The sequence below is a fragment of the Micromonospora sp. SCSIO 07396 genome (assembly GCF_053667945.1).
In genome coordinates this window covers 3,688,995-3,804,337 of record NZ_CM132210.1, presented here as the reverse complement: position 1 = coordinate 3,804,337, position 115,343 = coordinate 3,688,995, and the positions used below count along the sequence as shown (strand labels likewise).

Here is a 115,343-nt window from a genome sequence, read left to right as displayed (position 1 = left end):
CCATCACCACCGGCTGGCTGGTGGTGCCGCTGGTCGCGCTGCCGCTCGCCGCGCTGCTGCCGCGCGCCGACCGGGTGCTCGCCGTAACCCTCGCCAACTCCGTCGGCATGCTGCTGCTCGGGGCGCTGCTGGTCGTCGCCGTACGCCGCAGCGCCGGGCCGGCGGCGCTGGCCGGGGCCGGCCGGGCCGCCACCGCCGGCCTGTTGGCGGCGCTGGTCGCCGCCCCGGCCGGAGGGATCACCGCCCGGCTGGCCGCCGGCGGCGGCACCCCGACGACAGCCGGGGCACTCGTGCAGGGCATGCTGTCCGGGGCCGTGGTCGGCGCGCTGTTCCTCGCCGTCGCCTGGCTGGTGGACCGGCGGGACGTCGGGCCGCTGCTCACCGGCGTACGGCGTCGGCTGGGCGGCCGGCGACCGGCGGGTGACCCGCAGGACGGCGTTGCGCGCGACGCCGGTGACGGGAAGGAGACCCTCTCCCCATGACCGACGCGACGTCCGCCCCTGACACCCGGGGCACGGTGGTGCTGCTGCTCGCCTCCAGCACCGGCGGGGTGGGCCAGCACGTCCGGTCGGTGGCGCGCGGGCTAGTCGAGGCCGGCCAGCCGGTGCTGGTCTGCGGCCCGGCCGCCACCGCCGAACAGTTCGACTTCACCGCCACCGGGGCCCGGTTCACCCCGGTGGAGATCTCGGCCAACCCGACACCCGCCGACGCGCGGGCGGTCACCGCGCTGCGCCGGGCGCTGGCCGGTGAGCCCGTGCGGGTGGTGCACGCCCACGGGCTGCGCGCCGGGCTGGTCGCCGCGCTCGCCCGGCCCGCAGCGCCGCTCGTGGTCACCTGGCACAACGCGGTGCTCGCCGGCGGGCTGCGCGGGCGGCTGTCCCGGCTCGCCGAACGGCTCGTCGCCCGCTCCGCCCGGGTGGCCCTGGGTGCCTCCACCGACCTGGTGCAGCGGGCCGCCGCGCTGGGCGCCACCGACGCCCGGCTCGCCCCGGTCGCCGCCCCGGCCCTGCCCGCCCCGCGTCGGCGTCGCGCCGCCGTACGCGCCGAGTTCGGTGTCGCCGCCGGGCAGCCGCTGGTGCTCTCCGTCGGCCGGCTGCACCCGCAGAAACGCTACGACGTGCTCGTCGACGCCGCCGCCCGGTGGCGTACCCGCACCCCGCCGCCGGTGGTGGTGATCGCCGGCAGTGGCCCCGCCTACCTGCCGTTGGCCGCCCGGATCTCCGCCGAGCGTGCCCCGGTGACGCTGCTCGGGCACCGTACCGACGTGGCGGACCTGCTCGCCGGGGCCGACCTGGCGGTGGTGACCAGCGACTGGGAGGCCCGGCAACTGTTCGCCCAGGAGGCGCTGCGGGCCGGCGTACCGCTGGTGGCGACCGCCGTCGGCGGGCTGCCCGAACTGGTCGGCGACGGCGCGTCGCTGGTCCCGCCCGGCGACGTCGACGCGGTCGACGCGGCCGTCCGGTCGCTGCTGGACGACCCGAGCCTGCGCGCCGACCTGGCGAAGCGGGGTGCCACCCGGGCGGCAAGCTGGCCCACCGAGGCCGACACGGTCGCCGCGCTGCGGGCCCTCTACACCGAGCTGGACGCCGACCCGGCCGGCCGCGCCGGGGCGTCCGCCCCCGGCACCGACACCCCCTCGACGGGACGCGCCTGATGCTGCGCCGATTCACCCCGGTCCTGCTCACCCTGGTCGTGGTGGCGCTCGGGGTCACCGCCCTGGCCGCCCGCCCCGACAGCAGCCCACCCCGGCGCACCGCCGACTACGTGGTGCTGGCCGGGGTGGCGGGGCTGCGCTGGTCCGACGTCGACCCGCAGAGCACCCCGACGCTGTGGCGGATGGCGCAGCAGGGTTCCATCGGGTCGCTGTCGACCCGCTCCGCGCACCGCCCGACCTGCCCGGTGGACGGCTGGCTCACCCTCGGCGCGGGCAGCTACGCCGGCTGGAACGGCAGCCGTCAGCCGGGCGGGTGCCCGCCGGCGGCGGTGACGGTGGAGCAACCCGACGGGATCGGCGCCAACCTGCCCGACCAGGAACGGGTGGTCGCCTACAACGCCGACCGGCAGCCCTGGGGCACGGTGCCCGGTTCGTTGTCGGAGTCGGTGCGCTGCTCGGTGGCGGTCGGCCCCGGTGCCGCCGTGGCCGCCGCCCGCCCCTTCGGCCGGGTCGACAGGTACGCCCCGGCGTTGCCTGCCGACCCGTCCGGGCTGCTCGGCTCGTGCGTGCTGAGCATCGTCGACCTGGGCACGGTCAGCGGCACCGACCCGGCCGACCGACGGGCCGACGCCCGACGGGCCGACGAGGCGTTGGCGAAGGTGCTGGCGGCCCGGCCGCAGCGGTCCCTGGTGCTGGTCGCCGGGGTGTCCGACACGGAGGCGCCGGCCCGGCTGCACGTGGTCGTCGCCGACGGTCCGGGCTGGGAGAACGGCTGGCTCACCTCCGCCAGCACCGGACGGGAGGGCTACCTGCAACTGGTCGACCTCGCGCCCACGGCGTTGACGGCGCTGGGCCGGCCGATGCCCGAACGGCTCTTCCTGGGCCGGCCGGCGGTGAAGGTCGACGGTCGCCCGGACGACCTGGCCGGTGCCATCGCCGCGCCGGCCGACGCCGACCGGGAGGCCGCCGCCCAGCGGGCCGTGGCCGGCTGGTTCTTCGGGCTGCTCGCCGCCGCCCAGATCGTTCTCGCCGTCGCGGTGCTGCCGCTGCTGCGCCGGGCCCGGCGGCTGGCCGGCCCGCACAGTCCGCCGCCGGTGTCGCCGCGGATCGTGGCGACCGTGGAGCTGCTGCTGATCGCCGTCGCGCTGGCGGTGCCCGCGGCCCTGCTCGCCGATGCGGTGCCGTGGTGGCGGGGTGGGCACGCCGGCGTCTACTTCGCCGTGGTGACCGTCGCGTTGATCGTCGGTGCGACGGCCCTGGTCCGGTTCACCCCCGGCCACGACCGCACCCTCGGCCCGCTCGGCGCGGTCGCCGGCCTGGCCACCCTGGTGGTCGGCGCGGACGTGCTCAGCGGTGCCCGGTTGCAGCTCAACGGGGTGGTCGGTTACTCGGCTCTGGAGGGGGGCCGGTTCTCCGGCCTCGGCACGGTGGGCCTGGGGGTGTTCCTCGCCGGTTCGCTGCTCAGCGCCGGGTGGCTGGCGCAGCGGGTCCGCCGGCAGTGGCGGCCGATGGTGGTGGTGGCGGTGGGTGGGCTGGCCGTGGTGGTGGTCGGCAGCCCCTATCTGGGGGCCGACTCGATCGGTGCGATCGCGTTGACCGCCGGGGTGGCGGTGGCCGCCGCGATCAGCACCGGCGGCTGGTTGACGGTCAGCCGGCTGGTCTGGGCGACCATGGCCGGGTTGGCGTTGACCATCGGGTTCGCGGTGGTGGACCTGCGTCGGCCGGTGGAGGAGCGGGGGGCGCTGGGCCGGTTCCTGACCGCCCTGGGCGAGGGCACCGGCGGGTTGACCGTGCACCGGGCCAGCACGGCGAACTTCCAGACCCTGGTGAACAGCCCGTTGACGGTGCTGGCGGTCGTCGGGGTGCTGCTGGTGTGGTTCGCGCTGCTGCAACCCTGGGGTGGGCTGATGCGGCTGTTCGGCATCTACCCGGCGATCCGGGCGGCGTTGGCCGGTACGGCGCTGGCCTCGGTGATCGCCGGTCTGCTCGGCGGTTCCGCGCTGGACGTGGCCGGGGCGGCCGGGGCGCTGGTGGTGCCGATGGCGGCGCTGGCCTCGCTGCGGGTGCTGGACCACTCCACCGACCGCACCCAGCCGGGCACCGGCCAACCGCGTCCGGACGGCCCCGGTGGTGGCCCGTCCGGCGGTGCCCCGACCGGCGGCCGACCCGACGACGACGGTGGGGCGGCCCGCCCCGGCGACGGCACCGGCACCGGCACCACGGCGGTGCCCGACGGCGGCGGGACGACCGGTTCGGGCGACGACGGCGACGGCGGCCCGGCCGTCGGGACCCGGCCGGCAGGCCGTAGCACGACCCGGGTGCCGGTGGCGCGGACCGCCGCGCCGGAGGTGTCGACCGGGACCGGGGCGACGGCCGGCCGGCCCGGCGTCGGGACCGGATAGCCCGAGGTCGGGTGCGACGCCGGGTGGCCCCGGGGGAGGTGTTACCGTGGAATCCCGTGGATCGCGTGATCACTTGATCGGCACGGCGGTTCGCACGACCGCTACGGACGACACGGGAGCAGGCCTTGGCCCCTTCAGCACGCACGACCCGGCACATCTTCGTCACCGGGGGCGTCGCCTCCTCGCTCGGTAAGGGCCTCACCGCCTCCAGCCTCGGCAATCTGCTCACCGCACGCGGGCTGCGGGTGGTCATGCAGAAGCTCGACCCCTACCTCAACGTCGACCCCGGGACGATGAACCCGTTCCAGCACGGCGAGGTGTTCATCACCGAGGACGGCGCGGAGACCGACCTCGACGTCGGGCACTACGAGCGGTTCCTCGACCGGGACCTCTCCGGCAAGGCCAACGTCACCACCGGCCAGATCTACTCCGACGTGATCGCCAAGGAGCGGCGCGGTGAGTACCTGGGCGACACCGTCCAGGTCATCCCGCACATCACCAACGAGATCAAGGCGCGGATCGTCGGCATGGCCGACCCGGACGCCGACGGCCAGATCCCCGACGTGGTGATCACCGAGGTCGGCGGCACCGTCGGCGACATCGAGTCGCTGCCGTTCCTGGAGGCGATCCGGCAGGTACGGCACGACCTGGGCCGGGACAACTGCTTCTACCTGCACGTGTCGCTGGTGCCCTACCTCGCCCCGTCGGGGGAGTTGAAGACCAAGCCGACCCAGCACTCGGTGGCGCAGCTGCGCAACATCGGCATTCAGCCCGACGCGATCGTGCTGCGCTGCGACCGGGAGATCCCGGAGAAGCTGAAGCAGAAGCTGTCGCTCTACTGCGACGTGGACGCCGAGGCGGTCGTCGCCGCCCCGGACGCGCCGAGCATCTACGACATCCCCAAGGTGCTGCACCGCGAGGGGCTCGACGCGTACGTGGTGCGCCGGCTCGGCCTGTCCTTCCGGGACGTCGACTGGACCCGCTGGGACGACCTGCTGGAGCGGGTGCACCAGCCGCACCACACGGTCACCGTGGCGGTCGTCGGCAAGTACGTCGACCTGCCCGACGCCTACCTGTCGGTCAGCGAGGCGATCCGGGCCGCCGGGTTCGGTCACCGGGCCCGGGTGCAGCTGCGCTGGGTGCCCAGCGACGACTGTGTCACCCCGGCCGGCGCGGCGTCGGCCCTGGCCGGCGTGGACGGCATCGTCATCCCCGGCGGGTTCGGCGTCCGTGGCATCGAAGGCAAGATCGGCACCGCCCGGTACGCCCGGGAGAACGGGGTGCCGCTGCTCGGGCTCTGCCTCGGCCTGCAGTGCATGACCATCGAGGTGGCCCGCCACCTGGCCGGCCTCGACGCGGCGAACTCCCTGGAGTTCGACGAGGACGCCAAGCACCCGGTCATCGCCACCATGGCCGACCAGCAGGACATCGTCGCCGGCCGGGGTGACCTGGGCGGCACCATGCGGCTGGGGGCGTACCCGGCGACGCTGGCCGAGGGGTCGATCGTGGCCGAGGCGTACGGCGCGACCGAGATCAGCGAACGGCACCGGCACCGCTACGAGGTGAACAACGCCTACCGGGACCAGCTCACCAGGGCCGGTCTGCACATCTCCGGCACCTCCCCGGACGGCCGGCTGGTCGAGTTCGTCGAGTTGGACCGCAGCCTGCACCCGTTCTTCGTGGCCACCCAGGCGCACCCGGAGCTGAAGAGCCGCCCGACCCGCCCGCACCCGCTGTTCGCCGGGTTCGTCAAGGCGGCCGTGGCGTACTCGCAGGCCGACCAACTGCCGGTGGACCTCGACCCGGTGCCCGGGGCGGCGACGAACGAGACGGCGAAGAAGGCGGCCCCGACGGCGAAGAACGCGTCCCGCAACGGCGCGACGGCGACGGCGTCGTCCGCGTCGTGAGCGCCGTCGAGCACCGCTACGAGCTGCGTTCCCGGGTGCAGCGGTACACCGGGCGGATCTTCACGGTGGTCACCGACGAGGTGACCATGCCCGGTGGGGGCACCGCCACCCGCGACTACGCCCGGCACGTCGGCGCGGTCGCCGTGGTCGCCCTCGACGACGCCGGTCAGGTGGTGCTGGTGCGCCAGTACCGGCAGCCGGTCGGACGGCACCTGTGGGAGCTGCCCGCCGGGCTGATGGACGTCGCCGGTGAGGACCTGCCGGTGGCCGCCGCCCGGGAGCTGACCGAGGAGGCCGACCTGACCGCCGCCCGGTGGGACCTGCTGGTCGACGTGCACACCTCGCCGGGTTTCTCCGACGAGGTGGTCCGGGTGTTCCTCGCCCGGGAGCTGGCCGAGGTGCCCGTCGGGCAGCGCCACGAGCGGCACGACGAGGAGGCCGACCTCCAGGTCGTCCGGATCGACCTGGACGAGGCCGTCGGCATGGCGCTGGCCGGGGAGATCACCAACGGGCCGTGCGTGGCCGGGCTGCTGGCCGCCGCGCGGGCCCGCGACGCCGGCTGGTCGGTGCTGCGCCGCGCCGACACCCCGCTGCACCGCTGACTCCGTCCGCCGACAGGGGCCGCCGCGGTACGCCGCGCGGCCCCTGCGTGGTGCGCCCACCCGGTCGGCGCGGTGCGTCACGACGTCGTTGCGGGAGTGTTTCCCGTGCGGCGGTCGGGGCCGCGCGGTGCGACGATGAGTGTGACGCCGAACGGCAGGCCCGCGCGGTATGCCTGACACACCGTCAGGCGGATCGGGCACCGGCTGTCACTGTGCCGCCCGTCGGGGGAGGGCGGCACGCCTAGACTGCCGCCGGCGGGACCGGTGGACCGCGTCGGCAACGGAGCCGACGGGGCACCGCGCAGTCCGGGGTGCGGCACCCCGGAGGAAGGTGTCTGCATCGTGAAGGTCGGAATCCCCCGCGAGGTCAAGAACCACGAGTACCGCGTGGCGATCACGCCCGCGGGCGTCAACGAGTTCGTCCGTCACGGTCACCAGGTCTTCGTCGAGGCCGGCGCGGGCGTCGGGTCCAGCCTCACCGACGACGAGTTCACCGCCGCCGGGGCCACCATCCTCGGCACCGCCGACGAGGTGTGGGACACCGCCGAGCTGGTGCTCAAGGTCAAGGAGCCGATCGCCGAGGAGTACCACCGGATGCGTGCCGGCCAGGTGCTCTTCACCTACCTGCACCTGGCCGCGTCCAAGGAGTGCACCGACGCGCTGGTCGACCGGCAGGTCACCGGCATCGCCTACGAGACCGTCGAGCTGCCCGACCGGTCGCTGCCGCTGCTCGCCCCGATGTCCGAGGTGGCCGGCCGGCTCGCCCCGCAGGTCGGCGCGTACCACCTGCAGCGGCAGGGCGGCGGACGGGGCATCCTGATGGGCGGCGTCTCCGGGGTGTACGCGGCGAAGACCGTGGTCATCGGCGCGGGGGTGTCCGGGATGAACGCCGCCGCGATCGCGCTGGGCCTGCAGGCCGAGGTGCTGCTGCTGGACAAGAACGTGGCCCGGCTGCGGCAGGCCGACGCCATCTACCGGGGCCACCTGCAGACGGTCGCCTCCAACGCGTACGAGATCGAACGGGCGGTGCTCGACGCGGACCTGGTCATCGGCGCGGTCCTCGTCCCCGGCGCGAAGGCCCCGACGCTGATCTCCAACGAGCTGGTGTCCCGGATGAAGCCGGGCAGCGTGCTGGTCGACATCTCCATCGACCAGGGTGGCTGCTTCGAGGACTCCCGCCCCACCACCCACGCCGAACCGACCTACCAGGTGCACGACTCGATCTTCTACTGCGTGGCGAACATGCCCGGCGCGGTGCCGCACACCAGCACCTACGCGCTGACCAACGTGACCCTGCCGTACGCCCTGGAACTGGCCAACCAGGGCTGGCGCGACGCGTTACGCCACGACCCGGCCCTGGCGCTGGGCCTGAACACCCACGACGGTCAGGTCGTCTACGGCCCGGTCGCCGAGGCGCACGGCATGGCTGTCCTGCCGCTCGACGAGGTGCTGGCCTGACCGGGCAGACGACGCACGCCCCGGCACCCGACGCCCCGCCCGACGCGGCCGGGGACCCGGTGCCGGGGGCGAGCGCTGCCGGGGCCGGGGTGGGCGGGGAGCCCGCGCCGGCCCTGCGACGAGCGGTGCGCGGCTACCTCGACCACCTGACCGTCGAGCGGGGACTGTCGACGAACACCCTCACCTCGTACCGGCGGGACCTGGAACGGTACCTGGACACCCTGGCCGCCGCCGGGGTGTCCGACCTGGCCGCCGTCGACGCCCGGCAGGTCGAGGCGCACCTGGCCCGGCTGCGCGCCGGCGACGACGACCACCCGCCGCTCGCGGTGACCTCGGCCGCGCGGGCCGCCTCCGCCGTGCGTGGGCTGCACCGCTTCGCCGTCCGCGAGGGCCTGACCGGCGACGACCCCAGCCGCGACGTGCGCCCACCCACCCCGGCCCGGCGACTGCCCCGGGCGCTGCCGGTCGACGACGTGGTCCGGCTGCTGGAGACCGCCGGCCCGGTCACCGCCACCGGCGACGGGGCCGCCCTGGCCCTGCGCGACCGGGCGCTGCTGGAGTTCCTGTACGGCACCGGCGCGCGGATCTCCGAGGCGGTCGGCGTCGCCGTCGACGACCTGGCCGTCGACGAGGGCGCCGCCCTGCTGCGTGGCAAGGGCGGCCGGACCCGGCTGGTGCCCATCGGCGGGTACGCCGTCGACGCGCTGCGCGCCTACCTGGTGCGGGCCCGGCCGGCGCTGCTGGCCGCCGGGCGGGGCACCCCGACGGTGTTCGTCAACGCCCGGGGCGGGCCGCTGACCCGGCAGGGGGCGTGGACCGTGCTGCGGCGGGCCGCCGGGCGGGCCGGACTGCCGGTGGACGGGCCGCACGCGGTCTCCCCGCACACCCTGCGCCACTGCTACGCCACCCACCTGCTCGACGGCGGCGCGGACGTGCGGGTGGTGCAGGAGTTGCTCGGCCACGCCTCGGTCACCACCACCCAGGTGTACACGTTGGTCACCGTGGACCGGCTCCGCGAGGTGTACGCCACCAGCCACCCCCGCGCCCGCGACGCGGACCCCCCGCCGGCCCGCTGACCGGCCGCTATGCCCGACACGCCGGACCGGTGCCGAACGCGCTGGTCGCCGGTGGCGTAGAGTCGGCATCGGCGCGGACCTCCTGGGCGACAACCGGGGTGCGCAGCGGCGCTGCGAAGGACGTCGGAGTGTTCCGACGCCGGGTGGTCGTCGGGAGGGGGCAACGAGGACATGGCTGGCAACGGTGACCGTGCCGACGCCTGGACGTCGGAGCTCCGTGAGCAGCAGGCGTCGCTCGGCGCCGACCTGGGCCCGGCCGATCCGGCCGCCTACACGATGCGCAAGCCGATCCCCGAGCCGATGCCCACCGACCGGCACGGCCCGGCGCGGATCATCGCGATGGCCAACCAGAAGGGTGGCGTGGGCAAGACCACCACCACCATCAACCTGGGCGCGGCCCTGGCCGAGTACGGCCGCAAGGTGCTGCTCGTCGACTTCGACCCGCAGGGCGCCCTGTCGGTGGGCCTGGGGGTCAACCCGCACAACCTCGACCTGTCCGTCTACAACCTGCTCATGCAGGACGACGTCATCGCCGAGGACGTCCTGATCAAGACGGACGTGGCCGGCCTGCACCTGCTGCCCGCCAACATCGACCTGTCGGCCGCCGAGATACAGCTGGTCAACGAGGTCGCCCGGGAGATGGCCCTGGCCCGGGTGCTGCGGACCATCCGCAAGGAGTACGACTACATCCTGATCGACTGCCAGCCCTCGCTGGGTCTGTTGGCGATCAACGCGTTGACCGTCGCGCACGGCGTCCTCATCCCGCTGGAGTGCGAGTTCTTCAGCCTGCGCGGGGTGGCGCTGCTGCTGGACACCATCGACAAGGTCCGCGAGCGGCTCAACTTCGACCTGGAACTCGAAGGCATCCTCGCCACCATGTACGACAGCCGCACCACCCACTGCCGGCAGGTGCTCCAGCGGGTGGTCGAGGCATTCGGCGACAAGGTCTACCAGACCGTCATCACCAAGACGGTGAAGTTCCCCGAGTCCACGGTGGCCGGCGCCCCGATCACGACGCTCGACCCGGCCTCCTCGGGGGCCCGCAACTACCGGCAGTTGGCCCGTGAGGTGATCGCGGCCCAGGCCGACCGGTAGGCCGGGGTGCACGCCGGGGCGTCCCGGACGGCGACGACGTCCGGGACGTGGACTACGGTCGTCCGGTGACCGCGCCACCGCTGGATCCGCCGACGACCCCGCAGCAGCCGCCCGTGCTGGCTGCCGAGGTCGCCGCCGACGTGGCGACCGACCCGACGGGGGTGCCGCAGGCCGGGCAGAGCGGCGGCTTCACCGTCCGGCTGGCGAACTTCACCGGCCCGTTCGACCTGCTGCTGCAACTGATCAGCAAACACAAGCTGGACGTCACCGAGGTGGCGCTGCACACCGTCACCGACGAGTTCATCGCCTACATCCGCGCCATGGGCGACGAGTGGGACCTCGACGAGACCAGCGAGTTCCTGCTCATCGCCGCGACCCTGCTCGACCTGAAGGCGGCCCGGCTGCTGCCGTCGGCCGAGGTGGAGGACGAGGAGGACCTCGCCCTGCTGGAGGCGCGGGACCTCCTCTTCGCCAGGCTGTTGCAGTACAAGGCGTACAAGGAGGCGGCGGCGCACATCGCCGAACTGGAGGCGGTCGGCGGTCGGCGGTACCCGCGCGCGGTGACCCTGGAGGCCCGCTACGCCGAGGCCCTGCCCGACCTGGTGCTCGGCATCGGCCCGCAGCGGCTGCTGAAGCTCGCCGTGCGGGCGATGACCCCGAAGCCGGTGCCCGAGGTGTCCATCGCGCACGTGCACCAGGTCCGGGTCAGCGTCCGGGAACACGCGGCGGTCCTCGCCGAGCGGCTACGCCGGGCCGGGGTGGCCACCTTCGCCCTGCTCTGCGCCGACTGCGCGATCACCCTGGAGGTGGTGGCCCGCTTCCTGGCCCTGCTGGAGCTGTACCGGGAGGGGCTGGTCGCGTTCGTCCAGGAGGAGGCCCTGGAGGAGTTGACGGTGCGCTGGACCGGCCCCGCCGACGGTAGCGCCGAACTGCACGTCGACGAGTACGCCGGCAGCCCCGCCGACCCCGACCCGGCCGGTGCCGCGCCCGCCGTGGCGGACCCCGCCCCGGCCGCCCCCACCGCCCCGGTGCGTGCCGGCCCGGTGTCCGCTGACCCGGCGTCGGCCGGGACGGTGGACGAGCCCGCATCGATGCAGGAGTGACGTGATGAGCGACGAGGAGCGGCAGGACTCGCTTGCCGACCAGGCCGCCGCCTGGATCCCCCCGTGGGAGCGTCCCGCCCCGCAGCGCAAACCCGCACCCGGCGCGCCTGACTCCGGGGCCGAGGACGCTTCCGTCTCGTCGGCAACGGACACCGTCGACGAACTCCCCGCTGCGGCGGCACCACCCGCAGCCGACGCCGAAGCAGCCGACGGCGAGACCGCCGACGCCGGGACGGCCGGTCCCGAGCCTGCTACCGACGGGACACCCGAACCCGGACCCGACGAGGACGTGACCACAGCCGCCGTGACCACAGCCGGTGGGGCGGCTGGCAGCGACGCCGGCCCGGAGACGGCGGGGGAGCGGGGTACTGCGGGCGTACCGAAACGGCAGCCGGCCGGGCGACGGCGGGTGACGGTCGCCCCGCCGCCGGCACCCGAACTCGACGACGCGGAGCTGCGCGGCGCGTTGGAGGCCATCCTGCTGGTGGTCGACGAACCGGTCAGCGAACTGGTGCTGGCGCAGGTGCTGGAGCAGAAACCGGAACGGATCGGGCCGGTGCTCGACGACATCGCCGCCGGCTACACCGCCGCCGGGCACGGGTTCGAGCTGCGCCGGGCGGCCGGAGGATGGCGGCTGTACACCAGGCCGGAATACGCGGCGTACGTGGAACGGTTCGTGCTGGACGGGCAGTCGGTCCGGTTGACCCAGGCCGCCCTGGAGACACTCGCGGTGGTCGCCTACAAGCAGCCGGTGACCCGGGGTCGGGTGTCGGCCATCCGGGGTGTCAACTGTGACGGGGTGCTCCGTACCCTGGTCTCCCGAGGGTTGGTCGAGGAGTGCGGCGCCGAACCGGACAGTGGGGCGTTCCTCTACCGGACCACCACGATGTTCCTGGAGAAGCTGGGCCTGGACTCGGTCGCCGACCTGCCCCCGCTCGCCCCGTTCCTCCCCGACGACGTAGAAGAGCTTGCCGATGCCACGCGATAACCGTTCCCCCAAGCCCGACGCCCCCGTGTACGAGGGTGCCGAGCGCCTGCAGAAGGTGCTCGCCGCCGCCGGCGTCGGTTCCCGACGTGCCTGCGAGGATCTGATCTTCCGGCGTCGGGTGACCGTGAACGGGCGGGTCGCCCAGCTCGGGGACAAGGTCGACCCCGCCACCGCCGTGATCCACGTCGACGGGGAACGCCTGCAGGCCGACAACCGCCTGGTGTACGTGGCGATGAACAAGCCACGTGGGGTGGTCACCACGATGGCCGACGAGAAGGGCCGCAACGAGCTGGCCGAGTTCATCGGCAACCGGGTCGAGCAGCGGGTCTACCACGTCGGGCGGCTCGACGCCGACAGCGAGGGCCTGCTGCTGCTCACCAACGACGGCACCCTGACCCACAAGCTGATGCACCCGTCGTACCAGGTGCTCAAGACCTACCTGGCCGAGGTTGCCGGGCCGATCCCGCGTAACCTCGGCAAGCGGCTGCTGGCCGGCGTCGAGCTGGAGGACGGGCCGGTCAAGGTGGACTCGTTCAAGGTGGTGGACACCCTGGGGCGAACCGCCCAGGTGGAGCTGAGCCTGCACGAGGGACGCAAGCACATCGTCCGGCGGTTGCTGGCCGAGGTCGGGCATCCGGTGTCCCGGCTGGTGCGTACCTCGATCGGGCCGATCAAGCTCGGTGACCTGCGCACCGGGCGGATCCGGCGGTTGACCAACGCGGAGGTCGCCGCCCTGTTCAAGGCCGTGGGTGACTGACCCGAGTCGTAGCGGGTAGGCGTGCCGGTAGGCTTCCACGCGGCCCGCGGGCCGCGTGGTGGCGTGCGCCGCCCCGGCGGCGCGGAGACACCCGCGAGGCGCGGGCATGATTGACGACGATGGACGACCGCTCAACGGCGTCGGGACGACCGACGACCCGCGAGATACGGGCTGAGGAGGACAACGGTGGAGGAAAACGTACGGGCCGGGCGCTGCGTGGTCGCTGTGGACGGGCCGTCCGGTTCGGGTAAGTCCACCGTCTCGCGGCGGCTCGCCGCCGGCCTCGGTGCCCGCTACCTGGACACCGGTGCGATGTACCGGGCGATCACCTGGGCGGTGCTGCGTTCCGGCGTCGACCTGGCCGACGCCGCCGCGGTGGGCAAGGTCGCCGAGGAGGTCGAGCTGCGCATCGGCACCGACCCCCAGGGGTACGGCGTGACCGTCGACGGGGTGACCGTCGACCGGGAGATCCGGGGTCCCGAGGTGACCGGTGCGGTCTCCGCGGTGGCCGCCGTCCCGGCGGTGCGGGCGCTGCTGGTGGCCCGGCAGCGGGAACTGATCACCCATGCCGGCCGGATCGTCGTCGAGGGGCGGGACATCGGTGCCGTGGTGGCCCCCGATGCCGACCTGAAGGTCTACCTGACCGCCTCCGAGGCGGCCCGGGCCCGGCGGCGCAGTGCCGAGGACGCCGTCGACGTCGCGGCGACCGCCGCCGACCTGGCCCGCCGGGACCGCCTCGACTCCACCCGCACGGTCGACCCGCTGCGGCAGTCCGCCGACGCCGTCGAACTGGACACCACCGAGCTGGGCATCGACGAGGTCGTCGACCTGCTGCGTGGGCTGCTCACCGAGCGGGGAGTGGCATGAGCGACGGCTGGGTGGAGCTGCGCGAACCGGACGTCGAAGCCGACGAGCCGACCGGTCCGCAGCCGGTGGTGGCCGTGGTGGGCCGCCCCAACGTGGGCAAGTCGACGCTGGTCAACCGGCTCATCGGTCGCCGGCAGGCGGTGGTGGAGGACACCCCCGGGGTGACCCGGGACCGGGTGCCGTACGACGCGCAGTGGAACGGCCGGACGTTCACGGTGGTGGACACCGGCGGTTGGGAGCCGGACGCGAAGGACCGGGCGGCGGCGATCGCCGCGCAGGCCGAGACGGCGGTGGTCACCGCCGACGTGGTCATCTTCGTGGTCGACGCGATGGTCGGCGCGACCGACGTGGACGAGGCCGCGGTGAAGATGCTGCGGCGCAGCGCCAAGCCGGTGATCCTGGTGGCCAACAAGACCGACAACAGCGCGATCGAGTTGGAGGCTACCTCGCTGTGGTCGCTGGGGCTCGGCGAGCCGCACCCGATCTCCGCCCTGCACGGCCGGGGCGCCGGGGAACTGCTCGACGCGATCCTCGACGCCCTGCCCGAGGCCCCCAAGATTGTCGAGAACCGGCCGCGCGGCCCCCGCCGGGTGGCGCTGGTCGGCCGGCCCAACGTCGGCAAGTCCAGCCTGCTCAACCGGTTCTCCGGGGAGGAACGGGCGGTCGTCGACTCGGTCGCCGGCACCACCGTCGACCCGGTGGACAGCCTCGTCGAGATCGGCGGCGAAACCTGGCAACTGGTCGACACCGCCGGGCTACGCAAGCGGGTCGGCAAGGCCAGCGGCACCGAGTACTACGCCAGCCTGCGTACCGCTGGGGCGATCGAGGCGGCCGAGGTGGCGGTGGTGCTGCTCGACTCCAGCGAGCCGATCAGCGAGCAGGACCAGCGGATCCTGACCATGGTCGTCGAGGCCGGCCGGGCCCTGGTGATCGCCTTCAACAAGTGGGACCTGGTCGACGCCGACCGCCGGTACTACCTGGACAAGGAGATCGACCGGGAGCTGCGCCGCATCCCCTGGGCGATCCGGCTCAACCTGTCGGCGCAGACCGGTCGGGCCGTCGACAAGCTCGCCCCCGCGCTGCGCAAGGCGCTGGCGAGCTGGGAGACCCGGGTGCCCACGGCACAGCTCAACCAGTGGCTCACCGCCCTGGTACAGGCCACCCCGCACCCGGTGCGCGGCGGCCGGGCCCCGAAGATCCTCTTCGCCACCCAGGCGGGTGTCTCCCCGCCGCGGTTCGTGCTGTTCACCACCGCCCCACTGGACGCCGGCTACCAGCGCTTCGTCGAGCGCAAGCTCCGCGAGGAGTTCGGCTTCGAGGGCAGCCCGGTGGAAATCTCCGTACGCCCCCGCAAGAAGCTCGGCCCCGGCGGCCGGGGCAAGGCCCACGGCTGACCGCCACCGCACAAGGGCTGCCGCTCCTCCCTCTGGGGAACGGCAGCCCTCTTTCCTAGGACGCTTTAGGGGTGGTGGGGGTGCGCACCGACGCGGCGGGGGGCTGTGCGCGCGGTGCGAAGATCCTGCGCTAAGCTGTACCGGCTGCTGCGGGGGAAACCACGCGGGGAGCATCGGGACGTGGCGCAGCTTGGTAGCGCACTTGACTGGGGGTCAAGGGGTCGTCGGTTCGAATCCGGCCGTCCCGACAGACAAAAAGCCCTGACCAGCGGAAACGCTGATCAGGGCTTTGGCTTTCATCTATGAAGATTTGAACCGCCCCCCGAAAACCCCCCGTTTACCGGGGTCGGCGGTCAGGTTCTGTCATCCATGTGCATCGTTTGGTGTTGCTGGTGTGGAACGGCGCTGGCGGTGGGTGCCGAGTCGTTCGAGGATGTCGGAGACGTCCGGGGCCTGGACGGGTTTGGCGATGTAGTACGTGTCGGTGACCTCCTCGCTGGAGTGTCCGAGCTGCGCGGACGCGCTCTTGGTGTCCCTCTCCTCCTTGATGAGGGTGGCGACGGTCTTGCGGAAGGTGTGCGGGGTGACCCAGGTGAGGTCGGTGTCGGCGCGGGCCTGACGCCACTGGCGGCGGACGTTGTTGGGGGAGAGCCAGGTGCCGCGTCGGGACGCGAAGATCGCGTCGTGGGGGTTGTCGGGGGCGTCGAGTTTGCGGGCCATGAGCATGCCGACGGCGAAGCGGGGCAGGACGATCCTCCGGTAGCCGGCGTCGCTCTTGGTCCAGGGTTGACGGAAGATTCCCTGGCTTTTGACGAAGACGAGGGTGCCGCAGATCGTCAGGGTGGGGCGTTCGGTGGCGAGGTCGAGGTCTTCCCAGCGCAGGGCGAGGATCTCGCCGATGCGTGCGCCGGTGGCGAGCATGAGGTCGACGACGTCGGCCAGGTCGCCGGTGTGTCGGGGTCCGGGTTTGCCGAGGACCGGTCGCTGCCAGTCGCGGATGGCGGTTCTTACGGCGTGGAGGTGTTCGTCGGAGAAGGCGACGACGGTGCGGCGGGGTTTGCGGAGCCGCCCGGTGTCGCGTACGGGGTTGGTGGGGATCGCTCCGTGGCGGACGGCCAGCGCGAACATCTGGCTGAGGACCACCTTGACGCCTTTGGCCGCTGCGGGGCGGTCCTTGGCGATCTCGCGGAGGAACCGGTCCAGGCGCCCGACGCTGGCCTCTCGGATGCGGAGGTTGCCGAGGGCGGGCAGGACCGCGGTACGCACGCTGGTCTCATATCGGTGGATGGTCTGAGGTGCGATCCGTTCCTCGGCGGTGATCTCTTCGATCCACACTTCGGCCAGGCGGCTGACGCGGGTCTCCCGGGTGATCTCGTCGTCGTTGGGAGTGGTGCGGTCACGCAGCTTGACCTTCAGCGCCCGTTCGGCGGCGGCACGGGTGGCGTCGGTGGCTTCGATGTCACGGGTCTTGCCGTCGTAGTCACGGAACCGGGCCCGCGCGCGGAACCGGTTGGCGGCGAGCTTCTCGGTACGGATGGTGCCCCAGGTGCCGATGGGAAGTTCGGGTCGGGCCATGACTCACCGCTCCGAGTCGGTGTGGTCGTCGAGCCAGCGTTCGACCTCGCTACGCCGGTAGCGCAGGGTGTTGCCGACGCGGATGGCGCGGGGGCCCTTGCCCCGGCTGTGCCAGGCGTAGAGGGTGTTCTTGGGCTTGCCCAGTCAGGCGGCGAGGTCGTCGATGGTCAGTAGCGGGTCGGGCCGCCATTCGGGGACGGCGGGAGCGCTCATTGGCGGCCCATCGTGTTGGCGGGATCGGGCTGCTGACCTGATGTGGCGCGGCTGGCCCGTCGCCGGTAGCCGGCGGCATCTGAGGGCACCGGTACGGGAGCGGGTTGGGGGATGGTCGTGCATGGGCCTGACTTCCATTCAGGATCCCAGCCTGGCTGGGAGCGGGGGTCGACGGCGCTGCCGTGGTGAGGCACGACCGCGGGGTGCGCCAGATGTGGACGTCGATCCATCCGTTTCTGCCCGAAGGTGTCAAGCCCGTCGTTGCTCCCTGCGCTGGTGGGACGAAGTGGACTTGGCGACCGGTGCGGGTGGTCGTCGTCGCCCGGCCCCTTTAGGCCCTGTGTCGAAGTCGGTCATAGCCACTCGTTGATCGCGGCGATGTGAACGGTGGCTTCGTAGCGGACGGCGAGTTTGTCGAACCGGGTCGCTACGGCTCGGTTGCGCTTGAGTCGGTTGATGCCGCACTCCACGGCGTGGCGCTGCTTGTATCGCTCAGGGTCGAAGGCCGGGGGTCGGCCGCCCTTGGAGCCTTTCTTGCGTCGGTTGGCGTCTTGGTCGGCCTTCGAGGGGATCGTCGCGGCGATACCGCGTCGGCGCAGGTAGCGGCGGTTGGCCTTCGACGTGTAGGCCTTATCGGCCAGGACCCGGTCCGGGCGGGTCCGTGGCCGGCCGGCGCCGAGACGGGGCACCCGGATCCCGTCGAGTACGGCCGTGAACTGCGGGCTGTCCCCACGCTGCCCGGCTGTCAACACGATCGACAACGGCTTCTGCCCCTGCTCGCAGGCCAGGTGCAGCTTCGTGGTCAGCCCACCCCGCGACCGACCGAGCGCGTGATCGGTCGGCTCGACCCCGACCCCACCCGGCGGCTCTGCCTGCAGATCCCCCTTTTACGCGCCCCGGCAGCATGCTGATGCGCTCGGGCGACCGTCGAGTCCACCGACACGTCCCAGACCACCCGACCGGCCGCATCAGACACAGCCTGCAAGACGGTCAGGATCTTCGCCCAGGTCCCATCACGCTGCCAACGCCGGAACAGCCCGTACACCGCAGCCCAGGACCCGTAACACTCCGGAACATCCCGCCACGGGGCACCGACCCGTGTCCTCCACCGAATCCCATCAATAAGCTGCCGTTTCGTCCATCTCGACGGCCGACCCGGCCGACGCCCCGCAGGCAGCAACGGCTCCAGCGCCACCCACTGTGCGTCGGTAAGGTCATGCCGCCTCGCCACCACTAGGGTGTCCACGAGGTCTCCGGTGTTCGGGTTCTGCTTGGTCGCTGAACCAGATACCGGAGACCTCGCTACATCTCGAACACCAACACGCGAAGATCCTCACCCAACAGCCCAAACCCCGGCACCGACTTCGACACAGGGCCTAGCCCGACCACGGGCGAACCCGGCTGGACCCTGGAGCCTGCGTGAGGCAGAAGCGGGGCGCGGAGTACAACCACGTCTTCGTGCTGCAAGAGCCATTGGGGGTCGCCGGTGGTGATCGCGTCACGGGTGTTCTTCTGCTGGAAGAACGAGGCGCGGGGGATGATCATGCCGTTGCGGACGCCGCAGATCAGGGCGATGCATTCCTCGACGAGTTCGAGGCCGGCGTTGATGCCGGCGGCGGTGACCATGCCGGGGATGTCGATGAGTTCGCCGTGGCGGCGGTAGGGCCGGGCGGTGACGATGACGTGTCCGCCAGGACGGAGCAGCGTGCGGCAGCCGGCGAGGATTGCGGTGAACCCGTCGGCGAGTTGGCCGTGGCTGCGGTAGGCGAGGTTGTCGCTGCTGCCGTACTTGTGGTTGATCTTGCGGACTTTGCCGCGTCTCGGGCCGGGGGTGCGGACGTGGCCGTGGGTGGACGACCCGTAGGGCGGGGACGTGATCACGAGGGAGGCCCGGCCGTGCAGGCTGGCCGGCAGCAGTGCCGGCAGCGCGGTCGAGTCCCCGTGGTAGATCTCGCCCCGACCTGACGCACCCGTCTGGCCGGCGTGGTGGATGTTGGCGGCTGCGCTGGCGACCCATTCGGGTTCGTACTCGGCCCCGACGCCGTGCCGGCCGAGGTGCATGGCCTCGATGATGGTGGTGCCGATGCCGGCCATGGGGTCGAGGACCACGTCGCCGGGGTTGGTGTAGGTGCGGATGGCGTATCGGGCGATGGTGGGCAGCATCTTGCCGGGGTGGGCCAGCGACTCCGGGGTGTATCGGCCGCGACGGAGGTCGCGGGACGGATGCTGGCCGGTGAGCCACACCGAGCCGAGGTAGCCCTCGGCGAGCAGTGCCGGCAGATCGGACCCGTCGGGGTGTGGCGCGGAGTCGTGCAGACCGGGGGTCTGCGCCGACCGATGCGGCTCAGGCATGGGTGTTCTCCTCACCGGTGGCGGTGGTCCCGAACACGAGCAGTTCCCGGAATGCCGGAAGGTGACGGCCGGCGAGTAGGCGCCTGCCGTCCCTGGCGGCCGTCGCCCGTTCGGGCGCCGCGCAGTGTCTTGCCGTCGATGTGCATCTGCTGTCCGCCCTGGACACCACCACCGGGATCGTGCTCGCCCAGGTCACCGTCAACGCCAAGAGCAACGAGATCACCTCGTTCGCCCCGCTGCTCGACGCAGTCGAGACGGTGCTCGGCACCCTGGCAGGGGTCCTGTTCATCGCCGACGCCCTGCACACCCAGACCAGGCACGCCGACGAGGTCACCGCCCGCCGAGCGCATCTGCTCGTCCAGGTGAAGGCCAACCAGCCGACCCTGTTCACACAGTTGAAAGGGCTGCCCTGGGCGCAGATCCCGGCAGGTGATCGGACCCGCGACCGCGGTCACGGCCGCCGCGAGACCCGCACCGTCAAAGCCGTCACCGTCGCCACCCCCGGCGGCATCGCCTTCCCGCACGCCCAGCAAGCCGTCCGGATCACCCGCACCCGCATCGTCACCGGCAGGACCAGCCGCGAGACCGCCTACCTGACCGTGTCACTGCCCGCCAGCCAAGCCCTGCCCCGCGGACCTGCAAACCTGGATCCGCCGCCACTGGCACATCGAGAACCGCCTCCATCACGTACGCGACGTGACGTTCCGTGAAGACCTTCACCAAGCCCGGACAGGCAACGGACCCGCCGTCATCGCCACCCTGCGCAACACCGCGATCGGCTGGCACCGCACCACCGGCGCGACCAACATCGCCCGCGCCACCCGCCAAGCCAACCGCCGCTCACACGACCTGATCACCGCCGTGACCAGCAGCTATCCGAGAACGCAATGACCCTGGGGTATCACCGACGCAAGGGAGAACCTCATGCCGAGGTCAATGCCCTACGCGCAGCAGGGAAGGACGTCCCGCGCCGGACCTACACCAACCCCCGTACACAGTCAGACCGAAATCAGAGATCGATCTCGTCATCGTTCTCGGGTGCCGGAATCCAGTAAGGTTCCCTTTCTACCGGCACAACGATGAGCGCTGCCGGACGCGACCTTGCCCACCTCAGAACCTCGTCCCGGGTGCCTTCGAATTCCTCGACACCCGCCGATTGGCCGTCAGGCATTTCGTCTACCCATTTCGCGGCCCACACAATCCGCCGATGTAGGTCACGACCCTTGTGAATATAGACAGTGCCGAACCCTGGGCGAGGGGCAGACATGACCTGTTGAGGCGCAATTTTGCTGTCGCGCATCTCCTCAGGTAGGTAGAAGGCGTTCGTTCGGCGGCGGGAGTCCTCCATGAGTGGATGCTACCCGACTCGTGTGGGCTCGAGCCGGGAAGCGGATCGAGCGCCGCGTGATCACTCTTGGATCACGCGGCCCTCGACCCCGTGAGAGGCTTTTCAGATCGATCTCGCCTCGGATGTATCAGGAAGGGCTCCAGCCGGAGCCGTACCAGGCGCTGCCCAGCTGCGGCGGGTCGTCCAGGTTGTATGCTCCGGCGGAGTTGCGGTGGAACTTCGGGCTCTTGATGAAGGTGTACCAGCGGCCCGGGTACGAGCTGGACGGGTCCGTCCAGTCGAATTGGTGGGCGACCCCGGCGTGGGCGACGCTGCCCTCATAGGCGGTGTAGCCGCCGGAGCCGAAGCCGTTCACCAGCGCGCCGGCCCCATATGGGCCACCGCTCCACATTTGATAGGTCGAGCCTCCGCTGACCGGGTAGCCCTCGGGGTGGGCGGTGCTGAAGTACAGCCGCTCGCCGGATGCCCGGACCTGCTTGGTGCCACGCGTCGACTCGAACTGGAAGGGCTTCGACGTGGACGAGCCTCCGCTGAACTTCACCTCGATGAAGAACTCGGTGCTCCCCAACGTGGTGCCGTTGTAGCCGTAGATGCCATCGCCGCTGAACTCGGCCCAGTAGTTCGCGACGTAATACCAGCATCCGAGCACCGAGCACGTTCCGCCGTTGGCCCGGATCTTCGACGTGTCTGGGCAGACCCATGCACCCTTCCGTACGCTCACCGGACTGGAGCACTGGCTCGCCCCCGATGCAGCCGCGGCTTCGGTGTACGCCTTCGTCGTCGTGCTCGGTCGGGAGTCCGCCACTGCGGGAACGGCGCTTACGGTGGGGCCGCCCAAAGTCACCAGCATGGTGGCGAGTAGCAGTCTTGCGGGTCGTCTGACCATCGCCTCTTCTTCCTTAATAAGGTGTGGCAATATCCGTTCGGTCGATTGCCGTTCACCTTGATCTCAGGGGATGGGCGCGCGAGTCATCCAGGCCCTTAATCGAACGACGCCCCGCGCCTTGTCAAAGCTATTGATGAACACACCTGCGCGCAAGCTCATTGATTGTCGGAGTTCAACTCCGACAACTTTATACGAAACCCATAAATGAGGTTACCTCTACAGGGATTCCCGGAGGCACAAGTCACTCAGCTGAAGATTCGCATCCGCTGGCCTTCTCCGGTCGAGAGACCCTGACCACCACCCACCCCGGCCTCCCCGGTATCGCTTGCCGCATCCGCCGCATCGGCGGCTGCCAATACCTCGTCCACCTCGTCGACCACCCCCTGCCCGTGGATGCCACCACCGGCCGTCTGGTGGACGCCTTGACCAGCACCGATAAGCCACACGGCCGACTCACCATCGCTTGCCGCAACAGGCGATCTACTCCCGCGCGTTCGGGGGTGATCAAGACGACCGCACAGCGAGAGCCTCCCCTCGCTGACATGCATCTCGCCTTGATCAGCAGGAGGTGGTCAGCTCCCGACGAGACCATCAGCGGCTCGTTCTTTGAGAGAGCGTTTGGGATGTGTGCTGGTCGGGCGTGTCGCACAGTGGGTGCGATCGATGAACTGGGTCCGGTCGGTAGACGGGTATGGATCGAGTGCGGCGGTACCCGTCTGACCTGACCGATGCCGAGTGGGCGTTCGTCGAGCCGATGCTGCCGTCGCCGCAGTGGATGGGCAGGCCGGAGAAGCATCCTCGTCGGGCGATCGTTGACGGCATCCTGTACGTGGTGCGTACCGGCTGCGCGTGGCGGTACCTGCCGGTGGACTTCCCGCCCTGGCAGACGGTGTACTCCCACTTCCAGCGGTGGAACCGGCGGGGTGTGACCGAGCGGATCCTCACCGAACTGCGGGAGGATGTCCGCCTGGCCCACGACCGGCAGCCGCAGCCGACCGCAGGGATCATCGACTCCCAGAGCGTGCGCGCCGCCGACACCGTGCACTCCGATACCCGCGGCTACGACAGTGGGAAGAAGGTCAACGGCCGCAAACGGTTCATCGTCACCGACACCCTCGGTCTGCTGGTCACCGTGTGGGTCCTGGCTGCCTCGTGGCAGGACCGCGACGGCGCGAAGGGCGCCCTGCTCGCCACCTATATGGCGACTCCGATCCGACATGTGTTCGCCGACTCCGGGTTCGCCGGCCGTCTGGTCGACTGGGCCCGCGACGTCCTGCGCACCACCCTGGAGATCATCCGCAAACCCGCCGACCAGCAAGGATTCGTCGTGCACCGCCGTCGATGGGTGGTAGAGAGGACCCTGGCCTGGCTCACCGCCCACCGCCGGCTGGCCCGCGACTACGAAACCCACCCCGCCACCTCCGAGGCCATGATCCGCTGGGCCGCCATCGCCGGCATGCTCGCCCGTCTCACCCGAGGCGGACCACCACCCGCCAACAACGCCGCACCCTCAACACACCCGACTGACAGACATGCGAAACGCTCTCTTAGGGGCTACCTACCGGACCCACAAAGGGCTCTCCTGTCGGATCCGAGACACTGACCGGCGCGATGTACCTGAACAAGACCGACGAGGTCAATGCCCACCGGCTGGCGTCGACTGACCTGAGAAGCACGCCTGCAACCAGGCGGCGTCGGTGGCTGCCGGAAGGAGGCCGCACCGCCGGTCGACCTGGCGACACACCGACTGACCTGGACGGCTACCTACAGGACCACGCTGGCCGCATGATGGATAGGGTGACGATGAATCTGTTCACCGGCAGCGCCCAACCCAGCCTTTTCGACGACGCCTCGGTCGACGTTCGGGAGCCGGTGCTGATGTCGCTTAACCCGGTCTACTTCGACCTGATCTGGGCCGGCGAGAAGCGTCACGAGTTCCGACGCCGCTTCTTGACCGGCCAGTCGGTGCGCTGGTTCGTCTTCCTCACCGCCCCGGTGTCCCGCCTTGGCGCGGTGATCGACCTGGGGCCCGCTGTGGTGGACACACCGCAGCGCATCGCTGATATCGCCGAGCAGGCCCGCGTGGGTAACGGCGTTTCGGTGTTCGAGTATGTGCAGGACCTGCCACAAGCGTTCGCGATCCCCATTCAGCGGGTCGTTCAGTACCCGGGGATGCCGCTGGATCAGCTCAAGGTCGAACTCGGCTCGTTCCATCCCCCTCAGGGCTACACCCGGCTACGCAACCATCCCGATCTGCTGAGCATCTGCGAGAAGGTCACGGCCGACTTGCCGACCCGCGAGATGACCGTGCACGGTCACTAGCGGCATCCTCGGCCGCGGCGACTGGGAGGTGGAAGTCATCATTCGTCGTCAGGCAACCCCCAAGGAGCCGTCCCCCCTGCGCCGTGCCCGCCTCGCGCGAGGGTGGACGCTGGAGAAGGTCGTCGAGGCGTTCGACCAACGCTCCACCGGCGGGCATTCCGGTGTTACCCCGACGATGGTCAGCGGCTGGGAGTTGGGCCGGCACACCACCAGCCACGCTCACCGCAAGACGCTGTGCGCCATCTACGGCAAAAGCGTCGACGAGTTGTTCACCCACCAGGACAACCACCTGGGCGACCATGGCGACGGGCCACAACTGCTGGCCCGGTATGCCGACCTGAACGAGGCGATGCTGGCCGTCGTGGCGCAGGCCCGTGAATGCCTCATCGTCACCGGCTCACGGTCACGTAGCACTGGCTACCTGCAAGCGATCGAAGCCGCCCTTGCGGCGAGCCCTGCGCTGATTTTCTACCGTGTCCTGCACGGCCCACCTCACTATCGGGTGCTGCGCGATCACCTGGCGCGGCTCCTGGAGATCCGCGATCCGCGCGACCGCAGCTTGGGCGTGAAGACTCTCAACCTCGGCATCGAGGAGGACCCGTTGGCTCCGGAGAGGTTCTTCGTGGCCAGTGAGCGGGCGGCCGTGGTTCCCATCCCGTCGCTGACCTCCCACGAGGCGTTCGACTCCGGGGTGCTGCTCGGCGCCGGGCCGGCCTCACGCCTGCTCGACCACGGCCGGCAGGCGTACGCTGCCGCTCGACGCATCGAAACGGTGGCCGACGTGCAGGCGTTGGTCGTGCTGCGAGAGCGGGGTGGCGGGTGACCCACGATCCGGTGTGGCAGGCGGCGCAGCACGACCACGACTCCGTCATCACGCTCACCCGAGACCTGGTCCGCCTTCCCAGCCGAGGCGGCATCGACCCCTACGGTCCGGCGCTCGACCACCTTGAAGCATGGCTCACCGGGCGAGGACTGCCGGCGCGCCGGCTGAAAGGGCCCAGTGGGGACGCCGTCGCCCTTGTGGTCGAGATGCACGGCGCGCAGCCAGGACCACGCTATGTGCTCGACGCCTGCCTCGACACCGCCCCGTTCGGCGACGAGGCCGCCTGGACGCATGCTCCGACATCGGCCGCCTCCGACGGCGGCTGGCTCTACGGCCGTGGGGCGGCAGACTCCAAAGCTGCCGTCGCGGTCTTCTCGCACATCGGCGTGCGCTTCGCGGCGGTCCGCGATCGGCTGCGCGGCAGCGTCGTGCTGCTGTTCGACGTCGACGAGCACACCGGCGTGTTCGGTGGGGCGAAGACGTACTTCCGTGACGCCCCGCCCGTCGCTGGCGTGATGATCGGCTATCCGGGCGGCGACCATGTCGTCGTCGGCGGGCGCGGCGTGCTTCGGGCCCGGCTGCACGTGCATGGGGTGTCGAGCCACTCGGGAGGCAGCCGACCGACACCGAACGCGATCGTCAAGGCCGCGGAGCTGGTGCAGAAGCTGCGCTACGCACCGCTACCCGGGCCCGCCCAAGCCTTCCCACCGTTGCCCAAGCTGACGGTGACCGCGATCAGCGGTGGAGAGGGCTACTCCGTCGTTCCGGACCTGTGCACGGTGAACGTGGACGTGCGGCTCACACCCTCGCTGGACGATCGGGCCGGGGAGACGCTGGTGCGTGAGTGCGTCCGGGCAGTCGACCGAAGGTGGCCGGACACTGCGCCGACCCACGTCGAGATCACGACCAGATGGCCGCCGTACGCCCTGGCGGACACCGACCCGATGGTGCGGGAGCTGGTCAACGCCGCTACGCGCTACGGGCTCGCCCCGTCGCCGAAGATCGCCGGCCCGTCGAACATCGGGAACTATCTGGCTGGTCTGGGCATCCCGGCGACGGCCGGTTTCGGCGTCGACTACGAAGGGCTGCACGCGACGGACGAGCGGATTCGGCTGGCGTCCATCCCTGCGGTGCAGGCTGTCTACCATCGGACACTTCTCGGTCTGCTCGCATCTCGCTGAACTGGGCTTTCATCGTTCTCGCGACTGGTCGATGAACAAGCGGTAGATAGTTCGACGACATCCGTGAACTGGCCCACTCCTGCACGGCGGGTGAGGGTGCCACTACCAGTAGGCACATCCTCAGGAGGTCGTCCACCGTGCGCCCCCACCCCCCACAGACCATCGGATTCCCTCGCGAGAGCGGACCCGAGCGCCGCACGATCCTCACCCCCACCCTGGCGCGGTCGCTCACCGACGCCGGGTTCGACATCCACGCCGAGCCCGGCATCGGCGAGGGCATCTTCATCGACGACACGGCCTACGAGCAGGCCGGAGCGCGACTCACCATGCCCGACGAGGTATGGGCGGCACCGCTCGTGCTGCGCTACAAGTCGCCCGACCCCGGCGACCTCACCCGCCTACGGCCCGGGCAGCACATCGGCGCGCTGTTCCACGCCGACGGTGACGTAGATCTGCTCGCCGCGCTGATGTCCACGAAGGTGAACGCCTGGAGCTACGAGTTCCTGGCCGACAACGGCCAGTTCCCCCTCGGCCGCCCCGGCGGCCACATCGCCGGCGTGCAAGCCGTCCTGGCCGGCACGCAGGCGATGCAGCACCCGGCCGGGCGCGGTGTCCTCCCCGGTAGCCTGCCGGGAGCCGAGCCGGCGAACGTCGTGGTCATCGGCAGCGGCAACGTCGGCCGCGCCGCCGCGCTCACCGCCGCGCAGCTCGGAGCCCGCGTCACCGTCCTCACCAGCGGCCCCACGTCCCGCGACGAATACCAGGCCGCAGCCCCGACCGGGGTCACCGTGCTCGCCAACGACCGTACGGTCCTCCGCGAGGCGCTAGCCAGCGCCGACCTCGTGATCGGCGCCATTCTGATCTCCACCCACGACACCCCGCCGATGATCCACACCAACGACCTGCACCACATGCGACGCGGCGCGGTCATCGTGGACGCCACCTGCGGGTACGGGCCGGGCTACCTCCCGACGGCCGGACCCGTGCAGAAGCCGGGCGACCCGCCGAGGATCGTCCGGGGCGTGCTGCACGTCAAGGTGGACGTGTGGCCCGCGCTGGTGCCGGTCACCGCGAGCCACGCGTATGCCGCAAACGCCGCGCCGTACCTGGTGCGACTGGCCGAGACCGTGCTACGCGGCCGCGACGACACCGCCGTGCGGACCGCTCAGATCACCGCCGACGGCGTGCTGGCGCACCCCGTGGTCCGCCAGCACGCCCGCTTCTACGGGATAACGCGGTGACCGCCACGACGCCCGGATACGCCACCCGCGCCGGCACGTACGCAGCGGAGGTGACCGCCGGACTCACCGTCCCCCAACTGCTCGACGACCTACTGCGCCCGGGCCTGACCGTGGCAGAGGTCCCCTCCGGCACCGGGCACTACCCGCACACCTACGCCGCTGCGGGATGCACCACGGTGCTCATCGACGCCAGCCCGGAGATGCTCGACGCCGCAGCCGAGAACGTCGCAGGCGTGCCGCACGTCAGCCTGATCCACGCCCGGCTCGAAACGCTCACCGCCGAGCAACTGCGGGTCGACCTGATCGTGGTGCCCAACGGCGCGCTCAACCAGCTCGCCGACGCTATGCCGCTACCGGACATCTTCCACCAGCTCGCTGGCGTCCTGAACCCCGGCGGCCAGGTGCTCCTTCAGGCGCTGCTGGGCGAACCGGTCGAGAGGTGCGGCTTCTACGAGCCGCTACGGGACGACGCGCCCTTCATCGACCGCGTGATACCGGCCCCCTCCGGCGGCACGCTGGTGCGCCACCGTCGACAGCGCCGCACCGGCGACCGCGTCAGCATCGAGTTCGTCCTGCGGCACGACGACACCCAGGTTTACGAGCACACCGTCACCCTGCGGCTGCTCGACCGCCCATCGGTCACCAACGCCGCAGCGGCCGCGGGCATGAAGGTGACCACCTACCAGCCCGGGCTCGGCCAGTTGACCGAAGTCCTCCTTGCCGCAGCGCCGACATGACCGGGCAGACCGTCGCGGCAGCCGACCCCTACTGGAACCGCTACTACAACGCCGAATTCGAGTTCGGGATGGGCACCGAGGACGTCCTCGCCGCCCTCTCCGAGCTTCCGCCCGTCCGCCGGTGGTGCGATCTGGGCACCGGCTCGGAATCGCTGCTGTGGTCAATCCCCCTCACCGCCGACCACCTCATTGCCGTTGACGTCGACCCGGACCGCCTGGCGATCCTGTCCCGGTACGCCGCCCAGGGCCAGCCACGCCCCGCCTATACGACGGTGCTGAGGATGTGCCACCGCACCGCCGAGGACTTCACCCGCCGATGCCGGTCCCTGGCCGGCACCCTGATCGCAGACTGCCTCAACGGACCGTCGCTGGCCCTGGCCCCCGGCAGCACCGACCTGGTCACCCAGTTCGGTCTGCTCGGCCTCGCCGAAACCCCAGAGCACTTCCTCGACGCCTGGCGCAGGGCGCACGTACCGCTCGCCCCCGGCGGCTGGTGCGCCGGCGCGAACTGGGTTCCCGAGCCGTCCCGCCAAACCGGCCGGGTCACGCTGACGCAAGGCCTCTACCGTCGCGCGTTCGCCGATGCCGGCATCCACCCGCACCTGCTGCACCGAGTAGCCAGCGTCGATCCGCAGTTCCCCAGCCTGTGGCTCTACACCGGGAGGAAACAGTGACCACCCCCAGCACCGACCTCATCTTCGCGCCGGTCGGCATCGCCCACCTCACCAACCGCAACTCCGACCTGCTGCGCGCGGCAGCAGCCGGCCGGTCCGCGCTTCGCGTGACGACCGCAGCGCAGCTCAACGGCGTGCCGCACTTCGGCACCACCGTCACGATCCTGACGGTCTTCGCCTACGCCGCGCACGCCGCCGACGACCTCGGGCTTCCCGCGACCGTGGTCTTCGACGCCCTGGAGAACGCACCAGCCGAGCACCTGGAGCGCGGGGGCGAGCAATACACCCGCACCGTCGGCGACCTCATCGACGCAGGCCGCCTCAACGAGGCCACCCGAACCGACGGGTTCCGGCGGCTCCTCGACTGGGCCCGGGACCGCTCCGGGGTGCCCTACGAGGTACGGCCGTACGCCGTCTACCAAAACCTGCGTCCGGTCCGAGAGTGCCTGCACCACATCGCCCGGCAGCTCGACGCATTCGCGCCGATCTGCGCCCCCACCGACGGCGTGGTCAAAATCCGGCCGCGCTGCCCCGCGTGCCGTCTCATGGAGAAAGCCGGCAAGCACCTGCGAATCACCGCGCTACCCGACGCCGTGCAACTCGACAGCATCTGCCCGGACCACGGCCCGTACACCGAGCACGTCCCGGTCGACGGCGGCGGCTGGTACGACGCGAACACCCCGGTCCGCTCGATCCAGAAGGGCTACCTCCTCGCGGCCGAACGGGAGCTGTACGACGCCTGCTCCGTCTCCGCCGACGGCGCCGACTGGGGCGGAGCCTGGCACAGCCGAGTCCTCGCGCCCGGCCTGGCCACCCTCGGCGTACCGCCGCGCAACTGGCCCGTCTCCGTGTTTACACCGCTCGTAGTCGACCGCACCGGCGGCAAGCTGTCCAAAAGCCTGTACGTCGCCAAGGGCGCGTACGCCGACCTGCCCGAGCTGTTCCTCAACCTCGACGTCCTGCTGGCCGAGCACGGCGACCACGTCCTCGACATCCTGTGGGCCGAGGTTTCCCGGTGGGCCAGCGACCCGCGCCGGCTGCACCGCTCCTACACCGTCGACTACTTCGCCGCCCTGCTCAACGAGCACCTGGCCGCCCGTCCCGCGCCCCGCGCCGCCTGATCGGAGCACCCGTGATCCACGCTGTCTACGACGTGACCAACTGCGCCAGGGCCGACGTCGACCCGGGGCAGATTATGACCGCGATGCGGGAGACGTGCCGCCTGTTGGGCAACACGGCCCGCTCCGAACTGATCGAGCCGTTCCAGCCGCACGGCGCGACGTGCGTCCTGATCCTCGCCGAGTCCCACATCACCGTGTCGACGTGGCCAGAGCTCGGGCTCGCCCACATCGACGTGTTCACCTGCCGGGCCGACAGCGACCCGGACATGGCCGTCGCGCCGATCCTCGCGCTGCTCGGCGGCGATGTCGCCCTCAACGGTCGAGTTCCGCGTCTGCCGTTACCGGCACCCATCGCCGCCTGAACCGCGACTGATACGACGAAGGGCCCGGAGGGGGCGACGTGCCGTGCACACACCCGTCGCGGCCGGATCATCTGCTGCATACGGCTGGGCTAATGCCGCGCTCGTCGAGGTGCGTATCGAACTCTGCATGGAGCGTCGGCTCGAAACGGTGCCCGGTCCTCCCGGCCGTGCCAGGGCCTCACTCCGTCGTTTTTGGCCTGCTTGGACCGCTACTGAGAGAACTCCACCTCCGCCGCTGACGGCTGCGGGAATCGGGCATACCCCGAGAGACGGCCCGTCTGGGCCGTGCTCGTCCCTGGGGTGCCCGGGGTGGCGGGCAGGGCGCCGGTTGCGAAGAGACCATCCACCCGTTGATCGGCGACGCCCCAGCGGTGACGGTGACGTCGGCCTGGAAGCCACCGGCCCAGGAGTTGGTGATGGTGTACTTCGCCGTCGCCTGGCCGGCCGGCGGCGCGGTGGTGCCGGTCGGGGTCGGTGTCGCGGTGGGGTGGGAGGCGGTGTCGCGGTGGGGGTCGCGCCGACGAAGGTCAGCTTGACCACGTACGCGAGCGCGCTGTACGGAGCGCTCGCCGAGGGCATGGTGACGTGCAGGCCGGACCCATCCTGGGTGGGCCGGGGCAGGTTGACGTCCGTGCCGGCGGTGGAGCCGAGCAGCTGCACGCCGGTCAGGTTGCCCAGGTTCACCCGGCTCGACGTCATCGTCGAGATGGTCATGGTGCTGCCCGGCCAGCCCAGCACTGTCGCGTACAGGACGGTGTGGTTCTTGTTGCGGGTGAACCGGATGTCCCGGTTGTGCCCGCGCGCGGCGTGACGAGGGACCCACCGCCCATCTGGGTGGGTCCCTCGCCGTGGACGGACCAGGCCCGGGTGCCGTAGATCGACTCGCCGAACCGCTTGAGGTGGTCGCCGATACCCCGCATGATCGTCTGTTGCCCGGGACGGGATGACGCCGTCGGCCGTCGGGGCGATGTTGAGGACCATGGTGCCGTTCTTGCTGACCCGGCCGATCAACGCGTGCAGCAGGGCGGTGGTCGAGTAGTAGCCGATGCCCTGGGTGTAGCACCAGTTGCTGCTGGAGACGCTGTCGTCGGTGAGCCAGTAGGGAGACTGGATGCCCGCCGGGCCACCGCGCTCGAAGTCGTAGACCTCAGGGATGACGAGGACCTGACGGGTCTCCGTGGGGGACGGTGGTGGTGTGGCGGAGACCAGGTCACCGGTAGCCGGCGGCGACGATGTTGGCCTGGACGGCGTTCTCGGTGGCGTCGGTGGGGTAGCCGGCGGTCATGACGCCTTCGTAGAAGGTGCCGGCGGCGCCATGGCTGTTGTCGCCGCCGATGCCGAGGATGATCGCGCCTTCCTTCTTCATCGGGTTGTAGCCCGGGACGTTGGGTCGCGCGCCGTTGTAGAAGGTCGACAGGTTGCCGGACTGGGCGTTGCCGCCGCGGATGGCCCAGTGGTTGGGTTCGCCCTTGATGATGGCGGTGAGGTAGCGGTGGCTGATGCTGGGGTCGTTGGCGTTGTACTTCTGGTTGACCCCGGAGAAAAGGCCGTTCTCGAGGTCGGCCATGATCCAGGGGCCGTTGCCGGCGCCGTAGCCCCAGACCTTGTTGTTGCCGAAGTAGATGGCTTCCATGGTGCCGTTGCCGTTGTCCCGGCTGTTGGTTTCGGCGTTGCCGTAGTCGAAGCAGCAGCCGCCGTTGTAGTGGGTGCCGTCGAGGATGGCGTACATGCCTTCGGGTTGGTCGCCCTTGGCGATGCCGTTGGTGGTGTTGTTGCGGTAGCCGGTGCCGGGGGCGACGAACACTCCGTAGGCTTTCTGGCCGTTGAGTGTGGTGGGGGCGGCGGTGGCGTTGGCGAGGTTGTCGTAGCCGCCGGGGGCGGGGCCGGGGAAGCCGCCGGGGGGTGCCTGGGTGAGGTGGTTACCGCGGCCGCTCTGGTCGTAGATGATGGTGATGAGGCAGGTGGTGTTGGCGCAGAAGGTGTCCTGGGCGGCGGCGTTGGCGACTCCGCCGGCGGTCAGTGGGGTGATGGTGCGGGTGGTGTTGTCCGAGGCGCGGCGGACCTGGTAGAGGTTGCCGGTGTACGCGGCGTACAGGGCTCGGGTGGTGCTGTGGGCGGCCACGCAGGGGGTGTTGCCGGCGGCGTAGAGGTCGCAGGGCAGGCGGGTGCCCGGCGGCGGCGTGGTCGGTGGCGGCGTGGTGGGTGGCGGGGTGGTCGGCGGTGGTGTGGTGGTTGGAGGCGTGGTGGGGATGACGCCGCCGGTGCAGGTCGTGCCGTTCAGCGTGAACGTGGTGGGGGCCGGGTTGCTGCCGGTCGCCGCGCCGTTGAAGCCGAACGAGGTGCTGCCCCCGGTCGGGATGCTGCCGTTGTAGGACACGTTGGTGACGGCGACCTGGGCGCCCGACTGGGTGTAGGAGCCGTTCCAGAGCTGGGTGACGGTCTGGCCGGCGTCGAAGCTCCAGGTGAGCCGCCAACTGCTGACCGGGTCGCCCAGGTTGGTGATGGTGACGCCCGCGCCGAAGCCGCCGGGCCACTGTGAACTGACCGTGTAGGTGACCTGGCAGCCGGCGGCCGCCGCGGACGCCTGGGGCGTCCCGACGGTGCCGCTGCCGATCAGGGCCAGCGTGGCCAGGGCCGCGATCGGCCCCGACGCTTGACGCCAGACAGTGCCACGTCTCATGGAGTCCTCCAGATGTGGACGAGAGTTCATGGGCCCACTCGGGGTGGGCCCCTCCGGTTCGCCGCCTGTCGGGCCCGAACTCCGGCAGGCAGGAGCAACCGTGCAGCCTGGCGAGTCCGCTGGTCGGTGCCGTTGGGGCTGGCGGCCCGGACGTCAGGGCCAACGGTCGGCCGAATCGGCGGCAGAGGGCGTGACCCACACTGCTGCACTGATGAGCAAGTTAACGCTCACATACGAGCATGTCAATGGATTTGGTGACCGGGGTCCACCCTGCTCTCGACCGCCTGCTAGGGGAGCGAAAGACTCATCCACCAGGGAAAATGAATGACGGTGGTGCTGCGTTCTGGAGCTGATCGGGAAGAACGACAGCTTTCGCGAATGGTGGGGTGTCGCATCGGCGGCGGGCCGGACGTGCGAAACCGTGCCGATCGGAGTGTCCCGTGTGGCGGCCCTGCTCATTGGACCTACTGCACTTTTCGACCAAGCCAACCGACAAGCACGCCGACAGAAGGGGCCCGCACCGTGGCGATCAGCCGACGAGCACTCGTCAAGGCCGCTGCCGCCTCCGGTGCGCTCACCGCGGCAACGGTGGCTGGGCTGCCCGGTGTCGCGTGGGCAGCGAACACCGCGTACGCGATGGCCTACTTCACCGAGACGCCGAGCTTCCAGGGCGCGGACTACGGTCCCGTCCTGGCAGTGATCCAGGACGAGCCACGGTGGGTGGCCCGCTGCCCGGCGAAGTTCTTCGGTCACGTCGGAGGAGTCGACGATCCGGAGCCGGGCGGGGCGGTGCTGCCACGGGCGACGAGAGTCGTGCCGACCTCGTATCGTTCCTGGCTGAGCGACCTGCCATCGATGATGGCCAGCGCGAGCCGGGCGGCGGTGGCACCGATCTCGGCGAACGGCTGCCGCACCGTGGTCAGCGGCGGAGCCAGCCACGCCGCCGGTTCGACGTCGTCGAAGCCGACGACGCTGAGATCGTCAGGGATCCGCAGCCCCGCCTCCCGCGCCGCCGCGTAGACGCCCATCGCCTGCAGGTCGTTGCCGCAGACGACGGCAGTCGGTGGATCCGGGCGGGCGAGCAGCTCGGCGCCGAGGTCGCGGCCGTCCTCGACGGTGAACATCCCGTGTCGTTCGAGGGTTGCGTCGAACGGGACGCCGGCGTTGTCCAACGCGGCCCGGAAGCCGTCCAGACGAGCCCGTGCGTGCAGGTCCCTGACCGGCCCGGTGAGCACTCCGATCCGCCGATGACCGAGGTCGAGAAGGTGCTGGGTGGCGGCGACGGCACCGCTCCAGTTGTTCGACCCGACGGCGGGGGTGGGGATCAGGCTCCCGATCGGGTCGACCGCGACGAGTGGTGTCCCGGCCGCCGCGAACTGCTCGCCGTCCTCGGCGGTGAACAGGGAGAACATCGTGATGACGGCGGCCGGCTGCCGCAGCAGCAGCGGCGCCGCCCAGGGTTGCCCCGCTCTCAGGCGCTCACCCACATCGGTGAAGCCGACCGTGTAGCCGCTGGCAGAGGTGACCCCCTGGACACCGAGCAGGATCTCCATGGCGATCGAGGACAGCATCTGGTGGAAGACCACCTCGATGCAGAGCGCCGTGCCGGTGGTGTCCCGCCGTCGGTAGCCGTGGTCGCGGAGCAGTGCCTCCACCCGCTGCCGGGTCTGTTCGCCCACGTCGCGGCGGCCGTTGAGGACCTTGGAGACCGTGGGTGGGGAGACGCCGGCGAGTTCGGCGATCGCGGCGATGGGCAGGTCACCGCGCCGGGGTCTGCGGAGGTGCTGCTCGGGGCCTTTCTCAATCACGAAGGAAGTCTATGGGTGGAGGTGCGGGGGTTGGCCAGGTGCCGCTCAGGTCGCCGGACTGCCGCCCCGTCGTCTGTCGACGACTGCGGCGAGGCGCGAAACTGTTATCGATAACATTCGAAAGTCCCGATGGTGGATCGCGTCGTCCCCGGATAGGTTCATAGCAGGTGAGAGAGGGTGGGCCACCGTGCGGGCGGCGGTTTCGGGAGTTTCGACCGAACGTCAACGGGGGGGATTTTTCGCGAAATCTGATCGTCACATCTTGACGGCTGAGACAGCCATCCACGAGAGTCCATGTCAGGGAATGTGACGCGCGGTCGGGAGTCCGGGCGTCGGTAGACCCTCGGGTGAGGATGCCTGGGCAGCATCTGTGAACGCTAACAGGACGGCGGTTCCGCCTGGCGCGAACCGGTGTTCGTTGGCATCCGGGCTGATGACGGCCGGTGTCGATGGCTGCCGGCGTCCGCATCTCCTTCGGCGGGACCAGGGTCGCGATGGTGGCGGCCGGCCGCACCCAGCCCCGCTGCCGCTCCGCCGCTCAGACGTACTGCATTTTCGCAAATGGACGACCAAAACGATGGCAGAAGGGTTCCGTATCGTGGCGATCAGTCGACGAGCACTCATCAAGGCCGTGGCCGCGTCCGGTGCACTCACCGCGGCAACGGTGGCTGGGCTGCCCGGTGTCGCCTGGGCGGCGAACACCGCGTACGCGATGGCCTACTTTACCGAGACGCCGAGCTTCCAGGGCGCGGACTACGGTCTGCACCTGGCGGTGAGCCGGGACGGTCTGAACTGGACACCGTTGAACCAGAACAATCCGGTGGTGACGCCGACCCAGGGGCAACTGGGCCTGCGTGACCCTTTCGTGTTCCGCAAGCAGGACGGCACCTTCGTGGTGTTGGCCACCGACCTCAAGGGCACCAACTTCGGCCTGAACAGCCAGTACCTGCACGTGTGGGACTCGACCAACCTCACGAACCTCACCGGCTACCGCCGGATCAGGATGCACACCCTGCCCAACTCGCACACCTGGGCACCGACGGCGTTCTGGGACGCCGCCCGCGGCCAGTACGCCATCGTCTACTCCTGCAACAGCGGCGGCGACGTGCTGATGGTCAACTACACGAGCGACTTCGTCAACATCGGCCCCCAGCAGGTGTTCTTCAGCCCCGGCTTCGGCGTGCTCGACGGCGACGTCGTCGTCGACGGCGGCACCACCTACCTGTACTACAAGAACCTGTCCACCGGTCTGCTGCACGGCGCACGCTCCTCGACCGGGGCGCCGAACAGCTTCACCACCTACACCAGCGGGCTGCGGATGGGCAACGCGATCGAGGCGCCGCTGCTGGTCAAGAACAACGACGGCAGTGGCTGGCGGCTGTGGGGCGACTCGTTCAACCCGGTCAACGCCGACTACTACATCTGGTCCACCTCCAACATCACCGGCAACTCGTGGACGGCGCTCAACCAGCGGGACTACACCCCGCCGCTGAACGCCAAGCACGGCTCGATCGTCGGGATCAGCGACGCCGAGTACAACGCGATGGTGTCCCGGTGGGGCACCCCGAACTGGGTGCGGCTCAAGTCGTCCAACCTGCCGGACTACGTCGTACGGCACAGCAACGGCGTCGGCCGGATCGACCCGTACCCGTTCGACCCGTACCAGGACCAGCTGTGGCGGATGGTGGCCGGCCTGTCCGACGCCGCCGGGGTCTCGTTCGAGTCGGTGAACCGACCGGGCAACTTCCTGCGGCACAGCAACTACGCCATCCGGCTCGACCCGAACGACGGGTCCGCGACGTTCCGCGCCGACGCCACCTTCCACCGTACCGCCGGCCTGGCCGACGCGGCATGGACGTCGTTCCGCTCCGCCAACTTCCCCGACCGGTACCTGCGGCACGCCGGGAACCTGCTGCGGATCGACCCGCTCAGCGCCGGTTCGGCCCTGAACGACCGGCAGGACGCCACCTTCCGCATCACGCCCTGACCGAGGAGGACACCATGACGAGAACCCTGCTGCGCCGCGGTGCGGCACTGCTCGCGAGCCTGCTCTGCGTGGTCGTGCTGAGCCCGGTCGCCGGCCACGCGGACAACCCCATCGTGCAGACCATCTACACGGCCGACCCGGCGGCGCTGGTGTACAACGGCCGGGTCTACCTCTACACCGGCCACGACGAGGACGGCTCGACGTACTTCACGATGAAGGACTGGCGGGTCTACTCGTCGGCGGACATGGTCAACTGGACCGACCACGGCTCCCCGATGAACCTGGCCACCTTCAGCTGGGCCAGCGCCGACGCGTGGGCCGGACAGACCGTCTACCGCAACGGCCGCTTCTACTGGTACGTCCCGGTCAAGAACCGGGCCACCGGGCGGATGGCGATCGGGGTCGCGGTCGCCGACAGCCCCACCGGCCCGTTCCGGGACGCCATCGGCCGACCCCTGGTGGAGAACGGCGAGATCGACCCGCACGCGTTCGTCGACGACACCGGGCAGGCGTACCTCTACTGGGGGAACCCCAACCTGTGGTACGTGCGGCTCAACACCGACATGGTCTCGTTCTCCGGCAGCCCGACCCAGATCCCGCTGACCACCGCCGGCTTCGGCACCCGCAGCGGAAACACCAGCCGCCCCACCCTCTACGAGGAGGCGCCCTGGGTCTACAAGCGCAACGGCCTCTACTACAACGTGTTCGCGGCCGAGTGCTGCTCGGAGTTCATCGCGTACTCCACCGCGCCCGGCCCGACCGGGCCGTGGACCTACCGTGGCACGATCATGCCCCGGCAGGGGGCCAGCTTCACCAACCACGCCGCCGTCATCGACTTCAACGGCGGCTCGTACTTCTTCTACCACAACGGCGCGCTGCCCGGCGGCGGCGGCTTCACCCGCTCGGTCGCGGTGGAGAAGTTCAGCTACCGCGCCGACGGCACCATCCCGACGATCAGCATGACCACCACCGGCGCCCCCCAGGTCGGCACCCTCAACCCGTACGTCCGCCAGGAGGCGGAGACGATCGCCTGGTCGGTCGGGGTGGAGACCGAGCCCGCCAGCGAAGGCGGGATGAACGTCGGCTGGCTCAACAACGGCGACCACATCAAGGTCAAGGGGGTCGCCTTCGGTGCCGGCGCCACCTCGTTCACCGCCCGGGTCGCCTCCGCTACCACCGGTGGCCGCATCGAGGTGCGACTGGGCAGCGCCACCGGCACCACCGTGGGCACCTGCACCGTCCCGGTGACCGGCGGCTGGCAGACCTGGACCACGGTCACCTGCCCGGTCAGCGGCGTCACCGGCACCCAGGACGTGTACCTGCGGTTCGCCGGGGGCAGCGGCAACCTCTTCAACGTCAACTGGTGGCAGTTCCGCTGACGCCCCGCACCGCCCCGGCCGCCCGTCCCACCGTGGCCGGCGACGACCACCCCCACCCACGAGGAGACACCTGATGACAGGACGCAGATCGAGACCCGGGTCGGTAGCCGCGGCGATGCTGCTGGCCCTGGCCCTGGGCCTGGGCACCGCGATGGTCAGCGGCGGCCTGGGCGCCTCCGCCCGCGCCGCGGACGCCGGGACGACGGCCGCGACGGCCGGCTGCGGGAAGGCCCCGACCCTGGCCAGCGGCACCCACACCATCACCAGCAACGGCAAGAACCGCAGCTTCATCCTGCGGGTGCCCGACGGCTACGACGCCAACCGGCAGTACCGGCTGGTGCTCGGCTTCCACTGGGTCGGCGGCACCGCCACCGACGTCGCCACCGGCCAGACCGTGCAGCGCGACGTCTGGTCCTACTACGGGCTGCAACGACTGGCGAACAACAGCACCATCTTCATCGCGCCGCAGGGGCTGAACAACGGTTGGGGCAACGCCGGCGGCGAGGACATCACCTTCGTCGACAACATCCTCAACCGGGTCGAGGCCGGCCTGTGCGTGGACACCACCCAGCGGTTCGCCCTCGGCTTCAGCTACGGCGGCGCGATGAGCTACGCCGTCGCCTGCGCCCGGCCCACCGTCTTCCGGGCCGTGGCGGTCTACTCCGGCGGGCAGCTCAGCGGCTGCAGCGGCGGCACCCAACCGATCGCCTACTTCGGCGCGCACGGCATCCGCGACGGCGTCCTGAACATCGCCGGCGGGCGTACGCTGCGCGACCGGTTCGTCCGCAACAACGGCTGCACCACGCAGAACCCACCCGAGCCAACCCAGGGCAGCCTCACCCACCGCAGCACCACCTACTCGGGCTGCCGGGCCGGATACCCGGTGGTGTGGGCGGCCTTCGACGAGGGCCACATCGCCGCCCCCCAGGACGGCGCACCCGGCGACAGCGGCACCCGCACCTGGCTGCCGGCCGAGACATGGCGATTCTTCACCCAGTTCGCGTCGACCACGCCCGCACCGACCACGCCCGCACCGACCACCCCACCGCCGACCGGCGGGGCCTGCGCGGTCACCGCGACGGTGAACGCGTGGAGCACCGGCCTGACCGAGGACCTCACCGTCACCAACACCGGCCCCACCCCGGTCAACGGCTGGTCGCTGGTCTTCACCCTGCCCGGCGGGCAGACCATCACCTCCGGATGGAACGCCACCTACACGCCCACCACCGGCCAGGTCACCGCCCGCAACGTCAGCTACAACCAGACCATCGCCTCCGGCGCCTCCGTCAGCATTGGCTTCCAAGCCAACCACACCGGCAACGCCGCCGCACCGACGAAGTTCACCCTCAACGGCATGACCTGCACCAGATAGCCGCATAGCAGTCGCGGGCGGGCCACCAGGCGGCCCGCCCGCGACCTCGCCGGTGTCCCGAACGCAGCCGCCCGAGCAGAGATCGCACCCCCGGCAGCGGAGTCGCGTCATGACCCGACGTTCGTCCATCGCCGGCGCGCTGGCCACCGCGGCGGTACTCGACGTATGCCCGACCCCTTGAGGAGGCAGCATGAAGGTCAGAAGTCTCGTCCTCGCCGCCGTGCTGGCGGGCACGGGCGGGCTGGTGGCGACCGCCGCTCAGGCCGCCGCGGGCTGCCGGGTCGACTACACGGTCACCAGTTCCTGGCCGGGCGGCTTCGGCGCGGCGGTCACCGTCACCAACCTCGGTGATCCGATCGACGGGTGGCGGTTGTCCTGGTCGTACGCCGCCGGACAGGCGGTCACACAGCTGTGGAACGGGACGGTCAGCCAGTCCGGAACTCAGGTCACCGTCACCAACGTGAGCTACAACGCGGCGATCCCCACCGGCGCGAACGCGGGCTTCGGCTTGAACGGCTCGGCGCCTGGCAGCAATCCCGTACCCACGGCGTTCACCCTGAACGGGATCGTGTGCACCGGTGGGGTCGCCACGCCCACCCCACCGACGACACCGGCCACGCCCACCCCGACCCCGACCACTCCGTCCCCGACTACCCCACCGGACGGATCGGGCGTACGGGAGAAGATCAACCTCAACCGGAGCTGGAGGTTCATCCGTGCCGACGTGTCCGGAGCCCAGAACCCCGACCTCAACGACGTCTCCTGGGTGCCGGTGGCATTGCCGCACGACTTCGACGCCCCCTACGACGTGGGCGGCACGACCAACGGGCAGTCCTTCCACGTCGGTGTCGGCTGGTACCGCCGGCACCTGACCGTCCCCCCGTCGTGGAGCGGCCGACGGGTCGAGATCGAGTTCGAGGGCTCGTTCTCGGTCACTGACGTGTGGGTCAACGGAACCAGGTCCGGCACCCACCGTGGTGGCTTCACCGGGTTCACCGTCGACATCACCAACGCGCTGCGCCCGGGCGACAACGTGATCGCCGTGCGGGTGGACAACGGTTGGCGGGCGGACCTGGCCCCGCGCACCGGTGACCACCAGTTCAGCGGCGGCATCTACCGGGACGTCTTCCTGAACGTCACGAACAACGTCCACGTCGCCTGGTACGGCACCTTCGTCACCACGCCCGCGCTGACCAACCCGACCTGGGACACGAGCAACGCCGCCTACTACCGCAACATCGACCTGTCGCAGTATCCGAGCGAGACCGACCTGCGGACGAACCTCGCCGCCCGCCGTTCCAACGTCCGGGTGCAGGCCGAGGTACGCAACGACAACGCCTCGCCCATCGACGTCTACGCCCGCCAGGAGGTACGCCGGCAGGGCTCGGACACCATGCTGGCGACCTTCAGCTCCCCGGTGCGGACCCTCGGCGCGGCGACCTCGACGACCCTCGACGCGCTCAGCGGCACCCTGTCGAACACCGCCGCCATGCTGCAGGGACTCGACCTGTGGGCACCGAACAATCCGGCGCTCTACACCGTGACCACCTCGCTCGTCACCGATACCACGGCGGACGGGGTGATCGGCAGCGGCATGGTATCCGACACCTACCGCACCACGTTCGGCTTCCGCAGCGCACAGTGGAAGGTCGACGGCTTCTACCTCAACGGCACGAAGACCCTGCTGTTCGGCGCGAACGATCACCAGGACCACGGTGGGTGGAGCAACGCCGTCACCAACTCGGGCTTCGACCGCGACGTGCGCTACCTCCGCGAGGCCGGCATGAACTTCGTCCGGGGCTCGCACTATCCCCACGACCCGTCCTTCGCCGACGCCACCGACCGACTCGGTCTGATGCTCTGGTCGGAGAGCACCTTCTGGGCCACTGCGACCGCAGGTCGCGAACCCACCCCCGCCGGCCGGTACAGCGACTACCTGGCGGACGGGTACCCGCAGAAGGCGACCGACCAGGCCACCTTCGAACAGAGCGCCCTGGACGGCCTACGCGACATGATCAGGGTCAACCGCAACCATCCCTCGATCATCAACTGGTCCATGGGCAACGAGGTGTTCTTCACCGCATCGAGCACCCTGAGTAAGGCCAAGGCCCTCGTGAGCCGGATGCGCGACTACTCCCACCAGCTCGACCCGACTCGCAAGGCCGGGATGGGCGGCGTGCAACGCAGCGCACTCGACCAAATCTCACTGGACGTTTGTTTCGCGTTCGGGGCAGTAGTGGCCGATTCATGTTTGGATATCGGTAGCGCGATATGTCCGAACCAGTCCAGTAAGAGCGCATAACGGCGGACGCAGACCTGCCCGACTTCAGTGCATTCCACCCCGGGATCGTGTCTGTTTCACATTCATCCCCGCATAGGCGGACATGGCGTCCGCCCAGCCGTCGCCCCGACACCGTACGCCTGACGCATGACCGCACGACGCCCCTACCCGTCCGACCTGTCCGACGCCCGGTGGGCCCTGATCGCACCCCGGCTGACCGCCTGGCGACAAGCCCGCACCGACGCCGGCGTCAGCGGCCGCACCCCCACCCACAACCTCCGCGACATCTTCAACGCGATCCTCTACGTCAACCGCACCGGCATCGCCTGGCGCTACCTACCCCACGACTTCCCACCCCACGCCACGGTCTACGGCTACTTCGCCGCCTGGAGCAAAGAAGGCATCTTCACCGCACTCAACTACCAACTCACCGGCCTCGTCCGCGACCACCACGGCCGCACCACCACACCCACCGCATCCATCATGGACAGCCAGAGCGTCAAGACCTCCACCAACGTGCCACTGTCCACACAGGGCACCGACGCCGGCAAGAAGATCGTCGGCCGCAAACGCGGCATCATCACCGACACCCTCGGCCTCCTCCTCGCCGTCACCGTCTGCGCCGCCAGCGCCAGCGACAACACCATCGGCATGGACCTACTCGACCAGGCCACCACCACCTACCCCACCCTCACCAAAACCTGGGTCGACGCCGGCTTCAAAAACCGCGTCATCGAACACGGCGCACACCTCGGCGTCGACGTCGAGATCGTCACCAAAGACCCACAAATCAAGGGCTTCAGCGTCGTCAAACGCCGATGGGTCGTCGAACGCACCATCGGCTGGCTCATGCACCACCGCCGACTCGTCCGCGACTACGAAACCCGACCCGACAACTCCGCCAGCATGATCACCCTCGCCATGATCGACAACCTCGCCAAACGCCTCACCACCGAAACCACCCCAACCTGGCGAGAACCCCCACAACCACAAAACACACAAAATACGTGAATCAGACGTCCTCTCAGTCTGCGACATCGCCGGGTACAACGGTGACGGTGGAAAGATCACCAACATTTGGATGCCGAATGTCGTCTCCGAGTACGGGTCGTACACCTCCGACCGGCCCGGCACCTACGACCCGACGTACGGCGACGTCAAGGACCCGACCGACGGCACCCGGTTCAAGCTCACCACCGGCAGCGCGGGACTGGCCATCTGGGCGGGCTTCGACCACGGCACGATCATGGACGCCAGCTTCGCCCGGATGGGCATAATCGACTTCTACCGGCTGCCGAAGAACCAGTGGTACTGGTACCGGGCCAACAAGGCACGGTGGTCCGGCAGCGCCAACCTCGCCGACCCCACACCGGTCGCCCGCGAGCAGTCCACGAGCGGGACCGCGACCCGGATGACCCTGGAGCCCGGACGGTACGCCCAGACCACGATCACCAACGACGGCACCACAGACACCCAACTCGTGGTGACGATGCGCAACGCCTCGGGCGCGTGGGTCAACAACACCCGCGCCGTCACGTTGACCGTCACCAGCGGTCCCGGCATCCTTCCCGGCGGCAAGTCGTACACCTTCAACCCGGGCACCCAAACCTTCGACGGTAAGGCGGCCATCGAATTCCGCTCCTACTACGCCGGCACCACGACCATCACGGCCCGATCCGCCGGGCTGCCCGACGCCACCATCACCATCACCACCACCGACACCGTTGGTGCCGGCGGCGAGACCGAACCCGCCAACTTCGGCGACGCAGCACTGTGGCGCTGAGCTGCTGTCTGTCTGCCCCCCGCACCGAGCGGGGGGGGGGGGGGGGGGCAGACGCCAGCCCTTCTGCCGACGCGATCGACACCTAAATGCGGCGTCACCGGGCCAGCAGCTAGCTAAGAGGCGCGGTCGGTGTGCAGGATGCAGCCGGCCAGGTCACCGCGTCTGGCGGCGGCGTTGTCCAGTGCGGCGACGGAGAGGCGGGACTTCATTCGTGAGTCAATGGAGTAGCCGACGATGCGGTGGGACCAGACGTACTTGATCGCGCAGAGGTAGAGCTTGCCCTCGGCGGTGTGGTGCTCGGTGATGTCGGCCAGCCACAGCCGGTTCGGGCCGTCGGCGGTGAAGTGCCGCTGGACCAGGTCGTCGTGCACGGGTGGGCCTGGCTTGCCGCCCTTACCGCGACGCTTGCGCTTGCCGAAGGCGCTCCACCAGCCGTTGCCGGAGCAGATCCGCCACGCGGTGCGATCGGCCATGGGCTGCCCGGCGTCGCGGGCCTCGTCGACGAGGAACCGGTAGCCGAACTCCGGATCGTCGCGGTGGGCGTCGAAAAACGCGTTGGCCCGGCAAGCCGCCACCTCATCGGCGTTGGTGACGGGGCGGGCCAGCCACCGGTAGTAAGGCTGACGAGCGATCTTAATACCCGGCACGTCACCGCCACGGGGATTCCGTCGGCGGCCAGCTCGCTCACGAGCGGGTAGATCCCTTTCCCGGCAGATGCGCCTGCGACAGGTAGGCAGCGGCCCGGCGCAGGACCTCGTTCTCCTGCTCCAACAACCTGATCCGCTTGCGCGCCTCGCGCAGCTCGGCCGACTCGCTGCCGGCCGTCCCAGGCGCGGCGCCGGCGTCAACGTCGGCCTGGCGCAGCTACTTGAACAAGGTCATCGGGTGCACGCCGAAGTCCTTGGCGATCTGCTCGACCGTCACGCCTGGCTCGCGGTCACGAGCGACCCGCACGACGCCATCGCGGAACTCTCGGGGGTAGGGCTTGGGCACAGCGACATCCTTCCAGCCTGCCCGCGGGGCAAGCCATCTCAGATGTCACCTATCGGTGCAGCAGACCCGTTCAGGTGGCACCCTGCGCGAGGGTGCCGTCGCGGATCAGCGGTTGAAGTAGTGGCCCTCGTCCAGGTCGTCGAGGAGTCCCGCATTCACCGGCTTCCAGCCCAGCAGCTTGCGGGTGACGAGGCTGGAGGCGGCGGTGTCATTGGCGGCGACCGGCCCGAGGAAGCCGAAGTGCCCACCGGCGTCCCCGGCGGGGACGGAGGTGACGGGAACCCCGAGCCGCCGCCCGATGACCTCGGCGATGTCCCGGAAGGGCACACCCTCGTCGCCGACGCCGTGCAGGCGACTTCCGGCCGTCGCCGACTCCACGGCGCGGCGGAACAGGTCCGCCGCGTCGAGGCGGTGCACGGCCGCCCAACGGGTGGCGCCGTCGTCCGCGTACGCGGAGAAGCCCTTGACCCGCGCGATGTCGATCAGCCGGGGGAGGAACCCGTGGGTGTCCCCGACGCCGTGCACGCTGGGGGGCAGCCGGAGCACCGAGGCGCGTACGCCCCGCTCGGCCAGGGCCAGGGTGGCTTTCTCGGCGCGGCCACGGGGAAACGCCGCACCGGCGGCGTCGTCCTCGGTGCTGACCCGGCCGGGAGTGAGCAGGGTGGTGCCGGAGGTGACGACCAGCGGCCGGTCCGAGCCCACGAGCGCGTCCCCCAGTGCTTCGACGGCGCGCAGGTCGGCCGCGATGGCGGCACCGAAGTCGGTGAAGTCGTGGATGAACGCGGTGTGGATGACGCCGTCGGCCGCCGCGGCACCGGCACGCAGGCTCGCCACGTCGTCCAACGAGCCACGGTGCACCCGGGCTCCGGCGGCGGTGAGCGCCGCGGCCGACGCCTCGGATCGCGCCAGCCCCAACACCTGGTGCCCGGTGTCGAGCAGGTCACGAACGACCGCGGTGCCGATGAATCCGGTCGCGCCGGTGACGAAGACAAGCATGGTGCGCCCTTCGGGAAGGAACTCGCCGGCTCGGCGGAATGCCGGGCCGATGCTGCCCAGGATGGATCGGGCCGGCGTCGGGGGTCCAAGGCCTGATTCGTATCCGGCGATACGGATCAGGCATGTCCGCTGTTGAGCGCCGTATCGGGTGGCGGCCGACGACCGTGCGGTGGATACGGTTGAGGCATGTCTGACGGACGGCTCGCCATCGATCTCGACCTGCGGCTGGTCCGCTACTTCACCGTCGTGGCCGAGCAGCGGCACTTCGCCCGCGCCGCCGCCCTGCTGCACATCACCCAGCCGTCCCTGAGCCGCCAGGTCCGCAATCTCGAACACCAGATCGGTGTCCGTCTGCTGGAGCGCACCGCCAAGGGCAGCCACCTCACCGAGGCGGGCGAGGTGTTCCTGCCGGAGGCCCGGGCGCTGTTGCGATCGGCCGCTCAGGCGGCGGCGCGTACCCGGGCCGCCGCGCAACCGCATCGGCTCACCGTCGGCTACACGGCCGACCTGATCGTCACCCCGGCCGTGCGTAGTGTGAGCCACCGGAACCCGGACGCCGACGTGCAGGCGGTCCATCTGCACTGGGGACGGGCCCGGGAGGCGCTCCTGGAGCACCGGGTGGACGCGCTGATCACCCGCCTCCCGCTGGCCACCGACGGCCTGCATGTGACGATCCTCTACGACGAACCGCGGGTCCTGGCCGTGGCCCTGGATCACCGCCTGGCCGGCAAGGAATCCGTCACGCTCGACGACATCGCCGACGAGCCGCTGCCACGGGTGCCCGATGCGGCCTGGAACGCGTACTGGCGGATCGACCCCCGGCCGGACGGACGGCCAGCGCCCGGTGGCCCGCTCGTGGTGGCAGCCGAGGACAAGCTGGAACTCGTCGCCTCCGGTCAGGCGGTGGCTATCGTGCCCGGCGGCCTCCGCGGTCTGCGCCCGGACCTGACCACGGTGGCGCTGGAGGGCGTCGCCCCCGGCCACGTGGTGCTCGCCACCCGATCCGGTGATCGGTCGCGTCTGCTGGACGAGTTCAGCAAGGCGGCCCGACGCCAGCTGACCGGGCCGTGACCTGCTTCGATACGGGAACCGTATGGCCCGTTCCGCATTTGGCATTAGCCGGGGACGGCCCGCGCGCCGCATCGTGAACGGCGAGTTGTCAGGAAGGACAAGCCGGCGCATGGACATCATCGACACACACCTCCATCTCCCCACCCCGTGGCGGGCCTGGACGTACGGGCCCCCATCACTGCTGGACCTGCAGACCGAACTGCTGCTCGGGCAGATTGACGCGGCTGGGGTGGACGCCGCCGTGCTGATCAGCGCTCCGGGCATCGCTCCGGCGGAGTCCTGCGAGGCAGCAGCGGCGGCCCACCCGGACCGACTGGCGGCGGTGCTGACCCTGGACGAGACCGCTCCCGACATCACCGACCAGGTGGCCTGGGCCCGGCACCGGACCGGCGTCGTCGGCCTGCGGATCAGCACCTTGTTCTCGCCGCAGCACGCGGCACGGCTGCGCGACGGCGGCTACGACGATCTGCTGAAGGCGGCAGGGGAGCACGACCTGTCCGTCTGCTACCTCGGCAGCGGCGGCGACAGTCTGGATGATCTCGCCGGGACGGCCCGGGCCCACCCGGCCACGACCCTGATCGTCGATCACCTCGGCCTCAACCAGCCGCCATACCTTCCGGTCACCGACCCGCCGTGGCGCGACCTCGACCGGTTGCTGGCGCTGGCCGGCCTGCCCAACGTGCTGGTCAAGCTGTCCGGCGTGCCGACCCTGTCCGCCGAGCCCTACCCGTATGCGGACGTCTGGCCGTTCCTCGGCCGGGTCCTCGACGCCTTCGGCGTGGACCGCTGCCTGTGGGGCACCGACCAGCACCGGGTGGCCGGGCGGCTGCCGGGGCTCGCCCCCGTCCCCGACCACCCGCGCCAGCACTCGTACGCCGAGGGCCTGCACTTCCTCCGCGACACCACCAGGCTCTCCGCCACTGACAAGGTGGCGCTGCTCGGCGGCACCGCCCGCCGGGTGATGGGATGGCCGGCACCGCGCACCCTGCGCCGGACGACCGCCGCCTCCCGCCGCGCGGATCGAACGGTCGCTAGGCACCCACCTCGACAGCCGAGATCACCAGCGACACCACAGTGGACGACGGCCCACCCATCGCCACCGGGCTACCGGGGGACGAACTGTCCGGGAGGCGTACCACCACGACCAATCGCTTCGACCGCCACCAGGCCGGCGAGATGACCCGGCCAACCGTGTGGCGAGAACCCCGATGACCCGGTTCCGGGCCGCCGCCGGTGGTTCGGCGGCCCACTCCATGGTCACCTACTACGCCTAGCGCGCCACGGTCGGGCTCATCGTCGGCGAGGGATGCGGCCGTGCCTCGTTGATTTGGCAGTTAATGAGGCGGCGAGAGGGCGCCTTGAGGCGTTATGTTCCGCACGAGAATCGAGTCCGACCGGGCGCGATCTTATCGAACAGGAGTACCTTTATGAACGTTAGGGGAAGCTGGCTACGAATCGGGCTCGCGGCAATCCTTGCGGCTCCCTTTTCTACGGTGGGAGCCAATGCCGCTGGCGCTCAGGCTGCGCAAGAGAATTGCACGACTATAACCCATTCTTCCACGGTCGTGCGAGACAATTTCGATGCGATCGAAACCGTGCAGGTCGGATCGGGTGACGGTCTGTTGAATCGCCAGGATCTGTGGGCGGTCGCGAACGACACCGGACGAATTCACTTTCCCAACTATGTCCGAGAAGCGGCGCTCTGCTTTTTGAACGACACTGAGCTGTACAATACGGTCGATACAGCTCAAAACGGCGGCCAGCAGGACGGCCTGATCGGCCGTGGAGACCTAGATGTATTCCTTTGGCTTCGCAATCTTGGTTGCCCTGGCTGCCCATAAGCGCCGAAGCGCCCGAACATGCGTAGGATTGCCGCGCCCGGTGAGCTTCTCGTCCACGGCGGCGTACCGGCTCGCGAGCCCGATCCTCCCCCGCACCTTGCCGGCCTCGCGGACCACGTCGTATCCGGCGATACAGGCGTGACCGGCATCGGGATCGGACAAGGTCGCCAGGATGCGCACCGCGGTGGTCTTCCCCGCACCGTCCGGACCGAGCATGCCGCAGACCGTTCCGCAACCGCTCGAATCAGAACAACAACCGCAGAGAAGGCAGTATGAAGCGCCCGTCGGCACCCCAGCCCGCATCGACGCCTCGTCGTTACGGCGACTCATCACTGATCACTCCTCGGGGCCGATGACCGGCGTCGCGCCGGGGCGGACAGACGGGTCGCGATGAGGGTGGACGCTGGTCGTCGATGTGTCGATGGTTCCCGACCCCGAGCAGGGGGGCCGATGGATCATGGCAACGCGCTGTCGGCCACCCCGCTTTTACCCCCCGAAAACCTACATCGGTGGGTGACAAGCAGTGACAGGAAGCGATCATTGCGTGGGCATGTCTGGGCAGCTCAGTGCCAATTCTCGACAGACGGCGACAGTGTTGGAGTCGCTACTTTCGGTAACCGCGGGTTCGGGGTTCGAGTCCGTGGCCGCACTAGCGAGTGAAGCCATGCTCGTGAGGCCACCTCTTGGGTTGCCCGGGCGGTTAGCCGGAAGGTCGCGGCACCTGTTGTCAGCGCAGCTACGGACGACAGTCGATCATCACATCATCGTCTGCGCAAGGCGATGGTGGGGCCACAGTATCGATCACCCACCGACACGAACCCCACGCTTCGGCCAAGTGTGCCGCGATGGATGGGGGCGCAACGTTCCTTGTGACGGGTGTTCAGCTGATGGGGAGCGGGACGCGGCGGACCTGGCGACGTCCTGTCGGCCCCCCGTTTACCCCTCGAAAACCCCCGCTAGCGGTTGACAATCAGTGACAAGTGGCGATCATTGCCTGCTCATGTCTGCGCAGCTCAACGCCTACTTTTGACAGCCAACGACATGGCCGGGATGGCTACGTTCCGTAACAAGGGGTCGTCGGTTCGAATCCGGCCGTCCCGACAGGCAAAAGCCCTGACCAGCGGGAACGCTGGTCAGGGCTTCGACTTTCTTCTATGGAGATTTGAGCCACCCCCCGAAAACCCCCCGTTCACCGGGGTGGGCGGTCAGGTTCTGTCATCCATGTGCATCGTTGGGTGTTGTCGGTGTGGAACGGCGCTGGCGGTGGGTGCCGAGCCGTTCGAGGATGTCGGAGACGCCCGGGCCTGGACGGGTTCGGCGATGTAGCAGGTGCCGGTGACCTCCTCGCTGGAGTTTCCGAGCTGCGTGGACGCGATGACCAGCACCGAACAGCACTCACCATCGCCCGCCGCTACAGGCGATCTGCTCCCGTCTGTTCGGGGGTGATCGAGACGATCGCACAGCGGAGCCTCCCCTTGCTGACATGCGTCTCGACTTGATCAGCATGAGGTGGTCAGCTCCCGACGGGACCCTCAGCGGCTCGTTCATCGAGACGTTCGGGGATCTGTCGCTGACCGCTCGCGCCGCCCCCGCCAGTCCCGTCGCCGAGCGTGGACTGATGCGGCTGGGGTAGACGAGGTCGACGATCAGCTTGTCGGCCCGGTGATGCCAGCCGGTAGCGCGCGTTGCCACCGACCGGTGGGAGTGCGCTGATGCCGAGGAGTCGGGCGATGGCGTGCACGCAACGCTCGGCTGCGCGGCCGTCGCCGAAGGGAGAGGCCGCTGGGGCGCCTCGCGGTCCGGTCAGGCGTCGGGTGACCGCGTCGATGATCCGGTCGGGGTCGGTACCGACGAGCTCACCGAGACCGTGGTCCAGGATTTCCGGTCGTTCGGTGGTCTCTCGGGTGACCACCACCGGTACGCCGAGGCTGGCGGCTTCCTCCTGCAGCCCTCCGGAGTCGGTGATGACCAGGTCGGCGGCATGCAACAGGCCGATCATTTCCGGGTACGGCATCGGCGGCATCAGGCGGGTATTGCGGACGTGACCGAGTCCGGCTTGAACCTGTGCGGCCAGCTTCGGGTTCGGATGGTTCACCAGGGCGAGGTCTAGGTCGGGGTGGACGGTGGCGACGTGGGCGAGAGCACCGAGAATGTCGGTGATGCCACGGCCCCAGTTCTCCCTGCGGTGCACGGTGGCCACGGCCAGTCGACGTTGCGGGTGCACCCAGGATGGCGCTTGGGCGACGCCGTGACGCAGCAGGGTGTGTAGGGCGTCCACGACGGTGTTGCCGGTGACCACGACCTGGTGTGCGGGAAGTCCCTCGGCGAGCAGGTTGCGACGTGCGGTGGGTGTTGGCGCCAGATGCAGGTCGACGCAGCGCGCCACCATCGCCCGGTTGGCCTCCTCGGGGAATGGGTGGCCGCGGTCGTGGCTGCGTAGTCCGGCCTCCAGGTGCACCACGGGGATCTGGTTCCAGAACGCCACCTGTGCGCCGATCAGGGCGGTGGTGGTGTCGCCGTGCACCAGTACCGCGTCCGGGCGGTGCCGGTGGAGGCTGCGGTCCACGGCGGTGGTCAGCTCGGCGGCGAGTTCGGCGAGGCGGCCGGTTCGCCGCCGAATGGTCAGGGTGTCGTCGGGCTGCAGCCCGAACGATGCCAGGGCCTCGACGACCCGGCCGGGTTGCTGCCCGGTGTCGACGACCCGGGCGGTGACCCGGGGGTCGTGGCAGAGCAGACGGACCACAGGAGCGATCTTGACGCCCTCGGGGCGGGTGCCCACCAGGACCATGATCTCGGGAGCGTCCGCTCTGCCACGACCCATCGGTCAGCTCCGCACGGTGGCTCGGCGACGCCGGTGCAGCATGATGCCGCCACCGGTGCCCGCGGCCACAGCGCCGAGACCCACGGCGATGGGCATACCGGCGAGCGGGATCACCGGGACGGGCGGGGCGATCGCGTTCGGACCGCAGCCCGCCGACCCGATGACGACCGAGGCGAGGGAGCCGCCGAGGGCACTGAGGTTGAGCGCAGTGACGGTCAGCTGTCCGGGAGTGGAGCTGGTCTGGCCGTTGAGGACCAGGCTCAGCACGCCCGGGATGTTCAGCCCGGTGTTGGCTGCCGGGTTGGCCGGCAGGTTGAGCAGGGTGGTGGGGATGCCGAGCGTGGTCGACACGATGCTGGCGTTGACCAGGGTGGCGCTGCCGGTTGCCGACGGGCTGCTCGTTGCCGTGCACTGCGCGTAGATCGCGTCGGCGACCAGGGTGATGGTGGCCAGGCCGTTGGTTCCCAGGGTCAGGGTGACCGCGGCACCGGGTGTGACGGTGCAGGACCCGCCGGACCCGATGGTGATGGTGCCGCCGCTACCGAGCACACCTGCACAGGCGGCCGAGGTGCCGTCGTTGAACGCCCGGACGTACTGGCCCAGCACGCCCGCGGTGATGACCGTCTGGCCGCCCAGCACCGACAGCGGTGGGTTGGTGTTGCCGGAGATCGACTCGGTCGTTCCGTCGTTGGTGGCGGTCGCTGTTCCGGAACTGGCCAGTCCACCGCCGACGAGGCTGATCTGCAGGGCGCTGGCCGTCGCCTGTGAGGTGTCGGCCAGCGCTGGTGACGCCGCCAGGACGACCATCGCCAGGCCGCCGGCCAGCACGGTGGCGGTCCGGGTGAGCCCCGGTCCTAGTTTGCGCATGACACTGCTCGCTCTCTGTTGCTGTTGGTGAGGTGAGGGCTGGTCTTCGGGGTGCTCTGGGTGGGTGGTTGGGTGACGGGCACGCTGGCGCGGATCACCGGTACGCCGGCATGGGTGAGCTGGTGGGGGTGCCGCCGACGCGGGCTGCTGGCTGCTGCGGGGGCCGGTTCGGCTCGGGCAGGTGCGGGCGCTGGGTCGGCTGCCCTGGCGGTCTTGTGCCATTCGGAACGGGCGGTGAGCATCCGGCCGAGCGCGATCCAGACGGCCACCGACTGCAGGTAGCTGTAGACCCAGTGGCCGATGCCGAGGCCGAGGGCGGCTGGAAGTGACAGGTGTGGTTCGCAGCGGTTGCGGTAGACCAGTCCCCAGACGGCGAACGGACCGACGCCGAACAGCGCCACCAGCGGGATCAGGCCCCAGCCGCCCGACGTCCACCAGATGCCGATGCCGCCGTCGGTGCGGCTGATGTACCAGCCGAGCACGCCGACGCAGCAGAGGTAGACGGGGGTGCCGATGAGTTGGCACCAGGGCGCGGCGAGGAAGTGGGTTATTTCCATGATGGCGGGGTTGCCGATCTGCCGGCAGTTCAGCACCGCGTTCAGGTACCGGACACACTGCATGGATCCCTGCGCCCACCGGGTACGTTGCCGGATCAGCGGTCTGACCTTGGTGAGAGCCTCCTGGGTCACCCAGCTCTCGGCGCAGTATTCGGTCGCGCCGCCGTGCAGCAGGATGTGCAGACCGAGTTCGAAGTCTTCGAGCAGCGCGCCGTGCCAGGGTGTGCCGTGCTCGGCACCGAGCGCGTTGAGCAGCGACAGCCTGGTGAACTGTCCGTTGCCGCCCATGGCGACGCTGCGGGTGTGCCGACGCAGCGACTGCATCGCGGCGATCGGCGCTCGGAACTCCATGTCCTGTAGCCGTACGAGGAGGCGACCCCACCGGTTGAGTCCGGGCGTCGGTCGACTGCACTGGACCATCCGGACCTCGATCTGGATGGCGGCGACGGCGGGTGAGCCGAAGTAGCGGGGGCCGGCCAGGGCGGAGCGGCAGCGCGGGTCGAGCTGGCTGTCGGCGTCGAGGACTCCGACGATTGTCCGCTCGGCGTCGGCGTCGGTGTCGGCGGACAGGTGGTCCTGGATGGCCCGCCACGCGGCGTTGAGGGCTGCGCCTTTGCCCTCTACGGCGTCGGGACGCCGTCGGGTGACCACGCGGACCCTGGGGTCAGCGACGAAGGTGGCGAGTACTGCGGCGGTGCCGTCGTCGGAGTCGTCATCGACGCACCAGATGGTGACATCGGGCATGTCGTGCAGGAGCCGCCGCAGGGTCGCGGCGATGACGGTGGCCTCGTTACGGCAGGGCACGATGACGTGCCAGGAGAATCGGCTGTGATCACCACCGGCAGCCCTTCCTGCGCGCAGGTGCAGCACGAGGATGCTCAGGACGTAGGCGCAGAAGTAGACGCACAGCAGGAACGCGATGGTGTTCAGGATCGCCAGCGACGGGATTTCAGTGGGCATCGCGTTGCCTTCCTGGTCTGCGGCTGCGGCCGACGAAGAGCAGGAAGATGATCGCCACCGCGATCAGCCCGAGGGTGCTGATGGCGGAACCGATCAGCACGTGGCTGCGTTGGTAGCCCACCTCGAAGCCCCACATCTGCATGGCTGCGACGACGGCGGCGAGTCGGAGTTGGTTGACGGTGACCAGCATTGCCACCGCCAGCGCGACGGTGATCGCGGCTCGGGACAGGGTGAGCCGCCGGAAGCCGACGAGCAGGCTCGCCAGGACGAAGGGCGGGATGAGCAGCATCGACACCGAGCAGCCGGTGGAGACCAGGAACCCGACCCATTGCTTGTCGAGCGGGAAGGTCACGGCCGCGCCGACCGAGGTGGTGTCGGCCAGGCCGACGGCTGAGACGAGGTGCGCGTTGAGCCATGCCTCGACCACGGCCACGTCGTGCCAGCTGCGGAACAGGATGGCACCGAGGGCGGCTCCGCAGACCGCTCCGAGCAGTGCCTGCGTCCATCCCAGCAGGGTGCGGCGGGTCATCGAGCCCGACCGGCGTTAGCGGCCAACCACAGCGACGCGCCGAGGACCACCAGGCCGATTCCGACCAGGATCCAGGAGTGGAGCGCCGCACCTGTCGTGGCGAGACCACCGCCGACGGAAGGCCCCTTCGTCGGAACCCCGTACATGTCACAACCTCCTGGCACTAAAACACCCTCCACTTGACGGAAGAAACATACATTCCTAAATCGGTCAAATAGGAACTTTCGGGAATGTGAAACGGGATCGGCAGAGCTGACCTGACAGGCTCGACCGTCGGGTCGAGCCACCGTGCCCGACAGGCTGCCCGCGATCGACGTAGGACCGACGTCGCGCAGGGGTCAGCGGAGGCTCGATCGTTCGATGAAACGCTCACGGAGCGCGCGGATCTGGAGCGCGACAGCCCTGGCTGATCTCTCGTCGCATGCTGACGCAACGCCTCGCGTTGCCGCTGGCACGCGGGCGGGATGGTCGAATCTCATGGAGACAGGCAGGCCGGCGGAGAGCCAGACCATCCGACTGGCGGGTGGGCGCGTCGCCGTCCGGACCAGGGTTCGGCGTCATCACGCGCAGCGACTCGCGCCGTGAAGGCGGGCGGCCCTCCTGCCCACTCGCAGCCCTGACTCAGGCATTCTCCCGAAGCATCGGCTGGCTGACTGCGGGTGCTTGTATATTCCGGATGACGTGATGTCGGTTTGCCGAGACAGGAGGCAGCGACTACACCTGGCCGAGGCAACGGCGTCCGGGGTGCGGACTGATCCAACGGCTGGGTCCGCGCAGAGCCGGATCCCTCGCGAGTTCCTGCGAAGCGAACCCGCCGGCGTCCGTGTCCAATCAGAGTCCTGCGCCGACGGGCTGCTCGGTAGTCGGCCAGTATGGGCGCTGCTGCCCGGCACGACGTCGACGGATCTCGCGCACGGTGAGCTGGACCCCGTCGGTGAGCCCGATGGTGGGCCGCCACCCGAGGCACTGCAACGCCTTACCGCTGTTCAGCGCCATCCGTGGCAGGTCGCTGCCGTCGAATTGCGGCTCGTAGCGGGGCGGCGTGCTCGATCCAACCGTGGCCGCGACCGTTTGATACAGGTCGTTGACGCTGGTCTGCCGGCCGGTGCCGATGTTGACCAGTCCGGCACCCGGGTGATGGCAGGCACGGACGATGGCGTCGACCACGTCGCTGACGTGCACGAAGTCGCGGGTCTGCCGGCCGTCGCCATAGATCGTGGGCTGCTCGCCGTCGAGCAGGGTTTCGGCCAGCGCCGACACCACCCCGGGGGTGCGGTCGGCGCGATCCGGGCCGTAGACGTTACTCAGCGCGAGGGCGGTGAATGCGAGACCATGCTCCCGGCGGTACCAGTAGAGGTAACAGACCCCCACTGCCTTACTGATCCCATAGGGGCCGGTGGCGGCCAGTGGATGGTCTTCGCGTACCGGTAGGGCCTCGGCGGGCACCGGACCGTAGATCGCGCTCGAGGTGGCGTAGACGAAGAGCCGCACCCCGCTGCGGGCACAGGCATCCAGGACGTTCATCGTGCCGAAGATGTTCACGTCGGCATCGAAGAGCGGCATCTCCTGGGCGGCGGGCGCGCTGCTCTGTCCCGCGAGGTGCACCACCACTTCGGGCTTCCACTCGTGGATGATGTCCACCGCTTCGGCGGTCCGAACGTCGCCGTCGAGGACATCGGACTCCTGGAGTCCCCCGTATGCCGCGTCGGCGAGATTCTCCATGCTTCCGGTGGAGAAGTCGTCGACCACCCGTACGTCGCTCCCCATCAGCATCAGCCGGGCGACGACGCCGCCGCCGATGAAACCGGCCCCGCCGGTGACCACCACCCGGCTCGGCGCGGAGCTACCGGGCTGAGACGGCTGCTCCAGCGACTCTGAATCCATCCTGAGACTCCTTGACAGTGATGGGCCAGTGTCACCACCGTGGCCCTTGCCGCCTGATTGGACCATGGTATGCGCCATTATGTCCGATAAAACCATCAAGTACCTTGATGCGGTTTTATGAGCGAGCCTTGTATTGGAGCGTCTCCAATAATTTTCGCCGCATCTAGTGCCTTTCGTGCCTGTTTAGCGTTGTTCGGCTGAAGGAGCAGGAGGGGTGGAACATGGAGCAGTCGACGACGAGCGCGCCCACCGAAGGGCCGCTCCCCGTGCCCGCGCGCCGGCACGGGGCTGGCTCGCTGCTCAGCGGTACCCGCGCCAGATCCCCGAAGCCGCGCCCGTGCCGAACCATGATCATGGTCCTCGAAGCCGACGACACCAAGCCGCTGGTGGGCCGCCTCGACGACGAGTTCGACGTTGTCGTGCGCGTGCCCGTACCCGGGCGGCCTGACGACCTGGTCGCCGCCATCGGGCGGATTCGCCCCCAGATGCTCCTGCTCAAGCATCCGCTGGAGAACCGCGACGTGCCGACGGTGACGCTGTGCCGTCAACTCGGTGTGGAGATCCTGGTGTTGGCCCGCCCCTGCTACGGCCTGCTGCAACCATCCGGCCTGCGCCGCTTCGGCGGGATGGACTGGATCCGGTTGCGACCCGGGCCACACCGACACACCCGGGTGGATCTGCGGCGTTGCCTCAACCTCGGAATCCTCGCCCTCGTGTCCATCCTGATACTGCCGGTCATGCTCGGCATCTGCCTCGTCGTGGCAGACACCGGACCGGTCCTCGCCCGCCCCGGCGGCGAGCGGGTCACCCGACTCGGCCGTTACCTGCGCCGCTGGCGCCTCGACGAGCTGCCGCAACTGTGGAACGTGCTGCGTGGCGACATGAGCCTGGTCGGCCCGTGCCCGGAACGCCCGGAGCTCATCGCCGGGTTCCTCCGGATGCCCCACTACGACCTACGCCACCTCATCCGGCCGGGCCTGACCGGCATCGCGCAACTCACCGACGGCTACGCGGCCACGGTCGAGGACAAGCTCCGCTGTGACCTGCTCTACCTCAACTGCCGGTCGTTGCGGATGGACCTGAGCCTGCTGGCGTTGACCCTTGTGGAGTTGCTGCGGGGATTTCCCCGTGGCTGAACCGACCGGGCGCGCGGGCACCCGACTGACCCGCAACACCCTGACCATGCTGGCGGCGCGCGTCGTGGTGGCGTCGACCGGGGTGGTGACCCTGCCGATCGTCTACGAGCGTCTCGGTGCCGTCGAGTTCGGTGTGTGGGTGCTGCTGTCCGGTCTACTGGCCATGGCCGCAGTACTCGACCTCGGGCTAGGGTCGACACTGGTCCGCGAGGTCGCCGGAGCAGGTCCGGAGCGCGACCCGGTCAGTGTGCGCCGGCTGCTCGGGCTGGGCCTGGCCTGGGGCGTCGCGCTCGGTCTACTGCTCCTGGCCGTCCTGACCAGCGGCTGGCCATGGATCAGCCACCTGCTGCGCCTGGGCGAGCTCAGCCGCGACGCCTGGCACGCCGCCCTGTGGCTGCTGGTCGGGGTAGTCGCCGGCGGCGTCGAGACGCCCTGGCGGGCAATCCTCGAAGGCGTCCAGCGCTACGGCGTCCTCGCAGCCGTCACCAGCATCACCGCGGTTCTCGGCGCGGCCCTGACCGTCGTGACGCTCCGCCTCGGCGGCGGCCTCGCCGCCCTCGCCGCCTGTACCGCCGGAACCGGGATACTGCGCACCGCGATGCTCGCCGTCGCCGCCGAGCGCGGACACCGGCACCTCGCTCCCCGCATCGGCCGCCTGACCAACCAGGACCTGCGTCGGGTCACCGGGTACGGCCTGCGGGTACAGCTCACCAGCGCCACCGGCGCGGTCAACGTCGAGCTCGACAAGCTGATCCTCGGCGCGGCCTTCGGTCCGGCCGTCGCCGGCTCGGCCGACCTCGGGGTACGGCTGCTCAATCTACTGCGGCTACCCCCGACGTTCGCACTGCAGGTGCTCTTCCCCGAGGCCGTCCGGCGTACGGCCATCGGCGGTCGGGACTGGCTGGACCGCTTCTACCTCACCACCCTGCGCTACCTCGCCGTGCTACTCGCCCCCGCCGCGGCTGCGCTGGTCGTCGGTGCCGAGCCGCTGGTGCGGCTCTGGCTCGGCCACCCGGTCGACTGGGCTGCGGCAACCATCGCCATCCTCGCCCCCGCCTACGCACTGAACCTGGTCGCCGGTGCGGCCACGGTCACCGCCCGGGTGCAGGGCCGACCGGGGCTGGAGACCCGCTACGTCCTGCTCTCGGTGGCGATCAACCTGGCGCTGACCGTTCCCCTGCTCGTGCTGGTCGGGCCGCTCGGGGTTCCCCTGGCCACCTCGCTCGGCGTGGTGCTCGCCACCGGCTACTTCCTGGCCCACTTTCACCGGGCGACCGGCCGTCCCATCGGCGTGCTGCTGCGTATCCTGTGGCCGCCCGCCGCCGCAGCCACCCTCGCCGCCCTGGTCACCGCCGCGTCCACCGAACTGCTGCCCGACGGGCCCGGGCGCCTGGGTGCCGCCGCCGCCGGATCCGTCCGCGCCGCACTGGTGTTCACCCTCACCGCCGCCCTGCTCCTGCTCTGCGGCTACCTACGCGCCGACGAACGCAGCCGACTACGCGCCCTGGCCACGAAAACCCGCCGGGTGGCGGTGTCGAGCGTCGCAGGGGGCGACCGATGAGCATCGACGTCTCCGTCGGCACCTGCCTGACCTGCGCCGCCGACCAGCCCCACCTGCCCTATCTCGACGGCCGGCTGCGCCGGTGCACGGGCTGCGGGCTCGGCTGGACCGTGCCCGAGCCGGGGCAGACCCCGGTTCGCTACGACCTGGACTACTTCACCGGTGGCGGTTACGAGGACTACTTCCTGACTGGCCCCCGCCGGTTCGAGGCGGGTCGCCGGTTGCGGTGGTTGTCCTCCCTGGTGAAGCCGTCGGTGCTGGTCGAGGCCGGGTGCGCGGGAGGCTACTTCCTGGAGGCCGCGAGGCGGGCGGGCTTCACGGTGACCGGCGTGGAGGTGTCGGAGGCGGCGGCGGGATTCGCGGCGGCCCGCTGGGCAGTACCGGTCCGGCAGGGCAGCTTCGAGCAGGTCGCGCCGTCGTTACGGGCGGACGTGGTGTGCGCGTTCCACGTGTTGGAGCATGTGGCGGATCCGCGAGCGTTCCTGCGGGCGGCCCGGGCGACGCTGACGCCGGGCGGATGGTTGGCGTTGGAGGTGCCGAACATCGCGTCGGCGGCAGCCCACCGCCTCGGACACGACTGGCCCGGCCTGCAGCCCCGCTACCATCACTGGCACTTCAGCCCGCTATCGCTGGCCCGGCTGCTCGCCGCGACCGGCTTCGATGTGGTACGGCAGGACACCGCCGTGTTCCGCTACTACATGCCGCTGGGCTACCGGGTGCGGCACGCCCGTCGTCTCCTCCCCCGAGACTGGCTGGACCTGCGTTCTCCCCGCCTCACCCACCCGCGGCGGGGAGACCTGCTGCGGGTCGTCGCGCGCAGGGCCGACAGGGGGACCGCCCGATGAGCGTCGCCACCCGACCCGCGCTGTCCATCCTGCTGACAAGCTGGAACACCCGGGAGCAGACCCGGCTCTGCCTGCAGTCGCTGGCCGACACGGCCGACGCCGACCTCGACTACGAGGTGATCGCCGTCGACAACGCCTCCCGTGACGGATCCGCCGAGCTACTCGCGGGCTGGCCCGGCGTCGACCTCATCCGCAACGAGCGCAACCTGGGCTTCGCCGCCGCTGTCAACCAGGCCTACCGCCGTTCCCGGGGAGAGGTGATCCTGGTGCTCAACAGCGACGTTCGCTTTCATCCCGGGGCCCTAGCTCGGATGCTCGCCTTCCTGCGTGAGCACCCGCAGGCGGCCGGGGTGAGCCCGCTCTACCTCAATCTGGACGGCACCTTCCAGCAGCACTACATCCAGTTGCCCAGCTTCCCCGCGGCCCTGGCGCTGGTCACCGTGTTGCGACGGGTACCCGGCTTTCGCCGGGCCCTGCACACCTTCCAGATGCGAGGACAGGATTTCAGCCGCCCCCGACGACTCGCCTCGGGCAGCTGTCTGATGGTTCGCCGGCACATCCTGGAACCCGACGGCATCTTCGACGAACGCTTTCCGATCTACTGGAACGACGCTCTGCTCGTACGCCGACTCGACGAGGCCGGACACCAGGTCTGGATGATCCCCGACGCGGTGGTCGACCACGTTCGGGGTGCCTCCTGCCGGCTACTGGGCCCCGCGATCCGCTACCGGCACCTGCTCGGCGGTCTCGTGGCCTACCTGCGGCTGACCCAGCCGCGCCACCGGGTCGCCCTGTTCCGACTCGTCGTCCTCGCCGACCACCTGGTGAAACTGCTGTGCGGGCGGCCGGTGCAGCTCACCCTGCCCGACCTGCGCGCCGCCCTGCGCGCAGACGTCGGACCGCTTCCCGACGGCGACACCCGCGACTGGTTGATCGTCTTCACCCGATCCGCGTGGCCGGCACCGCAGGCCCGGGCCGCAGCCGACAGACGAACGCCGCAGGGCGACCGCCTGCTACTTGTCGACCCACCCGCCGCACGGATCAACCGGCGTAGCCGGGTCACCCCTCTCACCGACGCACGCTGGCAGTTCACCCCACCGACCCTGCTGCCCTTCGGTGACCGGATGCCCTTCGTGGACCGGATCAACCGGCGGGTCGCCGCCGGCACCGTCCGACGGTGGCTGGACCGGCAGTCCGGCGTCCGCATGCTGCGCCTCGACGACCACCGGGCCGGCTGCGTCCGGGGTCGGCTCGGTGAGGACGAGGTACTCACCGACTCTGCCCCGGTACCGGTCGAGCAGCGGGAGCCCGTGTGAGCGAGCTGACCGCGCGGCGACAGCCGACCCTGAACCGGGACGCCGTGCGTACGGCCATGCCGTGGGCCGTGCTGTTCAGCGGCACCCCCTGGGCGGGCGGCGCACACCGCCAACATGCGCTGGCCCGGGAACTCACCACCGACCACCAGGTGATGTTCGTCGATCCACCCGGACAGCGGCCCCGCTGGCAGGCGACGGTGACCCAGGTCGACCGGGCGCTCTGGCATGCCGTGCCGCCCACCGCCGTGCCGTTGGGTCGGCATCTGCCGCCGGGCAATGAGATCAACCGGTGGGTCGCTGCGGGCGCCCTCCGCCGCTGGTTGCACCACCACGGAGGCCGGATACGCCTGCTCTGGGTGGACGAGGACCTGGCTGCGCCCTGCGCCGACCGGTTGCCCGCCGCCGCCGTGGTCTACGACGCCACCGACCTGGACTGGACCTTCACCCGCTGGTGGAACCGCCGACACCTGCGCCGTAGCCTGGCCAGGGCCCTGACCGCCGCCGACCTGGTGCTCGCCTCGTCGTCGGCGCTGCCCGAGCGGATGCCGCCGCTGGGTCCCGTCCCGGTGGTCCTGCCCAACGGGTGCGATCCGACGCACTTCGCGGTCGATGGTCCTGTCGCACCTCTGGTGGCGTGCCTACGCGGTCCGATCGTCGGCTACTGCGGGGCGGTGGACACCCGGGCCTTCGACGCCGATCTGGTCGCCGCCGTCGCGCGCGCCCGTCCGCACTGGACGTTCCTGCTGATCGGCCCGAGCACCCGAGCCGGACGGGCACCACTGCGCGGACTGGACAACGTGATGTTGACCGGCCCGGTCGGCTACACCGACATTCCGGCTCTGCTGCGGGGCTGCGACGTCACGGTCATTCCGTACCGGGTCGGCGGACTCATCGACTACGTGCACCCGAAAAAGTGCTACGAGTACCTCGCCTTGGGCAAGCCGGTGGTCGCCACTCCCCTGCCCGCGCTGCGGAAGCTGGACGGTCTGGTCCGGATCGCCGCCGGCCCGGCGGCCTTCACCGAGGCGATCGCGACGGAACTCGACACTGCCGCCGTACCGGAGCAGATCGCCCGTCGTCGGGCGGTGGCGGCAGCCAACAGTTGGGCGCACCGCGGCCAACGCCTGCGCCACCTACTCGAAGGGCTGCCACGGTGAGGCGGGCCGTCGGACCAGCTACCGTCGCGATGGCCGCCGCCGCGCTCGCCAGCATGGCGTTGGTGCTGCTGATGCTGCCGGGGAAACTCGCGCTGGCCGGCACCGGTGCACTGGTGGCGCTGCTCGTGTTCCTGCTCTGGCCGTGGCTGGTCCTGCCGGTCGGCATTCTCGGCGGCGCCGTGATCGGTGGTGCCACCAGCGGCGGTGACGTCCGGACGTACATCGGCGCGCACCTGCTGCTCCTGGCGACCGGGGTGGTCGCCCTGCTCGTCCGGTACTGGCTGCGGATGGACCCGGAGCCCCGGCACACCGTGGCCGATCTCGGGATGATGGCCGTGGTCGTCCTGACCGGCATCGCCGCCGGGTACGGGTTGGCGATCGGGAACCTGCCCGCGGAGATAGTCGTCGCCGGATACCAGATCACCGTCCTGCCGTTGTATTTCTTCCTCGCCACCCATTCGCTGACCACGCCCCGGCGGCTGGCTGCGGCGGGGTTGGCGTACGTGGTTGTCGCAGCAGGGCTGACGGCTGCGTCGATGACGATGCCGGGGCGGCACGGCGGCCTGCTCACCCTGTTGGCGATCCCCACGTTGGTCTGGCTCGCCGGGAGGGCTCGGGGCTTGCATCGGGTCCTCGCGGTGGCGGTCGCCGGGGTCTTCGCCGCTGACGTCCTGCTCGCCTCCTACCGGGGGATCTGGCTCGCGGCTCTGGTGACGATCGCGGTGCTGCTGCTGCGCGGCGGACGGAGCATCCGCACCGGGCTGACCGCCACCGCGGCGGCCGGCCTGGCATTGGGTGTCGTGCTGGTCTTCACGCCCGGTGTGCAGCAGCGGGCCCAGGGGATCGCCACCGGACTGGAGCAGTCCGCCGGGTATCGGGGCCCGGAGTCGGCCGTCGGGTTGGAGGTCTTCGCGCACCGTCCGGTGCTCGGTGCCGGTCTCGGGCAGTCCACAGCCGACGTCTACCTCGCCGACTTCGCATCCACCAGTGTCGGGCCGGTCTACCACGCGTACTACGTCACGCTTCTGGCGAACGTGGGTCTGGTCGGTCTCGCCCTGGTGCTCTGGCCGATCGTGCGCAGCATCCGGATCGGTCTCGCCGTCCGGGATGCGCCGTCTGTGCCGTTCGCCGCGCTGTGCTGTGGGTTCCTTGCTGCGGCGTTGTTCGCCGCCCCGACCGACGGGCACTGGGAACTCGGTCTGCTGCCCGCCCTGACCCTGCTCACGCTGCCCACGGCACGGCCGTCGCCGGCCCGGTCGACGATGCCGGCGACGGCGTCGCTCCCCACGGCTTGGCGGCGCTTGGAGGTTGTCCGATGACGTCCCGCTCCGACGCCACCGCGATCGTGGTGACACACAACTCGGCCCGCCAGATCACCGCCACGTTGGCTGCGCTGCACCAGGCCGGCCTACCGGTACGCCTGGTCGACAACGCCTCGACCGACGAGACGGTGGAGCTGGTCCGCGCGCTCTTCCCCACCGTGACGGTGCTGGCGAACACGGCGAACATCGGCTTCGCCGCAGCCGTCAACCGGGCCGCCCTGGGCGTCGACAGCGCGGTGCTGCTGCTGGTCAATCCGGACTGCGTCGTGCCACCGGCGACCGCCTACGAGCTCGTTCGCGTCGCGGCCGAACGGTACGGGGTGGCCGGACCGAGGCTGGTCGACCCCGCCGGTCGGGTGGCGGTGAGCGCCCACCCTTTCGAGACGTTGACGACGGTGGTGGCGAGCCGGTTCGGAGGTCCACTGGTACCGGTGCCGCTGCGCCGGTGGTTGTCCGGGCGACGGCACCGGCTCACGTACGACACCTGCCTGCGCGGTGACCGGCCCGCCCCGGTGGACTGGCTCTCCGGCGCCTGCCTGGCGGTGCCCACCAGGCTCTTCCTCGCCGTCGGGGGACTCGACGAGGCGTACTTCATGTACTACGAGGACGAGGAGTTCTGTCTACAGGTCCGGTACAGGGGTGCTGAGGTGTGGTACGTGCCGGGCGTGAGCGCCTGCCACATCGGCGGGGCGAGCAGCAGCGATCCGGTTTGGATCTGGCCGCACCTGTATCGCAGCATGCTGCTGTTCTTCACCCGACACCGGTCACGCAGCCGGCATCTGGTTCGGGTGGTGGTCCTGCTGCGAGCACTGCTCGGTATCGGCCTGGCCGGCGTTCGGCTGGCCTTGCAACCACGAGTCGGCCTGGCCCGACTGCGGGCTTGGACCCGGGTCGGCCGGCTCGCGATATCTCGTCTACCAAGTTGAAGGAAAATTTCGATGCACGTTCTGACATTTGTCGTGGGATCGCGGACCGAGCACTGGAGCGATCTCTTCGACGTCCTCTGCAGCAATCCGGACCTCCGCTTGAGCGTCATCGCCGCTGACGTCTCCGAGGCAACTCGCCAAGACTTCGACCGGTTGGCCCGGCTACACACCAACTTCCATGCGCGCGTCGTTCCGCACTGGCTCGGGGAGGGGCGCAGCGGACACATGGCCTCGGTAATGTTCCGCAGGTTGGCGCTGGACGACCTGCCCGCCGAACCACCGGATGTCGTGCACGTCATCGGTGAGGCCGCGTACCTGTCGACCTGGCAGGTGCTGCGGCTGTGCCGACGTCACTGGCCCCGCGTTCCGACGACGCTCTACGCCGCGCAGAACGTGGTGACCCGATTCCCGCTTCCCTTTCCGATCCTGGAGCAGGCCGCGTACCGGTCGGTGCGGATGACCCTGCCGATCACCCCGCAGGCCCGGGAGGTGCTGCACGCGAAGGGATACCGGGGGCAGAGCAGCATCGTCCCCCTGGGCGTGGACACCCGTATCTTCCGCCCGTCGGCGCGAACCGACAGTGATGGCCGGTTCACTGTCGGGTTCGTCGGTCGGCTCGAGCCGCACAAGGGGATCCTCGACCTGTTACGCGCCGCTGAGCTGGTCGACTGTGACGTGCTGCTCATCGGTGACGGCAGCCTCGCCGCGGAGGTCGACCTCGCCGTCAAACGCCGCCCCGGACGGGTACGGCGGCACAGCTGGGTGACCCACGACCGGCTGCCGGCGCTGCTCGGTGCGATGAGCACTCTGGCACTGCCGTCCGTGGAGGTCGTCCAGCGCAACGTGCTGCCCTGGGTCGGCATCCCGCTGCGTGAGCAGTTCGGCCGGGTGCTGGTCGAGGCCATGGCCTGCGGGATCCCGGTGATCGGCAGTGACGTCGGTGAGATCCCGTACGTCGTCGGCGACGCCGGTCTCATCTTCCCTGCCGGAGACGTGACCGCGTTGGCCGATCAGCTGACCCGGCTGAGAGACGAACCCGGCCTGGCCGCCGACCTGGCGGCTCGGGGCCTGCGCCGGGTCGAGACGGAGTTCACCTGGGAGCGGGTCGCCGACAGGCTGCATGACATCTGGCACGAGTTGGCCGCAGCCACGACAGCCGCGCCGCCGGTGTTCAGCACCCCCGCAGAGTTCAGGGGAAAGGTGAGAGTCTGATGGGACGTTCAATGGACCTCAACGGCGGTGTGACCTCGTTCTGGCATCGGATAGCGCTACCGCTGCACGGCCTCTGCGCCGGTTTTGGCCGCTGCTCAAGTGTTGACACCCGGCCCTGCCACCCCGCTATGAGGCACAGTCATCCGCTGTGCTGGTGGCGACACCGCCGGACGAGGACCGTTCCGCCGACGGAGTCTCGCGCTGGCCCAGACCCTCGCCCCGACGGTGGCGAAGCTGGTTGGTTCCCAGGAAGTGCGCGTGGAGACGGCCAAGGCGCTGTCGATGCCGAGAGCAATCGCTCGTCGGCCGCGTGTGGGGCACGTACGAACCAGGTCTGCAGATCATCACTATCGGCGCCAGCGCCCCAGTACTGAGTGTGGTTGATCGTTAGCCAGCAGACCCACCCCACCCATCGAGGCCCGCAAGCTGCCGATCTCGCCAACGCGGCCACTGCGGCAGTCAGCAGACAACTGACCCGCCTCAAACTGGGCAGGGACACACCGGTGGCCACCCGGGTGGTCGACACCGCCAGCCCGCCGAGGACGGCTTCGTTTCCCAAGCCGCTGCTCAACAGTGCCTTGGGGGCGATGATCGGCCTGCTGGCCGGCTGGTGTGCGATGGTGCTGCGGGACCGCTTCGACCCTCACGTCCGCGATGTCGGGCAGATCGAGTCGCGGTTGATGCTGCCCGTCGTGGGTGCCCTGCCACCGTTGCCTCAACGGTTCGCCCGCCATCATGCCTCGGCGCTGTTCGCTCGGCGGGAGGTCGCCGAGCAGACCCAGGCCACCGTCGCGGCGGTGAGCATGTTGACCGCATCGATCGGACGTCAACGGCTGATGGTCACCAGCGTGCGTAACGACGACGGTGCAACGTTGCTCACCGCGCTGCTCGGACTGGGAGTGGCCGCCGAGCAGCGGAGGATCACCGTGGTCGACGGCACGGTCCGCGACCCGGCGCTCTCCGGGCACTTCCCGGACGCGTCGTTCACCTGGCAACAGGTTGTCGGCGAGCAGCGCACCCCCGCCACGCTGGCCGGGCATCCGACGCTGACCGTGCTGCCGACTGAGCCGCAGAACTGCCTGACTCCGCAGCGCACTCGGGAACTCGCCGACCTGCTCAACACCCTCGACGAAACCGAGGAGGCGGTGCTCGTACATGCTCCGCCGGTCCTGGCCAGCAGCGACACCGCAGTGTTGGCCCAGCACGTCGACGGGGTACTGCTGGTGGTGGTAGCCGGCCGCACCCGGCTTGCCGAGGCGGCACGGGCGGCACGGTTGTTGCGTCAGTTGCACCTGCCGCTGGTAGGGGTGATCGCGGTCGGCGCCGCCGACCAGACCAGCCGCCGGACGGTGGGGACCACAACCGACGCCCTCGGGTCGCTACCCGTCACTCCTGCCGACACTGAGCCGGTGTCCGGCACCGCCGTCGCTGTCACCGAAGGCCGCCGGCCGGCCCGCAGCCGCCACGCGGCGTCGCGGATCACGCGCCCGGCTGAGAAAGCCTCCAGTCGGTCGGCAGTGACCGGAGCGGCCGTGATCGAGCCGGCAGTTCCCGACCGGGTGTCCGCAGCAGAGCTGACCCGGGAACCGGTCGGCGTCGAACCCAGCACGGAGCCAACGGTCTCACCGGACGTTCGGCAAGTCGTACCGGTGGCGCGACACCGCAGGCCGGGGGCCGACAGGACGGCCCCCACCGTGGTGGCTCCGATCGGTGACAAGGAGCTGCCCACCCTGCTGCGCGGCCGGCCGCTGGTGCGGCCTGAGCCGCGCAGCCAGTCATCGCGACCGCCGACCGGTCGAGTGCCCATCGAGGCGGTGCCGAGCAGGCGGGAGACGGAGTCGGAGGGCTCCCGCTACGTCCCGAACGGGGTGCCCACCGAGGATGGCGGCTACCGCCGCCCCGACAGCCGCCGCTGGCCCCGCCGGTGACGACCCTCCGTTCCCGGAACAAGCTACTTCGAAGGATTCCGATGACCGAGACGATAACCACCGACCGGACCGGGGTGACCGATCCCCGCGTCCTGTACTGCGACCTGCTCAAGCAGGCGTTGACCCGGTACGTCTTCCAGGAGACGTGGATGCCGTACAAGCCGCGGGCAGCGTCGCTGCACGGCCTGCTCTACCACCGGTTCAAGCACCTGCTTGAGCGTCGCGGGTTGGAGTTGGTGCTGCGGTTCCCGTTCGACGCCGACGCCCGTGCCAACGGTCGGGACTGGCCGCCCGAAGCGGACACCATGATCGGTCTGCGACGGCTCGACAACCTGGAACAGTGCATAGCAGACGTGTTGGAGAGCAACGTCCCGGGCGATCTGATCGAGACCGGGGTATGGCGCGGCGGTGCGGTGATCTTCATGCGGGGGATGCTGCGTGCCTACGGCGACCAGGAGCGCTCCGTGTGGGTCGCAGACTCGTTCCAGGGCCTGCCGAGGGCCGAGCCGGGTCGGGTTGAGGACGAGGAGGACGCGCTCTGGTCCCAGCCGATCCTGGCTGTGTCTCAACAGCAGGTGGAGAACAACTTCCGGCGGTACGGCCTGCTGGACGAGCGGGTCCGGTTCCTGCCAGGTTGGTTCCAGGACACTCTGCCCGGCGCTGCGGTGCAGCAGCTGTCGGTGATCCGCCTCGACGGCGACATGTACGACTCGACAATGGTCGCGCTGCGCAGCCTCTACCCGAAGCTCTCGGTCGGCGGCTACGTGATCGCCGACGACTACCACGCGGTACGGGGCTGCAAGCACCGGGTGGACTGGGCGTGCCGGTACTGGCGCCGTTCCCGGTGACCGGGACGGCGGCGGTGGTCAACAGCCGGTCCAGCTGGGTCGGGTTGGCGAACAGGCTGGCCGGGCTGAGCTGCTCCGCGATCGCTTCGACGCCAAGGTGCTGATCGCGGACGCGACCCAGGACCCCGCCCGGGCACTCCGTGCCTGTGCCGGACCAGGTCCTCGGTGGCGTTGTCGTCGAGTCGATGGCAGCCGGCCGGCCACCGCCTGCCGGTGGTGGTCGAGGTGACCTCGTACGGTAGAAAGATGGCGATGCCGCTGACGGCGTCCACGATCGTGCGGACGGCGGCGAAGTTCGCCACCACGACGCCATCGATGGCCACACCGGGGAGCCGGTGCACCGTCTCGGCGGCACGGGCGGCCCCACCGAAGCGAACGCCGCGTTGATCCTGTTCTAGCCGCCGTCCCAGACGCCCGGGCGGCCGGGCACGTCGACATAGCTGTCCCGGGGGATCGACACTACCGTCACGGTGTCTCTGGCCCCGTCAGGGTGCACCGGCATGATGGTGGCCGAGCGCTGGCCCGAATACTCTCTCTGGTCCGGTTCACCGTCGCGGGAGTCTGAGCCGAGCAGCAGCAGGTTCAACGCTCCCCGATGCCACCGTTGCCGTCGCCGGATGCGGCGCCCTGGCCGAGGATCTCCTCGCGGTGTACCCGGTCCTGGTATCGGTGTCCGGCGTCCAGGCTGAGGGTCACGAGACCGGCGCAGACCGTCGCGCAGACGACCACGACGGCGAGCACGGCCCGCTGCCGGCGGGTCAGGCGACGCCAGCGTCCCGCCGGGTTCCTCGTGGTCATCGCGACAGCGGCCGGGGTGTCTCGTCGATGACCGGACGCAGTTGGGTCGGGGTCCGCAGGTCCCGTACGGCAGAGCGGTGGCGGTCCTCGACGTCATCCCGCAACCGGACGACAAGCCAGTTCCTGCCACGCAGCGCCGGCCTCTCCACCAGGTGCCAGCTGGGTATGGCGAACACCAGAGTGCCGACCACGGAGAGCGCGACGTAGATCGGCAGACCTTCCGAGGCTCCGCCGAGCAGCGCCACCACCTGCTGCACCGGAAACGCGTACATGTAGATGCCGTAGGAGTAATCCCGGTGTCGGCCGATCCGGCGCAGCACCCGGGGTGCCGCCACCGCGACGTAGAGCACAAGGTAGGCGAAGGCGGGCAGGCCGATGGCGAAGAAACCACCGAACCGCATGGAGACGAGCAGCACGATGCCGGCCGCCGCGGCGTACCTTCCGCCGATCGGCAGCCGGTGGGCGTATCGGCGAGCGCAGACGCCGAGCAGGAACAAGAAGGTGAGGTAGAGCGTCCAGTCGGTGGTGAAACTACCGAGCAGCGGCAGGCTGATCTCTCCCCGTGTCGGCGGTCGGTCGGTCCAGTCCGCGACGGTCAGCAGATCGTTGAGAATGAGCAGGTAGGCACCGATGGTTAGCGCCAGCACGAAGCGGGCAGCACGGTGCAGCACCGCCGTCGCGGCCAACAGGCCGATCAGCAGATAGCAGGCGAACTCGTAGCGGAGGCTCCACAGTGACCCGTCGAAGGCACTCGGGCCACCGACCATACTGCCGAACGGAGTGTCAGCCAGCAGACCGGAGATCTGATACTGATCCATCGCGCCGAGCCAGTTGACGGCGAGGTAGCGCAGCGGGCCCTCAGGGTGGGTCCAGAAGCCGGTCAGGTCGCCCCGCTCGATCAGGTGGACCGCCGGCGCGATCAGCAGTGCGGTCACCGCGAGGCAGACCCAGAGGCCGGGCAGGATACGCAGCGCCCGGTGCCAGGCGAACCGACCCGCAGAGAGCCGGAGTGCGCTGCCTGCGACCAGGAAGCCGGAGATGACGAAGAACCCCTGCACCGACAGGGTGCCCAGGTCACTCTGCCCCGAGGTGAGTGAGGCCCCGAAGCTCGGCCGGGCCAGACCGAGTGGCCAGGCGTGTGCGATGAGCACACCAAGGGCCAACGTCAGCCGCAGGAACCCGAAGGCGTTGTCCTGCGGGTCGTAGCTCTCAGCAAGGGTTCTGCGGAGTGCGCGCCCCGTCTCCGTTTTCTCCATCGGGCACCCCTGTCGCGGTCAGTCGGGCTCCGGCACGGTAACCACCGGGTCATAGCCGCCATTATCGCATTAAAATTCCCCAATGTTGCCAATTGGCTAATTCACCCCGTCGACGAACAGCTTCTGGGTATCGCCATCGTGCGGCGGAAGAGTCATGGGACGCTACAGAAGTAGAGCACCGTGGTGAGCATGCCGACCGAGCCGGTCACCTGAGCGGATGTCCAGCCGCCGGGGCCGGTGGCAGATAGTTGGAAAGTGCCGCTACCGATGCCAAGCAGCGGCCCCGGGACCGTGACCGTGGTGGCATTGGCCGCGAGAGTTCCGCCCCCGGAGAAGGGACCCGAGAGGGACCAGATGAAGGCGCTCCTGGTCAGGCCGCCGATGGGCAGGTCCCAGGTGAAGGTCGGCGGTGCTAACAGACCGGCGGTGCATCGCAGATTGGTCGGTGGGTTGACCGTGCCGGCCCGGAAGGTGTCAGTGCCGTACTCGCTGCCGTTCCATGAAGCCAGCGCCGCCTGTGGCGGCGCGACCACACTAACGGCACCGGCGAGCACGAGGGCCATGGTGCTTCTGGTCCAGTTACGCAGCGCGAGTCGACGGTTCCCTACCAGTGGTGCAGCAGAGAACAGCGGGGGCTTCACGGCTGTCGTATCCGGAGCCGGCGCTTGCGGGTGGCGCGCATGATCAGCAGGCCGGCGATGAGTGCGCTGACGCCGGCGAGTACCGGTGTCCGCAGTTCGGTTCCGGTGCGTGGAAGGGGGCCGACGTTGCCGCCTGCCGATGCCCGGTCGCCGAAGCCGACCGCCGTGACGACGAGGTCGGCCGACCCCGAGGCCATGGTGTCGGTGAGCAGGCTTGCGGTGATGAGCACCCAGCGTTGCTGATCGGCGCGCATCGAGCTGATGGTTACCGGGTGGGTGGTCAGCTCGGTGGCCGGGCCGCGGGGAAGAACCAGCTCCTGCTCGCCGGCGGGACAGACACTTTCTACCCAGCGCTTGGCGCATACCGCGACCATGACCTGCAGTCCGTTGGGATTGAGGGCGAGTACACCCAGCGCCGCCAGGGAGATGGTCACCGTGCCGGGCTGCTTCGCCTGCGCCGTGACGCCGACCTGCCAGGGCACGGGATCTTCCGGCACCATGTGGGTCATGCGGTCCTGGTCGCCGATGGAGATCAGGGTAAGGCTCCTGCTGCGGATGACGTTTTCGGTCGTTTCTGCGCGCGCCTGGCTGGGGGGCACCAGTACCGCGGCGGTGAAGCCGGACAGTAGCGCCACAGCGATGAGTGGACGTCCCACGCGTGGGCCGGCATCCGGTGGGCGGCCGTTCGGTGGTGGGCGGTGTCCAGGATCTGACCGGGGTGCCGCGGACGGCCTCCGGCGGTGCCAGGGGCGTCTCCGCAGCGTCTGCGGGGGGGTGCCGCGGGGCCAGAACGCCCAGGTGACGATCGCTGCGATGCCCATCGCGATCATGCTTGTCACGTAGATGTTCGACAGGGTGCGCACCGCGTACCCGAGTTTGGGCACCGACCATTCGACGAGCCGTACGTGTGTCACCGCGTGCGGCGCGGCGTCATTGGACTCGTTCGCGTCCCCCCGCAGCGTGAGCAGGCGTACCGATCCTCCGCCGTCGGCGATGTCGACCACGCGGTGGGTGATCGGGGGCAACGGGGCACGGTCGACAGTGACGACATCTCCCACGGCGACCTCGGAGGCGGGAATCTCCCGCACGACCGCCAGCGACCCGGCGGGGATGGTGGGCCCCATCGATCCGGTCTTGAACAGGACGAGGGAGATGTCGAAGAACAGGGCCAGCGGAACAAGGACGACGCACACCGCCCCGCCGACGGCGAGCAGGGTCAGTGCCAGGTCGGCGACCCGCACGAGGATGCTGTGCCGTTGATGGAGTCGTCCCACCATCTGCGGGGATCCTTACGTAGACGTGGTAGTGAACTGCCAGGTGACGGAGCCGGTCGTGCCCTGGTAGATGTTGCTGGCGCCGGACTGGATGCGCGTCTCGAAGCAAAAGCGCAGCTGCGGTGTCGTGCCGCCCGGAGCTGTTATGGGGGAGGAGACGGCAGGAGTGGGCACCGAGGTGATGCTGGTGTAGCTGGGGCCGACGATCCAGACGGGGGATCCGGTGAAGGCGGCGGCGGCGCAGGTGGTGCTGGTGGTGGCGGTCCGCACCGCGCGGTACTGCAGAACTGGCAGGAGCGCGCCGGAGTCATTCGACGAGTTGCTCAGCGCGACGGTCCCACTGATGGTCGTCGTCGACGTCGTCCGGATGTCGATCCACGCGTAGTACGAGATCGCGGGGGACATCGCTGTGGCGTTGAAAGCCAGCATCGCGGCATTCGCTGTCGGAGTGTGGCTGGCCCAACTGCTGGATGCGGTCTGCGATTCGGTGCCGAAGATGCTGGCGGCGAATGATCCCGTGCCGTACTCGCCGTCGGTCCACGAGGCGAGTGTGGACGTCGTCCCGAAGCTGAGGACGAGCGCACCGGCGAGTACGGCACGGATCTTGCGCAGCCGCGGTGGATCGGCTGCAGCCCGGTGGTTGACCGCGGACATCGTTCTAGACGGACTCCGCCAACAGTTGCCAGGTCTGGACGACGGACGTGCCCTGCACCAGAGTGGGCCCCGCCGTGACGACGAAACACAGGAAGGCAGGCGCGCCTGGTGTTGTGGGTGGGGTGCCTTCAGTGAGGTTGAACGACGTCGCGCCGGCAACTGAGGTGAGCGGGGTGCCTTGGGTCACGATCCACGTCGGGGTCGTGGGTGTCGCATCGCAATCGGCGAAGGTGGGAACGGTCGCGATCCCGTAGGTGAGCCCGACGAAGGCCGGTGGAGCGGGGGTGGCCGACGCCACCGTGACCGTGGCGTCGTATGTGGTGGCCGCGGTCAGTCGAACGGCGAACGGTGCCGCCACGACGTCGCCGGGGCTGATGTCGTCGAAGCCGGTGCTGAAGGCCAATGCCGCCGCAGAGCCGGCTGTGGGGTGCTCCGCGTAGGTGGTGCCGTCGGTGCTTCCCTCGATGCCGAACGTGCCTGCGCTGAAGGTGCCCTTGGCGTATTCAGAGTCGTTCCAGGCTGCGAGCGTGATCGTTGCTCCGACGCCGAGGGCGAGCCCTCCGGCCAGGATCGCTTTGAGCTTGCGGCGGTTTGTTCGGCTGACCGACTCGCCGCTGGTGCTCCCTGCCTCTTCCCCCAACGTGTCCTCCTTGTACGACGCCATTTCGCTGTGTCGGCGACACAGTGCAGTGGTGGTCTGACCCGGGCTGTCTTCTGTGACGGGCCGCCGATCAGGCGGGCCGAGACGTGGTGAGGGGTCATGCAAGGAGCAACTTAGCCACTAATCGGACAAAGCGCTTGATGTTGCCGATTCTTCCACACCTGATCTCCCGATGCGACGGTCAGGCGGGTGTGGCGCTGTCGCGGCCCTGACCGTGGCGAGGCGTCAGTCAGGCAGCGAAGAACCGGCAACGCGAGGAGCCGGCCTTGTTCTGCCCGTTCGACCACGACAGCCGCACCGACGCATCCTGGCCGGACGACCGTGTCCACTGCGGTTCGATGCCGGATCATGCGTCTGCACTCGACGGGATCGCCACTGCGCGGATCTAGGTGAGAAGATCATTGACTGCGGCGGCCGCGGTGCGTGGACCGTCCTCGGTGTCGATGCCTGCGCCGATGATCGTGGCGCGGCTGCCGTACCCAGGATCGGCCGTAACCTCAGCAAGCCGCTTCGCCAGGGCGGACTCGGTGAGCCGTCGTAGGGGCAACGGCCGGGGCCCGACCCCGAGGGCCGGCACACGGTGTGCCCAGAAGAACTGGTCGGCGAAGCTCGGCAGGACGACTGAAGGCTTGCCATGGGCGAGGACCTGGGCGAGAGTGCCAGCCCCACCGTGGTGCACTACCGCGGCGACCCGTCCGAGGATCTGGTGGTAGTCGAGGTCTTCAACCAGATGTACCCATCGCGAATCGAAGCTGTGCGTGAGTCCGGCAATGCCGCGTTGCAGAACGATCCGCAGCCCGGCGCGACGCGCGGCGGCGACCAGGAGTTGACTGACCCGATGCGGGTCGAGTGTCGGCGTCGAGCCGAGCGTGACGAGTATCGGCGGAGCGCCGGCAGCGACGAAGCGTGACGTGGCATGGTCCAGCGTGCCATGTGCCTGGGCGCGATCTTGCAGATATCCTGTCATGATCACCTCTGCCGGCCAGTCGTCGGGCCGAGGCAGCACCTTCGGGCTCACCCCGACGATCACTCCGACCCGTTGGCGTCGCAGGTTCAGCGCCTGCCGGGTGGACAGCGGTGAACGACCAAGAACCTCTCGTCCGAGCCGGTTCATGATGCGCCCGGTCAGCTTCCAGGCAACCCAATCGTCGGCAGCGTACGAAAGCCGGTTCCCCAGCGGGCTCAGCGTATGACCGATCCGGTGCCCCGTGGCGGAGGGGAACGCACGCGTTCGGACAGCAGGCACGTGGTGCACCTCGACAACGGGTATCCCCAGGTGGTCGGCGACGTCGAGTGCGGGAAACGCCATGGGGTGGCAGAGCACCGCCCCCACGCCCCGTGCGGCGGCGAGCGTGCCCCGGTAGATGCGCTCGAACTGCGGGGTCAACGCTGACATCAACCGCGCAATAGCCACAGGATCGTAGTCTCGGCGTAGGGCTGTTCGGGCCGCTGGTAGACCGAGAAGGTGGTGGCTGGAATCCATATCGATCGGTCTCATGTCCAGGCCTGAATCCCGGCCAAGATCGCAAAACTCGCGTTGGGTCACCAACCGCACATCATGGCCCGCGTTGACCAACGCGCGACCGAGCGCAACGAAAGGATCAATATCCCCGCGTGATCCGAATGCTGCCAGAAGCAATATCATCAATCCCCGCCTTCCCGCTTGATGTCGTAAATGATCCTCCCTTCGGTCTGCTCGTGCCAGTGCTGAACAGTCGAACCGCAATCATGGTCATGCCCATCCGGGGGAATCCCGCGCCATGCCTGCGAATTCTGTCAAGGTGGACCTTTCGCTCAGCCGCTCGGCTCGTCGCTGCCGAAAATGTATAATTCTGTTCGTTGAGCCCAATAGGATATCCGACGGTCGCGGACCGTTCTGCACCCCAGACGTGACCGTCAGCCAAACGTCCCGAAGGGGTGGACGCGCATGCGGCAGATACCGTTTTCGGACCTCGAGGTGATGCCCGGTCACATTTACGAATGGCGGCTCTGTGCCCCCGAAAACCTGGACCCGGCCTACCTCGGTGAGAAAATCGCCTCCTTCAACCAGGAGAAACACTTCACGGCAGCGGTTTCCGCGCGGCGGGAACACGCTTCCGAGGACTACTGGATCGCGGTCACCTTCAAGATTCCCGGTCGTGTCGACATTCCCGCACTGGAGAGCGCCCTCCGACACTTCGTCGAGCGGCATGAGGTGTTAAGGTGCGGGTTCGAACACCTCGCTGGCGCGCTGCGCTGTGACGTGATGTCCCCGGCCGACGTTGCGCTGCACTACGCGGACGGCGGAGAAATGCCTACGGCGGACGCTGCTGCGGGTCATCTGAAAGCCATATTCGACCAAGAAATAAGCACTTTGTCGTGGCCTCTGTTCCGTATGGGCGTGCTGGTCGGTGCCGAAGATTCAATGGTTTACCTGGCGTTCGACCACATTGTCTGCGACGGGGTATCCCTGGCGATAGCCGTCGATCAGGTGCAGCGCGCGTACGTGGACACCCGTGCTGGGCGACAGCTACCCGCCGAGCCGGCCGGTAGCTACCTCGACTTCGCTGAGGCTCAGCGAAGGAAGTATTCCGGAATCACCGCGGATAGTCCGAGACTAGAGTACTGGCGATCTTTCGTCGCCCAGTCCGGAGGGCTGTTTCCGCAGATCCCGCTCGACCTTGGCATTGAGGCAGGTCGGATGTATCCGGCCTGCAACTCGACCGTCCAACTCCTCGACAACGAAGATGCGACGGCGTTCGAAGACCTGTGTGCCCGCCATGATGGAAAACTCTTCCTGGGTCTGCTGGCTGCGGTGGGGATCGCGCTGCAGAGAGTTTCCGGGGCGACCACGTACTATGGGTTCCTCCCGATCAGCGAGCGAAGGGACCCACGGTGGAGTGAATCCTTCGGATGGTTTGTCAATACCATGCCGATTGCCTTCTCGGTGTCGGGTGACCTTTCTTTTCCGGAGGTTCTTCACGCCGCACAGGCGAGCTTCAAGTCCCTGATCAAGAGCGTGGACGTGCCGTTCGTCAAAGCCTGGGAATTGCTGGCCCCGCAGTATTTTCACCTGCGGACTTGGCCATTCCCGGTAAACTTCTTCTCTTTTATCGACTATCGGAAGATGCCCAACTCCGACCAATATCATATCTGGCAGCCATCGACAATCCCGAATGCTTCCCACACGAACACCGGGAACATGTGGTTCTACCGAAACTCGTCCGGGATAGGCCTGAACTGCATGTTCCCGGATGTGCCGAAGTGTCAGCAGGCGATGGCAGCATACCGTTCTGCCATAGCAGCCGTTATTGTGGAGGTGCTTCGCACCGTGGGCTAGTGTCAACGCCGTTCGGTCAAGCGTGGGCGTGCTGACCGTAACGAGGGTGCCGAATACATGGCAGCGCAGCGGAGCGCCGAGGCGGAGAAGCGCGAGGAGGTGTCGTCAGGTGACGACCAGGAGCCGGACTCGCTGACGCCTCGCTGAACCGGTGCAGCGTGTGTCGTCGAGTGTCTCAGTGTCTGGAGACCAGGTAGGTTCCCGTCACGCTCGTGCTGACCCACGCGCTGATCCGCAGAGCGCGCCGGTCCGGTCGTCCGCGAGTTTGGCACGCGGGCGTCGGGTCTCGTCGTCGCCGAATTCGCGTAGCGTGCCGTCGGCGTCATGTGGCAGCGGCATGGTCGTTGATGCTCTGCGGGATCTGCGTGCTCCCACACGGCGAGGCACAGCCATTCGGAGGTCGAGTGCATCGCATGCATAATGATCCGCCGGCCCGCTGCGGCCCGAAGGAGACCGACGGGTAACTGTTACGGGGGATCGCAGACGAGCCGTAGGCCGCAGAACTGTTAAGCGACTTCCTTGATGGGGTCGTCGCCGCCGACCACCGGGCAACCGCGCAGCTCACCGAGGACATTTCGCCGATGCTCACCAACCGGGGCGGTGGTGCTGACCAGGACGGTGAGTGACATCGGTCGTGGCGCTGCGGCCAGGCCGTCGTTCCCGCCCGGGAGTCGTGCCCGGTGCCCTCACGGTGATGTCCGCTCTGCGGCCGAACGCGTACGCCGGGCGGGTGGGCCCGCGATGATGGTTGCGTGAAGGCGATCTACCCTGACGATGGCGACGGCGACCGAGCGGCGGATCCCGGGGCCGTGCCCGGTCTGCGCCCCGCGACCGCAGGTCCGGCCGACGCCACGTCCCGCACGCTCGAGGTCGATGGGGAGACTTTTGTTCTCCGCGCGAACGCGTTCGGTGGCACCGACTACACGTGGCTCAGTGGGCCGAACCCCGGCTACGGCTTCGGCGTCAGCCCGACGGCGAACCTGTCGCTTGACGAGCACACCACGAACATCCGTGACTTCCTGGACACCGTCGACGCCGGCACCGGATACATCGAAGACGACTGAGCACCAGGAACGTTCGACGTTCCGGACTGCCGGTCCGACGGTTCGGCTGTGCTGGTGCGAGCCTGTGATCAGCGAGATCGTGAAGGGTGGGGCCGATGAGGGTCGCGATTTCCGGGACGCACGGAATCGGGAAGACCACTCTTGTCGATGCGTTGTGTGCGCATCTGCCGGGGCACGTCATGGTCGACGAGCCGTATTACCTCCTGGAAGAGCAGGGGTACGAGTTCGATTTCCCGCCGTCGCCGGAGGACTACCGGGCGATGTTGGCGTATTCGGTGCGGAGCATGCGGTCGCCGTCACCCTCCAGGGTCGTCTTCGACCGCACACCACTGGACTATTTCGCCTACCTGGCCGCGAACGGAGCGGACCCGGCGCAGGAGGCTGACGTCTCCACGTTGCGCCCCGCGTTTGCGACGCTTGATCTACTGGTCATCGCGGTGATCACACCGGAGAGCGAACGCATCCTGCCCGCCGCGGAGCTGTCCGGGCTCCGCTTGCGAATGAATGACGCGCTCCTGGAACTCGTCTACGACGATCCCCTCGATGCGTGGAACGACACTCCTGTCCTGGAGTTGAGTGGCCCGCTCGACGACCGGCTGGAGGCGATCCTCGACGTCCTGAAACCAGGATCGGCGGGCGCAGGTGCGGCCCCGACCCGATTCGGGGCCGAAGGGCCATGGTCAGGGTGATGCGGGCCGGTCGGTGTGCTAGAGAGGCTCGACGCTCAGTGACCCAGCCGTCGTTACCAAGGGCCCCTGCGCCGACCCGTCCGGCGGGATCGTCGGTGGGGTGCGCGAGGATGGGCGCGTGTTCGACGGGATCGACGACATCGACTGGGTGCGGCTCGGTCACGCCTACGGCTCGGCCGGCGATGTGCCCGGCATGCTCCGTGCCCTGCGTTCGCCCGACGAGGAGGAGCGCCACGCCGCCTTCGGGGGGCTCTACGCCAGCATCTTCCACCAGGGCGCCCGCTACGAGGCGTCGGCGTACGCCGTGCCGTTCCTGCTGGAGCTGCTCGCCGACCCGGCCACCCCCGACCGGGAGCTGGTGCTGTACCTGGTGACGGTGCTTGCGGTGGGCCACGACGCGAGGTGGCTGCCGCAGGGCGTCCCGGTGGTCGAGCTGCGTCGGGCGGCCGACGGCGGGCGGGAACTGCTCGCCGCCAAACCGCCCCCGTGGCACGGCGACGACGAGACCGGCAAGGAGTACGTCGAGTACGCGTACGTGGAGTCGCTCGGCGAGGCGGATCAGCGGCGGCTGTGGGCGTACGTCGAGCTGGCCGTCTACGACGCGGTGCGGGCGGGTGTGCCCCTCTTGCGTGACCTGCTCACCGACGCCGACCCGGGACTGCGTGCCGGTGCGGCGTACGCGCTGGCCTGGTTCCCGCAGGACGCGACCGGCAGCATCCCGGCGCTCGTCGCGGCGGCCGGGGCCGCCGTGGAGGTGGACGAGGGGGAGGCGGCGACCGCTCTGGTGGCGGCCGGGTTGCTCGGGGCCGCGCCCGACGTCGGGCTGCTGGCCGATCCGCGGCCGGTGATCCGCTGGGCCGCCGCGATCGCCCGGGCCCGGGTGCTCGACGTCGATGCCGACGAGGCGACGGTCGACGAACTGCTCGCCTGGACGGCCGCTGCCGAGCCGGGCACCCGGCCGGCCACCGGCAGGGTCGAGGTGCCCTTCCTCGGCGGCGACCTCAACGGGTACGCGGGGCTGTCCCTGCGTCTGCTCGGCCCCCGGCACACCGATCGGGCACTCGACGCGCTGCTCGACCGGCTGACCGTCGCCGCCGGTGAACAGGCGTTGCCGGTGGCGGCCGAGGCGCTGCGCCTGGCCTTCCCCGACGGCCGGCTGCCCGCCGGGGTGCCCTGCGCTGCGTTGGCTCCCCGGCAACGGCGGCTCGTCGAGGTGCTGGCCGGATCGCCCGGGGCGTGGCTGATCGACGGCGTGTCGTTCGGCAACTTCGCCTCGCTCGTCGGCGACTACGGCCTGCCGCGCAGCCGGGAGGCGCTGCTTGCCTACCTCGACGCCCCTGCGGCCTGATCCCCGGCGGTCCGCCGGCATCCCCAGCAGGCCCCGGCTGCACCGTCAGCAGCGGGTAGTTGGCGGCGTCGTCCTGCGGATGATGGCATGCGGTCGGGGAGCAGCCGGGTCGGGCCGATGAGCAGGGTACGTCTCCCCGGCCCCCTGCCGGCGGCGTTCGCGGCTTTGCCCGGTGACCTCGACGCCTGCTCCCACCTCGGGCTGCCCTGGCCCGCGAAGCGAGTAGAGGTGGCCGTGCGGGCTCAGGGCCGGGACCGGTCGGTCGACGGCACCTCCCCGTTCTCCTTCCACCGTACCGATGAGGGCGGGTTGTGGATCAACTACTGGCCGTGCTGCGGAACCGACGATGACGGAGAGCACTCGCGGCCCAACGCCAGTCGGTGTCCTCCGTCGGCTGATGTGCGACACGCGTCCGTCAGTTCATCGGCGGCTCAGATCATGCCGCTGCGCAGCGCGTACGCGACCGCGTGGGATCGGCTGCGCAGCCTCAGCCGATGAGTGACGCCGTAGATGACGTTCTTGACGGTCCGCTCGGAGTAGCAGAGCCTGCCGGCGATCTCGCCGGTGTCGAGTCCGTCCGCCATCAGCCGCAGCACGTCGACCTCGCGGGGCGTGAGGCCGGAGGAGCTCAGGCCGTTCGGGGCCAGCACCTCACGCTGGAGCCGTTCGATGTGCTTGAGCAACTCGCCGACCAGGTTCGCCGGCATGACACCGCCACCGTTGGCCGCAGTCAGCACACTGGCGGCCAACCGTTCGGCGGTGACCGTCGCCCGTGGGAGGATGGCCACCACCCGGCTCTCCACCGCCATCAGCAGCTCACCCTCGGTGATCGTGCGGAGTACGAGGACCACGGGCAGGCCCGCTTCCGCCGCCGAGCGGCGCAGCGTCGCCACCACCTCCACGGTCAGCTGCTCGCAACCGAACACCATCACCTGCGCATCCGCACGTTCCTCGACCGGCAACACCTCGATCGCCGGGCAGGATCGCAGGAAGCTGTCGAGACCCGCGTAGCTGAACGGATCCGACGCCTGCAGAACAAGTCGTACCTTCTCCACCGGAACCTCCGCCTCTGATGGCTGCGGCGAAAGTCTGCGCGACGACCCTTCAGAGAATCTCCACGCCGCCTTCACGGCTGCTCTCCGGCACGTGAAGGTTCACGGTCGTTGCCCTCAGCGGCTGCTTAGCCGGTCCGCCTCGGGCGGCACCAGCCGGGCCCGCCGCAGCGCCTCGATGTACTTGGGGATCTCCGCGGCGGCCAACTCCAGCCGGCCTGGCGCGAGCTGGTCGGCGAAGATGACCTCGACGACGTCCTGGGCGAGTTCGTCGGGGATCTCGTCCACCCGTTGGGGCGGCGTGTGTCGCCAGATCCGCAGGATGCGCAGCCGGGCCCGCACGGTGGACAGCGTGCTTTCCAGCTCGGCTATCGCCTGGTCGGCCCGCGCCGCGTCCAGCACGAACCGCCCCTCGCGGGCAAGGGTGAGCAGAAGCTCACCGGCGAACGAGTTCGCCGCTGAGTGAGGATCGACCGACACCTGTCGAGTCCATCAGGGCGACGGCCGGGGCGGAAGGCGTCGACCCGGGGTCTGCCCGTACTTCGGGCCGACCTGCGCGGTCTTTCGTCCGTCGTGAACGGACTGCGCACCCCGGACGAGCCAGCTGCCTGTTCCAGTGATCTTCCTGAGTGGCAGGACCACCGGGGATGGTGGACAATCGACCGGTGGGCACGTCGCACGGTCAGACCATCACGCCATTCCGCCGGTAGTGGTGTGCCAGGCAGCCCCGACCACGTCGCGGGCCAGGCACGCGGAGCAGCGAGCTAAGGGCGGCCATGTCAACGCAGCAGGTGGGTGTCGAACTCCGACTGTTGGGTCCGGTGCGAGCCCTGCGGGACGGCACCGAGCTCGTGCTCGGCTCGGCACGCCGCACCGCCATCCTCTGTGTGCTCGCGCTGCATGCCGGAGAGGCGGTCGCCCGCGACCAGTTGATCGACGCCGTCTGGGGAGACGATCCGCCGCGGAGCGCCGCCGGCAACGTCTACACCTACGTGTCCACGCTGCGTCAGTTGCTGGAACCGGCCCGGGGCCGATGGACGTCGGGACGGCTGCTCAGCTCGGGCGGCGGCAGCTACCAGTTGCACCTCCCCCCGGCCTCGGTCGACGTCCACAGGTTCGAGTCCCTGCGCGCGCAGGCTCAGCGGCAACGGTCCACCGGCCACACCGACGCCGAGCTGAACGCCATGGCGGCGGCCCTGCGCCTGTGGCGTGGCGAGGCGTTCGCCGGGGTGCCCGGGCCGTTCGCCGAGCAACAGCGGTCCCGCCTGACCGGACTGCGGTTCGCCACCGCTGAGCGGTACGCCGAGTTGCTGACCGGGCGCGGACGCCACCAGAAGGCGGCCCAGGTCCTCAGGGAGCTGGTGACGGCCCATCCGTACCGGGAAGACCCCCGTCCCACACTCGTCGTCGCGCCGCCGGTGGCTGCCCGGCGCACGGGTTCCCCCGTGTCCACCTGTGGATCGCGGCCGGCCGGATCACCAGTTGCCGCCGGCCCCGTCGAACTGGCCAGCCGGTCGACGGTCCCCACCGCAGGCGAACCGGCGGCTGCCCCGGCCGAACCGCCCGTCCGCATCGACGCTGCCCCGCTGCTGGGTCGGGACCGGGAACTGCTTCGGCTGCGACGGGCCGTGACCGGGGTCGCCGCCGGGAGAGGCGGCAGCATCCTGCTCGAAGGCCCGGCCGGAATCGGCAAGACGGCGCTGCTCAGGGCCGCGCTGTCCCATGCCCCGGCCGGGTGCCGCCTCGGCTGGGCAGTCGGGGACGAGGTCACCCGGGACGCCCCGTCCGGCACCCTGCGTGACTGCGTCGAGTCCGCACTGACCACCGGGCCCGGCCGGCGCGCGGTGGGAGCGCAGGTCACCGTGTCGGACCCGGGGGGCGAGCCCGGTGCCGGCCGGGCCGCCGACCGGCCGCCGGCCGATTGGGGCGACCAGGTCGACGCCACCGGCCCGGATCGGACGGACGCCGACGCGGCGACCCGGACGGTGCAGCTGGTCCGCCGCGCCACGGCCGAGACACCGCTGATTCTCGTCGTCGACGATCTGCACTGGGCCGACCCGGCCACGCTGCGGGCCTGGGAGACGCTGGGCGCTCAGGCGCGGGAGCTGCCGCTGCTCCTGGTCGCCGCCGTGCGGTCCGGTGCCGCACGGGCGGTCGGGCCGGCCACCGCCGAAACCCTCACGCTCGCTCCGCTGGACTCCGGATCGGCGGGCGCACTGATCCGGGCGGTCGCGTCGCCACCGCCCGAGCCCGACGACCTGACCCGGATCCTCGACGATGCCGACGGGCACCCGGAATACCTGCGGCAACTCGCGACGGAGGGAATCGACCCGTTCCCGGGCGCTGGCCTGGTCGCGGCGGTCACCGCACATCTCTCCCCGTTCTCCGACGACACCCGCCAGGTGCTGCGGGCGGTGGCTTTTCTCAGCGCCCACGAGGTGCAGACGCCGGGCTCGCAGCCCCCCGGTTGCACGATGGCCGAGCTGGGCGCGGCCACCGGCCACCCGGCCGACGACCTCGCCCGGATGCTGGCCCCGGTGCGGGCCGCCGGGATCCTCGCGCCGGGGGATCGGCTGCGCCTGCGGCACCGGGTCGTGGCCCGCACGCTGTTCGAGGGCACCCCCGCCGCGCTGCGGGTCACCCTCTGCCGCCGGTACGCGCAGCGGCTCGCCGAAGCGGGCACGGCACCCGAGCGGGTGGTGGCCCTGATGCTTGTCGGGAAGACGCCGGTCGACGACCGCTCCGGCAACTGGTTGGCCGAACATGTCGAACGGGTGGCCGAGACGTCGCCGGGGATCGCCATCGCCGTGCTCGCGCAGGCGTACGCCCAGCACACCCTCGACCCGGCCCGACGCCTCACGCTCACCGCCTGGCTGGCCCGGCTGCTGCTGCGTGCGGATCGCCACGCCGCAGCCGAGGCCGGCTGGGTCGCGGCCCGCACCGCAGACCCGGAACTCGCCGGCGAGATGCGCTGGATCGCCGCGTCCAGCCACGAGCGGCGGGGCGACGTCGAGACCGCGGCGCAGATCGCTCATGCGGCGTTGCGGGAACGCCGCATCGGCGGACACTGGATCGAGCAGCTCCGTCTGCTGCTCGGCCGGATCCGGCCGAGCCTGCCGGGCAAACCGACCGAACCGCAGCTGTCCCGGTCCCGGCTCCTCGGCGGTGGAAGGCCCTCCGCCTCGTGACCGTCGGTCCTGTCCGTGGCGCGGACCGTCTCCCGGCTCCCGGGCCGGAGGGTCGATGACGACCACTGTGGAGGACCGACTGCGGGTCGCGGTCCTCGGGCCGGTCCGGGCCTGGCGCGGAGATCGGGAGCTGCCGTTGGGGCCGGCCCGGCAACGGACGGTCTTCGCGCTGCTCGCCGCAGCCGCCGGGCGTGACGTCGGACGCGACGCGCTGATCGCGGGGGTGTGGGGACCAGCGCCGCCACCCACTGCGGTGGGCAGTGTGTACACGTACGTGTCCGGCCTGCGTCGTGTCCTCGGACCCGGGTCGCTGACCTCTGGTCGGCGCGGCTACGCCCTGCGCCTGCGTCCCGACGATCTGGACAGCGAACGGTTCGACCGGCTCAGTGCCGAGGCGGAGCGGCTGCGCGTGGCAGGCGACCGGACGGCCGCCGTGGCCCTGCTCGACGAGGCGCTGCGGCTGTGGCACGGCGAGGCGTACGGGGGACTCACCGGCGCACGCATCGACGCGGAGCGGAGCCGGCTCGCCAACCGGCGACTCGGTGTCGCCGAGCAGCGTGCCCGCATCCTCGTCGAGCTAAGCGACGACGGCGTGCTGGACGACCTCGCCGGGCTGATCCACGACCACCCGCTGCACGAACCGCTGCACGAGCTGCTGATGCTGGCCCTGCACCGCGGCGGCCGCAGGGCGGAGGCGCTGCGGGTCTACCGGGGAATCCGGGACGCTCTGCGCACCGAACTCGGCGTGGACCCGGGCCCCGCCCTCGCCCGGCTGCACGAGATCGTCTCTGGTGCCCCGTCCGACGCGCAGCGCGATGCGCCGGCACCGGCCCGGTCCGGGCCGGCGGTCCGGGCGGCGCGGACCGGCCGAGCGGCTATTGCGGGCCGCGATGCCGAACTGCGGCGGCTGCGGCAACTGGTCGCCGCAGCCGCGGCCGGTCAGGGTGCCGTGGCCTGGGTCGAGGGTGAGGCCGGCATCGGCAAGACGACTCTTCTCCACGCCGCGCTCGACGACGCGGCCGAGCGCGGCTGCCGGGTCGCCTGGGGGACCGCTCAGGAGCCGGACCAGCACGTGCCACTCTCGACGGTGATCCGGGCATTGGGGCTGACGGTCGACCCCGCCGCAGGTCACGCCTCCGGTGGGCGTTCCGGACCGGCAGGCGCCGCCACCCCGGTGACAACCGAGCGGGTCCTGGCCGAGGTACGCGCGGCGTGCGCCACCACCCCCCTGCTGCTGGTCCTGGACGGGCTGCACAGCGTCGATCGAACCGCTGTGGCGTGCTGGGAACGGCTGGTCGCCGGCACCCGCCGGCTGCCGCTGCTGGTGGTGGCAGCCGCCCGGCTGGAGCCGGGCGATCGGGAGCTGGCCCGGCTCCGCCGCGCCGTCCAGGCGAGACAGGGACACCTGTTCCCGCTGGAGGCCCTGCCGGCGGACGTGATCGAGCAGGTGCTGACCGACCTGGTGGGGGTGCCTCCCGGGCCCAACCTGGCCGAGGTGGTCACCATCTCGGCGGGTAATCCCCGCTACGCCCACGAGCTGACCACGGACCTGCTGCGTCGGGATCTGGTGCAGGTGGTCGACGGCAGGGCCGACATCCCCGGCACCACGGCGATCGAAGCCCCCCGCCCGCTGCTCGCGATGATCCGCGCCGCCATGGACGGCCTCACTGCCGGCACCCAGGAGGTGCTCCGGACGGCGGCGCTGCTCGGCGCCCGGTTCTCCGTCGACGACCTCGGCGCGGTGACCGGCCGCTCGGCCGTCGACCTGGTGTCCAGCGTGGAGGAGGCACTCGCCGCGCGGGTCGTCGTGCCCGCCGACGACGACCTGGCCTTCCGCCACCGGTTCCTGCGGCAGGTGTTGTACGAGGGGATCCCCGCCGTGTCCCGGGCGGCCCTGCACCGGCACACCGCCGAGGTGCTGGTCAACGGCGGCAACCCGGTGGTAAGAGTGGCCGGACAGCTCGCCGCGGCGGCGCCGATGGTGGACGGCTGGATGGTGTGCTGGCTGATCGACCACCAGGTCCACCTGGCCCGCCGAGCCCGCCCGTTGGCCGGCGAGCTGCTCCGCCGGGCGCTCGGCACCGACCTGCCCGATCCGCGGCAACGCGAACGCCTGCTGATCGCGCTGGTCCGCATCGAGTTCCGGCAGGGGCGACCGGCGCTGGACGAGGCGCGGGAGGCGATCCGGCTCGCCTCGGACCCGGCCGACCGCGCCGAGATGCGCCACCTGCTCGCCACGATGACCCGTCGGGGCGGCGACGTCTCCGCGGCGTTCGGCATCGTCGAGGAGGCGCTCGCTGACCCCGCCGTACCCGCGTTCTGGCACACCCGGCACCGGGTGCTGCTGGCCAGCCTCCACCGGGGTCCCCTCGACGACCTGGACCAGGTGGATCGGGCGGCGGCGGCGCGGCACACCGCCGCGCTCGCCGCGAACCAGCCCCACGAAGCGGTGTTCGCGTTACAGACGACCTGGTTGACCAACACGATCCGACGCGACCACGAGCGGGCGCTGGAGTACGTCGACCGCGCGCTGGAGGTCATGCGCGACCATCCGGCCTTCGGCGGCCTGTACCTCGATCTGCTCGACAACCGGACGTTCACGCTGCAGAACCTGGATCGGCTGGAGGATGCCGAGCGGACGCTGCGCGAGGCCGCACTCTTCGCGCTGCGGCACCGGCTACCGTCCGGCCTGCACGTCGCCGCAGCGGTGCAGCACTACTGGTCGGGCCGCTGGGACGACGTGTTGTCCGTGGTCAGCGCGGTCACCGACGACCCACCCGGCGTCACCCTGCTGGGCACCCGGGAGCCCGGGGCGGTCGCCATGCTGCTGCACGGTGCGGCGGCGCTGGTCGCCGCGCACCGCGACGACGCCGTGCTGGCCAGCGGGCACCTGGACTCGACCGAGCTGCTGCCGGCCACCGCCGCCGAGCACGAGAGCAGCGACTTCCTGCTGGTCGCCCGTTCGATGCTCGCCGAGCAGCAGGGCCGACCCGAGCAGGCGCTGCACCTGCTCGCCCCGCTGCTGACGCGGGCGTACGCCCCGCTGCTGCTGCGGCACCAGTGGCTGCCCGGCGTCGTCCGGCTCGCGCTGGAGCTGGGTCGGCACGACGTGGCCGGACAGGCGGCTGCCAGCTGCGCCGACGAAGCGGCCAGGGAGGTCCGGCCGGGGCGGGCGCATCGGGCGGCGGCCCGCTGCCGGGCGCTGCTCACCGGCAACCCGGAGCCCGCGCTGGCGGTGGCGGCGCACTACCGGGCGGCCGGCCGGGTGGTGGAGTTGGCCGCCGCCCTGGAGGACGCCGCGGTGCTCCTCGCGGCCGGTCGGCACCCGCACGCGGCGGCGCGGGCCGGCGGCGAGGCGGCGGGTCTGTACGCCGTGCTCGACGCCCGGTGGGACCTGCGCCGCACCCGTCGCCGACTGGGCGGTTTCGGGGTGGAACCAGCGGCAGGCCACGAGCCGTCGGGACGGGGCGCTCAGCGCACCTCGATCTCGTACAGCGAGTAGCCGTAGGGGCCGACGCGCTCGGTGCAGTACACCCGTACGTGGCGACCGACCGCGCCGTCGGTGTCGATCTGTGCGATCCCGCCCTTTCCCGACTCGGTACGGTAAACGGTCGTCCACCGCTGGCCGTCCGTGGAGACCTCCACCCGGAAGGCGGTGGCGAAGGCCATCTCCCAGTGTAACACGACCTTGTGGATCTGCCACTGTTTGCCCAGATCCACGGCCAACCACTGGGGATCGCCGAACAGGCTGGCCCACCGGGTCGTGAGGTCGCCGTCCACGGCGTCGCCGGCGGGCCACGGATGGCCTTCCACGCTGGAGGCCGTGGCGAACTTGTCGAGGGCCAGGTTACGGCCGGCGTCGTTGACCAGGCCCCGCTCAGTGGGGCTGGGCGCCGGCCGGGAGGGCTTCTCGGCGGTGGTCGGCGGGCTGATCGGCCGAGCCGAGGAGGCCGCGGCGGAGGGTGAGGGGGTGCGTCCGGGAGCGGGTGTCTGGGCGGCGACCATCCTCGTCGGTGGCGGTGCCGCGGCAGACGGGGAGGTGGGACGTTGCGCCGAGGGCGCGTCGTGGGGGATGGCGTTCCACCCGACGATCGTCGCCGCGGCCAGCACCGGCAGCACGGCCAGGGCGACCAGGGCCACCCGCTTGCGGCGGGCCGACCGGACGGGCCGTTCGGACGGCGTCGCCGGCGGTGGCGCGGGGGTCGGTGTCAGTGTGCCGGGCTGGCTGCCCAGCAGGATCGCGAGCAACTCCGGGGCGGTCGGCCGGTTGGCCGGGTCCTTCGCCAACGCCGCGCTCACCGCTGGCCTGAGGAACTCCGGCAACCCGTCGAGCTGCGGCGGCTGGGTGAGGATGCGTCCCGCGGTCGCCGACGGCGAGTCACCCTCGAACGGTGTCTTCCCGGTGCCGGCGAAGGCGATCACACAGCCCCAGGCGAACACGTCGGCAGCGGCGGTGACCGGTGTGGTCTTCTCACCGGAGAACCGCTCCGGGGCCATGTAGGCCACCGTGCCGACCATGACGTCGGTTCGGGTGTGCCGGCTGGTCGTCTCGAACGACCGCGCGATGCCGAAGTCGATGACCTTGGGGCTGCCCAACGCCAGCAGGACGTTGTCCGGCTTGAGGTCGCGGTGGATGATGCCCGCGCCGTGGATGCCGGTCAGCGCGGTGGCGACCCCCACCGCGAGGGACTGCAGCGCCCCACCACGCAACGGGCCGCGTTCGGCGATCACCTCGTCCAGGCTGGGGCCGTCGATGTACTCGACGACGAGGTACGGCGGGTCGTGGTCGAGGTCGGCGTGGAAGAACTCGGCGGTACAGAACGACGGCACCTGCCGGGCCCGCTCGACCTCGCCGCGGAAGCGGCTGGCGAACTCGGGATCGGTCGCGAGGTCGGGGTGGATGAGCTTGATCGCGACATAACTGCCGTCGTCACTCTCCGCAAGGTAGACCACTCCCATCCCACCCCGGCCGAGGCGGCCGACGAGCAGGTAGTCACCCAGCCGCTCGGGATCGGTCGCGCGTAGCGGACTCACACGGTAGGCGGTTTCGATCATGTCTCCTTTGAGGATGAGATTCGGTCACTCCTCGCCCGACGCCCCACGCCGGCATCATCAGGTATACCAAGACAACGACCTTCGACAAAGCTGTCGACTGCGGGCCGTCACGCGACGCCCGGGAGGCACGTCAGGCGCTGCGCCGTCGCGTCGCCGACCCGGCCGCGTCGGCCGGTCGCCGCCCAACGGTCGCGGCAACGCGACAGCGACGTCAACGCGAACTCGTCGAAGGGGACCCGTTCGTGGCACGGCTCCTCGGCGGTGAGTTCGCGCAGCAGCAGGAGGCCGGGCTGGCGGCGGTCCGGTGGGGTCGTCGCCAGCACCCGGAAGCGGGTACCGGGCAGGAACAACACCCGGCCGGCCGCGCGATGCGGGCCCTCCGGCTCCAGCAGCCGGGTCCGGCGGGCGGTCATCGACCAGAGCAGGACGTCGACGTTGCCGGGGACGTTCCCGGGTGGCTCGGTCAGCGCGTGGGTGAACCCCCGCTCCGTCAGCGTGTCCCGGGCGGCGACGTCCCGCAGGTCGTCGTCGGGGAGCGTGGCGGACAGGCACACGGCACCCCGGTGCGCCGGGAGCCGGGCGACCCCGGCCGCCACGCACCGGGCGAAGTGCGTCACGTCGCCGGCCGATCCGGCACGTAGCGCCCGGTCCACGGCCTCGCCCGGGGCCGACAGGTACAGACGTACGGCGACCGCGTCGGCCAGCGAGTCGTCGTCCGGGTACAGGCCGGGGTGTTCGGCGAGCAGCTGGGAGATCGCCGGGCGGGCGGCGTCGAACTCCCGGATGTGTTGCCGCCGCAGCCACGACCGTGCCGAGTCGAGCCCGGACGGTCCCAGCGTGTCCGGCGTCGGCGTGGGCTGGAAGCGTACGGGTCGCCGAGTGACGTCGGAGGCTGGTCCGGCCGCCGGTGGTTCCGGCACCACCGGCGAGGTCAGGAACTCCACGGCGGTCGGGGTCGGCACCCCGGTTTCCGCCCTGTCTCCGGTCACCGCCGGCACCCAGGACGGGGACCGGGGCCCGGGAACGGAGGTCACCGCGAGCGCCTCGGCCGGCGCGGGCGTCGCCTCGATCGACCCGCCCGAGGCCAGGTCCGCCGCGGTGAACCGGTAGGTCAGTCCGGCACCGAGGTCTCCGCCGGCGCTGCCGGTGGCCGGTGCCGGCGGGCCGACCGCGACGGCCGACGCGAGCTGCAGGGTGCTGCGGGCACGGGTGGCCGGGTCCAGCCGGGCGGCCAGGTCCTCGGCGAGCTGCCGGAACCGGGCGACCCGGGACGGGGTCGTGTCGTCGACGATGAGGGCGTGCCGGGTCGGATCAGCCGCACGGGCCCTGATCCGGCCGGCGATGCCCGGGGGTTCGTCGGCCCGGATCCACAGCCCGGACGGGACGATCTCGACTACCGCGTCCGTGGCGTAGCGGTACGTCAACGGGCCCACCGGGTCGCCGAGCAGCGCCGGGACGCGGTGAGCGACGATCCGTGGTGGCCTGGCCGGGGCTGCGGGGGCGGGGCGGGGGGTGAAACAGAGTTCCCGGGCGAGGACCTGCCAGCCGAGGCTGCCGTCCGGCGTCACGGTGTGCATGTGCTCGGGCCGCCCGAGGGGCAGGCCGCCGAAGCAGACCACGGGTGATTCCAGCAGGTCCGCGAGCTGCTGGCCCAGCACCTCGCCCGCGGGCAGTTGGACCGGACCGTACTGCACGAACCGGGCGTGTCGCCGGCCGGCGGGGTCAAGTTCGCGCCAGAAGCGGGCGACGTCGTCGAGGGCCAGGGGCGGCGTGCCGGGGCAGCCGAGCACGACCGTCATCGCCTCGGGCCGGCAGGGCAGCGCGGCCACCAGCCACCGCCAGTGGCCGTCGACCGCGACCGGGTCGCGGGTGTCCCGGATCCAGACCCCACCGGGAACGGGCTCGGCGGCGCCCACCGCGCTGGTCGGCTGGAACCGCGCGGCAGCGGCGTCCCAGGGCGGGGCGGGGTAGCGCTGGGACTCCCAGACCGGCCTCCGGCCCGGCAGGTAGCGTACCCAGCCGCTGCCCTCGGTGCAGTGGGCGAACAGGGTGCCGGCCGCCACCTGGACGGCCCTGCCGTGCGGCGTGACGACCGGACGGCGGAGCCGGTCACAGAGCCACTGCGCCGCGAGGGCCCCGGTGTCGGCGGACGCCCCGCACACCACGAGGCGGATGCCGCGCCGGCCGCGCCGCTTGAGCGCCGTGGCGACCGCCCCCCAGGTGCCCACCGGAAGGTCGTGGTGCAGATCGAGTACGACGACGTCGTGGTCGGAATCCGCGGCGACGGCCAGGGCCGTCGACCGGGCCGCGACGCTGATCCGTTCGTCGACGTGCAGGACCAGCGCGTTGCCGAGCCGATGCTGGAAGATCCCCGCTGACGCCGGGGCGCGAAGTCTGCGCACCATTCCCATTCGACTGGTCCCCTCACCAGGCCCACCACCGTTGCGGTCAGTGGAGATTGATCTCTACCGCGCCCAACTTCTCCCCGGCCAGCGCGGCGGCGTTGGCCGCGGCGGCCCGGATCGACTGGGTGATCGCCTGCTGTAGGGCCGTCACGTCGCGGGTGTCGAACACGGCAGGGCTGACCTGTACGGCCTTGAGCTGCCCGAGACCGCTGGCCAGCACGACCACTGTGCCGTCGGCGGAACGGCCGGTGACCAGGGCGTGTTCGAGGCTGGTCTGCGCCTGGCGCAGCCGTCGTTCGAAGGCGCGCCCGGCCTCGACCAGTTCCTCGCGGGTGGGCTGCGGTTGCGGCATGGCGTCTCCTCTCAGCCGATCACGGCGAGGCCGCCATCAAGGCGGGCCGCCCGCACGGCCGGATCGTTGCGGCTGACCAGTCCGTCGAGGTCGGCCAGCGCGAGGGTGCGGGACCCGGTGGTCCGGCTCAGGCTCCGGGAGAGCAGGTGGGCGGCGCGTACGGTGCGCTCGGGCGCCCGCGCGGCCAGCCCGACGAGCGCGGCCCGGACGTCCTGCGGAATCTCGTGCCCCCGCCTGGCCAGGTTCCGCGCCAGCACCTCGGCCAGCTCGGGCACGGTGAGCTCGGGAATGGTCCAGTGCTGCCCGAACACCTCGGGGAGACCGGGTGCGGCGACTTCGAGGCGGGCCAGCGCGGCCGGCTCGACGACCAGGACGACGACCGGGTCGCCGAGCGTGGCGCGCAGTTGCTCGACCAACGCCTCGACGATCTCCGGCGCGCCGCCGGTGCCGTCGTCGAGATAGTCGATCATCAGGGTGCCGCCGGTGGCGTCCTGGAGGGCGGCCCGGAGCAGGCTGTGGACCTGTCCCGGCCACTGCGGCGCGAGGTGCTCGGCGGTCGAGACGCGCACCACCTGGCCGACCGGCAGCAGGCCCAGCTCGGACAGGGCGGCGGCGTAGTGCCGGACGAGTTCGCTGCGGCCGCTGCCGGGCAGGCCGGAGAGCAGGACGTTTCCGTGCCGGCCGGGTGAGCGGCGACGGTTGCGCAGCTCGCACATCTGGAGCAGGGCCGCGCGGACCGCCGCGCGGGTGTCGGCCGCACCGATCAGCCGGCCGATCCGCTGCCAGCTCTGCGCGGCGTCGATCGCGTCGGACGGGTTCCGGCTCTGGTCGGGAGAGCTCTTCTGCTCGACCGGCAGCTCGTCCAGCAGCGCCAGCTCGGGGGCGATGTCCTCGGCGGTGAGCCGGTTGATCTGGGTGTCCTTGGTGGGCGGTGTGACCGCCAACCGGGACGCCTGGTTGTTGATCATCGCCTCGAACAGCTTCCGGGCGACCCGACCGTTACCGAACGTCGAGCTCCTCGGGACCCGCTCGAAGTAGGTGGCCAACCCCTCGACGGCGTCGTCGGTCAGCTCGAAGTAGTGCTTGCGGCACAGATTCGAGGTGATGGTGACCAGCTCGTCGACCGAGTAGTTCGGGAACTCGACGGTCCGGGTGAACCGGGAGGCCAGACCGGGGTTGGACGCCAGGAACTTCTCCATCAGCTCCGAGTACCCGGCCACGATGACCACCAGCTCGTCACGCTGGTCCTCCATGATCTTCATGAGCGCGTCGATCGCCTCCTGGCCGAAGTCCGGGCCCGACCCGCCGGAGCCGGCCGACAGGGTGTACGCCTCGTCGATGAAGAGCACCCCACCGATCGCCTGGTTGACCAGTTCCGTGGTCTTGATCGCGGTCGAACCGATGTACTGGCCGACCAGGTCCGCCCGGGCCGCCTCGATCATGTGGCCCTTGGCCAGGATGCCCAGCTCGGCCAGGACCGCACCGTAGAGCCGCGCGACAGTGGTCTTACCGGTACCGGGCGGGCCGGCGAAGACCAGATGCCGGCTCATCGGCGGCATCGGCAAGCCCATCTGCTGCCGGACCTGCGCCATCTTGATCAGGTTGATCAGCGCGGTGACCTCCTGCTTCACCCCGCGCAGACCGATCAGGCCGGTGAGCTCGCGCAACGGTCCGCTCAGCTCGTCCGGCGTCACCTCGGCGGCGGACGGCTCGTCCGGGGCCCACCGGGGGGCGTACCCGGAGCCGGTGGGAGCCGGTGAGACCGGCGTCGCCGACCGGACGGCCTGCCCGGTGGTCAACGCGGTGATGCTCGGGTGGGCGTCGTCGGCCTGGCGGACGTCCTCGCCCCCGCTGTCCCGAGCGGCACAGCGGACGATCGACACCGGCCCCGTGGTGTCCACGTCGAAACCGGCTGCTCCGCTCTCCAGCACCTCGCAGTCGGTGAAGCTGCCCCGCGAGCCGCGCTCCAACCGGATCCCCACCTGCCGGGCCCGGCGGACCCGCACCCGACTCGCGGTCACCGTGCCGGCCGGCCCGACCCGCAGGCCGTCGCCCAGCACGTCGACGAACTCGGTGTCCTGCACCCGCAGTTCCGCGTTGTCGTCCACCCGCATCCCGGCCCCGTCCAGCACCGCCGACCGCAGGTCCAACGTCGCGCCGGAGCCGACCACCACGCAGGTGGCCGCCGTACCGGTGAAGCGGGCCTCGCGGATGGTGCCGCGCGCCGCCTCCCGCAGGTCGAGCGCGACGGCGTCGGCGACGTCGATCCCCAGGTCGGTGCCGTCGAGGTCGGCGCCGTCGGTGACCAGCACCCCGGACCCGGCGGTGATTGCGGCACGCAGCCGCCGCACGGTCATCGACGCCGCACCGGTCACCACGGCCGCGTGCTCACTGCTGCCCCCGATGGTGAGCCGCTCGAAGCGGGGGGCGCTCCTGGCCTCGATGGTCACCCCCACCGGTGAGTCCGTGAAGACGCAGTCGGTGAAGGTCGGCTTCGCCGCGCCGGTGATGTGCCCGGCGCTGCGCCCGGCGGAGCCGAACGTGCAGCCCTGGAAGGTGGGGGCGGCACCGTCGGCGATGTGTACGGACTGCAGCCGTGCACCGGTGAATGCGGAATCCGTGACGACCACGTCGACCTCGCCGCGCATGAACACGTCGACGTTGGCGCTTTCCCGAACCCGCAGGCGGTTGATCCGGGCGTGACCGCGTTGCTCCACCACGAGAGCCGGCTTGCCGGCACCGGTGATCTCGCACCGCTCGACGACGAGCCGGGCGTCCCCGTTGACGCAGATGCTGTTCGCGCCGGCCCCCTGCACCGTGCACCGGCGCAGCGTCAACGAGCCGATGTCGCTCACCACGACGCCCGAGGTGGCGACGTCGCGGATCACGGTGTCCTCCGCCGTGCTCGCACCGGGCGCCGTCACCACGATCGCGGCACCGGCGGAGGAACTGACCACACAGTTACGTAGCGCGATCGTCCCCTGTAGCCGGGCCAGCAGCGTCACCCAGGCGGCGCCCTCGAACCGGCAGCCGTCCAGGGCGGCCTCGCCGGCGTAGACGTCGACCGCGGCGAGCTTCGGATCGGCGCTCGACAGCGAAATGTCCCGCACCTGGGCGCCCTCGCCGTGCACGGCGAGCACGCTTCCCTCCTCCACGTGCACCTCGACGAGGGCGCCGGGCTCGGCGGCGATGGTGATCCGGTTGCCGACCACCAGTTTCTCGGCGTACCGGCCGGCGTGGACGGTGATGGTGGCGCCCGGCTCGGCACGGGCGACGGCCGCGCCGATGGTGGCGAACGCGCCGGGTTGTCCGCCACCCACTGTCAGCAGCTGTCGGCTCATCGCGCGGTCACCCCTTCCTCCGGGCTTGCGGGCCGACGAGACCGGGTAGCGTGCCGAAGCGGCCGGTCGACGCGGGACCGACGCGGTGCCGGGCGTCCACACCGCCCCACCGGTCGAGGCTGCGGCGCAGGGACGTCCCGGCCAGCTCGTCGAGCGACAGCCGGTTCTGGTCGACGCGGCCGTCGTCGTCGATCTCGTTGACACCGATCTCGCGGAGCAGAATGGCGCCCCGCCGCTCACCGTCGGGTTCTGCCGTGTGCAGGACCTTGAAGTGGGTGCCGGGCAGGAACACCACCCGGTCCTCGACGCGCTCGTCCCCGTCCGGTTCCAACAGGGCGGTGCGGCGGGCGGTCATCGACCAGATCAGCACGTCGGTGTCGCCGTCCTGGCCGGCGCAGGGCGCGGTCAGCATGGTGACGAAGCTCCAGTCGGTGACCAGGCGTCGTCCCCGGTACAGCTGCCACTCCTGCGTGCTCGGCGAGGTGCGCATGACGGTGCTGCCGCGCACCGACGGCAGCCGGGAGAGGCCGGAGACCGCGCACCGGGCCAGGGGGACGTGCGGGCCGGCCGCACCCGATCGCAGGCCGGCGTCGACCCCCGCGCCCCGGTGGGTCAGGAACAGCTGGGCCGCCACCGAGTCGACGAGGATGTCGTCGGCGCTGCCCGTACCGCCGGCCTTCATGCCTGGATGCTCCGACATGAGTCGCGAGACCGAGCTGGCCATGGTGTCGAAGTCCCGGCTCAGGGAGCGGCGTAGCCAGGCCCTCTCCTCCGCCAGCCCGCGGTGCGGCAGAAGCGCGGAGGTCTCCGGCGTCGCCACCGGCTGCAGCCGGAAACGGGACGGTGCGTCCGCCGTCGTCGGTTCACCCGTGGGAACGGGCGTCGTCGTGGGCGGGCCCGCCACCGATGCCGTCGACACCGCCACTGGCAGGGCCGGCGGCGGCGCGGGGGGAACCGGCGCCTCGGCTGCCCGGAACGCGACCGCGGCCGGCGATGCGGACGCGACGGCGGCGGGCACGGTGGCCGGAGCGGAGTCGACAGCCAGATCGGGGTCGATAGCCGGATCGGAAGCGATAACCGGCGGGAGACCGGCCGACGGAGCTGACCCGGCCGGCGCGGCGGGTTCGACCGGCCGGGCTGATGGGGCGGGCGCGGCGGGCCCGGCCGGCGCGGCGGGGGCGGGCGGGGTTGCCGGCACCGGCGGGGCGGCGCGCAGGGCGGCGGCGACTGACGAGAGCGGCCAGCGGGCGGGTGAGCGGTACCCCGGCAGGTGCTCCGGTTCCGGGTTGCCGGGTCCGTCGATCGAGGACTCGGTCGGGATCTGCACCGGGGCGGGCGGAGCTTCCGGCACCGCTGGCACCACCTGGGCCGCTGGCACCACCTGCGCTGCTGGCACCACCTGCGCTGCTGGCACCACCTGCGCCGGCGACACCGGCGACACCGGCGGTGCCGGCGGTGCCGACGCGACGGCGGGCTGTGCCGGCCCGGTCGGCGGCAACGCGACAGGTACGGCGATGGCGGTGACCGCCGAGATCGCCGCAGGTCTGGTGGGGGCATGGGTGGCCCCGTCCGGCGGCGTCGACGGCGACCCGAGCGCCGGCCCCAGGTTCGCCTCGGCCCGGCTGCCCGGCCTGCGCCCCGGCACCAGCATCGAGGCCGGCACCAGCGCGCTGGACTGTCCCACGGCGCGGTCGATCCGCACCGCCAGGTCGGCGGCGAGTTCACGCATCCGGCCCGTCCGCTGCGGCACCGTGTCGTCGAAGACCATGGTGACGTCCGCAGGGTCGAGGGGAGTGGCCCGGACCCGTTCCGCGTTCCCCGGCTCGTCGGCCGGGCGGACCCACAGCCCGGCCTCGATCACCTCCACCACGGCGTCCGGGGCGTACCAGTACACCCGGGGCGCGATCTCCTCCGTCCACTGGAGCGGGGCGCGATGACTGAGCAGCAGCGGTCGGCGGGCCAGCGAGTTGGGGTGCGGCCGGGGCGAGTAGCCCAGTTCCAGGGCGAACGGCGGCCAACCCAGGAGGCCGTCCGCGCGTACCGTCCGGATCTCGAACTTGCCGGGCATGCCGACCGGGACGCCCGGGTAGCAGACGACCCTGGTGGACAGCAGGTCGGCCAGCGTCTGACCGAATAACTCACCCTCGGGCACGCGTAGCTCGCCGTACTGCACGAAGCGGGCGCGCAGCCGGCTGTCCGGGTCCAGGTCGCGCCAGAACCGGACCACGTCATCGAGCGGGAGCGGCTCGGTTCCCGGGCAGCCGAGCAGGACGGTCATCGTCTCGGGATGGCACGGTACGTCGGCGACGAGGCGACCGCGGTGCTCGGCGATGGCGTCAGGCGTCCGTACGCCGTGGATCCACACCCCGCAGGGCAGCGGCTCGATCTCACCGGTGGAGCTGGACGCCCGCCGTTCGGTCGCGGCGCTGTCCCAGACCGGAGCCGGGTATCGCTTGGCGTCCCAGGCCGGCGGCTTGCCGGGCCGGAACCGCACCCAGCCACTGCCCGGCAACGAGTGCACGAACAGCGCGCCGGCGGCCCCCCGGACCAGGTCACCGTCGGGCGCGATCACCGTCCGGTTGAGCCGCTCCGACAGCCACTGCCCGGCCATCGCCGCGGTGTCGGTGCGCTGCCCGCAGGCGACCAGGCGGATGCCGCGCCGACGCCGTGGCAGCACACCGGCCATCGATTCCCAGGAGCCGATCGGGATGCCGCTGCCCAGATCCAGCAGGACCACGTCGTTGTCGGCGTCGGCCACCATGGCGAGCGCGAGGGACTGCGCCTCCCGGCTGATCTGGTAAGGATGGTGCAGGACCAGGGCGTTGCCGACGGTGTGTTGCACCATGTCGCCGGGCTCGCTGCGCCCGACGCGCAGCAGATCTCGGATGGATGCCATCGACGCTACCCCCTAGCAAGACCGTTGACGGCCGTACGACTGAGCACCGGGCCCGGCGGCACCGCCGCCAGCAGACCCTTCGGGAACGGGACGGCAGCCGTCGAGTTGAGCTTCAGCGCGGCGGCAGTGTCCTGGTCGGCGAGGTGGTAGGCGACGCCCTGCTCCGAGATCAGCACCAGCGCGGCGGCGGTCCTGGCCCTGGGCACCGGGCTCACCGTCATCCCGGACCCCGGTTCGACCAGCACCGTGGTCGTGCCGTCGTCGGCGACCCCCGAGGCGGACCGGTCGACGAGCACCAGCTCGCTGCCGACCGTCTGCGCGTCGAACGGCTGCTGCCGCAGACAGAGCACCCGACCGCCAGGGTCCTGCCACCGGTAACCGGTCAGGTCGGGCAACCGGTCGGTCAGGGTACGGTCGCTGGAGCGGGGCGCGGCGGCGACGTCGGCCGCGTCCAGGGACACCGGCGACCCGCCGTCGCGCACCGTGGCCAGGACGAACTCCATCCGGTTGACGGGTGCCAGGCCGTCCTCGCGGAGCACGAAGAGCTGCTCCGTGCCGCCGGACGGCTGCTGCCGGAACAGGGTGCCCACCGGGTGGACGCGACCACCGACCCGGGGGCCCGCCGCGCCCGCGCCCGGAATCCGGGCCGCACCGAGCGTGACACCGGTCGGTAGCTCGGCCAACCAGGCGGCCGGGGCGACGGTCAGCCGCACGTTGGCGGCGTCGAGGGCGACCAGCACCGACTCGTCGGCCATCGGGAACTTGCCCGACCCGGCGAGCAGGTACGTGACCCCGTCCGGCCCGCGGACCACCGCGAAGGTGTCGCGGGTCAACGGGGTGGCGGCGGCCCGTGGGGAGAGGTTCAGGCCCAGCCCGGCACCGGGTGCGTCCACCACCGAGCCCGGCAGGCAGGCCAGCCACGGCCCGTGGGCCAACGCGTCCGCGGTGGGAACGGACTGCGGCGCGTCGGCGATGCCGATCTCCGGGCCGCGTGGCAGGTCCTTCAGCGAGTTACGCGAGATGAGCTTCACCGTGGCCGACGGGCCCTGCAGGAGCATCGCGGAGGTCAGGTTCGGCGTGGGGTGGAGCACGCCGCCCCGGTAGACGTAGCGGACGCCGCTCTCCTTCTCGACCAGGATCACGCCGGCCTGGCGGTAGACCCGGCTGCCACCGGGGACGATCCAGCCGTAGACGGCGAACCCGCCACCGACCAGGAGCACCACGATCACCCCGATCAGCAGGCCGGTCAGGGCCCGCTGCCCGGGAATCCGCGCGCTGGTGGGGTCACCCTCGACGAGCGCCGAACTGAGCCGGCCCGTCATGAAGGTGTGGGCGTGCACGTGGTCGCGTTGGGTCTGCACGGCGGTTACCCGAAGAGCCCGCGGGCCCAGGCGTAGGTGCCGAGCACCTGCGCCAGGATCGGCAGGACGGCCACCCCGGTGGTGACGTCGAAGAACGTCGCCGTGTACTCCCAGAAGGGCAGCATCCGTCGCGGCCAGGGCCGCAGCGCCGCCATCACGAGCGGCACGAGCAGCCCGACGAGCGCGCTGATCAACACCCACCGCCAGGCGGGCGACAACAGATCGGAGAGCTTCGTGATGACCATGAGGTAGCCGACGGTACCGGCGACCACGAGCGCGCAGCGCTGCCAGAGGCAGAGGAAGGTACGCGAGCGCAACAGGATTGCACTGGCGACCACCAGCACCAGGCTCCACCCGGCCCAACCGGGTGCCCCGACGGTGAGGTGGAACAGCACCGGCAACACCAGCGCCGCCGTCACCATCGCGACGGTCAGGTAGGTGTCGGCGTCGTCGGTGCGCTGCCGGACCTGTTCCGAGGTGGTGGGCTCGATGTCGTACGACATATCCTCGCTGGTCTTCGGTAGTTGCGGACCGCGCAGCCGGGACAGCTTCACCGCCATCCGGGGAGCCAGCACGACCACCACGAAGATCAGCAGGATCGCCACCGCGGCGGCCCGCTGCATGGTCATCCCGCTGCCGTCGCGGATCAACAGCACCGCCGTGGTCACGAGCCCGGTCAGGCCGACCACCAGCAGCGGCGCGGCCGGCAGGTGGGGGGCGAAGGTCCAGCGGGCGAGCAGCAGGACCGCGGCGACGGCGAGGATCGTGACGGCTGCGGCGAGCACCGCCGTGCCGGTCACCCTGACACTGCCCGGGTCGCCGTCGACCGCGCTGGACGCGGCGACCGCCGCGAAGCCGGCCGCGCCGCCGCCGAAGAGCAGCGAGAACGCGCCGTCGTCCAGCTGGCGACCGCAGAACAACGCCGCGACCAGGAACGCGACGCCGAGCGTCCCGGCGGCCACGACCTGTGGCAGAACCGGCGGGTTCGCGGTGAGCACCGTGGCGACGGCACCCATGACGGCGACCGACAGCAGGATGAACAGCGTCCGACGGTACTCGGGCTGCCATCGGTCGGGGCGACGGTTGACGACGGTGGCGATGCCGTCGGCGAGGTCGTCGAAGTCCAGCTCGGGTAGGGGGTCCTCGGCGGGGCGCAGGTGCAGTTCCTCGCCTTCGAGCCAGTCCAGGCTCTCCGGCGTGCCGGCCAGCTCGAACGGGGGTTGACCGAGGCGCTGCAACACCCAGACGCCGTCGCCCGCGCCCGGGTCCCCGCGCGGGTCACCCTCCGTGGTGTGCTGCGCCAGCAGCGGCAGCAGGGCGGCCACCGTGGTGGTTGCCGGGACCGCCAGGTCGACCCTGCGGGCCGGACCGACAACGGTGATCCGGCAGAGTTCGGCGCTGAGCGTGACACCCACCGCTGCTCCCCTCATGTGACGTGTCCGGTCTGGATCAGCTTGACGCTGCGGCGGGTGGCCAGTTGGGCCCGTCCGGGTGGGAGTCGGCGTGGCGCCGCCTCACCGAGGAACTTGCCCTCTTCCTTCGGGTACGACAGCAGCGCGGCCGGGGTGCCGAGTTCCCACATGCGGCGCAGGACCGGGTCCATCATGGCTCGCATCGCCCCCGAGGTGCTGCGGGCGACGATCACGTGTAGTCCGATGTAGACCCCCTGGGCGAGCATCGGCAGCACCGGATCGAGCGCGGAACCCGGAGCGGACGAACGGGTCATCAGGTCGTAGTCGTCGACGATGACGAACAGCTCCGGCCCCTCCCACCAGTCGCGCCGGCGCATCCGCTCGGAGGAGATCTCCGGCCCGGGCACCCGACGGTTCATCGAGACGGCGGTCTGCCCGGCCAACTCGTGGAGCCGGTCGCCGGTGAAGCCGAACCCGACCTGGTAGTCGGCGGTGATGGCGGTGTCGAGGTCGCGTCGTGAGTCACCGAGGACGACCTTGGCCTGAGCCGGCGTGTAGTGCTGCTGGATGGCCCGCAGCACCAGCCGGAGCAGGTTCGACTTGCCGGTCTCGTTGTCGCCGAGGACCAGCAGGTGCGGGGTGACCATGAAGTCGTGCCACACCGGGGCCAGCCGTTGTTCGTCGCGCCCGATGCAGACCTTGAAGGCCGGTTCCGGCACCGGCAGGCTTTCCACCGGCAACTGGGTGGGGAGCATCCGGACGCCGGGCGCGGCCGGTCCGGTCCAGAACGTGCTGATCTCCTCGACCGTCGCCTTGGTCGCCTCGGCGAGGTCCGCCACCGACGAACTGCCGTCCATCCGGGGGAGCGCCCCGAGGAAGTGCAGGCCCTCGTTGGTCAGGCCCCGCCCCGGCTGGGACGGCACGGTGGCCGCCCGGCGTGAGCCCACCTCGGACTCCATCGAGTCCGCGAGCCGTAGCTCCAGCCGGGTGCCGAGCAGATCCCGCAGCCAGGTCCGCATCTCCGACCAGCGGGTGGTGGAGACGATCACGTGGATGCCGAACGACAGCCCCCGGGAGGCCAGTTCCTGGAACCGGGTCTCCAGGTCGCTGAAGTCCTGCTTCATCGTGTACCAGCCGTCGACGACCAGGAACACGTGCCCGTACGGGTCGTTGATCTCGCCCCGGGCCCGGGCCGCCAGGTAGCTGCTGATCGAGTCGAGGCCACGGTTGGTGAACTCGTACTCGCGCCGCTCCATGACCTGCCAGACCTCCTCGATCGTGCGGACCACCCGGTCGCGTTCCATCCGGGTCGCGATGGAGCCGATGTGGGGCAGCCCGGCGATCGAGGCGAGACCGCCACCGCCGAAGTCGAGCCCGTAGAACTGCACCTCGCGCGGGGTGTTCGTGAGCGCCAGCGCGAGGATCACGCTGCGCAGCAGCGCGGACTTGCCGCTCTGCGGAGCTCCGGCGATGCCGACGTGCCCGTCCGCCCCACCCAGGTCGATGGTGAACAGTTCCCGCAGCTGGTCGGCGGGACGGTCGACGATGCCGACCGGCACCCGCAGCCGTCCCTGCGCGCTCGGGTCGTCCACGGTCATGCCCCGCACCGGGTCCGGTACGACGCTGGGCAGCAGCGTGTCCAGGCTGGGCGCGGTCGACAGCGGCGGGAGCCACACCTGGCGGGCCGGCGGGCCGGAGCCGGCGATCCGGTCGAGCAGCACCTCCACCAGACTCGGCCCGGTGGCGTTCTCGGTCGGTGACGGCTCGGGTTCGTCGACCGGGTCGGCAGCCCGGGTGCGACCCGGATCGTGCCGGACCGCGACCTGCCGGGCGGTGAACGCAACGACCTCGGCCTCGATCCGTTCGCCCTGGTCGTCCCCGCCGTCGGTCAGGCCGTTGCCCTGGTAGGGCCCGGAGACGTAGGCGGACTTGAACCGGACGAGATTGCTGGTGTCGATCTTCAGGTAGCCGTTGCCGGGCTCGGGCGGCAACTCGTAGGCCTTACCGACCCCGATCACCGACCGTGACTCCATCGACGAGAAGGTGCGCAGGGCGAGGCGGTACGACAGGTGGCCCTCGACCCGGTTGATCCGCCCCTCGTCCAACCGTTGCGAGGCGAGCAGCAGGTGCACCCCGAGTGACCGGCCGAGCCGGCCGATCGAGACGAAGAGATCCATGAATTCACTCTTGCTGGAGAGCAGCTCGCTGAACTCGTCGACGATGATCAGCAGGACCGGGAACGGCACCAGTTGGACGCCGGCGGCGCGGGCCTTCTCGTAGTCGAACAGCGAGGAGTACCCGCTGGCCCGCAGCATCTCCTGGCGGCGGGTCATCTCCCCGTTGAGCGCGTCCTGCATCCGGTCGACGAGCGGCAGCTCGTCGGCGAGGTTGGTGATCACGGCCGAGGTGTGCGGCAGCTTCTCCATCCCGAGGAAGGTCGCCCCGCCCTTGAAGTCCACCAGCACCAGGTTGAGGATCTCCGACGAGTGGGTGGCGGCCAGCGCGCAGACCAGGGTCCGCAGCAACTCGCTCTTACCGGAACCGGTCGCCCCGATGAGCAACCCGTGCGGTCCCATCCCGCCCTGTGCGGACTCCTTGAGATCCAGCTCGATGACCTCACCGCCCTCGGTGACGCCGATCGGCACGGTCAGCCGGTTACGTTGGGGGGCACGGGTGCGCCACAGTGCCGCGACGTCGAAGGTGTGCGCGTCCCGGATGCCGAGCAGGGTGGTCAGTTCGAAGTCGCTCTCCAGCGGCTCCTCGACCACGTCGAGGGTGCCGCTGGTGCGCTTGGGGGCGATGATCCGGGCCAGTGCCTCGCACCCGGCGACGTCGAGGCGGTCCCGCGCCGCCGATCCGGTGGTCTCGCCGGCGGGGAACACGACCTGGTCCCCGTCCAGGGTCAACCGCAGCACCCTGGGCCCGCCGGGCAGCTGGCCGGTCAGATCCAGCAGGACCACGTTGCGGATGCCCGCGCCGAGCAGCCGTGAGCTGTCAGGTACGTCGGTCAGGTGCGCGATGATCACCACGAACGGCTCGGTGGCCGACGGCCGCGCCTCCCGATCGTGATCGCCCCGGTCGGTGATCTCCGGGCCGAGCAGGTCGGTCAGCTCCTCGTGGCTGCCGGCGAACATCCGCACCGGGCCCGCGGCGTCGAAGGCGGTCGGATGGGCGTTGTGTGGCAGCCACTTGACCCAGTCCCACGCGCCCCGGTGGACCTCCGGTGCGAGGACCGCCACCCGCAGGTCGTCCGGCGCGTGCAGGGTCACCATCGCGGCCACCATGGCGCGGACCAGGTCGACGGCCGCCGTCGCGTCACCGGAGAACTCGACGCTGGTGAAGCTGCGCAGGCCCACCGAGGTCGGGACGCCGGAGACCGTCCGGTACGCCTCGGAGAAGCGGCGCAACGAGATCGAGGCGAGTGGTTCGAGGTCCTCGATCGGCTTGGTCTGCGGGGGCGTGAAGCGCAGCATCGCGTCCTGTCGGCCGAGTCCGATCCGCACCCGGCCGAAGTCCTCGTGGCTGGGCCGTCGCTCCCAGAGTCGGCTGCCCATCGCCACCGACCAGAGCCATTCCGGCTGCGGGTTGTTCCAGATCACCGCCTGGCGTTGCTGTTCGGCGGCCTTGCGTGCCTGCCGGCGGAGCTGGGCGACGTACCGCAGGAAGTCACGGCGCTCGCCGCGCATCTGCCGCTTGCGCTCGGCCGCCGCCCGGCCGACCTGCATCACGCCCATGATCAGCATCCCACCGGCCATCGCCCCGCCCATCACGTACATCACCGGGGCCCGGCTGTAGAGGCCGAACATGGCTATCATTCCCCCCATACCGAGACCCATCGGCATGATCATGGCGAACGACCGGAAGTCGAGCGGCGCCTCCTCCGCCATCAACGGCGGCTCCTGTAGTTCGACCTGCCCGCCCGGGGCCTCCGGGCCGCTCGCGCGGGGCGGACGCTTGACCGTGACCGTGCTCATGCCGGCGTACCGTCGTCACTCATCCGAGCACCCCCGGGCCCGCACCGCCGCCGCCCCAGGCGGAATCGTCCTGCCGGAGCAGGGTGACCGCGTACCGGTCGGGGTGGGGTCGTTTCGCGGTGAGGTATTGGTCCTCCTCGTCGGTCGGCTTCGCGGGGCGGCGCTTGGCGGCCTCCCGCCTCTCGGCCCCCACCCGCTCGCGGCGGGCCGCCTCGTCCATCGCCCGCTGCTTCTCGCGCATCAACTCGAGGCGTTCGGCGGCGGTGTACTGCGGGCCACCGCACATCGTCGGTCGCTCCCCGCCGGGCGAGACCGCCTGGCGCTCCCGCCGCCACGCCCTCAGGGGCGGCGGACCGGTCTCGTCAGCCATCGGTCGTCCCTTCTGAACCTTCGAGGTCGCCGGACAACCACCAGATGTCCGCGGTGTCGTCCCACCCCGACGTGTCGACGGTGTGCTCGGCGGGCCGCACGACCGGCACCCGGGTGTCGTCCGGCGACGGCTCGACGCCGGTCCAGGTGGACTCGGCTACCCGCAGCAGTTCGGCGGCGTCCGGGCGGTCGACCGGCGGCTGTTCCTCGGCGGCCCCGGGCACCGGCAGCGGTACGCCGAGGACCGTGACCGGCGTCGCCGGGGTGGCGCTCGTCCGGCCGGACCCACCCGCCGGCACACCGGCACCGACGGGGGGAACATCGCCGTCCTCCCAGGTCCGCTCGTCCGCCGCGACCAGGCCGGCGGCGTCGTGGTGCCGCGCGGCATCCCGGTCCCGCCCGCCGGCGATCAGTGGAGTTCCGGGCGGGACCGCTGCCATCGGCGTACCGGCGCCGACGTCGCTGGCCGGCGCGGTGGCCCGCTCGACCGGCGTGGCGTCGCGGCCCGGCCGTCCGGCCGGCGTACCGGTGGGTGCCTGCGGCCCGACGGGCGGGTGCGAGCCGGGCGTCTCCCAGTCCGCAGTGTCGCCCTCGACCAGGCCGGCGGCGTCGGGGCGCTCCGGCGTCGAACCGTCACCGACCCCCGACCCGGGCGAACCCGGAACACCCGGCAGGGGCGGCAGTCCGGTCGCCGGCGGCGGTACGGCACCCGGCGGCGGACCGCCGAGGCCGGGTCGTTGCGCCAAACCCGCGCCACCGGCAGCCGCACCCCCGGGAGCGGACGGAGGACCCACCCCGCCCGTGGCGGTCTGCCAGTCCGACTCGTCACCCTCGACCAGGCCGGCGGCGTCGGGGCGCTCCGGCGTCGAACCGTCACCGGCACCCGATCCGGGCGAACCCGGAGCACCCGGCATCGGCGGTACCAGCGGCACACCGCCCCCCGGCACCTGCCCGGACTGGGCATCCCTGCCCCCGGCACCGCCGGGGGTGGCACCACCGGGAGCGGACGGATCACCGGGCTGGAGGGTGTCGGGGATCCAGTCGTCCGGGTCGCCGTCGACCAGTCCGGAGGAGTCCGGGCGTTCCACCCCCGTTCCACCGCCGGCTCCGGCACCTGGTGATCCCGGCGTCCCCGGCATCGGTGCAGCGGGCGGCAGCGGACCGCCGCCGGGCGTCTGCCCGCTCCCCGGCGGGCTACCCCCGCCGGGTGGCTCGATCCCGCCGGGTGGCTCGATCCCGCCGGGTGGCTCGATCCCGCCGGGCGGATTGGCCCCGCCGGGCGGATTGGCCCCGCCGGGTGGTTCGATCCCGCCGGGCGGATTGGCCCCGCCGGGTGGCACCGGGTCACCGCCGACCCCGTCGGGGGGCTCGCCGATAGGCGGGACGGGCCGCGGGGTGTTGCCACCGCCCGGGTTTCCGGTGCCCGGCGGGCCCGGGATCACCGGCGGGACGATCCCGCCCGGTACGCCATCGCCCCCGCCGGGGCCGGAGCCAGGTGGAGCGCCGACGACCGGGGGATCGAAGCCGGGCAGACCGTCGCGGCCGGACGGATCGGTACCGGGCGGGCGGCCGGGAAGTGGCGGGCCGTCGGCACCCGGCGGATCGCCGCGCAGATTACTGCGGGGCGGCTGCCCGACAGGCGGACCACCAGCGGGTGGGTCGGAGCCGGCGCCGGGTGGCGCCGCCGGGTTCGGCGGCGGCCCGGCCGGCCGCGGGGTCGGCAGCGATCCGCCCGGGGGCGGCGCCGTCGGGGGGTCGGCCGGTCGTCTCGCCGGCGGATCGGTCGGCGGCTCCGTCGGCAGCGGCCGGTCGGTTGGCGGGTCGGTCGGCGGGGGCGGCGTCGTCGGGGGGTCGGCCGTCGGGGGCGGCGGGGTTGTCGGACCCTCGGGGCCGAGGCTGCCGTCACCCTCGGGCGCGCTGACCGAGCCGAAGTTCAGCTGTGCGTACTGTTTGGCCAGCACCTGTGCGACCTGGAGCATCTGATCCGTCATGGGTCGGGCGAACCGGGTGGAGCTGATCGCCACGTTGCCGCCAGCAGTGTGGTTGGCATGGTTGGCAGCTGCGATCTTCGCCCACTCCACGTCGAGGTAGTCGAGCTGCTCCTGTGCCCACTTCAGATAGCTGCCGCTCATCATCAGCTGGTGTGGCACGCTCGTGGTCCCGGGCATGCCGTCGCCGCCGAGCAGCCGGTCCGCCTGCTCGCCCAGGTACCTGCTGAGGTAGTCCATCTTCGCCAGGAACGCCTCGGCCGCCTTGCCCTGCCAGGGTTTGCCCTCGCCGGCGATCGCGGCAGTGTGCAGGCTGATGAAGGTCTCCAGCCAGTGCAGCAGGTTGTACGTCCGCTGGAACGCGTTGGCAGCCTCGATCAGGGTCTGGTGGTTGACCAGGGTCGCGGCGTAGTCGTGTCCGGCTTCGCTCTCGATGGCCGACCCGCCGTTGACCGCCGCCTTGATCCGACGCCAACCGGGGGGATCCATCCGTGCCCAGTTCTCCAGATCGCTGAGATCGTCGATCTGCACGCTGGTCGGAGGAAAGGTCGCCTTCGGGTCCGCGGAGTGGGTCCAGTCCTGCTCCGTGCCCGAGTCTGAATCACCCATGCCCTACCTACACCGAGACCCTAGATGAGTGTGCGGACGCCGACGCGCGCCACCGTGCGGCCCAGCCGGACGCGACGGTTACTTCTCCGTGTCACCCGACTCCTTCCCGCCGCCGTCACCCGATCCGCCAGTGCCGCCCGTACCCGAGGAACTGGTGTTGCCGTAGTCACCGATGTCCTTGATGTGCCCCCACGGATCGGCCATGGCATTGCCGAACTCCTCTGCGGTCATGGTGTTGAACTCCTTGGTCCGCTTCTCGAAGTCCTTGCCGGTCCGCGCGTTTCCCTCCTCGGTGAGCTCGTACGAGTCGGCCATGTCGAGCAGGCTCAGGCGGAGGGTGTAGAGCGTCTCGTGGATCTTCGTCAGCAGGCCCTGGGTGTCGCCGACCAGTCCCGTGCTCTCGCCACTGCCGTGGATCTTGCGCCGCATGACCTCGGCCACGGCGAACAGACCGGGCAGCACCTCCAGCTCCGCGAGTTCGTCAGCCGACCGGAGCATGGTGCTGCCGCCCTTGCCGTCCGGGTGGTCGAAGAGCTCCCCGATGGAGTTGGCGAAGTACCGGATGGCCTCGGTGCTGACCTTCAGGTCCCCGTCCTTGTTGTCGCCACCGCCGGAGTGGACCCGGACGTCGGGTGGGGAGAACCGCCCGTCGATGTCGAGGTGGTCGGACTCGTCGAACTTGTCCCAGTGGATCGAGTCCTCGGCGGGAACATCGTTCTTCTTGTAGTCCTCGACCAGTTCCTTCCAGCTGTCGGTGTCGGTCACCTCCGCCGTGTACCAGTCCCAGGCGGCCCGCTCCTCCGTCGTGTAGTCGGACCAGTCGACCTTGTCGTACTGACGGTTGCTCGACGCGATGTCGGCCTGGACGCGGTCGATGACCGCCTGTATCCAGCCGTCCGGATGCTTCTGCGAATATCCGTCGACCTCACCGCGGTTGAACTCGTCGAGGATTCCTATCTGGTCGATGGCCCTGTCGTTGGGGTAGCTGAAATCGATGGAAGCCATCCGTCCACCACCTCTCCTGCGCGGCCGGCTCTAGGAACTGGTGCCGGGGAGCACCGGCCGCCAGGGAAACACCGGCCCCGGCAGCCGGCTGGCACTCAACCGCCGCGGACCTGGTTCCAGATCTTGGTGTGCCGCTGCTCGGTGGTCCCGTAGTTGTCCGAGATCGCCAGCAGCGTCCGGCGGGCCTGTTCGAGCTGCACCGTCATCTCGTCCGCGGCACTGCGCCACTCGGCCTTCGCCACGTGGTAGGCGCTCCGGGCGTCACCGGACCATTCCTCGATGCTCCGCTCGACATTGCGTTCCATCTCGTCCAGCGCGCCCGAGATCCGCCCGTTGACGCGATTCATGTCGTACAGGGTGGCGTCGGCCTGGTTGAAGTCGAACCGGTAGTTGGACACCTGCGGGTCCTTTCGCAGAGGTGGGGGTCAGACTCCGGGAAGTGCCGTCAGGAAGGAACTGGCGGTCTGCGAGGCTTCCTCCTCGGCCGCCCGGTAGCCGGCGGTCGTGGCGCCCATCACGTCCATCATGTTCAGCAGCTTGTCGATGATGACCTGGAAGGCCCGCTCCCAGTTGTCCATCGCCTGGTTGAAAGTGGTGGAGGCGGTGCCCTGCCAGCTCCCCTGGAGGATGGCCATCTGCCCGTTGACGTAACGCAGGTGGCCGACGAACTCCTGGGCCTTGTTGGCGAACTCGGTGGCCGCCGCCTGCATGCCTGGGTCGGTGGTCTGCACCGTTGGCATGGTCACCATGGACTCCCTTCGTCGTACGTTGCGAAGACGACGTCGAACTCCCTGTGCTCGGCGTCCGCCGTGCCGAAGACTGCTGGCGACCGGCCGCCCACGGCAAGCTCCGCGCCGGGTCGATGTCCGAATGACAGCTCGACCTTCCCTACTTCACCCCTTCGACGACCGGCGGCCGACGGCACGCCGGCGACCGTACGGTCGGGAAGAGACCCTGCACGTTCCTGCCCGGAAAGCGGCCCGCCCCTTCCACCCCCGTCGGCGCTGGTCCTGTACTGGGGTCCGCGGCGGAAGGGGGTCGACGATGAGCTTCGACGAACGGGTCGAGAAGCTGTTCGCGGAGTACGAACGCCAGCGCGGCGGCCTGACCGACCTGCAGGAACGGATGAGGAGGGTGCGGGGCTCCGCCACCTCCCCCCGCCGCGAAGTGACGGTCACGGTCGGGCAGAACGGCGTGCTGACCGAGATCGGCTTCCCGACCGGTGCGTACCGGCGGATGACCCCGACCGAGTTGCAGGCCACCATCATGCAGACCTTCGCCGAGGCGAAGGAGCAGGTGATGGAGCAGGCGGCGGAGGTCATCGGGCCGCTGCTGCCGGATGGCATGGACGTGGCCAGGATGGTCCGTGGCGAGGCCGGCCCCGACATGTACCTACCGCCTGAGGGCCCCCGGCTGACCAGCGGAGTCCGCAGGCTGCTCGGCCTCGGCCCGGAGCAGCCGTGAGCCAGCCGCGGGGAGCCGTCTGGGTCGACCCCGAAGGCGTCATCGCGGTCGGCGACTCGTATGCCCAGCACACCGCCTACTACGACGAGTGTCTCCGCCAGCTGGGCCTGATCCGGGCGCGGTACACACCCGCGTGGGGCGACGACGAGATCGGCAACCAGTTCCAGAAGCAGTTCGACCAGACGATGGACGTCGTCGAGGGCGCGGTGCGTGGCGTCAACGGTCTGCTGGAGTACGCGGCGATCGGACTACGCGTCAGCGGCGAGGGCTACCGGCAGGCGGACGAGGACGCGACCGGGGCCGGGCGCGTGATCGCCAACGAGTTCGTGAAGTCGCCACCGGAGGCCGGCGCCGGACAGGTCGTGCCCGGTGAGCCCGCTCGGCCCGCCGGACAGCCGCTGCGCTACGGGCGGCGGATGCTCGACGGGCGGCCGTTGTCCGAGGGGCGGTTGACGTACCGGGGGCAGACGGTCTCGCAGCTGGCCCCCCGGCAGGGCGACGACTCGATGACGCGGGGCATGGCCGTCCCCGGCGCGATCCGCGAACCCGCGGAGTCGCTGGACAAGCTTCCGGCGTCGAGCATGCCGGCCGGGTTCGCGGCGGCACTGCCCGCGATCTCGGCCTACCGGCCGTACGACACCACCGGCGTGCTCGTCGACGGTGAGCCGATTCCCCCGGGATACCAGTTGCAGGCGCTGGCGACCTTCCCGGACGGCACCTCGCGGCTCGACGCCAACTACTACGACTCGATCATCCCGCTGGGCGGCCGGCGGCCTACCAGCGGCGACGGAGCACCCATCGACGGCAACGGTGACCAGTTGTTCCTGGTCAAGCCCAAAGCGGACGCCGGCGCCGATGCCAGCGCGCCCGGTTACCGTCCGCTGCTGGTCAGCTTCGACGCCAGCGGCGCGGCGACGCCGTTGATCGTGAATCCCGCCTGACCCGGTGCGATGGCCGACTTCCACATTCCCGACGACCCCAACTGGCAGTGGGCGTACGACGCGATCCTCTACACCGTCGGGGAGCGGTTTCCCAAGGGTGACCCGTCGCAGCTGCAGGCGCTCGACGCCGAACTGGGACAGTTCGGCGCGAACCTGGGTAGCGGGATCGCCGCGACCCAGGCGCTCGCCGCCGGGCTGCGGGGCAGTCTCGACGGCCCCGCGGCCGACGCGTTCGCCCAGTTCCAACAGACGATCACCGGGCCGATCCCGCCGGCCATCCGGAAGGCCCTGGTCGCCGGGCAGATCGCCGACCAGGCCAACAAGCTGATCGACTACGTCCAGACCGAGATCACCGTGGCCGCGTTCACGATCGTCCTGGACATCGCGGCGGCGTTGGCCACCGGCTTCGGCGCCTCGCTCGTCCCCGCCTACCTCAAGATCGGCCAGGAGATCACCGGGGCGCTGCTGGACTGGTTGGACAGCCACCTGCACCAACTGGTGGTCCGGCTGGCCCTGGAGGCTGCCGGGGAGGGCGTTCAGGAGGGCGCCGAGAACGTCGCCGCCCAGACCATCGTGATCGCCAAGGGCAACAGCGACGGGTTCGACTGGTCGGGTCTGGCGCAGTCGATCGGTGCCGGTGCCACCATCGGTGCCGTGGCCGGCGGGGTCCACCTGATCGGCGGCCGGTACTTTCCCCGACTCGCCGGCAACACGCACGGGGGGGCCGGGCTGGGTGCCGGGGGAGAGCTGCTCGGTGAGTTCGTCTACCTGTCCATGACCGGTGCCCTCGACGGGTTCGACCCGCTGGCCACCGCCACCTCGTCCCTCATCGGATCGTACGCCGGCCGTTACGCCCACGACGCCGGCGACGCCCTCGGCGGTGGACCCGCCGGGCCCGACCCGTCCGGCGTCGGCCCGTCCAGAGACCTCGCGGGTCCGGGCCGCGGTGCCGGCTCCACCGGGCCCGGTGGAGCCGGCACCGACGGGAAGGGTGGCAACCGACCCCGACCCGGCGGTTCGACGAACCTCAGGGGCGGCCCGCCGGGCCCGGACGGCAGGACGGTCCCGGGTGCCGGCACCGACGGTGCTCCGGCGGGCGGCGGCGAACCGGCACCGGCCACCCCGCCCGCTCAGCAGCCACCCACCGACGCCGGCGGCGCCACCCCGCCGGCCGGCACCGTCGACGGCGAGCAGCGGACATCCCGGCAGCCCGGCGATCCGTCGGGGGCCGGATCCCGCGTCCCGCCGCCTGCGGGGCGTACCGACCTGGTGCGCGGTCCCGCCGTCGGCGCGGACCCGGGCCGCGGTCTGCCCGGTTTCGACACCCCGCCTACCGGTCTCCCGGTGGAACGGGCCGCCACCGGGTCGCCGGAGGGCGTGGTCCGGGCCCCCGACGGTGGTCCGTCGATCGTCGAACGCCCGGCAACCGGGCTCTCCCCGGACGCGGTGCGCGAACCCGCCGGTCAGCATGCCGACCCGGTGGGCGCCCCGCCCCGCCAGCTACCCGACCAGGTGGGCGGTCCATCCGGCCACCCGTCCGGTGCCGACGCGCAGGTGCCGCCGTCGTCGACCCAGCCGCTGCCGCCTCCGCCGGCCGCCTCCGCACCGCCCACCGCCCCGCCGCCGGTCCCGGTGGCGTCGGACCCCGCAGCGCAGCAGCCGGGTACCCCGCCGCCGGTGGGGTCCGGCCTGCCCGGCCAGGGCGGGCCACCACCCGTCACCATCGGACCGGGCGAGCCGGCGGACCCGGAGGCGGACAGCTCCGGCACGCCGGCACCGCTGGCCCCGCCGGCCACCGTGCCCTCCGCACCGCCGCTGGTGACGCCTCCTGGCCCGGTGGCCACGGAGGTGTCCGGCCCCGGCAGCCCGCCGGTGTCATCGGGGCCGGGGAACAGTCCGGCCACCGGGAGCCAGCCGACCGTCCCGGCGGGGGCCCCGGCTCCGGCCCTCGGTGGTGCCGCGGAGCCGCGCGACAGGCTGGTCGAGCTCGACCGGTCCGGGTCGTCGACCACCTCGGGCACCGCGGATCAGGTGCCGCGCCCGCGGGACGCGACGGGCGGTGGCCCGGTGCCGGCCCCGACCGGGCTGCCCGCCGGCCCGACGACCGTCGCTCCCCCCACCGCACCGGTCACCGGACCGTCCGGCACCCCGACGGCGGGGCCGTTCCCGACCGCCGGTGCTGCCGCCGGCTCACCGCCGGGCCCGACCGAGCCGAGGGCCGGTTCGGCGGCGGGCGCGAACGACCGGTTGGTCCCGCTGCCGATCGACCCGCAGTCCTTCGCACCCGTGGAGGCCCCCGCGACGGACCCGAGGGACGGTGGTGCGAAGCTATCTCCGCAGGGGCGCTCCCGGACTACGATCCGCCCGGTGGCTCCCGCTCCCGCGCCGCCGTCGCCCCCGGCGGGAAGGGCCGAGCTCCCGGCGATGCCCCGACCGGCGACCACGGTCGAGGGCCCCGGGACGCCGTCGCGGCCCGACCCCGCCCACGAACCCGACGTCAGGCGCGAAGCCGACCCCGACCGTGCACCCGACTCCGTGGGCCGGCCCGGCGGCGACCCGGACGGACGTACGACGGTGGTGCCGCCCGGTGACGGGAAGGCCGCCCCGCTGAGGGTCGCCGTGGAATTCCCGCCACCCGGAACGGGGCCGTCGCTGCGGGAGGTGCCGCCCGCCGTGGTCGCCAAGGCGACAGTCGAGACGACCTGCGTCGGTGACCCGGTCGACGTGACGACCGGCCGCATCATCTATGCCGAGACCGACCTGGTGCTGCCCGGCCTGGCCCTGGAGCGTACCCACCGCTCCGACTACCGCTGGGGCCGGTCCTTCGGCCCGAGCTGGGCGTCCACCCTGGACCAGCGGGTCGTGGCCGACGGGTCGCGGGCCTGGTTCCTGGCCGCCGACGGCTCGATCCTCAGCTACCCGCTGCCCGCCGAGGGCCGGGCGGCGCTGCCCGTGCTCGGCCGCCCCGTCCCGCTGCGGCGGCTGGTCGGCGGCGGCTGGTCGCTCACCGACGGGGAGACCCTGCTGCTGTTCGCCCCCGCCATGGACGGCCAGGCGGCGATGCTGTCCGATGTCGCGACGGTGCGTACCCGGTGGCACGTCGCCCGCGACGACGCGGGCACCCCCACGCGCCTGGAGTCGTCGTCCGGCGACCGGGTGGAGTTGCGGACCCGCGACGGCCTGGTGACCGGCGCGCGGTTCGTGCCCGGCGACGACGACTCCGACGGGGTCGCGCTGCCGGCCTTCGGGTACGACGAGCGACGCCGCCTCGTCGAGGTGCGGAACTCCTCCGGCGAGCCGGTGCGGCTCGGCTACGACGCGGACGGCCGGATCGTGCGGTGGGAGGACCGCAACGGCGGGTGGTACACGTACGCCTACGACCGGGCGGGCCGGTGCGTGCGCACCGACGGCAGCGGCGGCCACCTGCGCTACACGTTCGGGTACGGCGACGGCGTCACGATCGTGACGGACTCGCTCGGCGGCGTGCACCGCTACGAGCTCGACGACAACCTCCAGGTCACCGCGGTCACCGATCCACTCGGCGTCACCACCCGCACCGCGTGGGACCCGACGTGCCGGTCCTGGTCCCGGACCGACCCGCTCGGGCGGGTCACCCGGTTCGGCTACGACGAGGCGGGTCGCCAGGTCGTGACGGTCCGCCCGGACGGCAGCCCGTACCCGGTGGCCGAGGACGGCGGGTGGGCGGACGGCGTACCCGGACGTGAATTTGATCTTGATGGTCGGGGTCGGCCCAGGTCGGTGCGGCTGCCGGACGGCACCGTCACGGAGTTCGGCTGGACCGCCGAGGGCGACCTGGCCTGGCGCACCGGCCCGGACGGCTCCACCCGGGAATGGCATTACGACGGCGAAGGGAATCTGGTGGAAACCATCGACGCTCAGGGGCGTTCGGCACATATCGAGTACGGGGCGTTCGATCTGCCCACCGCGCGGATCGACGAGGCGGGCAACCGCACCGAGTTCGCCTACGACACGGAACTGCGGTTGGTCGCGGTCACCAATCCGGCGGGA

93 protein-coding genes, 1 tRNA gene and 3 pseudogenes (2 of these 97 cut by a window edge) are annotated in these 115,343 nt (G+C 70.8%); 53 read left to right on the top strand and 44 right to left on the bottom strand.

What is annotated here, in order from left to right:
* From murJ to ACWCHM_RS16250, 14 genes are all read left to right on the top strand, one after another.
* Window positions 1-482, top strand: the 3' portion of a protein-coding gene (gene murJ / locus ACWCHM_RS16315) for a murein biosynthesis integral membrane protein MurJ (protein WP_454218948.1). It extends 1,189 nt beyond the left edge of the window; the window shows 482 of its 1,671 coding nt (coding positions 1,190-1,671); its start codon lies off the left edge, out of view; it ends in the stop codon at window positions 480-482.
* Entirely contained in the window at window positions 479-1,654 is a 1,176-nt protein-coding gene (locus ACWCHM_RS16310) for a glycosyltransferase family 4 protein (protein ID WP_454218947.1), read from the top strand. Before murJ ends, ACWCHM_RS16310 begins: the two co-directional genes overlap by 4 nt.
* Window positions 1,654-4,056: a hypothetical protein gene (locus tag ACWCHM_RS16305; RefSeq protein ID WP_454218946.1), complete on the top strand. Its 2,403-nt coding sequence runs from the start codon at window positions 1,654-1,656 to the stop codon at window positions 4,054-4,056. The genes ACWCHM_RS16310 and ACWCHM_RS16305 overlap by 1 nt, the downstream gene beginning before the upstream one ends.
* 125 nt (window positions 4,057-4,181) lie before the next feature.
* Window positions 4,182-5,963, top strand: coding sequence for a CTP synthase (locus tag ACWCHM_RS16300; protein WP_454218945.1), 1,782 nt, complete (start codon window positions 4,182-4,184; stop codon window positions 5,961-5,963).
* Window positions 5,960-6,565, top strand: a complete 606-nt coding sequence (locus ACWCHM_RS16295; RefSeq protein ID WP_454218944.1) for an NUDIX domain-containing protein — start codon at window positions 5,960-5,962, stop codon at window positions 6,563-6,565. The genes ACWCHM_RS16300 and ACWCHM_RS16295 overlap by 4 nt, the downstream gene beginning before the upstream one ends.
* Window positions 6,566-6,907: 342 nt before the next feature.
* The gene (gene ald / locus ACWCHM_RS16290) at window positions 6,908-8,023 is read left to right on the top strand and encodes an alanine dehydrogenase (protein WP_421488795.1); all 1,116 of its coding nucleotides are present in this window, start codon (window positions 6,908-6,910) and stop codon (window positions 8,021-8,023) included.
* A gap of 59 nt (window positions 8,024-8,082) precedes the next feature.
* Complete coding sequence (locus tag ACWCHM_RS16285; protein ID WP_454218943.1) at window positions 8,083-9,099, top strand: site-specific tyrosine recombinase XerD; 1,017 nt, start codon at window positions 8,083-8,085, stop codon at window positions 9,097-9,099.
* Between the two features lie 171 nt (window positions 9,100-9,270).
* Window positions 9,271-10,194: a ParA family protein gene (locus tag ACWCHM_RS16280; protein ID WP_088644512.1), complete on the top strand. Its 924-nt coding sequence runs from the start codon at window positions 9,271-9,273 to the stop codon at window positions 10,192-10,194.
* A gap of 140 nt (window positions 10,195-10,334) precedes the next feature.
* Window positions 10,335-11,297, top strand: a complete 963-nt coding sequence (locus ACWCHM_RS16275; RefSeq protein WP_454223091.1) for a segregation and condensation protein A — start codon at window positions 10,335-10,337, stop codon at window positions 11,295-11,297.
* A 4-nt stretch (window positions 11,298-11,301) separates the two neighbouring features.
* On the top strand, window positions 11,302-12,285 hold the full coding sequence (gene scpB / locus ACWCHM_RS16270; protein WP_454218942.1) for an SMC-Scp complex subunit ScpB: 984 nt from the start codon (window positions 11,302-11,304) through the stop codon (window positions 12,283-12,285).
* Window positions 12,272-13,042, top strand: coding sequence for a pseudouridine synthase (locus ACWCHM_RS16265; protein WP_204962026.1), 771 nt, complete (start codon window positions 12,272-12,274; stop codon window positions 13,040-13,042). Before scpB ends, ACWCHM_RS16265 begins: the two co-directional genes overlap by 14 nt.
* A gap of 186 nt (window positions 13,043-13,228) precedes the next feature.
* The gene (gene cmk, locus ACWCHM_RS16260; protein WP_204962025.1) at window positions 13,229-13,909 is read left to right on the top strand and encodes a (d)CMP kinase; all 681 of its coding nucleotides are present in this window, start codon (window positions 13,229-13,231) and stop codon (window positions 13,907-13,909) included.
* Window positions 13,906-15,303 carry a ribosome biogenesis GTPase Der gene (gene der, locus ACWCHM_RS16255; RefSeq protein ID WP_454218941.1) on the top strand — a complete coding sequence of 466 codons (1,398 nt, stop codon included), beginning with the start codon at window positions 13,906-13,908 and terminating at the stop codon, window positions 15,301-15,303. Before cmk ends, der begins: the two co-directional genes overlap by 4 nt.
* Before the next feature lie 174 nt (window positions 15,304-15,477).
* Window positions 15,478-15,551, top strand: a tRNA-Pro gene (locus ACWCHM_RS16250).
* Between the two features lie 115 nt (window positions 15,552-15,666).
* On the opposite strand, the gene ACWCHM_RS16245 is transcribed toward ACWCHM_RS16250, so the two are convergent.
* The 4 genes and pseudogenes from ACWCHM_RS16245 to ACWCHM_RS16230 form a co-directional block, all read right to left on the bottom strand.
* The gene (locus ACWCHM_RS16245) at window positions 15,667-16,878 is read right to left on the bottom strand and encodes a tyrosine-type recombinase/integrase (RefSeq protein WP_454218940.1); all 1,212 of its coding nucleotides are present in this window, start codon (window positions 16,876-16,878) and stop codon (window positions 15,667-15,669) included.
* Window positions 16,879-16,881: 3 nt separating this feature from the next.
* Window positions 16,882-17,091, bottom strand: a pseudogene (locus ACWCHM_RS16240) (helix-turn-helix transcriptional regulator).
* A gap of 353 nt (window positions 17,092-17,444) precedes the next feature.
* A protein-coding gene (locus tag ACWCHM_RS16235; RefSeq protein WP_454218939.1) for an IS5 family transposase occupies window positions 17,445-18,337 on the bottom strand; the annotation gives its coding sequence in 2 pieces (ribosomal slippage) (window positions 17,445-17,954 and window positions 17,957-18,337; 891 coding nt in all).
* Window positions 18,338-18,393: 56 nt separating this feature from the next.
* A complete protein-coding gene (locus tag ACWCHM_RS16230; protein WP_454218938.1) occupies window positions 18,394-19,443 on the bottom strand; it encodes a TRM11 family SAM-dependent methyltransferase in 1,050 nt (349 codons plus the stop codon).
* Between the two features lie 140 nt (window positions 19,444-19,583).
* On the opposite strand from ACWCHM_RS16230, the gene ACWCHM_RS16225 reads away from it, so the two are divergent.
* A complete protein-coding gene (locus ACWCHM_RS16225) occupies window positions 19,584-20,153 on the top strand; it encodes an ISAs1 family transposase (RefSeq protein WP_454218937.1) in 570 nt (189 codons plus the stop codon).
* Window positions 20,140-20,334 (top strand): hypothetical protein, encoded by a 195-nt coding sequence (locus ACWCHM_RS16220; RefSeq protein ID WP_302746702.1) that lies wholly within the window; start codon window positions 20,140-20,142, stop codon window positions 20,332-20,334. The genes ACWCHM_RS16225 and ACWCHM_RS16220 overlap by 14 nt, the downstream gene beginning before the upstream one ends.
* A 118-nt stretch (window positions 20,335-20,452) precedes the next feature.
* On the opposite strand, the gene ACWCHM_RS16215 is transcribed toward ACWCHM_RS16220, so the two are convergent.
* The 3 genes from ACWCHM_RS16215 to ACWCHM_RS16205 form a co-directional block, all read right to left on the bottom strand.
* A complete protein-coding gene (locus ACWCHM_RS16215) occupies window positions 20,453-20,791 on the bottom strand; it encodes a hypothetical protein (RefSeq protein ID WP_454218936.1) in 339 nt (112 codons plus the stop codon).
* Between the two features lie 127 nt (window positions 20,792-20,918).
* Window positions 20,919-21,440 (bottom strand): hypothetical protein, encoded by a 522-nt coding sequence (locus ACWCHM_RS16210; protein WP_208567082.1) that lies wholly within the window; start codon window positions 21,438-21,440, stop codon window positions 20,919-20,921.
* A 482-nt stretch (window positions 21,441-21,922) separates the two neighbouring features.
* Window positions 21,923-22,057, bottom strand: coding sequence for a hypothetical protein (locus tag ACWCHM_RS16205; RefSeq protein ID WP_454218935.1), 135 nt, complete (start codon window positions 22,055-22,057; stop codon window positions 21,923-21,925).
* A 283-nt stretch (window positions 22,058-22,340) separates the two neighbouring features.
* On the opposite strand from ACWCHM_RS16205, the pseudogene ACWCHM_RS16200 reads away from it, so the two are divergent.
* The 9 genes and pseudogenes from ACWCHM_RS16200 to ACWCHM_RS16160 all read left to right on the top strand — a co-directional run bounded on the left by ACWCHM_RS16200 (window position 22,341) and on the right by ACWCHM_RS16160 (window position 30,138).
* Window positions 22,341-23,280, top strand: a pseudogene (locus tag ACWCHM_RS16200) (IS5 family transposase).
* 8 nt (window positions 23,281-23,288) lie between these two features.
* The gene (locus ACWCHM_RS16195) at window positions 23,289-23,999 is read left to right on the top strand and encodes a hypothetical protein (RefSeq protein WP_454218934.1); all 711 of its coding nucleotides are present in this window, start codon (window positions 23,289-23,291) and stop codon (window positions 23,997-23,999) included.
* 28 nt (window positions 24,000-24,027) lie between these two features.
* Window positions 24,028-24,822, top strand: a complete 795-nt coding sequence (locus ACWCHM_RS16190; RefSeq protein WP_454218933.1) for a helix-turn-helix transcriptional regulator — start codon at window positions 24,028-24,030, stop codon at window positions 24,820-24,822.
* A complete protein-coding gene (locus ACWCHM_RS16185; protein ID WP_454218932.1) occupies window positions 24,819-26,003 on the top strand; it encodes a M20 family metallopeptidase in 1,185 nt (394 codons plus the stop codon). Before ACWCHM_RS16190 ends, ACWCHM_RS16185 begins: the two co-directional genes overlap by 4 nt.
* A gap of 137 nt (window positions 26,004-26,140) precedes the next feature.
* Window positions 26,141-27,244 (top strand): NAD(P)-dependent oxidoreductase, encoded by a 1,104-nt coding sequence (locus ACWCHM_RS16180; protein WP_454218931.1) that lies wholly within the window; start codon window positions 26,141-26,143, stop codon window positions 27,242-27,244.
* Window positions 27,241-27,981, top strand: a complete 741-nt coding sequence (locus tag ACWCHM_RS16175; protein WP_454218930.1) for a class I SAM-dependent methyltransferase — start codon at window positions 27,241-27,243, stop codon at window positions 27,979-27,981. The genes ACWCHM_RS16180 and ACWCHM_RS16175 overlap by 4 nt, the downstream gene beginning before the upstream one ends.
* On the top strand, window positions 27,978-28,655 hold the full coding sequence (locus ACWCHM_RS16170) for a class I SAM-dependent methyltransferase (RefSeq protein ID WP_454218929.1): 678 nt from the start codon (window positions 27,978-27,980) through the stop codon (window positions 28,653-28,655). The genes ACWCHM_RS16175 and ACWCHM_RS16170 overlap by 4 nt, the downstream gene beginning before the upstream one ends.
* Window positions 28,652-29,776 (top strand): hypothetical protein, encoded by a 1,125-nt coding sequence (locus ACWCHM_RS16165; protein ID WP_454218928.1) that lies wholly within the window; start codon window positions 28,652-28,654, stop codon window positions 29,774-29,776. Before ACWCHM_RS16170 ends, ACWCHM_RS16165 begins: the two co-directional genes overlap by 4 nt.
* 11 nt (window positions 29,777-29,787) lie before the next feature.
* On the top strand, window positions 29,788-30,138 hold the full coding sequence (locus ACWCHM_RS16160) for an S-adenosylmethionine decarboxylase family protein (protein WP_421488760.1): 351 nt from the start codon (window positions 29,788-29,790) through the stop codon (window positions 30,136-30,138).
* A gap of 178 nt (window positions 30,139-30,316) precedes the next feature.
* Here the strand turns inward: ACWCHM_RS16160 and ACWCHM_RS16155 are convergent, their stop codons facing one another.
* Window positions 30,317-30,556: a hypothetical protein gene (locus tag ACWCHM_RS16155; protein ID WP_454223090.1), complete on the bottom strand. Its 240-nt coding sequence runs from the start codon at window positions 30,554-30,556 to the stop codon at window positions 30,317-30,319.
* Between ACWCHM_RS16155 and ACWCHM_RS16150 the strand changes: the two genes are divergently transcribed.
* Window positions 30,489-30,674 (top strand): hypothetical protein, encoded by a 186-nt coding sequence (locus tag ACWCHM_RS16150; RefSeq protein WP_454223244.1) that lies wholly within the window; start codon window positions 30,489-30,491, stop codon window positions 30,672-30,674. The two genes, ACWCHM_RS16155 and ACWCHM_RS16150, sit on opposite strands and share 68 nt — an antisense overlap.
* Before the next feature lie 49 nt (window positions 30,675-30,723).
* Here the strand turns inward: ACWCHM_RS16150 and ACWCHM_RS16145 are convergent.
* From ACWCHM_RS16145 to ACWCHM_RS16135, 3 genes and pseudogenes are all read right to left on the bottom strand, one after another.
* A pseudogene (locus ACWCHM_RS16145) lies at window positions 30,724-31,251 on the bottom strand (alpha-L-fucosidase); the annotation flags it as partial.
* Between the two features lie 97 nt (window positions 31,252-31,348).
* Window positions 31,349-32,818, bottom strand: a complete 1,470-nt coding sequence (locus ACWCHM_RS16140) for an arabinofuranosidase catalytic domain-containing protein (protein ID WP_454218927.1) — start codon at window positions 32,816-32,818, stop codon at window positions 31,349-31,351.
* 749 nt (window positions 32,819-33,567) lie between these two features.
* Window positions 33,568-34,626: a LacI family DNA-binding transcriptional regulator gene (locus ACWCHM_RS16135; protein ID WP_454218926.1), complete on the bottom strand. Its 1,059-nt coding sequence runs from the start codon at window positions 34,624-34,626 to the stop codon at window positions 33,568-33,570.
* 598 nt (window positions 34,627-35,224) lie between these two features.
* On the opposite strand from ACWCHM_RS16135, the gene ACWCHM_RS16130 reads away from it, so the two are divergent.
* From ACWCHM_RS16130 to ACWCHM_RS16105, 6 genes are all read left to right on the top strand, one after another.
* The gene (locus ACWCHM_RS16130) at window positions 35,225-36,613 is read left to right on the top strand and encodes a glycoside hydrolase family 43 protein (RefSeq protein WP_454218925.1); all 1,389 of its coding nucleotides are present in this window, start codon (window positions 35,225-35,227) and stop codon (window positions 36,611-36,613) included.
* Window positions 36,614-36,627: 14 nt separating this feature from the next.
* Window positions 36,628-37,992 carry a glycoside hydrolase family 43 protein gene (locus ACWCHM_RS16125; RefSeq protein WP_454218924.1) on the top strand — a complete coding sequence of 455 codons (1,365 nt, stop codon included), beginning with the start codon at window positions 36,628-36,630 and terminating at the stop codon, window positions 37,990-37,992.
* A gap of 73 nt (window positions 37,993-38,065) precedes the next feature.
* Complete coding sequence (locus tag ACWCHM_RS16120; RefSeq protein ID WP_454218923.1) at window positions 38,066-39,364, top strand: cellulose binding domain-containing protein; 1,299 nt, start codon at window positions 38,066-38,068, stop codon at window positions 39,362-39,364.
* A 190-nt stretch (window positions 39,365-39,554) separates the two neighbouring features.
* Window positions 39,555-41,666: a cellulose binding domain-containing protein gene (locus ACWCHM_RS16115; protein ID WP_454218922.1), complete on the top strand. Its 2,112-nt coding sequence runs from the start codon at window positions 39,555-39,557 to the stop codon at window positions 41,664-41,666.
* A gap of 126 nt (window positions 41,667-41,792) precedes the next feature.
* On the top strand, window positions 41,793-42,656 hold the full coding sequence (locus tag ACWCHM_RS16110; protein ID WP_454218921.1) for an IS5 family transposase: 864 nt from the start codon (window positions 41,793-41,795) through the stop codon (window positions 42,654-42,656).
* Window positions 42,657-42,726: 70 nt separating this feature from the next.
* A complete protein-coding gene (locus ACWCHM_RS16105; RefSeq protein ID WP_454218920.1) occupies window positions 42,727-43,428 on the top strand; it encodes a hypothetical protein in 702 nt (233 codons plus the stop codon).
* A gap of 113 nt (window positions 43,429-43,541) precedes the next feature.
* Here the strand turns inward: ACWCHM_RS16105 and ACWCHM_RS16100 are convergent, their stop codons facing one another.
* From ACWCHM_RS16100 to ACWCHM_RS16090, 3 genes are all read right to left on the bottom strand, one after another.
* Complete coding sequence (locus tag ACWCHM_RS16100) at window positions 43,542-44,075, bottom strand: transposase (protein WP_454218919.1); 534 nt, start codon at window positions 44,073-44,075, stop codon at window positions 43,542-43,544.
* A 217-nt stretch (window positions 44,076-44,292) separates the two neighbouring features.
* A complete protein-coding gene (locus ACWCHM_RS16095; RefSeq protein ID WP_454218918.1) occupies window positions 44,293-44,421 on the bottom strand; it encodes a transposase in 129 nt (42 codons plus the stop codon).
* A 105-nt stretch (window positions 44,422-44,526) separates the two neighbouring features.
* On the bottom strand, window positions 44,527-45,417 hold the full coding sequence (locus ACWCHM_RS16090; protein WP_454218917.1) for an SDR family oxidoreductase: 891 nt from the start codon (window positions 45,415-45,417) through the stop codon (window positions 44,527-44,529).
* A gap of 186 nt (window positions 45,418-45,603) precedes the next feature.
* Between ACWCHM_RS16090 and ACWCHM_RS16085 the strand changes: the two genes are divergently transcribed.
* Window positions 45,604-46,488 carry a LysR substrate-binding domain-containing protein gene (locus ACWCHM_RS16085; RefSeq protein ID WP_454218916.1) on the top strand — a complete coding sequence of 295 codons (885 nt, stop codon included), beginning with the start codon at window positions 45,604-45,606 and terminating at the stop codon, window positions 46,486-46,488.
* 109 nt (window positions 46,489-46,597) lie between these two features.
* Entirely contained in the window at window positions 46,598-47,668 is a 1,071-nt protein-coding gene (locus ACWCHM_RS16080) for an amidohydrolase family protein (protein WP_454218915.1), read from the top strand.
* A gap of 610 nt (window positions 47,669-48,278) precedes the next feature.
* Here ACWCHM_RS16080 and ACWCHM_RS16075 read toward each other — a convergent pair.
* The 6 genes from ACWCHM_RS16075 to ACWCHM_RS16050 form a co-directional block, all read right to left on the bottom strand.
* Window positions 48,279-48,545: an ATP-binding cassette domain-containing protein gene (locus ACWCHM_RS16075; protein WP_454218914.1), complete on the bottom strand. Its 267-nt coding sequence runs from the start codon at window positions 48,543-48,545 to the stop codon at window positions 48,279-48,281.
* A gap of 1,297 nt (window positions 48,546-49,842) precedes the next feature.
* On the bottom strand, window positions 49,843-51,117 hold the full coding sequence (gene wecB / locus ACWCHM_RS16070; protein ID WP_454223089.1) for a non-hydrolyzing UDP-N-acetylglucosamine 2-epimerase: 1,275 nt from the start codon (window positions 51,115-51,117) through the stop codon (window positions 49,843-49,845).
* Window positions 51,118-51,153: 36 nt separating this feature from the next.
* The gene (locus ACWCHM_RS16065) at window positions 51,154-52,017 is read right to left on the bottom strand and encodes a choice-of-anchor P family protein (RefSeq protein ID WP_454218912.1); all 864 of its coding nucleotides are present in this window, start codon (window positions 52,015-52,017) and stop codon (window positions 51,154-51,156) included.
* A complete protein-coding gene (locus tag ACWCHM_RS16060) occupies window positions 52,005-53,534 on the bottom strand; it encodes a glycosyltransferase (protein ID WP_454218911.1) in 1,530 nt (509 codons plus the stop codon). Before ACWCHM_RS16060 ends, ACWCHM_RS16065 begins: the two co-directional genes overlap by 13 nt.
* Window positions 53,524-54,063, bottom strand: a complete 540-nt coding sequence (locus ACWCHM_RS16055; RefSeq protein WP_454218910.1) for a hypothetical protein — start codon at window positions 54,061-54,063, stop codon at window positions 53,524-53,526. The genes ACWCHM_RS16060 and ACWCHM_RS16055 overlap by 11 nt, the downstream gene beginning before the upstream one ends.
* A gap of 831 nt (window positions 54,064-54,894) precedes the next feature.
* On the bottom strand, window positions 54,895-55,947 hold the full coding sequence (locus ACWCHM_RS16050) for an NAD-dependent epimerase/dehydratase family protein (protein WP_454218909.1): 1,053 nt from the start codon (window positions 55,945-55,947) through the stop codon (window positions 54,895-54,897).
* A gap of 353 nt (window positions 55,948-56,300) precedes the next feature.
* Between ACWCHM_RS16050 and ACWCHM_RS16045 the strand changes: the two genes are divergently transcribed.
* From ACWCHM_RS16045 to ACWCHM_RS16000, 10 genes are all read left to right on the top strand, one after another.
* Window positions 56,301-57,083 (top strand): sugar transferase, encoded by a 783-nt coding sequence (locus ACWCHM_RS16045; protein WP_454218908.1) that lies wholly within the window; start codon window positions 56,301-56,303, stop codon window positions 57,081-57,083.
* Window positions 57,076-58,644, top strand: coding sequence for a lipopolysaccharide biosynthesis protein (locus ACWCHM_RS16040; RefSeq protein ID WP_454218906.1), 1,569 nt, complete (start codon window positions 57,076-57,078; stop codon window positions 58,642-58,644). Before ACWCHM_RS16045 ends, ACWCHM_RS16040 begins: the two co-directional genes overlap by 8 nt.
* Window positions 58,641-59,489, top strand: coding sequence for a class I SAM-dependent methyltransferase (locus ACWCHM_RS16035; protein WP_454218905.1), 849 nt, complete (start codon window positions 58,641-58,643; stop codon window positions 59,487-59,489). Before ACWCHM_RS16040 ends, ACWCHM_RS16035 begins: the two co-directional genes overlap by 4 nt.
* Entirely contained in the window at window positions 59,486-60,805 is a 1,320-nt protein-coding gene (locus ACWCHM_RS16030) for a glycosyltransferase family 2 protein (RefSeq protein WP_454218903.1), read from the top strand. The genes ACWCHM_RS16035 and ACWCHM_RS16030 overlap by 4 nt, the downstream gene beginning before the upstream one ends.
* Window positions 60,802-61,962, top strand: a complete 1,161-nt coding sequence (locus tag ACWCHM_RS16025) for a glycosyltransferase (RefSeq protein WP_454218902.1) — start codon at window positions 60,802-60,804, stop codon at window positions 61,960-61,962. The genes ACWCHM_RS16030 and ACWCHM_RS16025 overlap by 4 nt, the downstream gene beginning before the upstream one ends.
* Window positions 61,963-61,991: 29 nt before the next feature.
* Complete coding sequence (locus ACWCHM_RS16020) at window positions 61,992-63,281, top strand: O-antigen ligase family protein (RefSeq protein ID WP_454218901.1); 1,290 nt, start codon at window positions 61,992-61,994, stop codon at window positions 63,279-63,281.
* On the top strand, window positions 63,278-64,210 hold the full coding sequence (locus ACWCHM_RS16015) for a glycosyltransferase family 2 protein (protein ID WP_454218900.1): 933 nt from the start codon (window positions 63,278-63,280) through the stop codon (window positions 64,208-64,210). Before ACWCHM_RS16020 ends, ACWCHM_RS16015 begins: the two co-directional genes overlap by 4 nt.
* 99 nt (window positions 64,211-64,309) lie before the next feature.
* A complete protein-coding gene (locus ACWCHM_RS16010) occupies window positions 64,310-65,422 on the top strand; it encodes a glycosyltransferase family 4 protein (protein WP_454218899.1) in 1,113 nt (370 codons plus the stop codon).
* Between the two features lie 503 nt (window positions 65,423-65,925).
* A complete protein-coding gene (locus tag ACWCHM_RS16005) occupies window positions 65,926-67,350 on the top strand; it encodes a hypothetical protein (RefSeq protein WP_454222989.1) in 1,425 nt (474 codons plus the stop codon).
* A gap of 41 nt (window positions 67,351-67,391) precedes the next feature.
* Window positions 67,392-68,198, top strand: coding sequence for a TylF/MycF/NovP-related O-methyltransferase (locus ACWCHM_RS16000; protein ID WP_454222988.1), 807 nt, complete (start codon window positions 67,392-67,394; stop codon window positions 68,196-68,198).
* Here the strand turns inward: ACWCHM_RS16000 and ACWCHM_RS15995 are convergent.
* The 9 genes from ACWCHM_RS15995 to ACWCHM_RS15955 all read right to left on the bottom strand — a co-directional run bounded on the left by ACWCHM_RS15995 (window position 68,129) and on the right by ACWCHM_RS15955 (window position 75,127).
* Entirely contained in the window at window positions 68,129-68,608 is a 480-nt protein-coding gene (locus tag ACWCHM_RS15995; protein WP_454223087.1) for an LCP family glycopolymer transferase, read from the bottom strand. The genes ACWCHM_RS16000 and ACWCHM_RS15995 overlap by 70 nt on opposite strands.
* Window positions 68,593-68,784 (bottom strand): hypothetical protein, encoded by a 192-nt coding sequence (locus ACWCHM_RS15990; RefSeq protein ID WP_454222987.1) that lies wholly within the window; start codon window positions 68,782-68,784, stop codon window positions 68,593-68,595. Before ACWCHM_RS15990 ends, ACWCHM_RS15995 begins: the two co-directional genes overlap by 16 nt.
* On the bottom strand, window positions 68,781-68,996 hold the full coding sequence (locus ACWCHM_RS15985; RefSeq protein WP_454222985.1) for a hypothetical protein: 216 nt from the start codon (window positions 68,994-68,996) through the stop codon (window positions 68,781-68,783). Before ACWCHM_RS15985 ends, ACWCHM_RS15990 begins: the two co-directional genes overlap by 4 nt.
* The gene (locus ACWCHM_RS15980) at window positions 68,993-70,252 is read right to left on the bottom strand and encodes an acyltransferase family protein (protein ID WP_454222984.1); all 1,260 of its coding nucleotides are present in this window, start codon (window positions 70,250-70,252) and stop codon (window positions 68,993-68,995) included. The genes ACWCHM_RS15985 and ACWCHM_RS15980 overlap by 4 nt, the downstream gene beginning before the upstream one ends.
* A 152-nt stretch (window positions 70,253-70,404) precedes the next feature.
* On the bottom strand, window positions 70,405-70,815 hold the full coding sequence (locus ACWCHM_RS15975; protein ID WP_454222983.1) for a hypothetical protein: 411 nt from the start codon (window positions 70,813-70,815) through the stop codon (window positions 70,405-70,407).
* A 74-nt stretch (window positions 70,816-70,889) separates the two neighbouring features.
* Window positions 70,890-72,170, bottom strand: a complete 1,281-nt coding sequence (locus ACWCHM_RS15970) for a signal peptidase I (RefSeq protein WP_454222981.1) — start codon at window positions 72,168-72,170, stop codon at window positions 70,890-70,892.
* 12 nt (window positions 72,171-72,182) lie between these two features.
* On the bottom strand, window positions 72,183-72,821 hold the full coding sequence (locus ACWCHM_RS15965) for a hypothetical protein (protein ID WP_454222980.1): 639 nt from the start codon (window positions 72,819-72,821) through the stop codon (window positions 72,183-72,185).
* 4 nt (window positions 72,822-72,825) lie between these two features.
* The gene (locus ACWCHM_RS15960) at window positions 72,826-73,485 is read right to left on the bottom strand and encodes a SipW-dependent-type signal peptide-containing protein (RefSeq protein WP_454222979.1); all 660 of its coding nucleotides are present in this window, start codon (window positions 73,483-73,485) and stop codon (window positions 72,826-72,828) included.
* Between the two features lie 382 nt (window positions 73,486-73,867).
* The gene (locus ACWCHM_RS15955; protein ID WP_454222978.1) at window positions 73,868-75,127 is read right to left on the bottom strand and encodes a glycosyltransferase; all 1,260 of its coding nucleotides are present in this window, start codon (window positions 75,125-75,127) and stop codon (window positions 73,868-73,870) included.
* A gap of 282 nt (window positions 75,128-75,409) precedes the next feature.
* Between ACWCHM_RS15955 and ACWCHM_RS15950 the strand changes: the two genes are divergently transcribed.
* The 4 genes from ACWCHM_RS15950 to ACWCHM_RS15935 all read left to right on the top strand — a co-directional run bounded on the left by ACWCHM_RS15950 (window position 75,410) and on the right by ACWCHM_RS15935 (window position 79,902).
* Entirely contained in the window at window positions 75,410-76,801 is a 1,392-nt protein-coding gene (locus tag ACWCHM_RS15950) for a condensation domain-containing protein (protein ID WP_454222977.1), read from the top strand.
* A 752-nt stretch (window positions 76,802-77,553) separates the two neighbouring features.
* The gene (locus ACWCHM_RS15945; RefSeq protein WP_454222976.1) at window positions 77,554-77,865 is read left to right on the top strand and encodes a hypothetical protein; all 312 of its coding nucleotides are present in this window, start codon (window positions 77,554-77,556) and stop codon (window positions 77,863-77,865) included.
* Between the two features lie 95 nt (window positions 77,866-77,960).
* A complete protein-coding gene (locus tag ACWCHM_RS15940) occupies window positions 77,961-78,554 on the top strand; it encodes an AAA family ATPase (protein ID WP_454222975.1) in 594 nt (197 codons plus the stop codon).
* A gap of 118 nt (window positions 78,555-78,672) precedes the next feature.
* Entirely contained in the window at window positions 78,673-79,902 is a 1,230-nt protein-coding gene (locus ACWCHM_RS15935) for a hypothetical protein (RefSeq protein WP_454222974.1), read from the top strand.
* Between the two features lie 431 nt (window positions 79,903-80,333).
* On the opposite strand, the gene ACWCHM_RS15930 is transcribed toward ACWCHM_RS15935, so the two are convergent.
* Both ACWCHM_RS15930 and ACWCHM_RS15925 read right to left on the bottom strand, forming a co-directional pair.
* The gene (locus ACWCHM_RS15930) at window positions 80,334-80,957 is read right to left on the bottom strand and encodes a LuxR C-terminal-related transcriptional regulator (protein WP_454222973.1); all 624 of its coding nucleotides are present in this window, start codon (window positions 80,955-80,957) and stop codon (window positions 80,334-80,336) included.
* Between the two features lie 114 nt (window positions 80,958-81,071).
* On the bottom strand, window positions 81,072-81,434 hold the full coding sequence (locus ACWCHM_RS15925) for a hypothetical protein (RefSeq protein WP_454222972.1): 363 nt from the start codon (window positions 81,432-81,434) through the stop codon (window positions 81,072-81,074).
* A gap of 296 nt (window positions 81,435-81,730) precedes the next feature.
* Here ACWCHM_RS15925 and ACWCHM_RS15920 point away from each other — a divergent pair, with 296 nt between their 5' ends.
* A complete protein-coding gene (locus ACWCHM_RS15920; RefSeq protein ID WP_454222971.1) occupies window positions 81,731-84,142 on the top strand; it encodes an AAA family ATPase in 2,412 nt (803 codons plus the stop codon).
* A 55-nt stretch (window positions 84,143-84,197) separates the two neighbouring features.
* A complete protein-coding gene (locus ACWCHM_RS15915) occupies window positions 84,198-87,644 on the top strand; it encodes a BTAD domain-containing putative transcriptional regulator (protein ID WP_454222970.1) in 3,447 nt (1,148 codons plus the stop codon).
* Here ACWCHM_RS15915 and ACWCHM_RS15910 read toward each other — a convergent pair.
* The 13 genes from ACWCHM_RS15910 to ACWCHM_RS15850 form a co-directional block, all read right to left on the bottom strand.
* Window positions 87,614-89,176 carry a protein kinase domain-containing protein gene (locus tag ACWCHM_RS15910; RefSeq protein ID WP_454222969.1) on the bottom strand — a complete coding sequence of 521 codons (1,563 nt, stop codon included), beginning with the start codon at window positions 89,174-89,176 and terminating at the stop codon, window positions 87,614-87,616. The two genes, ACWCHM_RS15915 and ACWCHM_RS15910, sit on opposite strands and share 31 nt — an antisense overlap.
* Window positions 89,177-89,304: 128 nt before the next feature.
* A complete protein-coding gene (locus tag ACWCHM_RS15905; RefSeq protein WP_454222968.1) occupies window positions 89,305-91,599 on the bottom strand; it encodes a hypothetical protein in 2,295 nt (764 codons plus the stop codon).
* 46 nt (window positions 91,600-91,645) lie between these two features.
* A complete protein-coding gene (locus ACWCHM_RS15900) occupies window positions 91,646-91,954 on the bottom strand; it encodes a YbaB/EbfC family nucleoid-associated protein (RefSeq protein ID WP_454222966.1) in 309 nt (102 codons plus the stop codon).
* 11 nt (window positions 91,955-91,965) lie between these two features.
* Window positions 91,966-95,295, bottom strand: coding sequence for a right-handed parallel beta-helix repeat-containing protein (locus ACWCHM_RS15895; RefSeq protein WP_454222965.1), 3,330 nt, complete (start codon window positions 95,293-95,295; stop codon window positions 91,966-91,968).
* 7 nt (window positions 95,296-95,302) lie between these two features.
* The gene (locus ACWCHM_RS15890; protein ID WP_454222964.1) at window positions 95,303-98,191 is read right to left on the bottom strand and encodes a hypothetical protein; all 2,889 of its coding nucleotides are present in this window, start codon (window positions 98,189-98,191) and stop codon (window positions 95,303-95,305) included.
* A 5-nt stretch (window positions 98,192-98,196) separates the two neighbouring features.
* The gene (gene eccB, locus ACWCHM_RS15885) at window positions 98,197-99,552 is read right to left on the bottom strand and encodes a type VII secretion protein EccB (RefSeq protein ID WP_454222963.1); all 1,356 of its coding nucleotides are present in this window, start codon (window positions 99,550-99,552) and stop codon (window positions 98,197-98,199) included.
* A gap of 5 nt (window positions 99,553-99,557) precedes the next feature.
* A complete protein-coding gene (gene eccD / locus ACWCHM_RS15880; protein ID WP_454222961.1) occupies window positions 99,558-100,967 on the bottom strand; it encodes a type VII secretion integral membrane protein EccD in 1,410 nt (469 codons plus the stop codon).
* Window positions 100,968-100,978: 11 nt separating this feature from the next.
* A complete protein-coding gene (gene eccCa / locus ACWCHM_RS15875) occupies window positions 100,979-104,938 on the bottom strand; it encodes a type VII secretion protein EccCa (RefSeq protein WP_454222960.1) in 3,960 nt (1,319 codons plus the stop codon).
* Window positions 104,939-104,957: 19 nt separating this feature from the next.
* Entirely contained in the window at window positions 104,958-105,308 is a 351-nt protein-coding gene (locus tag ACWCHM_RS15870) for a hypothetical protein (RefSeq protein WP_454222959.1), read from the bottom strand.
* Window positions 105,301-107,904, bottom strand: coding sequence for a hypothetical protein (locus ACWCHM_RS15865; protein WP_454222957.1), 2,604 nt, complete (start codon window positions 107,902-107,904; stop codon window positions 105,301-105,303). Before ACWCHM_RS15865 ends, ACWCHM_RS15870 begins: the two co-directional genes overlap by 8 nt.
* A 78-nt stretch (window positions 107,905-107,982) precedes the next feature.
* Entirely contained in the window at window positions 107,983-108,909 is a 927-nt protein-coding gene (locus ACWCHM_RS15860) for a hypothetical protein (RefSeq protein ID WP_454222956.1), read from the bottom strand.
* A 95-nt stretch (window positions 108,910-109,004) separates the two neighbouring features.
* Window positions 109,005-109,307: a WXG100 family type VII secretion target gene (locus ACWCHM_RS15855; protein WP_454222955.1), complete on the bottom strand. Its 303-nt coding sequence runs from the start codon at window positions 109,305-109,307 to the stop codon at window positions 109,005-109,007.
* Between the two features lie 27 nt (window positions 109,308-109,334).
* Entirely contained in the window at window positions 109,335-109,655 is a 321-nt protein-coding gene (locus tag ACWCHM_RS15850; protein ID WP_454222954.1) for a WXG100 family type VII secretion target, read from the bottom strand.
* Between the two features lie 298 nt (window positions 109,656-109,953).
* Here ACWCHM_RS15850 and ACWCHM_RS15845 point away from each other — a divergent pair, with 298 nt between their 5' ends.
* The 3 genes in view from ACWCHM_RS15845 to ACWCHM_RS15835 are tightly spaced (at most 9 nt apart) and all read left to right on the top strand, a layout consistent with a single transcriptional unit that may run on beyond the window.
* On the top strand, window positions 109,954-110,373 hold the full coding sequence (locus ACWCHM_RS15845; protein WP_454222952.1) for a YbaB/EbfC family nucleoid-associated protein: 420 nt from the start codon (window positions 109,954-109,956) through the stop codon (window positions 110,371-110,373).
* Window positions 110,370-111,314 (top strand): WXG100 family type VII secretion target, encoded by a 945-nt coding sequence (locus tag ACWCHM_RS15840; RefSeq protein WP_454222951.1) that lies wholly within the window; start codon window positions 110,370-110,372, stop codon window positions 111,312-111,314. Before ACWCHM_RS15845 ends, ACWCHM_RS15840 begins: the two co-directional genes overlap by 4 nt.
* A 9-nt stretch (window positions 111,315-111,323) precedes the next feature.
* On the top strand, window positions 111,324-115,343 hold the start of the coding sequence (locus ACWCHM_RS15835; protein ID WP_454222949.1) for a DUF6531 domain-containing protein. It continues 6,060 nt past the right edge of the window; only the first 4,020 of its 10,080 coding nucleotides appear in the window; its start codon is at window positions 111,324-111,326; its stop codon lies beyond the right edge, outside the window.

Excerpts from the sequence above, each read along its gene's own strand:
- ACWCHM_RS16310 (WP_454218947.1), top strand. The coding sequence starts at position 479 with ATGACCGACGCGACGTCCGCCCCTGACACCCGGGGCACGGTGGTGCTG.
- ACWCHM_RS16305 (WP_454218946.1), top strand. The coding sequence starts at position 1,654 with ATGCTGCGCCGATTCACCCCGGTCCTGCTCACCCTGGTCGTGGTGGCG.
- ACWCHM_RS16280 (WP_088644512.1), top strand. The coding sequence starts at position 9,271 with ATGGCTGGCAACGGTGACCGTGCCGACGCCTGGACGTCGGAGCTCCGT.
- scpB (WP_454218942.1), top strand. The coding sequence starts at position 11,302 with ATGAGCGACGAGGAGCGGCAGGACTCGCTTGCCGACCAGGCCGCCGCC.
- ACWCHM_RS16265 (WP_204962026.1), top strand. The coding sequence starts at position 12,272 with ATGCCACGCGATAACCGTTCCCCCAAGCCCGACGCCCCCGTGTACGAG.
- der (WP_454218941.1), top strand. The coding sequence starts at position 13,906 with ATGAGCGACGGCTGGGTGGAGCTGCGCGAACCGGACGTCGAAGCCGAC.
- ACWCHM_RS16245 (WP_454218940.1), bottom strand. The coding sequence starts at position 16,878 with ATGGCCCGACCCGAACTTCCCATCGGCACCTGGGGCACCATCCGTACC.
- ACWCHM_RS16230 (WP_454218938.1), bottom strand. The coding sequence starts at position 19,443 with ATGCCTGAGCCGCATCGGTCGGCGCAGACCCCCGGTCTGCACGACTCC.
- ACWCHM_RS16215 (WP_454218936.1), bottom strand. The coding sequence starts at position 20,791 with ATGGAGGACTCCCGCCGCCGAACGAACGCCTTCTACCTACCTGAGGAG.
- ACWCHM_RS16195 (WP_454218934.1), top strand. The coding sequence starts at position 23,289 with ATGTACCTGAACAAGACCGACGAGGTCAATGCCCACCGGCTGGCGTCG.
- ACWCHM_RS16170 (WP_454218929.1), top strand. The coding sequence starts at position 27,978 with ATGACCGGGCAGACCGTCGCGGCAGCCGACCCCTACTGGAACCGCTAC.
- ACWCHM_RS16140 (WP_454218927.1), bottom strand. The coding sequence starts at position 32,818 with ATGAGACGTGGCACTGTCTGGCGTCAAGCGTCGGGGCCGATCGCGGCC.
- ACWCHM_RS16125 (WP_454218924.1), top strand. The coding sequence starts at position 36,628 with ATGACGAGAACCCTGCTGCGCCGCGGTGCGGCACTGCTCGCGAGCCTG.
- ACWCHM_RS16120 (WP_454218923.1), top strand. The coding sequence starts at position 38,066 with ATGACAGGACGCAGATCGAGACCCGGGTCGGTAGCCGCGGCGATGCTG.
- ACWCHM_RS16115 (WP_454218922.1), top strand. The coding sequence starts at position 39,555 with ATGAAGGTCAGAAGTCTCGTCCTCGCCGCCGTGCTGGCGGGCACGGGC.
- ACWCHM_RS16110 (WP_454218921.1), top strand. The coding sequence starts at position 41,793 with ATGACCGCACGACGCCCCTACCCGTCCGACCTGTCCGACGCCCGGTGG.
- ACWCHM_RS16105 (WP_454218920.1), top strand. The coding sequence starts at position 42,727 with ATGCCGAATGTCGTCTCCGAGTACGGGTCGTACACCTCCGACCGGCCC.
- ACWCHM_RS16090 (WP_454218917.1), bottom strand. The coding sequence starts at position 45,417 with ATGCTTGTCTTCGTCACCGGCGCGACCGGATTCATCGGCACCGCGGTC.
- ACWCHM_RS16085 (WP_454218916.1), top strand. The coding sequence starts at position 45,604 with ATGTCTGACGGACGGCTCGCCATCGATCTCGACCTGCGGCTGGTCCGC.
- ACWCHM_RS16080 (WP_454218915.1), top strand. The coding sequence starts at position 46,598 with ATGGACATCATCGACACACACCTCCATCTCCCCACCCCGTGGCGGGCC.
- ACWCHM_RS16075 (WP_454218914.1), bottom strand. The coding sequence starts at position 48,545 with ATGCTCGGTCCGGACGGTGCGGGGAAGACCACCGCGGTGCGCATCCTG.
- wecB (WP_454223089.1), bottom strand. The coding sequence starts at position 51,117 with ATGGTCCTGGTGGGCACCCGCCCCGAGGGCGTCAAGATCGCTCCTGTG.
- ACWCHM_RS16065 (WP_454218912.1), bottom strand. The coding sequence starts at position 52,017 with ATGCGCAAACTAGGACCGGGGCTCACCCGGACCGCCACCGTGCTGGCC.
- ACWCHM_RS16060 (WP_454218911.1), bottom strand. The coding sequence starts at position 53,534 with ATGCCCACTGAAATCCCGTCGCTGGCGATCCTGAACACCATCGCGTTC.
- ACWCHM_RS16055 (WP_454218910.1), bottom strand. The coding sequence starts at position 54,063 with ATGACCCGCCGCACCCTGCTGGGATGGACGCAGGCACTGCTCGGAGCG.
- ACWCHM_RS16050 (WP_454218909.1), bottom strand. The coding sequence starts at position 55,947 with ATGGATTCAGAGTCGCTGGAGCAGCCGTCTCAGCCCGGTAGCTCCGCG.
- ACWCHM_RS16045 (WP_454218908.1), top strand. The coding sequence starts at position 56,301 with ATGGTCCTCGAAGCCGACGACACCAAGCCGCTGGTGGGCCGCCTCGAC.
- ACWCHM_RS16035 (WP_454218905.1), top strand. The coding sequence starts at position 58,641 with ATGAGCATCGACGTCTCCGTCGGCACCTGCCTGACCTGCGCCGCCGAC.
- ACWCHM_RS16030 (WP_454218903.1), top strand. The coding sequence starts at position 59,486 with ATGAGCGTCGCCACCCGACCCGCGCTGTCCATCCTGCTGACAAGCTGG.
- ACWCHM_RS16020 (WP_454218901.1), top strand. The coding sequence starts at position 61,992 with ATGGCCGCCGCCGCGCTCGCCAGCATGGCGTTGGTGCTGCTGATGCTG.
- ACWCHM_RS16015 (WP_454218900.1), top strand. The coding sequence starts at position 63,278 with ATGACGTCCCGCTCCGACGCCACCGCGATCGTGGTGACACACAACTCG.
- ACWCHM_RS16000 (WP_454222988.1), top strand. The coding sequence starts at position 67,392 with ATGACCGAGACGATAACCACCGACCGGACCGGGGTGACCGATCCCCGC.
- ACWCHM_RS15985 (WP_454222985.1), bottom strand. The coding sequence starts at position 68,996 with ATGACCACGAGGAACCCGGCGGGACGCTGGCGTCGCCTGACCCGCCGG.
- ACWCHM_RS15980 (WP_454222984.1), bottom strand. The coding sequence starts at position 70,252 with ATGGAGAAAACGGAGACGGGGCGCGCACTCCGCAGAACCCTTGCTGAG.
- ACWCHM_RS15975 (WP_454222983.1), bottom strand. The coding sequence starts at position 70,815 with ATGGCCCTCGTGCTCGCCGGTGCCGTTAGTGTGGTCGCGCCGCCACAG.
- ACWCHM_RS15970 (WP_454222981.1), bottom strand. The coding sequence starts at position 72,170 with ATGGTGGGACGACTCCATCAACGGCACAGCATCCTCGTGCGGGTCGCC.
- ACWCHM_RS15965 (WP_454222980.1), bottom strand. The coding sequence starts at position 72,821 with ATGTCCGCGGTCAACCACCGGGCTGCAGCCGATCCACCGCGGCTGCGC.
- ACWCHM_RS15960 (WP_454222979.1), bottom strand. The coding sequence starts at position 73,485 with ATGGCGTCGTACAAGGAGGACACGTTGGGGGAAGAGGCAGGGAGCACC.
- ACWCHM_RS15955 (WP_454222978.1), bottom strand. The coding sequence starts at position 75,127 with ATGATATTGCTTCTGGCAGCATTCGGATCACGCGGGGATATTGATCCT.
- ACWCHM_RS15950 (WP_454222977.1), top strand. The coding sequence starts at position 75,410 with ATGCGGCAGATACCGTTTTCGGACCTCGAGGTGATGCCCGGTCACATT.
- ACWCHM_RS15940 (WP_454222975.1), top strand. The coding sequence starts at position 77,961 with ATGAGGGTCGCGATTTCCGGGACGCACGGAATCGGGAAGACCACTCTT.
- ACWCHM_RS15920 (WP_454222971.1), top strand. The coding sequence starts at position 81,731 with ATGTCAACGCAGCAGGTGGGTGTCGAACTCCGACTGTTGGGTCCGGTG.
- ACWCHM_RS15915 (WP_454222970.1), top strand. The coding sequence starts at position 84,198 with ATGACGACCACTGTGGAGGACCGACTGCGGGTCGCGGTCCTCGGGCCG.
- ACWCHM_RS15900 (WP_454222966.1), bottom strand. The coding sequence starts at position 91,954 with ATGCCGCAACCGCAGCCCACCCGCGAGGAACTGGTCGAGGCCGGGCGC.
- ACWCHM_RS15895 (WP_454222965.1), bottom strand. The coding sequence starts at position 95,295 with ATGAGCCGACAGCTGCTGACAGTGGGTGGCGGACAACCCGGCGCGTTC.
- ACWCHM_RS15890 (WP_454222964.1), bottom strand. The coding sequence starts at position 98,191 with ATGGCATCCATCCGAGATCTGCTGCGCGTCGGGCGCAGCGAGCCCGGC.
- eccCa (WP_454222960.1), bottom strand. The coding sequence starts at position 104,938 with ATGAGCACGGTCACGGTCAAGCGTCCGCCCCGCGCGAGCGGCCCGGAG.
- ACWCHM_RS15870 (WP_454222959.1), bottom strand. The coding sequence starts at position 105,308 with ATGGCTGACGAGACCGGTCCGCCGCCCCTGAGGGCGTGGCGGCGGGAG.
- ACWCHM_RS15865 (WP_454222957.1), bottom strand. The coding sequence starts at position 107,904 with ATGGGTGATTCAGACTCGGGCACGGAGCAGGACTGGACCCACTCCGCG.
- ACWCHM_RS15860 (WP_454222956.1), bottom strand. The coding sequence starts at position 108,909 with ATGGCTTCCATCGATTTCAGCTACCCCAACGACAGGGCCATCGACCAG.
- ACWCHM_RS15845 (WP_454222952.1), top strand. The coding sequence starts at position 109,954 with ATGAGCTTCGACGAACGGGTCGAGAAGCTGTTCGCGGAGTACGAACGC.